103 protein-coding genes, 1 tRNA gene and 1 rRNA gene (1 of these 105 running past the window's edge) are annotated in these 113,795 nt (G+C 66.9%); 53 read left to right on the top strand and 52 right to left on the bottom strand.

What is annotated here, in order from left to right:
* From HWX62_RS25030 to HWX62_RS25040, 3 genes are all read right to left on the bottom strand, one after another.
* Positions 1 to 75 (bottom strand): 16S ribosomal RNA (locus tag HWX62_RS25030); the annotation flags it as partial.
* Positions 76 to 648: 573 nt separating this feature from the next.
* Complete coding sequence (locus tag HWX62_RS25035) at positions 649 to 1,182, bottom strand: cytochrome b (RefSeq protein ID WP_175931030.1); 534 nt, start codon at positions 1,180 to 1,182, stop codon at positions 649 to 651.
* Positions 1,179 to 2,267, bottom strand: coding sequence for a catalase family peroxidase (locus tag HWX62_RS25040; protein WP_175931029.1), 1,089 nt, complete (start codon positions 2,265 to 2,267; stop codon positions 1,179 to 1,181). The genes HWX62_RS25035 and HWX62_RS25040 overlap by 4 nt, the downstream gene beginning before the upstream one ends.
* Before the next feature lie 158 nt (positions 2,268 to 2,425).
* On the opposite strand from HWX62_RS25040, the gene HWX62_RS25045 reads away from it, so the two are divergent.
* From HWX62_RS25045 to HWX62_RS25060, 4 genes are all read left to right on the top strand, one after another.
* Entirely contained in the window at positions 2,426 to 2,947 is a 522-nt protein-coding gene (locus HWX62_RS25045) for a sigma-70 family RNA polymerase sigma factor (protein ID WP_175931028.1), read from the top strand.
* Positions 2,944 to 3,702, top strand: coding sequence for an anti-sigma factor (locus HWX62_RS25050; protein WP_175931027.1), 759 nt, complete (start codon positions 2,944 to 2,946; stop codon positions 3,700 to 3,702). The genes HWX62_RS25045 and HWX62_RS25050 overlap by 4 nt, the downstream gene beginning before the upstream one ends.
* A gap of 1,272 nt (positions 3,703 to 4,974) precedes the next feature.
* Positions 4,975 to 5,051 (top strand) — tRNA-Val (locus HWX62_RS25055).
* Between the two features lie 306 nt (positions 5,052 to 5,357).
* Positions 5,358 to 5,873 carry a DUF2628 domain-containing protein gene (locus HWX62_RS25060; protein ID WP_175931026.1) on the top strand — a complete coding sequence of 172 codons (516 nt, stop codon included), beginning with the start codon at positions 5,358 to 5,360 and terminating at the stop codon, positions 5,871 to 5,873.
* 100 nt (positions 5,874 to 5,973) lie between these two features.
* Here HWX62_RS25060 and HWX62_RS25065 read toward each other — a convergent pair whose 3' ends face one another.
* Both HWX62_RS25065 and HWX62_RS25070 read right to left on the bottom strand, forming a co-directional pair.
* On the bottom strand, positions 5,974 to 6,855 hold the full coding sequence (locus HWX62_RS25065) for a sigma-70 family RNA polymerase sigma factor (protein ID WP_175931025.1): 882 nt from the start codon (positions 6,853 to 6,855) through the stop codon (positions 5,974 to 5,976).
* The gene (locus HWX62_RS25070) at positions 6,855 to 7,331 is read right to left on the bottom strand and encodes a carboxymuconolactone decarboxylase family protein (RefSeq protein ID WP_175931024.1); all 477 of its coding nucleotides are present in this window, start codon (positions 7,329 to 7,331) and stop codon (positions 6,855 to 6,857) included. The genes HWX62_RS25065 and HWX62_RS25070 overlap by 1 nt, the downstream gene beginning before the upstream one ends.
* Positions 7,332 to 7,910: 579 nt before the next feature.
* Here HWX62_RS25070 and egtB point away from each other — a divergent pair.
* The 5 genes from egtB to HWX62_RS25095 all read left to right on the top strand — a co-directional run bounded on the left by egtB (position 7,911) and on the right by HWX62_RS25095 (position 11,593).
* Positions 7,911 to 9,137, top strand: coding sequence for an ergothioneine biosynthesis protein EgtB (gene egtB, locus HWX62_RS25075; RefSeq protein ID WP_175931023.1), 1,227 nt, complete (start codon positions 7,911 to 7,913; stop codon positions 9,135 to 9,137).
* The gene (gene egtD, locus HWX62_RS25080; protein ID WP_175931022.1) at positions 9,121 to 10,134 is read left to right on the top strand and encodes an L-histidine N(alpha)-methyltransferase; all 1,014 of its coding nucleotides are present in this window, start codon (positions 9,121 to 9,123) and stop codon (positions 10,132 to 10,134) included. Before egtB ends, egtD begins: the two co-directional genes overlap by 17 nt.
* Before the next feature lie 291 nt (positions 10,135 to 10,425).
* Complete coding sequence (locus HWX62_RS25085; protein ID WP_175931021.1) at positions 10,426 to 10,725, top strand: hypothetical protein; 300 nt, start codon at positions 10,426 to 10,428, stop codon at positions 10,723 to 10,725.
* 56 nt (positions 10,726 to 10,781) lie between these two features.
* Entirely contained in the window at positions 10,782 to 11,036 is a 255-nt protein-coding gene (locus HWX62_RS25090; protein ID WP_175931020.1) for a hypothetical protein, read from the top strand.
* 188 nt (positions 11,037 to 11,224) lie between these two features.
* Entirely contained in the window at positions 11,225 to 11,593 is a 369-nt protein-coding gene (locus HWX62_RS25095) for a hypothetical protein (RefSeq protein WP_175931019.1), read from the top strand.
* A 268-nt stretch (positions 11,594 to 11,861) separates the two neighbouring features.
* Here HWX62_RS25095 and HWX62_RS25100 read toward each other — a convergent pair whose 3' ends face one another.
* From HWX62_RS25100 to HWX62_RS25135, 8 genes are all read right to left on the bottom strand, one after another.
* Positions 11,862 to 14,894 (bottom strand): DEAD/DEAH box helicase family protein, encoded by a 3,033-nt coding sequence (locus HWX62_RS25100; protein ID WP_175931018.1) that lies wholly within the window; start codon positions 14,892 to 14,894, stop codon positions 11,862 to 11,864.
* Positions 14,894 to 16,912, bottom strand: coding sequence for a site-specific DNA-methyltransferase (locus tag HWX62_RS25105; protein ID WP_175931017.1), 2,019 nt, complete (start codon positions 16,910 to 16,912; stop codon positions 14,894 to 14,896). The genes HWX62_RS25100 and HWX62_RS25105 overlap by 1 nt, the downstream gene beginning before the upstream one ends.
* 326 nt (positions 16,913 to 17,238) lie before the next feature.
* Complete coding sequence (locus HWX62_RS25110) at positions 17,239 to 18,369, bottom strand: porin (RefSeq protein ID WP_175931016.1); 1,131 nt, start codon at positions 18,367 to 18,369, stop codon at positions 17,239 to 17,241.
* A 285-nt stretch (positions 18,370 to 18,654) separates the two neighbouring features.
* Positions 18,655 to 19,332, bottom strand: a complete 678-nt coding sequence (locus HWX62_RS25115; protein ID WP_006491276.1) for a response regulator — start codon at positions 19,330 to 19,332, stop codon at positions 18,655 to 18,657.
* A gap of 15 nt (positions 19,333 to 19,347) precedes the next feature.
* A complete protein-coding gene (locus tag HWX62_RS25120) occupies positions 19,348 to 20,715 on the bottom strand; it encodes a sensor histidine kinase (protein ID WP_175931015.1) in 1,368 nt (455 codons plus the stop codon).
* Between the two features lie 87 nt (positions 20,716 to 20,802).
* Positions 20,803 to 21,660, bottom strand: coding sequence for an ABC transporter permease (locus tag HWX62_RS25125; protein ID WP_175931014.1), 858 nt, complete (start codon positions 21,658 to 21,660; stop codon positions 20,803 to 20,805).
* A gap of 59 nt (positions 21,661 to 21,719) precedes the next feature.
* Positions 21,720 to 22,517, bottom strand: coding sequence for an ABC transporter ATP-binding protein (locus HWX62_RS25130; protein WP_175931013.1), 798 nt, complete (start codon positions 22,515 to 22,517; stop codon positions 21,720 to 21,722).
* 121 nt (positions 22,518 to 22,638) lie between these two features.
* Positions 22,639 to 23,643, bottom strand: coding sequence for an ABC transporter substrate-binding protein (locus tag HWX62_RS25135; RefSeq protein ID WP_175931012.1), 1,005 nt, complete (start codon positions 23,641 to 23,643; stop codon positions 22,639 to 22,641).
* 403 nt (positions 23,644 to 24,046) lie between these two features.
* Here HWX62_RS25135 and HWX62_RS25140 point away from each other — a divergent pair, with 403 nt between their 5' ends.
* Positions 24,047 to 24,691, top strand: a complete 645-nt coding sequence (locus tag HWX62_RS25140) for a response regulator transcription factor (RefSeq protein ID WP_175931011.1) — start codon at positions 24,047 to 24,049, stop codon at positions 24,689 to 24,691.
* 14 nt (positions 24,692 to 24,705) lie between these two features.
* Here HWX62_RS25140 and HWX62_RS25145 read toward each other — a convergent pair whose 3' ends face one another.
* The 18 genes from HWX62_RS25145 to HWX62_RS25230 all read right to left on the bottom strand — a co-directional run bounded on the left by HWX62_RS25145 (position 24,706) and on the right by HWX62_RS25230 (position 41,978).
* Positions 24,706 to 25,737, bottom strand: a complete 1,032-nt coding sequence (locus tag HWX62_RS25145) for a fimbrial protein (protein WP_175931010.1) — start codon at positions 25,735 to 25,737, stop codon at positions 24,706 to 24,708.
* A 24-nt stretch (positions 25,738 to 25,761) separates the two neighbouring features.
* A complete protein-coding gene (locus tag HWX62_RS25150; RefSeq protein ID WP_175931009.1) occupies positions 25,762 to 28,434 on the bottom strand; it encodes a fimbria/pilus outer membrane usher protein in 2,673 nt (890 codons plus the stop codon).
* A gap of 68 nt (positions 28,435 to 28,502) precedes the next feature.
* Positions 28,503 to 29,252 carry a fimbria/pilus periplasmic chaperone gene (locus HWX62_RS25155; protein WP_279610479.1) on the bottom strand — a complete coding sequence of 250 codons (750 nt, stop codon included), beginning with the start codon at positions 29,250 to 29,252 and terminating at the stop codon, positions 28,503 to 28,505.
* Between the two features lie 176 nt (positions 29,253 to 29,428).
* Positions 29,429 to 29,971 (bottom strand): fimbrial protein, encoded by a 543-nt coding sequence (locus tag HWX62_RS25160; protein ID WP_175931007.1) that lies wholly within the window; start codon positions 29,969 to 29,971, stop codon positions 29,429 to 29,431.
* A 223-nt stretch (positions 29,972 to 30,194) separates the two neighbouring features.
* Entirely contained in the window at positions 30,195 to 30,440 is a 246-nt protein-coding gene (locus HWX62_RS25165; protein WP_175931006.1) for a hypothetical protein, read from the bottom strand.
* 112 nt (positions 30,441 to 30,552) lie between these two features.
* Positions 30,553 to 30,867 carry a hypothetical protein gene (locus HWX62_RS25170; protein ID WP_175931005.1) on the bottom strand — a complete coding sequence of 105 codons (315 nt, stop codon included), beginning with the start codon at positions 30,865 to 30,867 and terminating at the stop codon, positions 30,553 to 30,555.
* Positions 30,868 to 30,964: 97 nt separating this feature from the next.
* Positions 30,965 to 33,106 (bottom strand): peptidase domain-containing ABC transporter, encoded by a 2,142-nt coding sequence (locus tag HWX62_RS25175; protein WP_244136093.1) that lies wholly within the window; start codon positions 33,104 to 33,106, stop codon positions 30,965 to 30,967.
* 67 nt (positions 33,107 to 33,173) lie between these two features.
* Positions 33,174 to 34,433, bottom strand: a complete 1,260-nt coding sequence (locus HWX62_RS25180) for an HlyD family efflux transporter periplasmic adaptor subunit (RefSeq protein ID WP_175931003.1) — start codon at positions 34,431 to 34,433, stop codon at positions 33,174 to 33,176.
* A 22-nt stretch (positions 34,434 to 34,455) separates the two neighbouring features.
* The gene (locus tag HWX62_RS25185) at positions 34,456 to 35,817 is read right to left on the bottom strand and encodes a TolC family outer membrane protein (RefSeq protein WP_175931002.1); all 1,362 of its coding nucleotides are present in this window, start codon (positions 35,815 to 35,817) and stop codon (positions 34,456 to 34,458) included.
* A 223-nt stretch (positions 35,818 to 36,040) separates the two neighbouring features.
* Entirely contained in the window at positions 36,041 to 36,823 is a 783-nt protein-coding gene (gene fliR / locus HWX62_RS25190; RefSeq protein WP_175931001.1) for a flagellar biosynthetic protein FliR, read from the bottom strand.
* A 29-nt stretch (positions 36,824 to 36,852) separates the two neighbouring features.
* Positions 36,853 to 37,125 (bottom strand): flagellar biosynthesis protein FliQ, encoded by a 273-nt coding sequence (fliQ, locus tag HWX62_RS25195; RefSeq protein WP_006401718.1) that lies wholly within the window; start codon positions 37,123 to 37,125, stop codon positions 36,853 to 36,855.
* A gap of 17 nt (positions 37,126 to 37,142) precedes the next feature.
* A complete protein-coding gene (fliP, locus tag HWX62_RS25200) occupies positions 37,143 to 37,904 on the bottom strand; it encodes a flagellar type III secretion system pore protein FliP (RefSeq protein ID WP_175931000.1) in 762 nt (253 codons plus the stop codon).
* A 36-nt stretch (positions 37,905 to 37,940) separates the two neighbouring features.
* Positions 37,941 to 38,519: a flagellar biosynthetic protein FliO gene (gene fliO / locus HWX62_RS25205; RefSeq protein ID WP_175930999.1), complete on the bottom strand. Its 579-nt coding sequence runs from the start codon at positions 38,517 to 38,519 to the stop codon at positions 37,941 to 37,943.
* A complete protein-coding gene (gene fliN, locus HWX62_RS25210) occupies positions 38,516 to 39,010 on the bottom strand; it encodes a flagellar motor switch protein FliN (RefSeq protein WP_175930998.1) in 495 nt (164 codons plus the stop codon). Before fliN ends, fliO begins: the two co-directional genes overlap by 4 nt.
* The gene (fliM, locus tag HWX62_RS25215) at positions 39,003 to 40,001 is read right to left on the bottom strand and encodes a flagellar motor switch protein FliM (protein WP_175930997.1); all 999 of its coding nucleotides are present in this window, start codon (positions 39,999 to 40,001) and stop codon (positions 39,003 to 39,005) included. The genes fliN and fliM overlap by 8 nt, the downstream gene beginning before the upstream one ends.
* Positions 40,002 to 40,023: 22 nt before the next feature.
* The gene (gene fliL / locus HWX62_RS25220; protein ID WP_175930996.1) at positions 40,024 to 40,524 is read right to left on the bottom strand and encodes a flagellar basal body-associated protein FliL; all 501 of its coding nucleotides are present in this window, start codon (positions 40,522 to 40,524) and stop codon (positions 40,024 to 40,026) included.
* Between the two features lie 244 nt (positions 40,525 to 40,768).
* Entirely contained in the window at positions 40,769 to 41,491 is a 723-nt protein-coding gene (locus HWX62_RS25225; RefSeq protein ID WP_175930995.1) for an LrgB family protein, read from the bottom strand.
* 13 nt (positions 41,492 to 41,504) lie between these two features.
* Positions 41,505 to 41,978: a CidA/LrgA family protein gene (locus tag HWX62_RS25230; protein WP_089466280.1), complete on the bottom strand. Its 474-nt coding sequence runs from the start codon at positions 41,976 to 41,978 to the stop codon at positions 41,505 to 41,507.
* A 141-nt stretch (positions 41,979 to 42,119) separates the two neighbouring features.
* Here HWX62_RS25230 and HWX62_RS25235 point away from each other — a divergent pair, with 141 nt between their 5' ends.
* Positions 42,120 to 43,046 (top strand): LysR family transcriptional regulator, encoded by a 927-nt coding sequence (locus HWX62_RS25235; RefSeq protein ID WP_175930994.1) that lies wholly within the window; start codon positions 42,120 to 42,122, stop codon positions 43,044 to 43,046.
* Between the two features lie 72 nt (positions 43,047 to 43,118).
* On the opposite strand, the gene HWX62_RS25240 is transcribed toward HWX62_RS25235, so the two are convergent.
* Positions 43,119 to 44,681, bottom strand: a complete 1,563-nt coding sequence (locus tag HWX62_RS25240; protein WP_175930993.1) for a DHA2 family efflux MFS transporter permease subunit — start codon at positions 44,679 to 44,681, stop codon at positions 43,119 to 43,121.
* Positions 44,682 to 44,858: 177 nt separating this feature from the next.
* Complete coding sequence (locus HWX62_RS25245) at positions 44,859 to 45,347, bottom strand: MarR family transcriptional regulator (RefSeq protein ID WP_175930992.1); 489 nt, start codon at positions 45,345 to 45,347, stop codon at positions 44,859 to 44,861.
* 174 nt (positions 45,348 to 45,521) lie between these two features.
* On the opposite strand from HWX62_RS25245, the gene HWX62_RS25250 reads away from it, so the two are divergent.
* Positions 45,522 to 45,806 (top strand): multidrug ABC transporter ATPase, encoded by a 285-nt coding sequence (locus HWX62_RS25250; RefSeq protein WP_175930991.1) that lies wholly within the window; start codon positions 45,522 to 45,524, stop codon positions 45,804 to 45,806.
* Positions 45,807 to 46,083: 277 nt separating this feature from the next.
* The gene (locus HWX62_RS25255) at positions 46,084 to 47,655 is read left to right on the top strand and encodes an efflux transporter outer membrane subunit (RefSeq protein ID WP_175930990.1); all 1,572 of its coding nucleotides are present in this window, start codon (positions 46,084 to 46,086) and stop codon (positions 47,653 to 47,655) included.
* Between the two features lie 25 nt (positions 47,656 to 47,680).
* Here the strand turns inward: HWX62_RS25255 and HWX62_RS25260 are convergent, their stop codons facing one another.
* The 8 genes from HWX62_RS25260 to gspG are packed head-to-tail and all read right to left on the bottom strand — an operon-like array spanning position 47,681 to position 53,563.
* Positions 47,681 to 48,469, bottom strand: a complete 789-nt coding sequence (locus HWX62_RS25260) for a type II secretion system protein N (protein ID WP_175931036.1) — start codon at positions 48,467 to 48,469, stop codon at positions 47,681 to 47,683.
* 36 nt (positions 48,470 to 48,505) lie between these two features.
* Positions 48,506 to 49,012: a type II secretion system protein M gene (locus HWX62_RS25265; RefSeq protein WP_175930989.1), complete on the bottom strand. Its 507-nt coding sequence runs from the start codon at positions 49,010 to 49,012 to the stop codon at positions 48,506 to 48,508.
* Complete coding sequence (gene gspL, locus HWX62_RS25270) at positions 49,009 to 50,283, bottom strand: type II secretion system protein GspL (protein WP_175985252.1); 1,275 nt, start codon at positions 50,281 to 50,283, stop codon at positions 49,009 to 49,011. Before gspL ends, HWX62_RS25265 begins: the two co-directional genes overlap by 4 nt.
* A gap of 26 nt (positions 50,284 to 50,309) precedes the next feature.
* Entirely contained in the window at positions 50,310 to 51,419 is a 1,110-nt protein-coding gene (gene gspK, locus HWX62_RS25275; protein WP_175930987.1) for a type II secretion system minor pseudopilin GspK, read from the bottom strand.
* Between the two features lie 2 nt (positions 51,420 to 51,421).
* A complete protein-coding gene (locus HWX62_RS25280) occupies positions 51,422 to 52,090 on the bottom strand; it encodes a prepilin-type N-terminal cleavage/methylation domain-containing protein (RefSeq protein WP_175930986.1) in 669 nt (222 codons plus the stop codon).
* A 7-nt stretch (positions 52,091 to 52,097) separates the two neighbouring features.
* On the bottom strand, positions 52,098 to 52,499 hold the full coding sequence (gene gspI / locus HWX62_RS25285; RefSeq protein WP_175931035.1) for a type II secretion system minor pseudopilin GspI: 402 nt from the start codon (positions 52,497 to 52,499) through the stop codon (positions 52,098 to 52,100).
* Positions 52,500 to 52,501: 2 nt separating this feature from the next.
* Positions 52,502 to 53,071, bottom strand: a complete 570-nt coding sequence (locus HWX62_RS25290) for a GspH/FimT family pseudopilin (protein ID WP_175930985.1) — start codon at positions 53,069 to 53,071, stop codon at positions 52,502 to 52,504.
* Positions 53,072 to 53,110: 39 nt separating this feature from the next.
* Positions 53,111 to 53,563, bottom strand: coding sequence for a type II secretion system major pseudopilin GspG (gspG, locus tag HWX62_RS25295; protein WP_040142708.1), 453 nt, complete (start codon positions 53,561 to 53,563; stop codon positions 53,111 to 53,113).
* Positions 53,564 to 53,738: 175 nt separating this feature from the next.
* On the opposite strand from gspG, the gene HWX62_RS25300 reads away from it, so the two are divergent.
* Positions 53,739 to 54,149: a general secretion pathway protein GspC gene (locus tag HWX62_RS25300; protein WP_175930984.1), complete on the top strand. Its 411-nt coding sequence runs from the start codon at positions 53,739 to 53,741 to the stop codon at positions 54,147 to 54,149.
* Between the two features lie 30 nt (positions 54,150 to 54,179).
* Here HWX62_RS25300 and gspF read toward each other — a convergent pair whose 3' ends face one another.
* The 3 genes from gspF to gspD are packed head-to-tail and all read right to left on the bottom strand — an operon-like array spanning position 54,180 to position 59,231.
* The gene (gspF, locus tag HWX62_RS25305) at positions 54,180 to 55,397 is read right to left on the bottom strand and encodes a type II secretion system inner membrane protein GspF (protein WP_175930983.1); all 1,218 of its coding nucleotides are present in this window, start codon (positions 55,395 to 55,397) and stop codon (positions 54,180 to 54,182) included.
* Positions 55,398 to 55,401: 4 nt separating this feature from the next.
* Entirely contained in the window at positions 55,402 to 56,892 is a 1,491-nt protein-coding gene (gene gspE, locus HWX62_RS25310) for a type II secretion system ATPase GspE (RefSeq protein WP_347879941.1), read from the bottom strand.
* 5 nt (positions 56,893 to 56,897) lie between these two features.
* On the bottom strand, positions 56,898 to 59,231 hold the full coding sequence (gene gspD / locus HWX62_RS25315) for a type II secretion system secretin GspD (RefSeq protein WP_175985254.1): 2,334 nt from the start codon (positions 59,229 to 59,231) through the stop codon (positions 56,898 to 56,900).
* Positions 59,232 to 59,599: 368 nt separating this feature from the next.
* On the opposite strand from gspD, the gene HWX62_RS25320 reads away from it, so the two are divergent.
* Positions 59,600 to 60,085 (top strand): lytic transglycosylase domain-containing protein, encoded by a 486-nt coding sequence (locus tag HWX62_RS25320; protein WP_175930980.1) that lies wholly within the window; start codon positions 59,600 to 59,602, stop codon positions 60,083 to 60,085.
* A 167-nt stretch (positions 60,086 to 60,252) separates the two neighbouring features.
* Positions 60,253 to 61,566 carry a GTP-binding protein gene (locus tag HWX62_RS25325; protein WP_175930979.1) on the top strand — a complete coding sequence of 438 codons (1,314 nt, stop codon included), beginning with the start codon at positions 60,253 to 60,255 and terminating at the stop codon, positions 61,564 to 61,566.
* A 128-nt stretch (positions 61,567 to 61,694) separates the two neighbouring features.
* Here HWX62_RS25325 and HWX62_RS25330 read toward each other — a convergent pair whose 3' ends face one another.
* Entirely contained in the window at positions 61,695 to 61,973 is a 279-nt protein-coding gene (locus HWX62_RS25330) for an HU family DNA-binding protein (RefSeq protein WP_006401505.1), read from the bottom strand.
* Between the two features lie 388 nt (positions 61,974 to 62,361).
* Between HWX62_RS25330 and mnmC the strand changes: the two genes are divergently transcribed.
* The 7 genes from mnmC to HWX62_RS25365 all read left to right on the top strand — a co-directional run bounded on the left by mnmC (position 62,362) and on the right by HWX62_RS25365 (position 71,215).
* A complete protein-coding gene (mnmC, locus tag HWX62_RS25335; protein WP_175930978.1) occupies positions 62,362 to 64,293 on the top strand; it encodes a bifunctional tRNA (5-methylaminomethyl-2-thiouridine)(34)-methyltransferase MnmD/FAD-dependent 5-carboxymethylaminomethyl-2-thiouridine(34) oxidoreductase MnmC in 1,932 nt (643 codons plus the stop codon).
* Positions 64,294 to 64,962: 669 nt separating this feature from the next.
* Positions 64,963 to 66,177, top strand: a complete 1,215-nt coding sequence (locus HWX62_RS25340) for a cation:proton antiporter (RefSeq protein ID WP_175930977.1) — start codon at positions 64,963 to 64,965, stop codon at positions 66,175 to 66,177.
* 14 nt (positions 66,178 to 66,191) lie between these two features.
* Positions 66,192 to 67,307, top strand: coding sequence for a YbdK family carboxylate-amine ligase (locus HWX62_RS25345; RefSeq protein ID WP_006490006.1), 1,116 nt, complete (start codon positions 66,192 to 66,194; stop codon positions 67,305 to 67,307).
* A gap of 505 nt (positions 67,308 to 67,812) precedes the next feature.
* Positions 67,813 to 68,451 carry a MarR family winged helix-turn-helix transcriptional regulator gene (locus tag HWX62_RS25350; RefSeq protein ID WP_175930976.1) on the top strand — a complete coding sequence of 213 codons (639 nt, stop codon included), beginning with the start codon at positions 67,813 to 67,815 and terminating at the stop codon, positions 68,449 to 68,451.
* Between the two features lie 28 nt (positions 68,452 to 68,479).
* Positions 68,480 to 69,190, top strand: coding sequence for a glutamine amidotransferase (locus tag HWX62_RS25355; RefSeq protein WP_175930975.1), 711 nt, complete (start codon positions 68,480 to 68,482; stop codon positions 69,188 to 69,190).
* A 204-nt stretch (positions 69,191 to 69,394) separates the two neighbouring features.
* Positions 69,395 to 70,507: an NADH:flavin oxidoreductase/NADH oxidase gene (locus HWX62_RS25360; protein ID WP_124624145.1), complete on the top strand. Its 1,113-nt coding sequence runs from the start codon at positions 69,395 to 69,397 to the stop codon at positions 70,505 to 70,507.
* Between the two features lie 177 nt (positions 70,508 to 70,684).
* On the top strand, positions 70,685 to 71,215 hold the full coding sequence (locus HWX62_RS25365) for an SET domain-containing protein-lysine N-methyltransferase (RefSeq protein WP_175930974.1): 531 nt from the start codon (positions 70,685 to 70,687) through the stop codon (positions 71,213 to 71,215).
* 140 nt (positions 71,216 to 71,355) lie between these two features.
* Here the strand turns inward: HWX62_RS25365 and HWX62_RS25370 are convergent, their stop codons facing one another.
* Positions 71,356 to 72,840 carry a sensor histidine kinase gene (locus HWX62_RS25370; RefSeq protein WP_175930973.1) on the bottom strand — a complete coding sequence of 495 codons (1,485 nt, stop codon included), beginning with the start codon at positions 72,838 to 72,840 and terminating at the stop codon, positions 71,356 to 71,358.
* A 123-nt stretch (positions 72,841 to 72,963) separates the two neighbouring features.
* Entirely contained in the window at positions 72,964 to 73,656 is a 693-nt protein-coding gene (locus HWX62_RS25375; RefSeq protein ID WP_006401494.1) for a response regulator transcription factor, read from the bottom strand.
* A 122-nt stretch (positions 73,657 to 73,778) separates the two neighbouring features.
* Here HWX62_RS25375 and HWX62_RS25380 point away from each other — a divergent pair, with 122 nt between their 5' ends.
* Complete coding sequence (locus tag HWX62_RS25380; protein WP_006401493.1) at positions 73,779 to 74,009, top strand: DUF3717 domain-containing protein; 231 nt, start codon at positions 73,779 to 73,781, stop codon at positions 74,007 to 74,009.
* Between the two features lie 92 nt (positions 74,010 to 74,101).
* Here the strand turns inward: HWX62_RS25380 and HWX62_RS25385 are convergent, their stop codons facing one another.
* On the bottom strand, positions 74,102 to 74,479 hold the full coding sequence (locus tag HWX62_RS25385) for a 4a-hydroxytetrahydrobiopterin dehydratase (protein ID WP_279610476.1): 378 nt from the start codon (positions 74,477 to 74,479) through the stop codon (positions 74,102 to 74,104).
* A 91-nt stretch (positions 74,480 to 74,570) separates the two neighbouring features.
* Positions 74,571 to 75,464 carry a phenylalanine 4-monooxygenase gene (gene phhA / locus HWX62_RS25390; protein ID WP_244136095.1) on the bottom strand — a complete coding sequence of 298 codons (894 nt, stop codon included), beginning with the start codon at positions 75,462 to 75,464 and terminating at the stop codon, positions 74,571 to 74,573.
* 138 nt (positions 75,465 to 75,602) lie between these two features.
* On the opposite strand from phhA, the gene HWX62_RS25395 reads away from it, so the two are divergent.
* Positions 75,603 to 76,088 (top strand): Lrp/AsnC family transcriptional regulator, encoded by a 486-nt coding sequence (locus tag HWX62_RS25395; protein WP_034188251.1) that lies wholly within the window; start codon positions 75,603 to 75,605, stop codon positions 76,086 to 76,088.
* A 67-nt stretch (positions 76,089 to 76,155) separates the two neighbouring features.
* On the opposite strand, the gene HWX62_RS25400 is transcribed toward HWX62_RS25395, so the two are convergent.
* Both HWX62_RS25400 and HWX62_RS25405 read right to left on the bottom strand, forming a co-directional pair.
* Positions 76,156 to 76,689 carry a class IV adenylate cyclase gene (locus HWX62_RS25400; protein ID WP_175930971.1) on the bottom strand — a complete coding sequence of 178 codons (534 nt, stop codon included), beginning with the start codon at positions 76,687 to 76,689 and terminating at the stop codon, positions 76,156 to 76,158.
* A gap of 193 nt (positions 76,690 to 76,882) precedes the next feature.
* Positions 76,883 to 77,782, bottom strand: coding sequence for a LysR family transcriptional regulator (locus tag HWX62_RS25405; RefSeq protein WP_175930970.1), 900 nt, complete (start codon positions 77,780 to 77,782; stop codon positions 76,883 to 76,885).
* Between the two features lie 162 nt (positions 77,783 to 77,944).
* Here HWX62_RS25405 and HWX62_RS25410 point away from each other — a divergent pair, with 162 nt between their 5' ends.
* The 25 genes from HWX62_RS25410 (at position 77,945) to HWX62_RS25535 (ending at position 107,034) form a co-directional block, all read left to right on the top strand.
* Complete coding sequence (locus tag HWX62_RS25410; protein WP_175930969.1) at positions 77,945 to 79,630, top strand: choline dehydrogenase; 1,686 nt, start codon at positions 77,945 to 77,947, stop codon at positions 79,628 to 79,630.
* A 431-nt stretch (positions 79,631 to 80,061) separates the two neighbouring features.
* Positions 80,062 to 80,841, top strand: coding sequence for an ABC transporter ATP-binding protein (locus HWX62_RS25415; protein ID WP_027783147.1), 780 nt, complete (start codon positions 80,062 to 80,064; stop codon positions 80,839 to 80,841).
* Positions 80,838 to 81,593 carry an ABC transporter ATP-binding protein gene (locus HWX62_RS25420; RefSeq protein ID WP_175930968.1) on the top strand — a complete coding sequence of 252 codons (756 nt, stop codon included), beginning with the start codon at positions 80,838 to 80,840 and terminating at the stop codon, positions 81,591 to 81,593. The genes HWX62_RS25415 and HWX62_RS25420 overlap by 4 nt, the downstream gene beginning before the upstream one ends.
* Before the next feature lie 76 nt (positions 81,594 to 81,669).
* Positions 81,670 to 82,869 (top strand): ABC transporter substrate-binding protein, encoded by a 1,200-nt coding sequence (locus HWX62_RS25425; protein WP_175930967.1) that lies wholly within the window; start codon positions 81,670 to 81,672, stop codon positions 82,867 to 82,869.
* Between the two features lie 132 nt (positions 82,870 to 83,001).
* Positions 83,002 to 83,886, top strand: a complete 885-nt coding sequence (locus HWX62_RS25430; RefSeq protein WP_175930966.1) for a branched-chain amino acid ABC transporter permease — start codon at positions 83,002 to 83,004, stop codon at positions 83,884 to 83,886.
* On the top strand, positions 83,886 to 84,863 hold the full coding sequence (locus tag HWX62_RS25435) for a branched-chain amino acid ABC transporter permease (protein ID WP_175930965.1): 978 nt from the start codon (positions 83,886 to 83,888) through the stop codon (positions 84,861 to 84,863). Before HWX62_RS25430 ends, HWX62_RS25435 begins: the two co-directional genes overlap by 1 nt.
* 1,068 nt (positions 84,864 to 85,931) lie before the next feature.
* Positions 85,932 to 87,089, top strand: a complete 1,158-nt coding sequence (locus tag HWX62_RS25440) for an ABC transporter substrate-binding protein (RefSeq protein WP_175930964.1) — start codon at positions 85,932 to 85,934, stop codon at positions 87,087 to 87,089.
* 201 nt (positions 87,090 to 87,290) lie between these two features.
* Positions 87,291 to 88,346: a branched-chain amino acid ABC transporter permease gene (locus HWX62_RS25445; protein WP_175930963.1), complete on the top strand. Its 1,056-nt coding sequence runs from the start codon at positions 87,291 to 87,293 to the stop codon at positions 88,344 to 88,346.
* Between the two features lie 4 nt (positions 88,347 to 88,350).
* A complete protein-coding gene (locus HWX62_RS25450) occupies positions 88,351 to 90,135 on the top strand; it encodes a branched-chain amino acid ABC transporter ATP-binding protein/permease (protein WP_175930962.1) in 1,785 nt (594 codons plus the stop codon).
* The gene (locus HWX62_RS25455; protein ID WP_175930961.1) at positions 90,135 to 90,890 is read left to right on the top strand and encodes an ABC transporter ATP-binding protein; all 756 of its coding nucleotides are present in this window, start codon (positions 90,135 to 90,137) and stop codon (positions 90,888 to 90,890) included. Before HWX62_RS25450 ends, HWX62_RS25455 begins: the two co-directional genes overlap by 1 nt.
* Positions 90,891 to 91,360: 470 nt before the next feature.
* Positions 91,361 to 93,331 (top strand): tRNA uridine-5-carboxymethylaminomethyl(34) synthesis enzyme MnmG, encoded by a 1,971-nt coding sequence (gene mnmG / locus HWX62_RS25460; protein ID WP_175930960.1) that lies wholly within the window; start codon positions 91,361 to 91,363, stop codon positions 93,329 to 93,331.
* Positions 93,328 to 94,014: a 16S rRNA (guanine(527)-N(7))-methyltransferase RsmG gene (rsmG, locus tag HWX62_RS25465; RefSeq protein ID WP_175930959.1), complete on the top strand. Its 687-nt coding sequence runs from the start codon at positions 93,328 to 93,330 to the stop codon at positions 94,012 to 94,014. The genes mnmG and rsmG overlap by 4 nt, the downstream gene beginning before the upstream one ends.
* Before the next feature lie 51 nt (positions 94,015 to 94,065).
* Entirely contained in the window at positions 94,066 to 94,845 is a 780-nt protein-coding gene (locus HWX62_RS25470; RefSeq protein WP_011546804.1) for a ParA family protein, read from the top strand.
* A gap of 31 nt (positions 94,846 to 94,876) precedes the next feature.
* On the top strand, positions 94,877 to 95,770 hold the full coding sequence (locus HWX62_RS25475) for a ParB/RepB/Spo0J family partition protein (protein ID WP_006482728.1): 894 nt from the start codon (positions 94,877 to 94,879) through the stop codon (positions 95,768 to 95,770).
* Between the two features lie 10 nt (positions 95,771 to 95,780).
* Complete coding sequence (locus HWX62_RS25480) at positions 95,781 to 96,911, top strand: SLC13 family permease (protein WP_175930958.1); 1,131 nt, start codon at positions 95,781 to 95,783, stop codon at positions 96,909 to 96,911.
* Positions 96,912 to 97,479: 568 nt separating this feature from the next.
* A complete protein-coding gene (locus HWX62_RS25490; RefSeq protein WP_175930957.1) occupies positions 97,480 to 98,004 on the top strand; it encodes an ATP synthase subunit I in 525 nt (174 codons plus the stop codon).
* 109 nt (positions 98,005 to 98,113) lie between these two features.
* Complete coding sequence (gene atpB, locus HWX62_RS25495) at positions 98,114 to 98,965, top strand: F0F1 ATP synthase subunit A (RefSeq protein ID WP_034209647.1); 852 nt, start codon at positions 98,114 to 98,116, stop codon at positions 98,963 to 98,965.
* A 75-nt stretch (positions 98,966 to 99,040) separates the two neighbouring features.
* Positions 99,041 to 99,310, top strand: coding sequence for a F0F1 ATP synthase subunit C (atpE, locus tag HWX62_RS25500; RefSeq protein WP_006482730.1), 270 nt, complete (start codon positions 99,041 to 99,043; stop codon positions 99,308 to 99,310).
* Between the two features lie 129 nt (positions 99,311 to 99,439).
* The gene (locus tag HWX62_RS25505; protein ID WP_006477283.1) at positions 99,440 to 99,910 is read left to right on the top strand and encodes a F0F1 ATP synthase subunit B; all 471 of its coding nucleotides are present in this window, start codon (positions 99,440 to 99,442) and stop codon (positions 99,908 to 99,910) included.
* Between the two features lie 2 nt (positions 99,911 to 99,912).
* The gene (locus HWX62_RS25510) at positions 99,913 to 100,452 is read left to right on the top strand and encodes a F0F1 ATP synthase subunit delta (protein WP_175930956.1); all 540 of its coding nucleotides are present in this window, start codon (positions 99,913 to 99,915) and stop codon (positions 100,450 to 100,452) included.
* A gap of 44 nt (positions 100,453 to 100,496) precedes the next feature.
* Positions 100,497 to 102,038, top strand: a complete 1,542-nt coding sequence (atpA, locus tag HWX62_RS25515) for a F0F1 ATP synthase subunit alpha (protein WP_175930955.1) — start codon at positions 100,497 to 100,499, stop codon at positions 102,036 to 102,038.
* Between the two features lie 119 nt (positions 102,039 to 102,157).
* Positions 102,158 to 103,033 carry a F0F1 ATP synthase subunit gamma gene (atpG, locus tag HWX62_RS25520; protein WP_175930954.1) on the top strand — a complete coding sequence of 292 codons (876 nt, stop codon included), beginning with the start codon at positions 102,158 to 102,160 and terminating at the stop codon, positions 103,031 to 103,033.
* Between the two features lie 66 nt (positions 103,034 to 103,099).
* Positions 103,100 to 104,494 (top strand): F0F1 ATP synthase subunit beta, encoded by a 1,395-nt coding sequence (gene atpD, locus HWX62_RS25525; protein WP_011882816.1) that lies wholly within the window; start codon positions 103,100 to 103,102, stop codon positions 104,492 to 104,494.
* A gap of 121 nt (positions 104,495 to 104,615) precedes the next feature.
* On the top strand, positions 104,616 to 105,041 hold the full coding sequence (locus HWX62_RS25530) for a F0F1 ATP synthase subunit epsilon (RefSeq protein WP_006477288.1): 426 nt from the start codon (positions 104,616 to 104,618) through the stop codon (positions 105,039 to 105,041).
* A gap of 265 nt (positions 105,042 to 105,306) precedes the next feature.
* Positions 105,307 to 107,034 carry an AMP-binding protein gene (locus tag HWX62_RS25535; protein ID WP_175930953.1) on the top strand — a complete coding sequence of 576 codons (1,728 nt, stop codon included), beginning with the start codon at positions 105,307 to 105,309 and terminating at the stop codon, positions 107,032 to 107,034.
* Between the two features lie 680 nt (positions 107,035 to 107,714).
* On the opposite strand, the gene HWX62_RS25540 is transcribed toward HWX62_RS25535, so the two are convergent.
* A complete protein-coding gene (locus HWX62_RS25540; RefSeq protein ID WP_175930952.1) occupies positions 107,715 to 108,518 on the bottom strand; it encodes a transporter substrate-binding domain-containing protein in 804 nt (267 codons plus the stop codon).
* A 149-nt stretch (positions 108,519 to 108,667) separates the two neighbouring features.
* Here HWX62_RS25540 and hemE point away from each other — a divergent pair, with 149 nt between their 5' ends.
* The 3 genes from hemE to putA all read left to right on the top strand — a co-directional run.
* On the top strand, positions 108,668 to 109,762 hold the full coding sequence (gene hemE, locus HWX62_RS25545; RefSeq protein WP_279610477.1) for a uroporphyrinogen decarboxylase: 1,095 nt from the start codon (positions 108,668 to 108,670) through the stop codon (positions 109,760 to 109,762).
* 451 nt (positions 109,763 to 110,213) lie between these two features.
* Complete coding sequence (locus HWX62_RS25550; RefSeq protein WP_175930950.1) at positions 110,214 to 112,475, top strand: primosomal protein N'; 2,262 nt, start codon at positions 110,214 to 110,216, stop codon at positions 112,473 to 112,475.
* A 371-nt stretch (positions 112,476 to 112,846) separates the two neighbouring features.
* A protein-coding gene (gene putA / locus HWX62_RS25555) for a trifunctional transcriptional regulator/proline dehydrogenase/L-glutamate gamma-semialdehyde dehydrogenase (RefSeq protein WP_175930949.1) crosses the window boundary here: on the top strand, positions 112,847 to 113,795 show its 5' end (the start). Its footprint extends 2,984 nt past the window's final position; only the first 949 of its 3,933 coding nucleotides appear in the window; it begins with the start codon at positions 112,847 to 112,849; its stop codon lies beyond the right edge, outside the window.

The following is a 113,795-nucleotide window of genomic DNA, read 5'->3' on the forward strand; positions in this document are numbered from 1 at the left end:
GTGCTGCCGTTCGACTTGCATGTGTAAGGCATGCCGCCAGCGTTCAATCTGAGCCAGGATCAAACTCTTCAGTTCAAACCTGTTACTGTTTTCGGTTCTTTCGAACCGGTCGCTCACTCAAAGCTGACAGGAATATGAATCACTTCATAAACCTGACTTACTTTAGTGTGAGACTCTTGATACTTTTGCTATCTGATCCGAGGATCAGCTCGCTGCCATCAAGCGCCCACACTTATCGGCTGTTAATTTTTAAAGAGCAATTCTGCGAGGAATCTGAACCCCTCGGCAGCGCTGCGTTTTCAGCAGCAGAGAAGCGAGATTATCAACCGTTTTTTGAGACTCGTCAACAACTTTTTTAACTACTTCGTTGCGACGACTGCGGTTTAATTTCGCGTGCACTGGAATCGATAAAACCGACTTCAACAGCACCGCTTCCCTCTTCTTCCCCCGCGCTGCGTTTCCGTTAGCGCGAAAGAGGCGTGATTCTATGCATCCGCCCCGGTCTCCGCAACCCCTTTTGTGAAATATTTTTGACGTGCTATGGCGGAGACCGGAGCACGTCCTCGTGCTCATAGACAGGCGACACGGCAGGCGCAGCCTCGGTCGCCCTTGAACAGCCCCGCCGTATCGCACGCAACCTTCCGTCGATTACCGCCCCACCATCGCCCTCACCACGCCGTCCCGTCGAATCAGCCCGTGATACAGCGCCGCGGCAAAGTGCGCGAGGAACGTCAGGAAGAACAGATAGGCCAGCACGCGATGCGCGACCCGAAGCCACGCGAACGTCACCGGATCGGCCGACACCAGCGCCGGCAGCTGCACGCCGCCGCCCAGCGTCACCGGGTACCCACCCGCCGACAGCATCGCCCAGCCGATCAGCGGCATCGCGACCATCAGCGCATACAGTACGAGATGCGACCCGTGCGCGGCTACCTTCTGCCACCACGGCAGATCCTCGGGCAACGCCGGCGGCTTCGACAGCATCCGCACCACGATCCGCACGCACACCAGCACCAGTACCGCCACACCCAGCGGCTTGTGAATCGCCACCAGGATCTCGTGCCGATCGGAAACGGATGCCACCATCCCCACGCCGATGAACAGCATCGCGAGGATCATCGCGGCCATCACCCAGTGCAGCACCCGCGCCGGCACACTAAACGTCGTCGAAGCCTTCATCATCGTCCCTCCCCGCTCAATCGCGCCGCGCCTGCCACGCCGGCCTCCTCACTCGTGCGCCGCAGATACGAATCCGCGTACGCGGCCGAACGCGCCGCCAGCAACGGATCGCCCGACACCTGGATCCCCTGCGGCAGCACCGTCGGGTCGTAATTCACGTCGCGGCACGGGCCGCTGTCCTGCGCCTCCACGCGGTCGAGCACGAGCGTGCCCGCATCGATCGTCGTGCGCTGCGCGGGCCAGACCTTCGTCGCGTCGTCCACCGGGTCGCCGGGCTCCGCCAGCGTGACCAGCAGCTTCCACTTCTGCGGGCCGGCCGCGATGCGCTGCGTCACGTCCTGTTGCAGCACGTTCGGATCCGCGGCCGTCGCGACGTCGCCGGCGCCCGCCGTCTGCTCCGGCACGACGCGCCACCGCACCGCCTGGCGCTTGCCGGCCGCGTCGACGAAGTAGAACGCGTTCAACCCGTAATAGCTTTCGGTGACGTAGCTCGCGCTCGGCTTCGCACCCTTCACCCATTGCAGGAACGCGGCCGCTTCCGGATGCGCGCCGAAGAACGCCTTCACCTTGGCCGGGTCCGGCTTGCCCGTCTTCGGATCGGGCCGGGTCGCGAGCGTCTGCTCGTAGAACGCCTGCGGCGTCGCCACCGGAAACACCGGCATCGCGTTCATCCCGGTTCGCCATTGCTCGCCGTCCGGCGCGGTGAGCTTCAGCGCGAGGCTGCGGATCGGCACGCTGTTGTCGGGCGCATAAGGATTCCCGCCCGGCAGCGCGAAGCGCCCGACCACCGGCGTGCGCACCGCCTTGAAGAACGGCGCGACCGAATACGCGCTCGCGGCGCCGTTGCCTTCGAAGTAGCCGGTCACGCACACGCCCTTCGCGTGATTGCGCCGGAAGCCGGGATGGATGCCGCTGTTGGTCTGCAGCGCGTCGACGAGCCGGTGCGGGGTCAGACGCGCCGGTGCGAGCCACCCGCCGGCATACCCGAACGCCGCGGCCACGCCGGCCACCGCGCCGCCGATCACGGCCCAGCGCCACCACCCGCGCCCGGGCTCGCGCTGCGGCGAAGAAGAGGAAGATTGCTTCATGAATGCACTCCCGATCGTCAGATCATTGTCGAACGCGCGTAGGACGCCGCCCGCGCCGCTTTATTCCACGAAAAGTTTTTTCGTATGCTGGAGGGAATAACCGATGCCGGCCGGCGTCCTACGCGGCATCCACGACCCTTTCGGCAACCGGCCCGGCCATGCCCTCCACCGCCCTCGACGACGAAGCATTGCGCGAACTCATCCCCAGGCTGCGACGCTTCGCGCTCTGGCTGGCGCGCGACGTCCATGCAGCCGACGATCTCGTCCAGTCGACGCTCGAGCGCGCGCTGTCGCGCTGGACGAGCCGTCGCGACGACGCATCGCTGCGCAGCTGGCTCTTCACGATCCTGTATCGGCAATTTCTCGATGGCAAACGCAGTGCGAAGCGCTACGCGTGGCTGCTTGGCCGCATGGGCGACGACGACGAAGCGCACTGGCCGTCCGCCGAACGCGAATTCGCGGCGCGCGCGACGCTCGAAGCATTCGGCCGGCTCTCGGACGAGCAGCGCAGCCTGCTGCTGCTCGTCGCGGTCGAAGGCTTCACCTATCAGGAAGTGGCCGACCTGCTCGAGGTGCCGATCGGCACCGTGATGTCGCGGCTCTCCCGCGCGCGCCAAGCGCTGCGCCAGCTCAGCGACGGCGAACTTCCTGCTCCTTCTCTCCGATTGATGAAGAAATGAACACGCCTCCGAACGAACATGACCTTCAGGCCTATGTCGACGGCCAGCTCGACGACGATGCGCGTGCCGCGGTCGAGCGCTATCTCGCACTGCATCCGGAGCGTGCGGAACAGGTGAAGCAATGGCAGCGGGACGCGCAGCGGTTGCGGGCCGCGCTGGAGAGCGTGCGGATGCCGCCGGATAACCCCGCGCTCGATCCGGCGGCGATTCGCGGCCGGCGCGCTGAGCGCGCGCGGATGCGGTTCGCGATGGCGGCTTCGTTCGTGTTCTGCGTCGGGCTCGGGACGTTCGGCGGATGGCAGGCGCGCGGGTGGAACGCGGCGCCGCCCATTGCGCCGATGAGCGATGCGGTCAAGGCTTACCGGATGATGGTGGTCGATCAGACGGCCAAGGTCGATTACCGGCCGACCGGTGCGGGCGACTTGCAGGGGTGGCTCACCAAACGCGTGGGCGCATCGGCGAAGCTGCCGGATTTGAGCGCCGCGGGGTTCAGGCCGGTCGGCGGACGGTTGTTCACGACGGACAGCGGGGCCACGGCCGCGATGGTGCTCTATCAGGATGACGCGGGGCAGACGCTGAGCTTCTATCTCCGGCCGGCGGAATCGGCACATCGGCTGCTGCCGAACGGGCAACGCGTGGATGGCGCACTGCTCGCGCGGTATGGATCGGTGAACGGGCTCAACTATGCGGTGGTCGGGCCGGCCGGAAGCGTCGGGGAGAAGGCGGTCGTGCAGGCGCTCGAGCAGCAGACTTGAAGTGGTAGGATGCGCGCCCGGCGGGCTTGAACGGGCGCACGCTCACCACTCGCTTGCACAGCGTTTCGACTGACTTTCCCGGGCTGTTATTCACATCGAGGCCGCGCCGACCCCCTCACCTTCGGAATCACAGGGTTTCGAGTCGCCGCGGAACAGGATATCCACATCGGGCATGCCGGCGCTGCCTGCTGACTTCGGTCGGCTCGCTCACCTTCGGCGCGCACAGCGTTTCGGGTTGTTTCGGGTGTCGATATCCACACGGAATTCGAGCTCCGGACGTCGCCTGCGATGTGTTCACTTCCCTCTTTCATGGTCGGCGAAGCCTTGCCGAACAAGGTATTCAGGCCGACTGGTCCATCGAGACCGGAATGCTCACCTGTCGGGTGCACAGGGTTTCGACTGAATCGATATGCCGGTTATCCACACACCGCCGCCCGCGCTTCGGGTCACTTCGCCACGAACGTGACGGTGACGACATTGTCGTCGCGCGCTGGATCTACCGGGGTGCCCTTTTATCCGTGATGCAGATCTCTGCCGTTGCGCAGATCCTGCCCGGTCGCCGCGAAGTCTTCCTCATCAGCCTTCAGACCGGGCCACATCGATCGCGTCGCTCGTCGTTATCGATGGCTCGGTTCGAAATCGACCATCGTGTGTCGCGACGAAAAATACTCAGTCGCGTTGCCTCGCGTGGTTCAGTCGTTGGAGAACCGCATCCTCGTGGATGCCGGCGATTCTACAGACACGACGACTCACGTATCGCTCGATCGCTTCACAGCGTTCCGCTTCGTTCATCCGCCCGCTGCACGCAGTGCATACCCTGTCCGAATCACAGTCGACGGACTGTGCTTATCCAAAGGTGTTAACAGGGTTCGTATATATACGTAGTGATAGTTAACAAACCCTGTGCCCCACAGTGGATAACCTCCGTAACCCACTGAATTTTCAACGCGAAGCGAAATGCATAACCCTGGGTGCGCGACGTGAACAGCGCCGCGCAGCACAGAACAACTTTTCGTCGATTCACAGCCGCGCCGACATACCCTCAATCGTTCCACTGTGAATCCAGAGGCTTGCCGGACGGTTATCCAGAGGGCAATGTGGATAACACCACAGCCCGTCGACGCGTTTTGCTGTGATGCGATCCCGTGAAGCCAACGTTCCGGGCATCGCGAGGTCACAGCGATCGTCAGCACGCGGCGCGAGCCGTTTCAAAAAATTTTCACGAAGGGGCTTGTGCTACCCCCAAACCCTCTCTATAATTCGCGGCTTCTTAGGCTCGTAGCTCAGTTGGTTAGAGCACCACCTTGACATGGTGGGGGTCGTTGGTTCGAATCCAATCGAGCCTACCAACGAACAAAATGAAGGGGTCCGGCAGCACAACTTGCCTACAGGCAACGCGGCTCGCCAAACATACGAACGCCACGCGGCAACTTCGCGTGGCGTTTTTCTTTTCCGGTCCGAAACAACGCATGAAAGCCCCGATGCGTTGCGCGATACACGGCCCGGCATCGTCATCGACCATCCGATCCGCCACACAACTGCCGCTGCACGGCGCGTAGAATCGTGTGCGCATCGACGCGGCCGTTCCGACCGTCGCTCGATCTCCACCTCATCAAAACAACGACGCGCGCACCGCGCGACTGAGAGCACACGACATGTCCGAGGTCACGACCGCCGCATCGTCCGCAAGCCACGATGAAATCGCCGCTTACGTCGGCAAGCATGCCGCGTGGTACGAAAGAAAATGGGCGATCGCCGAATCGCGCAAGAGCCGGCAATCGTGGAACTGGGCCGCGTGCTTTCTCGGCCCCGTCTGGATGGCTTATCGATGCATGTACTGGCAGGCGGCCGCCGTGCTCGCCGTCACGCTCGGCATCACGCTGATCGAGTTGCTGTACTTCCCCGGATACTTCGAATCGAGCATGCTCGACCCGGCCACGATCGCGATCGCGGTATCGCTCGGCTGGTGCGGGAACAGCCTCTACAAGCGGCACGTCGAGCGCAGGATCGAAAAACTTCGGCCGAGCGCGACGTCCCGCGAATCGTTGCTCGCGCTGCTCGAGGCGCAAGGCGGCACGAACTGGCTGGCGGCGGCCGGTTTCGCCATCGCGACGCCGCTGCTCGGCGTACTGCTGTACATGATCGGCAACGCCGGAGGCGCGATGTACTGATCGCGGTGGCCGGCAATCGGCAACGCAAGGCGGAAAGAAGAGGGCGGCCTGCGCCGTCGCCATGCATCCGCCTGGCATACGGCGCAGGCTCGCGCCGCCTTCAATGCAGATGCTTCAGCTTGTCGGGATTGCGCACGACATAGATCGCGACGATCTTGCCGTCGTCGATCTCGAGCGCAGTCGTCTGCAGCTCGCCGTCGGCCTCCCGCGTGACGAAACCCGGCAGCCCGTTGATGAACCCGGCCCGCACGAGCGTCGACGCATGCGTCGCGAACAGCTCGGCCAGGTGCGCATGCACCCGCATCACGCGCTCGAAGCCGAACACCGGCTTGCCGGCCGCCGTGCGCTTGCCGCCGCCGTCCGAATGCAGGCTCACGTCCTCGGCGAGCATCGCGCCGAGCGCGCGCATGTCGCCGCTGCGCGACGCCGCGAAGAACGCTTCGGCCAGTTCGATTCCGCGCTGCTTCTCGACATGAAAACGCGGCCGCGCGTCGCGCACGTGCGTACGGGCCCGCGCGGCGAGCTGCCGGCACGCGGCCGGGTCGCGCTGGATCGTCGTCGCCACTTCGTCGAATTCGACGCCGAACACGTCGTGCAGCAGGAACGCCGCGCGTTCGAGCGGCGAGAGCCGTTCGAGCGCGAGCAGCAGCGGCAGCGTGACGTCGTCCTGTTCGTCTTCGTCGACGACCGGCTCGGGCAGCCACGGGCCGACATAGGTCTCGCGCTGGTGCCGCGCGGACTTCAGCTGATCGAGGCACATGCGCATCACCATGCGGCGCAGGAACGCCTCGGGCACGCGCACCTCGGTACGATCGACATCCATCCAGCGGATGAACGCCTCCTGCACCATGTCCTCGGCGTCCGCGACGGAACCGAGCATCCGGTACGCGACGCGGATCAGCGTGCGGCGCAGCGGGTCGAAGCTCGCCGCTGCGTCGTCGCGTTCGTCGGCGCGGCCGCCGACCGGGTCGAGAGTCGGCATCAAGCCACCATCTTCGCGGCGGCGGCCTTCGCGTCGGCCGGGTCGACCCACAGCCCGAAGCCGACGGCGAGCCGGTTCCAGCCGTTGATCACGTTGATCATCACCGTGAGTTTCACCTGTTCTTCCTCGCTGAAATGGTCGTTCAGCGCCGCATAGGCCGCTTCGTGCGCCGCATGGCCCTCCGACAGTCGCGTGAGCGCCTCGGTCCAGCCGAGCGCCGCGCGCTCACGGTCGGTGTAGCAGGGCGCTTCGCGCCACGCGGACAGCAGGTAGATGCGCTGCTCGGTCTCGCCTTGTTCGCGCGCCTCGGCGGTGTGCATGTTAATGCAGTTCGCGCACGCGTTGATCTGCGACGCGCGGATCTTGACCAGCTCGATCAGCGTCGGCTCGAGGCTCCCGGCCGCGGCGACCGATACGGTCATCCACTGCTTCATCAGCGCGGGGGCGGCGGCAAACGGATTGAGTTTCGCAGTCATGGTGCCTTCTCCTTTCGTGTGGGTCCGCCGATATGACGAGCGAGACACCCGCGTGTGTGACATCGATGCAAAAAAATTTTTGCGGTTGGGAAGAAAGCGGCGGCAAGCGAACATCGGAACCGATGAGCGGGGCGCCGGGAAGGATGCGATATCGACAGACGAATCGGCTGCATGACGCCGCGCCTGCGACGAACGCGCGCTTTCGACCTTTCACGCACGCCGTGCGGCTGTCACTGGACGTCAGCAGGACGCAGCCGCGGGCATGCGTATTGCGTCCGCGGCCGAACCCCGCCACGACAGGCGTCGACGGCCCGTCACACACGCGACGCCCCCATCACGCATGCTTTCATTATTCTTTCGCGTTCGTTTCACCCGAAATCCGATTCGCGACGTTCACATTTCTGGACCATACTGTTCTGCACGGGCAGACGAAGTGACGCCGCATCCGCGGCCCGGCGCGCGCGCCGGCTGCCCGACGACGCAGCAGCAGGTCGCACGTCAGCCGCGCGCACTCCGAGCGCAAGGCTTTCCCTTTTCCGGCAACGCAACGCAGCGAATCGCGACGTGGACGGTAAACCGATGAGCCTTCTTGCATCCCAGCTTCAGCGCCGTTACCAGGACGTGCGCGCCCATAGCGTCGCGCTGACCGCGACGTTGTCCGCCGAAGACCAGGCCGTGCAGTCGATGCCCGACGCGAGTCCGACGAAATGGCACCTCGCGCATACGACCTGGTTCTTCGAAACTGTCGTGCTGATGCGCCGCGTGCCCGGCTACGCGCCGTTCGACGACGCATTCCAGTTCCTCTTCAATTCCTATTACGAAGCGCTCGGCCCGCGCCATCCGCGGCCGCAGCGCGGGCTGCTCACGCGGCCGTCGCTCGACGACGTGCATGCGTACCGGCACTACGTCGACGATGCGATGCTGCGCGCGCTGGCCGAGGCGGACGCGGCGCTGCTCGACGCGATCGCGCCCGAGCTCGTGCTCGGCCTGCATCACGAGCAGCAGCATCAGGAGCTGATCGTCACCGACATGCTGCATGCGTTCTCGTGCAATCCGCTGCGGCCGGCGTTCCGGCCGCGCACCGGCGACGAAGCCGGATGCGCGCTCGCCGCGGGCGACGCCGGCCCGTTGCGCTGGCTGCCGCAGCCGGGCGGGCTCGTCGAGATCGGTCACGATGGCGATACGTTCTCGTTCGACAACGAACGGCCGCGTCACACCGCGCTCGTGCGGCCGTACGAGATCGCGAACCGTCTCGTGACGAACGCGGAATTCGCGGCGTTCATCGCCGACGGCGGCTATACGCGCCCCGAGTTCTGGCTGTCCGACGGCTGGGCGACGGTGCAGCGGGAAGGGTGGCAAGGGCCCGCGTACTGGATGCCGGACGACGACGATGCGGCCGCCACGCGCGTGCGGCGCACGTTCGGCCTGCACGGCGTCGAGCCGCTCGCACCCGACGCGCCGGTGTGCCACGTGAGCTTCTACGAGGCGGCCGCGTACGCGGAATGGGCGGGCGCGCGACTGCCGACCGAATTCGAATGGGAAACCGCGTTCGCGGCCGACGGCATCCGGCAGATGCTCGGGCACGTGTGGCAGTGGACGCGTTCGTCGTACGAGCCGTATCCGGGCTTTCGGCCGCTCGCCGGGGTCGCGGCCGAATACAACGGCAAGTTCATGGTCGGCCAGCAGGTCCTGCGCGGCAGCAGCATCGCGACGCCGCCCGGGCACGAACGGCCGACGTACCGCAATTTCTTTCCGCCGGCGGCACGCTGGCAATTCACGGGAGTGCGACTTGCGCGAGACGTCTGACCTGACGGCCACGAGCGGTGGCCTGCAACCCGCCCGCGATTCGCGGCCGAGCGCGTTCGAGCGCGACCTGATCGACGGACTGTCGCGCACGCCGCGCAGCATCCCGCCGAAATACTTCTACGATGCGGCCGGCTCCGCGCTGTTCGACCGCATCTGCGAACTGCCCGAGTACTACCCGACGCGCACCGAGCTCGGCATCCTGCGCGATCGCGCGGCCGAGATCGTGCGGCGCGTCGGCCCGCATGCGGACATCGTCGAGTTCGGCGCGGGCTCGCTCGAGAAGATCCGCGTGCTGCTCGACGCGTTCGCGGGCAACTACGCGAACGCGCCGGCGCGCTACGTGCCGGTCGACATCTCGGCCGATTACCTGCACGGCGCGGCCGCGCGGCTGCGGGCGGCCTATCCGTGGCTCGACGTCGCGCCGCTCGCGGCCGACTACACGAAGGCCGAGCAACTGGCCGCGCTGACCGAGACGCCGCGGCGGCGCATCGGCTTCTTTCCCGGCTCGACGATCGGCAACTTCTCGCCGGAAGAGGCCGACACGTTCCTGCGCGATGCGGCGCGGCTGCTGCGCGGCGGCGGCTTGCTGGTCGGCGTCGATCTCGTGAAGGACGAGCGCACGCTGCATCGCGCGTACAACGACGCGCAGGGCGTGACCGCGCAGTTCAACCTGAACCTGCTGGTGCGCGCGAACGCGGAGCTCGGCGCGGATTTCGACGTCGATGCGTTCTCGCATTGCGCGTTTTACGACCGCGCGCGGCAGCGCATCGAGATGCATCTCGTCAGCGACGTCGCGCAGACCGTGCACGTGCGCGGCCACGCGTTCCGCTTCGAAGCGGGCGAGCGCATCCACACGGAGAACTCGCACAAGTTCACGATCGACGGCTTTCATGCGATCGCGCGCCGCGCCGGGTTCGAACCCGATACCGTGTGGACCGACGCCGACAACCTGTTCAGCGTGCACTGGCTGCGCAGCGTCGACGATATCCGCGCGTAACGCGCTGCTGCGGACCGCTCGCGCCACAGGGTGAGGGCGGTTCGCTTCCCGTGCCCACCGGCGGGTTCGATCCCGTTGCCCGGTTTCGTGCCGAAAATCCCCTTTTTACCGGTTCGACGCATCGTTGCAACGGTGTCTGGAATGCCGTCTTTTCCTTGCTCCACAAGGCTTTGCGGGCACCCGTAAACGTCCGTTACCTGTCTCGCATACCCGTTTCACCTGTGTCAGCGTCCGGTGCCTAGACTCCGAACCGTAGTCACATGACGCACGACACGTGCAGGGAGTCGCGAAATGAGCAAGAAACTTATTCTCGGTGCAGTTCTCGGTGTAGCGGCGCTGGCAGCGTCGGGCGTCGCGTCGGCCCACGTCGACCTGTCGGTCGGCATCGGCGTGCCGGGCGTCTACACGGCGCCGGCGCCCGTCTACGTGGCGCCGCCTCCGCCGGTGATGTATGCGCCGGTCGGCTATCGCGACGACTGGCGTGCCCGTGAGTGGCGTGAACACGAATGGCGCCGCCGCGAATGGCGCGAGCACGAGTGGCGCGAGCACGCGTGGCGTGACGGCGGCGGCTGGCGCGGCCGGTGGGACTGAGCGCGGCGACCGGCTCGCGAGAACGCTGATCACGACGACATCAGGAGAGTGATCCCATGAATCCCATCCGGCACATCGGACAGTGCGCCATCGCCGTTGCCGTTGCGCTCGCAACGATCGGCAGCGCGCACGCGGCAGGCTGCATGAAGGGCGCGGTGGTCGGCGGTGTGGCCGGCCACTATGCGGGGCACCACGCCGTGGTCGGCGCAGTCGGCGGCTGTATCGTCGGTCATCACATGGCGAAGAAACAGGCGCAAGAGCAGGCCGCACAGCACAGGGCCGCCGCGCAGGGTATGCAGCCGGCGCAGTAAGCGACCTCGTCGCCGCGGCGATGCCGTGGCGTCGCTCCGGTGCCGCGTGTCCGCGCTCATGCGTGCCCGGATTGATCCGACGAATGCGAGCCGCGCACGCGTCGTTACGATCATTTACAACGTCGCGCGGCGCGAATCTCGCGCGTTCATAAAATGCAGTCACACCAACGCGCTCCAGGGAGCACACGATGAAACAGCAACGATATCTGTCCGTCCTGACGGCCGCGCTGCTCGCGCTCGGCTCGGTGTCCGCCTTCGCGGCGGCCGGCGGCAATGGCGGGGGCAACGGCGGTGGTCATGGCGCAGGCGGCTCGGGCGGTAACGCGGGCGGCATGTCCGGCGGCCACATGAGCGGCCAGGCGCTGAGCAACTCGAACGGCATGCACGCGGGCGACCGCGACAAGGGCCTGGCGCGGGCGGCCGACCGTTCCGACACGATCGCCGATCGCGCCGGTGCGCAGCCGGGCCGCGGTCACGCGCACGCGCATGGTCATACCGCGCATGCGTCGACGTCCACGCACCACTCGCATCGCAACGCATTCGGTCGCACGCTGTAAGCGCAGCCGGTGAATGCACGAGAAGGGCGCTTCGGCGCCCTTTTTTCATGGGGAAAACGCCCCGCGACGGTCGGCACGAAAGCATCGAGCCGACCCGATTTGCAACCAGCCGTAACCGCGTCGCCCTCGCGCGAGAATACGAATTGCTTTCACGCGGACGGCAGAACGAAAAGCGGTGTGAGGAACGGGCGACGCGCGGGTACGCCGCACGATCGATGAAGGCCGGGCGACGCCGATAAAAAAGGGCGGCTCGCCGCCGCCCTTCGTCTTACCGCCCGGCGCCCGCCGGCGGCGCACCGGAGGCCGATTCGAACAACGCATCCGCCCGCCCGACGCGCACGAAGCGCGCCGCGTCGTCGCCATCGACCAGCGCGCGGAAATGCGCTTCGCCGCACGCGAGCTTCGCGCGTTCGTGCTCGCTCGGCACGTGGCCGTCCGCGTTCGGCGTATCGACGACGAAGTAGAGCCGCTCGCCGCCGTCCTGTTCCGCGAGCACGGCCCAATCCGGGTGATAGCTGCCGAGCGGCGTCGGCACGCGGAACCACGCCGGCAGCTTCGCGTACAGCTTCACGCCGTCGTGCGCTTCGAGCGCATCGGCGAACGCGCGCTCGGCGTCCGTCTCGCACACCACCGCTTCGTGGATCGACTTGCGCGCGTCCGTGCGCAGGTTGCGCAGATACCCGGTCAGCGCCTCGCTCTCGAACGATTCGAGCGCATGCACGTGGCGCTCGCCGAGCTTGCGGTACGCGATGCCCGCGACGAGCGCGAGCCGCTTGCAGCGGTTGATCGCATCGGCCGCCACGGCGATGAACTGCTGCGGATTCACGCGGAAATCGTCGAGCCGGCCGCTGTCGGCGAGGATCGTCGCGAGCGAGCGGCGCGTGAGCTGCGTGCGGTCCTGCAACTCGGTGAGCAGGTCGGGCAGCGGCAACTCGCCTTCGTCGAGCAGCACCGTGCCGGCGCCGGCCACCTCGATCGCCTCGATGCCGGCCTTGCCGATGTCGATCTCGGCCTTGCGCCACTGCAGCCGCGCGCGCGCGATGTCCGGCGCGTCGCGCAATGCGGCCGTGCAGTCGCGCACCAGCTTCGCGTTGTCGAAGTCGACGCGGTACACGGTGCGATGGCGGATGCGCTCCCACAGCGCGCGGAAATCCTCGCCGAACACGACGGCCTTGCCCGACGCATCGCGCCGCAACGCGATCGCACGGCGTTCGTCGGCGTTGCGCACCGCGAAGCGGCCCGACAGCTTGCGCAGCGTCGCGACGATCGGTGCGCGCAGCCGCTCGAACGCGTCCGGCAGCACGAGCGCGCTCTGGCGCAGCGCATCCTTCAGCCGGTCGAGCACCTTGCCCTGCGCGTCGACGTAGCCCTGCTCGTGCAGATGGTCCCACAGCACGTGCGACAGCTCGATGCCGAGCGCGTGCGCGGGGCCCTCGTCTTCCTGCACCGGCAGCGCCGCGAACTGGTGTTGCTCGACGATCCCGAAACGGATGCCCGTATCGGCCTCGATTTCCTTCTGCAGGTTTTCCGCGAACGACTCGTAGCGCTCCGTCGCGATCACGGTGAGCGTGTTCACGCCCGGATCGCGCACGCGCTCGCCGTCCTGGTCGACCGCGAGGCGCAGCCCGCGGCCGAGCGTCTGGCGGCGCTCGCGCTCGGTCTGGATGTCGCGCAGCGTGCAGATCTGGAACACGTTCGGGTTGTCCCAGCCTTCCTTCAGCGCCGAGTGCGAGAAGATGAACTTCAGCGGCGTGTCGAACGACAGCAGCGCTTCCTTCTCGCGCATGATCAGGCCGTACGCGCGCTCCGCGTTCTCGCGGGCCGCCGCGCTGCTTTCGCTCGTGTCGGTCCAGCCGCCCTTGCGGTCGATCGAGAAGTAGCCGTTGTGCGCACGCTCGACCTCGAGCGCGATGTCGACGCCGTCGAACAGCGCACGGTAGGCCGGCACGCGCGCCGCGCGCGCATATTCCTCTTCGAAGATCAGCGCGTAGTCGCCCTTCACGGGCATGCCGTTCTCGTCGTAGCGGCGATAGCGCTCGACCGAATCGACGAAGAACAGCGACAGCACCTTCACGCCGCGCTCGGCGAGGCGCAGCTCCTTGTCGAGATGCTCGCGGATCGTGCGGCGGATCATCTCGCGCTGCACGGCAAGCGTATCGATGTCGCCGAACGCCTCGCCGAGCGACAGGAACGCCTCGCCTTCCGGATGGCGCAGCTCGACGTACTCGGCGCCCTTGACCGCATGCACTTCGCCGATCCGCAGCCCCGCGTACAGCGCGCGCTTCGTCAGGCGTTCGAGATCGTCGCCGTCGGTGGCCGACACGATCTGGCGCTTCACGCCGGCCGCCGTCGCGACGTCGAGCTCGACGCGCGCGCTGATCGCGCCGCGCCGGTTCGACACGCCGACGAGCCGCACGTACGGCTTGTTGTGCGCATCCTCGACGATCGCCGATGCGATCTCGATCTGCTTGACGAGCTTGCGCTCGTACGCGTCGACCGCATCGAGCCGGTACACCATGTGGTGCCGGTCGACGTGCGTGGCCGAATAGCGCAGCGTGCAGAGCGGCGCCATCGCGGCGAGCGCTTCGCGCCCGCGCCCCTCGAGGCCGCCGTCGACGCTCTGCGGCTCGTCGACGATCACGATCGGCCGCGTCGCGCGGATCAGGTCGATCGGCTTCTCGCCGCCGGTCTTCTCGCTGTCCTTGTAGAGGTTGTTGATCTCTTTCTTGTTGATCGCGGCGACCGTCATCACCATGATCTGGATCGCCGCGCTCGCCGCGAAGTGGCGCACCTGGCCGAGCTTCGCGGAGTCGTACAGGAAGTAGTCGTACGGCACGCCCGCGTACAGCGCGCGGAAGTGATCCTCGGTGATCGCGAGCGTCTTGTGCACGCCTTCCTTGATCGCGATCGACGGCACGACGATCACGAATTTCGTGAAGCCGTAGCGGCGGTTCAACTCGAAGATCGTGCGCAGGTACACGTAGGTCTTGCCGGTGCCGGTCTCCATCTCGACGGTGAAGTCGCGCGAGCCGGGCAGGCCGGACGGCGGCAGCCCGCCGCGCAGCTGCACGTCGGCGAGATTGCGCGCGAGCGCGTCGTCGGTCAGCGACAGCCGGTTGCCGACGCCTTGCTCCGACACCGCGAAGCCGAGCGAGCCTTGCGCGGCGGCCGTCGTGCCGGGCGCGGCGTTCGCGAGCACGCTGAAGTCGCCGCGATACGACTCCTGCCCGCGAAACAGGTCGCAGACGGCGTCGATCGCCTCGCGCTGGTAGTCGAGATCCGCTTCGAAATGCAGCCGCATCACAGGCTCCGCACGCGCTTCACGCCGTGCTGTTCGAGCAGCGCGGCGAGATTGAGCTTCGCGACGTCGTCGACGAAGCCGCTGTCGCGGAACAGGCACGTGACGTCGCGCGACGCGCCGCTCGCATCGAGCAGGTCGACGATGCCGTCGGCGAGCGGGCCCGCGTCGTCGCGCGACAGGCGCGCATCGAAGCACGCGACGATCGCGCGGCCGATCAGGTGCACCGTCTTGCCGGCCACCTGGTGATGCTCGACCGGCGTGCACAGATCGAGGCCGAGCTTCAGCGTCAGCTCGGCGAGCAGGTCGTCCTCGGTGCGGCCGGTTTTCACGTGCTCGACGGATGCGAACAACGCATGGTCGAAGTCGTCGCGGCGCGGGTCCCACTCGATCACGTTGGTCGTGTCGAGCCGGTACACGCGAAAGCCGAGGTCGCCATAGCTTTCCGGGTAGTCGCGCGCGACCTGCTGCGCGGCGCGGCGCAGGCGCTCCTTCGTGATTTCCGCGAGCGTGAGCGGCTTTTTCAGCTTCGCGCAGAAATCGGCGGCGGCGGCTTGCGTCTTGTCGCGGCGGTCCAGCGCTTCCGGCAACTGCACGAGGATGTAGCGGCGCGCGCCGCCGTCGGTCGCGTTCACCTGCATCACCGCGTGGCCGGTCGACCCGGAGCCGGCGAAGCAGTCGAGCACGATGTCGTCGCCGCGCGTGCACCAGCCGATCACGGCTGCCGCGAAGTCGACCGGTTTCGGCAGGTCGAACGGGATGCCGAGCGTCTTCAGCAGCGCGTCGTCGGAGCCCGCGAACGGCAGCACCGACGGCACGTTCTCGTACATGTTCTCGTCGAGGTAGTAGATCCGCTGCGGCTGCGTGGTTTCATCCGGGCCGAATTCGATCTGGCCGCGCTCGAGCAGCGCCTGCATCGTCGCCGGCGGGTTGCGCCAGCCGCGCGCCGGCATCGCGCACGGCTTGCCGGTGACCGGGTGGATCAGCGGCGTGAAATATTCGTCCGGCGCCTTCTTCTTGTTCGGCCACGCCATCGACACGAGGCGGTACACGCGACCTTCCGCCGACAGCCGGTCGTACATCACCTCGCCGCCGGACAGGTTGGTCTGCGCCTTCATCCACGCGCGGTACGCCTTCTGCGCGTCCTTCGGGTTGCCGCTGCGGTACACCGCGTCGTGCGCGGCGTCGAGCATGCGCTGCGCGTTGCGCTTCGGGCGCTTGAGCGGCGCCCGTTCGAGCAGCGTCTCGGCGTTGCGCGCGAACAGCACCAGCGATTCGTGCTGGTACGCGATGCCGCGCGCGTCGCCCTTCGGGTTGCGCTTGTCCCACACGGCCACGCCGAGCTCGTTTTCCTCGCCGAAGATCTCGCGCAGCATCAGCACGAGCGCATGCACTTCGTGCTCGTCGATGTGCACGGCGATCAGCCCTTCGTCGGACAGCAACGCGTGCGCGAGCTTCAGGCGCGGATACATCATGTTCAGCCAGTCGGTATGGAACCGGCCGTTCGCCTCGGTGTTGGTGCTGCGCTTCACGCCGCCTTCGGTCTGGCCGGTCATCGCCAGGTAGTGGCGGATGCTATCGCTGAAGTCGTCCGGATAGACGAAATCGCTGCCGGTGTTGTACGGCGGATCGATGTAGACGAGCTTCACCTTGCCGGCGTAGCTCTTGTGCAGCAGCTTCATCACGTCGAGGTTGTCGCCCTCGATCACCAGATGGCGCGTGTCGTCCCACGCGACGCTGTCGTCGGGGCAGGGCCGCAGCGTGCCCGTCGACGGCGTGAGCGCAGCCTGGCGCGCGGCGCGCTTGCCGTGCCAGTGAAAGCCGTAGCGCTCGTCGGTGTCGCCGACCGTGCGTTCGCCGACCAGCGCCTTCAGCACGTCGACGTCGACCGACGCGCCGTGCGGGCCTTCGGTCACGAGTTCGGGGAACAGCGCCTTCAGGCGCGCGACGTTGTCGGCGGTGAAATCCGTCGACATCGCCTGCGGGCTGGCCGCATCGAGTTTCTGCATCGTCTTTTCCATCGGAGCCCGGCCGCGCGCGCCAGGACGTCGGGCGCGCTCACGGCACCGGCGGCAATGGCCGCCCGGGCAAACCCGAAACGCTAGCGAGTCGGTCGGCGCAGGTCAAGCGCCGATGTGGCTCGGGCGCCCGCGCATCGGCCGCGATCGCCCGCCGGACGGGCCGCGAGCGGGTTCGGGCCGGTTGTCGCAGAGGGCGGGCGGCGGCGCCGTGGAAAGGACGAAAAAAAGGGCACGGTCGGCGTCCGGCGCCGGCGTGCCCGCATGGAGAATCCCGGATGGAGGAAGCGGCAGGGCCCGACGGGCCCCGCCCGGATGACCGCCTCGGGTCAGAAGCGCGTGCGGATGCCCGACGTCAGTTCGAGCTGGTTCTTCGCGCCGAACGTCGACGACACCGTGTAGCCGCCGTGCAGCTTCATGTAGTCGCCGGCCAGGTACACCTCGGTGCGCTTGCTCAGGTGGTAGAACACCGACCCGTAGATCGTCTCCTTGAAGCCGTTGGCGACGCCGTTGGTCAGGCTGAACGCGCCGAGGTTCGCGTTCGGCGTGAAGCCGTCCGCGTTGTTCGCGGCGTTCTTGATGCGCATCTGCTGGTAGCCGAGCTCGTAGTCGAGCGCGCCCTTCGGCGCGATCTTCATCGACACCGTCCACGAATCGTCGTGACGCTGGCCGAGCGGGCCCTGGTCGCCGTTGTAGCGGAAGTAGCCGGCATTCAGGCGCACGATGTCGAACGTGTAGTTGCCGCCGACCGAGAACGTCTGGTTTCGGAAGCCGTTGTGGTTCACGTGGTTGTAGAAGCCCGACACGGCGAACGGCCCGCCGTTGTAGCCGAGCGCGGCCTGGTACGCGGAGCCGGTCGCGAACGACGTCGAGTTGCTGAACTGGTAGCCGGCGCTCGCGAAGATGCCGTTGCTGAACAGCTTCTTCCACGCGACGCCGTTGTTGTAGCGCGTGCCGGTCGGGCCGGCCGCGTAGAAGATCATCTGCTTGAAGTTGTTCGAGTTGGTCCAGCCGCCTTCCTCGGTCGACAGCTTCGCGGAGCCGTACGCGTCGCCGTAGATCGCCGATGCGTCGCGCGCGATCGTGTTCTGGAAGCCGGCCGTCAGCTTGCCGAAGCGCTCGTCCTCGACACCGACCCACGCGTCGCGGTCGAAGATCTGGCCTTCATCTTCCATCTGGCCGTTCGCGACCACGAATTCGCTTTCGAGACGGAAGATGATCTTCGTGCCGCCGCCGATGTCTTCGGCGCCTTTCAGGCCCCAGCGGCTGCCGCTGAACCACGGTTCGCCGTCGTTGCCCATCCCGATCATGTGCTTGCCGTTCGCGTCGGCGTGGGTCCGGTAGGTCGGAAAGCTCAGGTCCATCAGGCCGTAGAGCTGCACGCTCGACTGCGCTTGCGCGTGGCCGGCGCACAGGCCGGCCGCCGCCGCGAGGGAAAGGGCAAGGTTTTTTCGTTTCAAGATCGTCTCCTCCGAGCTGCCGCATTGAAATCCGGTCGTTGGCAGTACGTAATGTATGCCGACTCTTGCCGGCCGCAGCGAGCGGGCCGACGCGTAGCATCGTAGAGGGTGCAATCCTTCACGCCGCTTTCCCGGAGGAAACAATCGGATCGGTGAAAACACCGAACGCGCAATCATCGCGGATCGGGCAGGCGGGTGGAAACGGTCCTGCCGGATGCCCGGCAGGCTTCGACAACAATCGATTCGTGCTACGCATTGACAGGAGGAGGCACGCGGCGCGCCGCGTCAATCGTGCGCGCTCTTCATCCGCAGGATGTAACCGAGCCCGCGCAGCGTGATGATCTCGGCCGTGCTGCCGGCGAGATGCTTGCGCAGCCGGTGGATGTAGATGTCGATCGCGTCGGCGCTCGGCTCGTCGTCGAGCGCGAACACGCTGTCCATCAGCCGCGCCTTCGACACCGTCTTGTTCTGCTGCAGCATCAGCGTTTCGAGGATCGCGTGCTCGCGGCGCCGCAGCGCGAGCACCGCGTCGCCGCAGCGGAATTCGCGCGTGCCGAACGCATAGACGAGATCGCCGCACACGAGCTGCGTCGTGCCGACGCCGGCCTGCCGGCGAATCAGCGCGCGGATGCGCGCCACCAGCTCGCGCGACTCGAACGGCTTCACGACGTAGTCGTCGGCGCCCGCGCCGAAGCAGTCGACCTTGTCGTCGACCGAGCCGTGCGCGGTCAGCATCAGCACCGGCACGTTGTCGTTGCGGCGCCGCAGCCGCGCGAGCACTTCCTTGCCGCTGATGCCGGGCAGGCGCATGTCGAGCAGCACCGCGTCGTAGCGTTCGGTCTTGAGCACCGTGTCCGCGCGCTCGCCGTCGCCGACGCAGTCGACCGCGAAGTCCTCGCCGCGCAGCAGGTTCACGATCCAGTGCGCGAGTTCGGCGTTGTCTTCAACGAGCAGGAGTTTCATGACGACATCATCTCTTCAGTCAAAGGCCGGCAGTCGCACGGTCACGACGATACCGCGATTGCCGGGCCCCGGCGCGAGCGACACGCTGCCGCCGTGCGCCTGCGCGATCTCGCGCACGATCGCGAGCCCGAGGCCCGAGCCTTCGGTATCGGCCGACACGCGGTAGAACCGCTTGAACACGTGCGGCCGCGCTTCGGCCGGGATGCCCGGGCCGTCGTCGACCACGTCGAGCACGATCGCGTCGCCGTCGCGCCGCCCACCGACCGTCACGCAGCCGCCCGGCTGCGTGTAGCGCACCGCGTTGTCGACGAGGTTCATCACCAGCGCGGTGAGCAGGCTGTCGCTGCCCGCGACGTCGAGCCGTTCGCCGAGATCGGCGCCGAGATCGATGTCGCGCCGCTGCGCGAGCACGATCGTCTCCTCCAGCACGCTCGATACCACGGCGGCCAGGTCGACGCGATGAGTCAGCAGCGTCGACGGCGTCGCTTCCGCATGCGCGAGCAGCAGCAGCTTGTCGGTCACGTCGGCCATCTTGCGGCTGCTGCGCTGCATGCTGTCGAGCACCGACGCGAGCTCACGATCGTCGTTGCCGCGCTGCTGCGCGTACTGGATCTGCGTGTCGAGCACCGCGATCGGCGTGCGCAACTGGTGCGCGGCATCCGCGATGAAGCGGCGCTGCGTGGCCGTATGCGTGTTCAGGCGCGCGATGCACTGGTTGATCGCGTCGACGATCGGCCGCAGCTCGTGCTGCAGCCGCTCCGGGCGGATCGGCTCCAGTTCCATCGGCCCGCGGTCGGCCACGTCGTCCTTCAGCTTCATCAGCGGGCGCAGCTCGAAGGTGAGGCCGAGATAGACGAGCACCACCGCGAGCATCAGCATCAGCGACAGGCGCACGAGCTGCGGCCGCCAGATCGTCGCGACCATCGCGCCATACGAACGCGTCGTCTTCGCGACGACGACCGTGACCGTCTCGACCTGCCCCTCGTCGTACAGCTGGCGGTCGTAGGCCACCGCGCGCAGCGGCACGCCGTCGAGCGACGTGTCGTATAGCGTCGGCGCGACGCCGTGCCGCGCGGGCAGCTCGAGCGCCGGATTGCCGGCGAGCAGGCGGTCGTGGCCGTCGATCACCTTGTAGAACACCGAGTCGCCCGACGGCGATTCGAAGATTTCCAGCGCGGCGGGCGGCACGTCGGCCGCCGGCCGCCCGTTGCGCCACTCGACGTCCTCGCCGATCGTGCGCGCCGACGCGACGAGCGCGCTGTCCTGCACGAGCGCGGCCGTGGTCCGCGCGGTGTCGTACGACATCGCGCCGGCGATCAGCACGAACACCGCGAGCGGCAGCAGCAGCCACCACAAGAGCCGCCCGCGCAGGCTGTGCGCCATCCTGTTGCGCTCCTTCTCCGAAATGCCGAACCGCGCCGGGGTCGCCGGCGCGGTCGGGGTGTCATGTCAGGCGCCGGCGGGCGGCGTTCAGAACGCCGCGGGGCGCCACTTCAGCAGCCGCTTCTCGATTCGCGTCAGCAGGTAGTCGGCGGCCAGCGCGACCACGGCCAGCACGATCATCGCCGCGAACACGCCGCTCGCGTTGAACGCGCCCTGGGCGGTGGAGATTAACAGGCCGATGCCCTGCTTGGAACCCAGGAATTCGCCGACCACCGCACCGACCAGCGCGAAGCCGAAGCTCACGTGCAGGCTCGCGAGAATCCAGGAGAGCGCGGACGGGATCACGACCGACGTGGTGATCTGCCGGCGCGACGCGCCGAGGATCTGCGCGTTCGCGATCAGGTAGCGGTCGGCTTCGCGCACGCCCTGGAACGCGTTGCCGAACACGACGAAGAACACCATCACGACGGCCAGCGCGATCTTCGACGCCATCCCGAGCCCGAGCGCGATCACGAACACCGAGCCGAGCACGACGCGCGGAATCGAGTTCGCGATCTGGATGTACAGGCCGAACACGTCGGCCATCAGCTTGTTGCGGCCGAGCACGATCCCGCAGATCACGCCGGCGACCGAGCCGATCAGGAAGCCGATCGTGGTTTCCTCGAGCGTGACCCAGACCTGCGTGAGCAGCGGGCCCTGCGACGTGCCGTTCACGAACCAGTCCTGGATCTGCGCGAAGATCAGCGTCGGCTGCGAGAAGAAGAACGGATCGATCCACTTCAGCCGTGCGGCGAGTTCCCAGCCGCCGAGCACGATCACGAGGACGGCGATCCGCAGGCCGATGATCAGTTGCCGGCGGCGACGCAGCCGGGCTTGAGCGGCGCGCGACTCGTCCTCGAGCGACGTTGCCGGAATGGCGGTGGGGGGAAGCGTCATGTCGGTCATGCTCCTGTCCTTGCTGTTTCTTGCGATGGCTCGCCGCAGCGTGCCGTGCGGCCTGTACGTCAGCCGATCTGCACTTCTTCGCGCAGGTCGTGCCAGATGTCCTTGGAAATTTCGATGAAGCGCGCGTCGTAGCGCACTTCCGACATGACGCGCGGGCGCGGCAGGTCGATCTCGTACACGCGCTTGAGCGTCGCGGGGCGGGCGGTCAGCACGAACACGCGGTCGGCGAGCGCGATCGCTTCCTCGAGATCGTGCGTGACGAACACGACCGAGCCCTTGTTCGCGGACCACAGCTGCAGCAGCTCGTCCTGCATCAGCGTGCGCGTCTGCATGTCGAGCGCCGAAAACGGCTCGTCCATCAGCAGGATTTCCGGCTGGTTGATGAAGGTCTGCGCGAGCGCGACGCGCTTGCGCATGCCGCCCGAGAGCTGGTGCGGGTAGTGCTTCGTGAACTTGTCGAGGCCCACCTTGCGGATCCATTCCTCGGCCTGCGCATACGCGACGTCCTTCGAGCGGCCGCGAAACAGCGGGCCGGCCGCGACGTTGTCGATCACGTTGCGCCACGGGAACACGGCGTCGGCCTGGAACACGAAGCCGATGCGCGGGTCGATCCCGTCGACCGGGCGGCCCATCACGCGCACCTCGCCCGACGCGGGCTTGAGCAGCCCGGTGATCAGGTTCAGCGTGGTCGACTTGCCGCAACCGGTCGGGCCGACGATCGCGATGAATTCGCCGCGCGCGACGCTCATGCTGAAGTCGCGCAGCGCGACGGTGGCCTTGCCTTCCGGCGAAATGAAGCGGCACGACACATTGCGAAACTCGATCGCCGGTGTGCTCGGGGAAACTGCCTGATTCATCGCATTGATCCTGCGGGTGAGGAGGGCGTCGCGGCGTGGCGGCGCCGGGCCGGTCAACCGGGCCGGAACGGGGCGCGCACGGCGGCGGGATCGCCGCCGCCGGCGTCGCTGCCAGGGTCGATTACTTCGCGTTCACGAAATCGTTCGTGTAGGTGCGCGCCAGGTCGATGTGCTTGCCCTTCACCGACGGGTTGAACGCCGACAGCACCTTCAGCACGGTCGCCGGGCCGTCGGCCGGCATCTTCGCGTCGGCCGTGTACATCGGCAGCGACGCCTTCAGCGCGGACACGTACAGCGCCTTGTCCTTCTGGTAGTCGGCCGGCATCTTCGCGGCGATTTCCTCGGCGCTGTGCGTGTGGATGAACTGCATCGTCTTCGCAAAGGCGTGCGCGAGCTTGGTCGCTTCGGCCTTGTGCGCATCGGCCCAGGCCGACTGCACGTACAGGCTCGCGGCCGGGTAGGTGCCGCCGAGCGCCGCGCGCGTGCCTTCCAGCGTGCGCAGGTCGACCAGCACCTTCGCGTCGCCCATCTTCTCGAGCGCGGACACCGTCGGCTCGGTCGTCATCCCGGCGTCGATGCGGCCCTGCTTGATCGCGGCGATGAAGCTCGCGTCGGCGCCGACCGGCAGCATCGTGTACTGCGTCGACGGCACGCCGTGCTGCAGCGCCAGGTATTGCGTGAGGAAGCTCGTCGACGAGCCGAGGCCCGTCACGCCGAGCGTCTTGCCCTTCGCGTCGGCCATCGACTTGAACGTCGGCGCGGCCTTGGTCGACACCATCTCGACTTCGCCCGGCACCTGGCCGAACACGGCGATCGCCTTTACGTCCTTGCCCTTGCTCTGCAGGTCGATGGTGTGATCGTAGAAGCCGACGACGCCCTGCACGGCGCCCGCCAGCAGCTCGTTCTCGGCGTCGACGCCGGCCGGCTGCGACAGCAGCTCGACGTCGAGCCCTTCGGCCTTGAAGTTGCCGAGCTCCTGCGTGAGCCGCGCGGGCAGGTAGATCAGCTTCGCGATCCCGCCGACCATGATCGTGATCTTGCCGCCGTCGTCGGCGAGGGCGGGGTGAGCGGCGAGCGCGCAGCTCAGGCTGGCTGCAACGGCGAGGGTGCGCAGGATGGGTCGCATCGGGATCGTCTCCTTCGTTGTATTCGTATGGCGCGATGCTTGCTGCATCGTCCTGACGAGTATAGGGAGGCAAAACCTTCCGCTACCTTTCGCGGTTCGGCGATTCCTTTAGGGGTTTTCCAGTAATCCGATCGGAGTAAACGGCATCTTCGGCTTGCCGCGTCGCGCGGCCATCCACTGGACCATCCGGGTCAACACGCGATGCCCGTGCCCGCCCGTTTACAGATCAATGTCCTATTCGAGACACCATAGTAATCGTACCAGTACTAGTTTTTATGACCCAAGAGCAATACCAGTACTATTGAATGGCAGCGTTGAGATGTTAATACTTGCTTTTAGCGGAGTTATTTAAAAATAACCTCGATTTTCTTTTTATCTATTTAACATTATCGGGGATTGCTTCATGACTGCAATTACCATCGCGATCGCAGACGACCATCCCATCGTGGCGGATTGGCTCAGGAGCCTGCCGCACTGGCCGCCCACCTATCGTGTCTTGCATTGCAGCACCAGCGGTTCGATGCTCATCGAATCGCTGACGCTAGCACCGACCGACATCGTCATCAGCGATTTTACGATGCGCGGCGGGGACAGGCCGCTCGACGGATTCATGTTGCTGCGCAAGCTGCGCGACGTCGTGCCGGATGCCCGGTGCATACTGTTTACCGCTCAATCGAATCCGACCGTGTTCGCGGCTGCGACGAGGCTCGGCGTGAGCGCCATCGTCAGCAAGGAGGACGCTGCCGACGAGGTGGTCCGCGCGTGCCGCCACCTCTGCTCGGGTGGCATCCGCTATTTCTCGCCGACGATCCGCGCGATCGTCGAGCAAGGTGGCGGGCTGCCGCACGGCGAGCAGCCCCAGCTGACGCAGAAGGAGCTGGACGTCGTGCGCCTGTTCGTTTCCGGTCATTCGCTTGCCAGCATCGCGAAGCAACTCGGCCGCTCGGTCAGCACCGTTTCGACGCAGAAGTACACGGCGATGCAGAAGCTGCAGGCCGATGCGAACATCAATCTGGTCCGCTATGCGTACGAAAACGGGCTGATCTGACGCCGCGGCGCACATTATTTGTAGATGATCGTGAAAGTGGCCGTGCCGTTGGCGGTGCCGGGTTTGGCGGTCGCGTCGGTCTGGTAATAGCGGGCCGACAGCGGTACCGAGAAGTTCGACGACCTGCCCAGCGACGACGGGGAATCGGCGATCTTCCACGGCGTACCGAGGTGCACTGGCTGCCCGTCTCCCTTGAGCAACTGAATTCCCACGCCCGTCGCGCTTCGCTCGGGCGACAGCGCCAACACGCCGTTCGCCGCGTCGAGCGCATTGCCCTCGAGCATCATGTTGACGACGAAGTCGCCTGCTACACCGGAGTCGCATTGAATCCCGATCGCGAAATCCTTCGACGGCGACGTCGAGCCGATCCCGGAGCCAATCCCGCCCGCTTTGCGGAGCACGTGCGTGCCGAGCTCGACCTGGAGCGAAGGGGTTGTCGTCCCGCAGGTCGTCTTCTGGAACGACACGTTCTCGAAGCCGTACAACATGTAGCGCGCGCTATCGGACTGTTCGTTCGGCGCGGAGATCATCCCGGCCAGCACCGTCCTCATCGGGAGATCGGTCGGCGTGGACGGCGTCGCACCGATTTTCACCAGCTCGACGTCGACCGTCGCCGTCACCTTCACGTCACCCGTCCGCGGGATCATCGTGCCCGTCGGAATCGCCGCGTCTCCGTGGCCGCGATTGCCATTGTAGGTAATGTACATCGCGATTCCGTTGGCGATGAGCTTCGGATCGTCCCTGTAGCGGTAGAACATCGCCTCCATCTCGCCCGACATGGGCAGCACCTGCCAGCACCTCGCGGAAATCTGGATCCCGCTCTGCTTCCACAGCACCGTGTTGACCGGCGCGTCCCACGCGATCTTCAGATTTTCGGGCAGCGTGGCCAATTTCGCGCTGGTTATGGCCTCGCACTTCGCGAGCGCGGCGGCTTGCGCAGCGCCGATGCCGGCCGACCCGAGCAGCAGTGCGGCCGCGGCCGTTCGCAGCAGCGTCGGGCCGCACCCGCTTCGGCCCCGCTTCATTTTCATCGTGTTGCGTTTCATCGAAATTTCTCCTGCGGTCCTTCGTCAAGCGGACGGCTGCTGTTTCGTGCGTTTGCCGGCGACGCCGGCGGGCTTCGCCTCGATTTCACACGGCGAGTCGACGCGCTCGATGTTCGTGGGCGCCGAGCGCTCGTCGAGCGAAGGCAAAGCGACCTTGATCGAACATTGCCACGCATCGGCATGCCCCCATTTCACGGTCAGCCGGTCGCGTGGCACCGACAGGCGCGCGTAGATCTGCCCGCCCTGCGACACCATCCCGACGTTGTTGCCGTTGCCGTCGAACACGGGCGCCCCCAGCGGCAGCTCCGTGCCGTCCGACGCCTGCGTCTGGATCAGCACGGCGCGCCCCGTCACGGTCGGATAGCGCAGCATCACGACGGCGCCGTGGCGCGGCGCGACCTGCTGGCTCGTCGACTGCAGCTCGACGTCGGCAGGCAGACCCCGCGGATCGATTTCGATCTGGTTCAGGCGATAGGGGCTCAGGTACGGCACGACCGCGTAGCCGCGCGGATCGAGCCGGACGCCGCCGTAGCCCGTCACCGTCGCGCCGTGTGCGCGCGGCGCCGCGACGATCGCCATCGTGTCGGATGCATACGGGGTCGCCGTCACACCGCCAGGATGCGCGACGATCGCACCGCTCATGCCGAACGATGCCGATCCATAGCCGCTCCCCTTGCCAAACGCGCCCTGAACCGCCGTGTAGGGCGTCCGGTACTGGGCGGCCACGTTACCCGCGTAGGTCGGGCCGGCGTTGCGCGCGGCGGACACGGAATAGCTGCCCTCGCTGCCGGCGCCGATCAGGCCCGTCGCAGTCGCCATCGACGTGAAGCCGCTCGTGTTGTCCCGCGCGAGGTTGACGCTCATCCGCGGCGCGCGCTCCTTCGGCCCGAGCGGCATCGACACGGTCAGCATGTATTGCGTGTCGGCGTCGCCGGAGAGCGTGCGCGAGCGGTTCGCCGAAACGCTGTAGTCGAACATGCGATAACGGTTGCTGTAGCCGACCTGGAATTGCGTGTCGGTGCCGCTACGCGACCAGTAGTTCTGCGTGTAACCGCTCACGTACAGCTGGCCGCCACGCTCGCCGAACCGCTGGCTCGCCGTGACCGACACGCGATTGCGCGCACGCGATGCCGGCACCGCGGCGGCGCCCGTCAGGTTGCGCTGCGTGTTGTCGACGAACGCCATCGCGTTGTTCAGATCGAGGTAGCCGGACGACGAGAAGCGGTACGCGGCGACCGACAGGTTGCTGTTCGTCGCCTCGATCGTCTTGCTGTACGTGACGCGCACGCTCGTCCCGTTCATCTTCTGACCGAACTTCGACGTGAACGCGCCCGACATGTCGATGGCCAGTGCACCGATCGGCAGGTTGAACGCGCCGCCCAGCAGCACGTTCTGATAGTTCTCGTTCGCGAGCACGCCGCCGTACAGCGTCAGCAGGTTGTTGATGCCGCGTGTATAAGTCGCCTGCACGATGCGCGGCGTGTGCGACAGGCTCTGGTCGCGCACCGTGCCGGCGACGAAGCTGAACCGGCTCCGGCCGGGCCGCAGCGACTGCGGGACCGCCGCGTACGGCACCTTGAAGCGGTGCTCGCTGCCGTCCGCCTCGGTGACGGTGACGTCGAGATCGCCGCCGTAGCCGGTCGGGTACAGGTCGTCGATCACGAACGAGCCGGGCGGTACCGTCGTGTCGTAGATGATGGCGCTGTTCTGGCGCACCGTCACGCGCGCGTTCGAGTTCGCGATGCCGCGCACGACGGGCGCGTAGCCGCGCTGGGAGTCAGGCCACATCCGGTCGTCGGTCGCGATCTGCACGCCGCGGAACGCGAACGTGTCGAACACCTCGCCCGACGTATTCGCGTCGCCGACCCGGACCCGCGCGTTGATGGCGGTCAGGTCGCGCTGCAAGTAGGTGTTGATGGCGCCGTAGTGCTGGCCCTCGCGCTGTTGCCAGTTCAGTGCGCCGTCGTGCCGGAAGTACCAGCCGCCGACATTCAGGCCCGCATTCACGCCGATATACGCGGAGTTCGAGCCGGCACCGTGCGACACGTTGCGGTAGACGTTCGCGTTGTAGCCGAGGATCCCGGCCGTCACGCCGTGGTCCCACATCGACGGGTCGACGTAGCCCCGCGCCGTGCGGCGCAGCAGTGCCTGCGGAATCTGCACGTCGACGCGGGCAGCCGAGGCATCCAGCGACAGCGACGTGCCCGGCACCAGCTCTTCCAGCGACACGCACGTGCCGGCCTCGTCGAGCGTCGCGAGCTGCTCGGCCGGAATCCGGCCGAGGTCCAGGTTGAACTTGTCCAGCAGCCGGCGGCTGGCGCAGACCTTCGTGACGCCGCTGCTCACTTCGCGCACCGTCACGTCGTCGCGGCCGAGCAGCGTGCCGTTCAGGTAGACGTCGGCGCGATACTGGCCGGGCCAGACCGGATTGCCTTGTTCGTAGCGCGAAAGATCGAGTTCGCTGCCCGGCTCGGACAGCACGAAGTCCGGATTGAACTGCACGCCCGTGGGAGGCGTGTCCTGCCTGGTGGTTCGTTCGCCGAGCCGGGGCTGTCGGTCGTCAACGGGCGCAAGCGTGTTTGCCGCGGCGCCGAGCGGCATCGCAGAACAGGCGAGCAGCACCATCGCGCACGAGCGGCGCAGAACAGGCGCAGGCGGGCTCGCGCACGGCTTCGCCGCGCGATGTGCGTGTTCCATGGTTGTGTTCCTGAGAGTCGATGTGAACGTATTGGCGGCCGCACGCGACAACGGCGGGGCGCCCCGGGTCAGGGCGCGGGCGTGATCGCCGCGTCCCACTTCGCCTCGGAGCCGAAGTCGTTGATCGTCGAGTAGCCGAGCTTCGTGCCGGCCGGCAGATCGGGCAGCGGGGCGTCGGGTATGAATGTTTGCGATGCGCCGGGTGCGATCATTGCGCCGTCCTTCGCGGTGAACGTGCGGCCGTCATGGTCGACCCGCGCGCTCAGCACGGTGACGTTGAACGGCGAAGGATTCGTCGCGCGCAGCACGTGGCCCTTGCCGCCGCCGTCTGGCACGACCGACCACTGGATGCCTTTCGACGCGGCGACCGCGCCATCGCCATCGAGACCGGCCGGCCGGAAAAACAGCTTGATCCGCGAGCGGAACGCGAGCTGCAGCGCAGTCGTCGACGCCGATTCCTCGACTTTCGGCGGAATGTCGAGCACGTTCAGCCAGAACACCGATTCCTTGTCCTGCGGGAGCGGATCGCCGGTGTAGACGATTCTCACCGTCTGCCCCTTGGAGGGATCGATGCGGAACACGGGCGGCATCAGCACGAACGGAACCTTCACGGTGCCTGGCCGCGACTTGAGATCGCCGTCGTCGATCCATGCCTGCACGAGCGCCGGCCGCGTGCCGGTGTTGTCCATCTTGACGGTGATTTCACGATCGCCCGCCGGATAGATCACGCGGGTGCCGGAAATAATGACGCTTGCTGCCGCCTGTTGCGCAAAACATGCGAGCGCGACACAGGCACATACCGCGGCGCGGCGCGAAATGAACGAGAAAATTGGGAACATGGTGCGTGAACTCAATGGGCGGGAAACGCTGGCAAGCGGCGTTTCCCGCAGTGCGCCGTCGACGTCGATCAGGCAATACGTCGACCGGCGGACCTGCACGGCATCGTGCCGCATCGGCGGCGATGCCGTGCAGCCCGCCCGCTGTGCGCTAGGGCTTACAGATAGTCGATCGAGTACGTGACCGACGTGCTCACGCTACCGGCTTCCGTCTTGTCTTGCGCGATGTACTGTGCGCTATAGATCAGATCCGCCGCACCGTCCTTGAGGGCGACAGGGGCGACGGCGCGCTGGCCATCGTCACCGGCCTTCAGCGGGTTGCCTTGCGTGTCGAGCAGCTGCACCGCAACGTTCTTCGCCGCGTTGGATGCCGCACGGTTGATCAGCGTGCCGTCCGTGTTGTCGACGTTCGGGCCGGCTTCGAAGAATGCGCGAACCGTCTGGCCTGCGTTCTGGCACTTGCTCAGCTGGATCTTGAAGTTCGTCGCGCCCGACGTCTTGCCCTTCGCGGCCAGTTGGCCTGCGCCTACGGTCGGCAGCTGGACCGTGCCGTTGTTGTTGGCGCCGTTGACCTTGATTTCGCACGATGCGCCGGTCAGCGCGCCCGAGAAGGTCACGGTGCCGTCATAGGCGTGCGCGGCCAGCGGTGCGAAGGCCATGACTGCAGTCGCGATCGACGCCAGGGTAAGTTGCTTGCTCATGTTTCGGTTTCCTTAAAGAGTCTCTAAAAAGTCATTGCCGGCGTTTGATTGACGCGGCCAGATAAATCTATCCGGTCGACGACGCCACGCACAATCGCAATTCGTCCAGAAACGATCTGCATATCTGCGTGAACGGATCTTTTACGTCGAATCAGATCCGCGCATCCAGATAGGACTACGAATCGGATTGATTGAGTGCGTCCGACCGGATGTTCCACTACTGTCAGAAGAACCGCGTCGAGCCGGCCCGGAACAGCGTCGCAGCCACGGCGAGGGTCGTCATCGCCACTGCGACGACGACCTTGCCCAACGTATTCACCGCGTCCGGGTTCGCGCTTTCGCTCGGGTTCGGCTTGACGTAGGGTTCCTTGGGCTTCGGACGGAGGATGTTCGAGATCCAGTCATTCACGTCACTGGTCGTCAGGCCGCCCGGGACGGCCGCATGCTCGGTGTGCTTCAGTTCACGCATGGTTCACTCATTCGATTGAGTCGGAAACAGGCCCCGCCGCTCGGCGTTGCGCGCCGCGGGGCTCCGGATGTCGTCCGGCCTGGCGAAAGCCGGGGCCGAAACGGTTCGGTGGTTATTTCGGGGTCGGCGCCAGCCAGTCGAAGACGTTGTCCATCAGGTCGTTGAAGCGCTTGGTCACCGTTTTCTCCTCGTTGATCGCGCCATAGGTGACGCCGGAAACCACGCCGAGCACGCCGCCGATGATCATGCCGGCACAGCCGGAGATCAGGCCGACGCCGAGCAGGCCGCCCTGCGCGCCGCCCACCACCGCTCCCTTGGCGATACCCGAGATGAGGCCGGTCATCCCACCCAGCGTCATGGCGCCGACGCGGCTGAAGACGCTGCCACCATTCACTTCGTTGATTTCCATCATGGTCAATTCACGCATTTAAGTTCTCCTTGAAGTAGCGTGTCCGATCTTTAAAGGCCGGATCGGTAACGGCCGCTGCCGTCATGAACGGCGAAAACGACACTGCGGCGCGGCACTATGCCGGTTGCGCAGCAAACAATTCGTCGGTGTCCAGTTCCTGCGCGCTGCCGTGCGCGAGCCGAATCACGCGATCCGCACTGCGAATGGTTTCCGGCCGGTGCGCGATGATGATCCGCGTGATGTTCATCGCCCGTACCGCATCGTTGATGAGCCGCTCGCGCTCGACGTCGAGATGGCTCGTCGCCTCGTCGAGCACCAGGATCGCCGGCTTGCGGTAGAACGCACGCGCGAGCAGCACGCGCTGACACTGGCCGCCCGACAGCGACGAGCCCATATCGCCGACGAGGCTCTGGTATCCCATCGGCATCGCGACGATGTCGTCGTGGATCTGCGCGAGCCGCGCGGCCTCTTCGATGCGCGCCTGGTCCGGCTGCGGATCGAAGAAGCAGATGTTGTCCGCGATCGAGCCGGCGAACAGGATGTCGTCCTGCATCACGCAGCCGATCAGCTCGCGATACTGATGCAGCCCGAGCTTGCGGATGTCGACGCCGTCGACCATCACGCTGCCCTGTTCCGGCGTCAGCAGGCCGAGCAGCAGCTTTGCCATCGTCGTCTTGCCCTGGCCAGACGGTCCGACCAGCGCGACCGATTCGCCCGGCGCGACCGAGAACGAGCAGTGTTCGAGCACCCACGGCTCGGTTTCCGCGTAACGGAAGCTCACGCCCGACACCTCGATTGCGGGCGCCGCATCGCGGCTCGCGGACGCCGCATCGCGGGTGACCTTCGCCTCCATGTCGGCCTCGGCGTCGGTCAGCACGATGTCGGCAAGGCGCTCGCCATGCAGGCGCAGCATGCGGAAATCGATGATCGTGCCGATCAGGCCCGCGCCGCGCGCCATGAACTGGTCGGCGAAGCTGACGAACGCGACCAGCATCCCCGACGAGAACTGCCCGTCGAGCACCTGCTTGGCGGCGAGCCAGACCAGCACCACGCGGCCCGCGCCGGAAATCACACCCTGCAGCGTCGAGAAGCCGATCGACAGGCGCTGGATCGCGACGCTCTTGTTGGTGGTCTCGACGACCGCGTTCGCGTAGGTCGCGACGCGCGCTTCCTGCTTGTTCGCGAGCTTGATCGCCTGCACGCCACGGATCGATTCGAGCAGGTTCGACTGCGCGCGGGCGTCGTAGACGATCTGTTCCTCGTTCGCCTGCCGGAACGGACGGTACGCGACCCAGCGGATCACCCCGTACGTGGCGAACAATCCGAGCACGAGCCACGTCAGCGTCGGGCTGTAGATGAACAGCATCGCGAGCGTGACGATCGCCATCACGCCGTCGAGCAGCGCGCCGACGAACTGCGTGGTCAGCGTGCTCTGGATCGTGCCGATCGCGCCGAACCGCGACACCACGTCGCCGATGTGGCGCTGCTCGAAATACGTCATCGGCAGCTTGAACAGATGCGCGCAGACGTTCGCCGTCCACTGCACGCCGAGCAGGCTCGAGAACCACGTGACCACCCACGAGCGCAGCGCCGACACCGCGTTCTGGAACAACACGACGAGCAGGAAGCCGATGCCGAGCAGGGTGAGCAGGTCGGCGTCGGCCGACACCAGCACCTGGTCCATCACCCACTGCATGTAGAACGGCGTGACGATGCCGAACACCTCCAGCGCCGCCGACAGCAGCAGCACCTGCGCCAGCGTCGCGCGAATGCCGGTCACGCTGCCGATCAGTTTCGTCATCGAGATCGACTCGCGTGCCTGGGCACGCGCGAACGACGGCGACGGCATCAACTCCAGCGCGACCCCGGTGAAGTGATCCGAGACCTCGTCGAGCGGGACCTCGCGGACGCCGCGCGCCGGATCGTGGATCGTGATCTTGCCGCGCGACACCGACTTGAGCACCACGAAGTGGTTCATGTCCCAATGCAGGATGCACGGGCGGCGCAGCTTGCCCAGTTCGTCCAGTTCGAGGCGCAGCGCACGCGACACGAGGCCGAGCCGATGCGCCATCAGCATCACGTCGCCGAGCGTCGCGCCCTTCAGCGACGGCGGAAAGCGGCGGCGCAGGCTGACCAGGTCGATGTCGTGGCCAAAATAGCTTGCGACCATCCCGACGCAGGCGAGCCCGCATTCGGCCGCCTGGGTCTGCAGCATGTTCGGCAGGCGGCGGCGCCAGCCGAACTGCAGGGCATCCATCCATTTCATCGTTCAATCCGCTCCGTAACGAATACGTCTATGTGCATGGCCAGGGCATTGCCCGACATCAGGAGGAAGCCCGTCGGCCGAGCGCGTACAGCGGCTCGAGCACCCACTCGATCAGCCGGCGCTTGTCGATCAGCACGTCGGCCTCCAGCGCCATGCCCGGGCGCAATTGCTCGCGCTTGCCGTATGCATCGATGTCCTGACGGTCGAGCGTGACGACCACGCGGTAAAGCTGTTCCTGTACGTTGTTGCGGCCGGTGAGGTTCGCGACCTCCTGCGGCGACAGCGCGGTGCGCGACACCTCGGTCACACGCCCGAACTGCTGGCCGAATTTCTGGAACGGGTAGGCCTCGTAGCGCAGCACGACACGCGCGCCGGGCCGCACGAAGCCGATCGCCCGGCTCGGCACCATCAGTTGCGCTTCCAGTTGCGCGCCCTGAGGCAGCAGCGACACGACCGACTGACCGGCGTTGACGATCTGCCCGGGCTTCGCGAGCAGCGCCGCGACGACGCTTGCCCGCGGCGCGCGCAGAATCACCGCGCGGCGCGCCTCGTTCTCCGCGAGCGACTGGTCGACCTCGGCGAGCTTGCGCTCGATGTCGTTCTGCTGATTGCGCGTGTTGAGCGGCAGTTCGCGAAGCTGCTGGCGAACCTGGCCGAGCTGCTGCGTGACGTCGAGCCGCTGGCGCGCGAGATCCTGCAGCATCGAGCGGGCATCGAGCAGCACGCCTTCCTGCTGTTCGACCTGCGTGTTCGACGCATAGCCTTGCTCGCGCATCGACCGCAGCTTGTCGAGCTGACGCTCCGCGAGTTCGACCTGCCGCGTCCGCTGGTTCTTTTGCAGCGCGATCTGTGCAAGCTGGTCGTCGAGCGCTGCCGCGCGCGCCAGCAGGCCGCGCTTTGCCTCGCCGCTCAGTTGCGCCTGGCTCGCGAGATCGGTCTCGAGCCGCGAGCGCTGGAACTTCAGCTGCTGGCCGACCATCTCGCGGGTGCCGCCGAGCTGGGTCGCCACTTCGGCCGACACCGCCATCAGCTCGTCGCCGGCCGCGATCGCCTGACCCTCGCGCACCCGCAAGTCGATCACGGTGCCCATCAGCGGCGGCGCCACCGACAGCAGCCCCTTCGCGGGCAGCAGCTGGCCCTCGACGCGCTCGCGTTTCGTATACGTGCCGAACACGAGAAACACGACAATCGACAGCGTCAGCGCGGTCGCGATGCCGATCATCAGCCAGCGCCACGGAGGCGAATAGAGGCTGACGGTACCCATCAGCTTGTGCTTGGTCGCGTCGAGCGCTTCCTGCCGAAACAGTGAATCAGTCATGAACCGCTACCGAAAAAACGGATTAAATGGACGACGCGGCGCGATCGAGCGCCGGGCGGACGGACGGATGGCATGCGATGCCGGCCAGGTCTGCATCGCCGAGCGTGCCGAGCGCGGCGGACAACTGCAGCCGCGCGCGCAGAAAGCCGTAGCGCGCGTCGGCCAGATCCCGGATCGCCTCGAAATAGCGTTGCTGCGCATTGAGCTCGTCGATCCGCGTGCGCAGCCCGACCTCGCGCCCCAGACGCGTCGACTTCACCTTGCTGTCCGCCGATGCGAGCGCGCGTTCCTGCGCGCGCATCAGCGCAACGCCGTTGGTGATGCCGAGATAGGCGGAGCGCGCGCGCTCGCGGGCCTTGCGGCGCGCATCCTCGAGCGCGTCGAGGGACTGGTCGCGGCGCCGGTACGCTTCGCGCGCCGTCGACAGGTTGCGGCCGCCCGCGAACAGCGGAATCGTGACCGTGACGCCGATCGTCGACGAGCGCGTCTTCGAGGTCGTGCCGAATATCTCGTCCAGGCCGTTCTCGTTCGAGCCGCGGCTCCAGTTCGTGCCGTAGCTCGCCTGAAGGTTGACGACGGGCAGGCTCGCCCCCCGCGCGCCGACGATGTCGGCCTTGCTCTGGTCGAGCAGCTTCTCGGCGATCCGCACGTCGGGGTTCTGGCTCGCGGCTTCGTCCATCGCGGCCTGCAACCCCAGCGGCGCGGCCAGCGGCACGCACTGCCAGGCAATCGGCGCGAGATCGTTGCCGGGCAGGCCGGTCAGGCGGCGGAACGTGCCGCGTGCGATTTCGAGATCGTTCTGCGCGGAGATCTTGCGAGCGAGCGCGTCGTCGAGATTCGCCTGCGCCTCGTCGACGTCGGTGCGGGTGCCGTCGCCGATCCGCAGCGCGGCCTGAGCCTGGTCGAGCTGTTTCTGGAATGCCTGCTCGGCGGCCTCGGCGGCCTGCAGCGCTTCGTGTGCGAACAGCACGCTGAAATACGCGTCGGAGACTTCCGTGACGAGGGTTTGCCGGGCTTTTTCGTACTCGGCGTCCGCCTGTTCGGCGAGCGCGCCGCCGCGCTTGAAATCGGCGATCCGGGTGACGTCGAACAGCGGCTGCGTGATGCTCGCGGTCGCGCTGTGGCGACGCACGGCGGCCGCATACGGCGCGCTGGGCTGATCCTGTCTGGTGTAGTCGCCATCGATCTGGGCGCGCGGCAGCAGGCCGGCGAGCCCCTGCCAACGCTTCTCGCGGCCCGCGAGTTGCGCGTGGCGCGCCGCGGAGATGCCGGCGTCGAAGCCCCACGCCGCGTTGACCGCGTCGAGCAAGTCGGCCGCGTGCGCCGGCACGGCGGCGAGCCAGCCAAGGGCAATAATCAGCCTGAGAGGTCGTAATGAGATCATGGGCGTGGCCGCACGGTAGCCGCCATGCGGCACGTGCGTGAGCTGCTAATCGTTAATGAATGTGTCGATTATTCAGCAGCGCACAACGGCTCAATATCGCCGTTCGTCCAGATTTGACCCGGCAAATCTTTAGATTTGTTTAGATATTTCCCAGCGGATCGCCAGATTTTTTCAGAACTGTTTTGATTATTTCTGTCGCTCGCGTGGAAAAGCAGGACGGACGTCAGCGCCAGCCGGCCGCGACCCGCCCCATCGCATCGAGCCCCATGTCGAACAGGTGCGACACGAACGGCACGAGGTTCGGGATCATCAGTTGCACGAGCAACAGGCCGACCAGCATCGTCACCGGAAAGCCGACCTGGAACACGCCGATCTGCGGCGCCGCGCGGTTCAGGATGCCGAGCGCGAGGTTCGCGATCAGGAGCGCCGCGACCACCGGCAGCGCGAGCAGCAGCCCCATCTCGACCACGGTCGCGCCGAACGCGGCGAGCGTGCGCCAGCCGGGCGCGTGCAGCAGTTCGCCCGACACCGGCAGCGACTGGAACGACGCGGCGAGCGCCGCGAACACCTGCAGGTGGCCGTCCATCGCGAGGAACGCGAGCATCGCGACCGCGTTCAGGAACCGGCCCATCACGGGCGTCGCGCCGCTCGTGTGCGGATCGAAGAAGGTCGCGAAGCCGAGGCCCATCGACAGCCCGATGAAGTCGCCGGCCGCTTCCACGGCCGCGAACACGATCTGCATCGTGAAGCCCATCGCGACGCCGATCAGGAATTGCGTGACGAGGATCCAGATTCCTGGTGCGGAGAACACGGTGACGTCCGGCATCGCGCCGAGCGTCGGCGCGACGACCAGCGCCATGAACGCGGCCAGGCCGATCTTCGCGCGCACCGGCACCGCCGCGTGGCCGACGACGGGCGCCGTCGCGACGAGCGCGAGCATCCGCACGAACGGCCACAGAAACGCCGTGAGCCAGCCGTTGAGCTGCGCGTAGGTGACCGAGAACATCGCGGGGGAAGGGGGGCCGGGCGCGCGGCTCAGCCGGCGCCGAGCGTCGCGACGTGCAGCAGCGTCTGCCGCAGGTAGTCGAGCATCGTCGTCAGCATCCACGGGCCGGCGATCACGAGCGTCGCGGCGACCGCGAGCAGCTTCGGGATGAACGACAGCGTCGCTTCGTTGATCTGCGTCGCGGCCTGGAACAGGCTCACGACGAGGCCGACCGCGAGCGCGACCAGCAGCAGCGGGGCCGCGAGCAGCAGGCCGACCATCATCGCCTGGTGCGCCAGCGTCATCACTTGTTCGGGCGTCATCGCGCGTGTTCCTCCGCTTAACTGAAGCTCTGCGCGAGCGAGCCGATCAGCAGCTGCCAGCCGTCGACCAGCACGAACAGCATCAGCTTGAACGGCAGCGACACGGTGGATGGCGACACCATCATCATCCCCATCGACATCAGCACGCTCGCGACGACCATGTCGATGATCAGGAACGGGATGAAGACGGTGAAGCCGATCTGGAAGCCGGTCTTCAGCTCGCTCGTGACGAACGCGGGCACCAGCAGCGACAGCGGCACGTCCTCCGGGCCCTGCATCGGCGCGGCCTTCGAGATCTTCGCGAACAGCGCGAGATCGGTCTCGCGGGTCTGCTTCAGCATGAAGGCCTTGAACGGCGCGACGCCGCGCTGCACGGCCTGCTCCATCGGCATCGAACCGTCGGAGAACGGCTTGTAGCCGTCGTTGTACGCGCGGTCGAGCACCGGCGACATCACGAAGAAGGTGAGGAACATCGCGAGGCCGACGAGCACTTGGTTCGGCGGCGTCGTCGCGGTGCCGAGCGCCTGGCGCAGCAGCGACAGCACGATGATGATGCGCGTGAAGCTCGTCATCATCAGCAGCATCGCCGGCAGGAACGACAGCATCGTGAGCAGCAGCATCGTCTGCACGCTCAGCGAATAGGTGGTGCCGCCGTGCGGGCCCGGGCTCGCGTTGAACGCGGGCAGGCCGTTCGCCTGCGCATACGCGAGCGCCGGAGCGAGACAGAGGATCAGCACGGGCGCGACGCGCGCCGCGCGACGCAGGAAGGCGTGTTTCATCGGAATGCGGAGACGGAAAGAGGACGCGGCGCCATGTCAGCGGTCCTTGCCGCGACCGAGGCGCTTCGCGGCTTCGCCGGCGAGCGCGTCGCGAAACCGCGCGCCGAATGTGCCGGGCAGCGCGGTGTCGGACGAAGCACCGCCGGCGGATGCGTCGGGCGCGGCCGGACCCGCCGCTGCGGTGGCGGCCGCCGCCGAACCGGCCGGCAGCGTATGCAGCAGGCGCACGTTGCCCGGCGCGACGCCGAGCACGAGCCAGGTGTCGCCGATCTCGACGATCGTCGCGCTTTCCTTCGCGCCGAGCCCGACGCTCGACACGACCTTCAGCGGGCCGCCGCGCCGCGCGGGCTGGAAGCCGAAGCGGCGCGCGAGCCATGCGCACGCGAACACGAGGCCGATCACGACGGCGAGCCCGACGAGCGTCTGCAGCACCGCGCCGATGCCGAGCGACGGCGCGGCCGAGCCGACCGTCACGCTCGACGCGATCGTACCGGGGTGGTTCACCGCGTTCATGTCGGCGGCACCGGCCGGCGCGCACGCGAGCGACGCGGCAGCGGCGAGCGCCGCCGCCGCAATCGCACGGCACGCGCGATGGCCTGGCTGCAGAACCTTCACCGATTCAGCTTCCGGATGCGTTCGGCCGGCGTGATGATGTCGGTCAGGCGGATGCCGAACTTGTCGTTGACGACCACGACTTCGCCCTGCGCGATCAGGCAGCCGTTCACGAGCACGTCCATCGGCTCGCCGGCCATGCCGTCGAGCTCGACGACCGACCCCTGCGCGAGCTGCAGCAGGTTGCGGATCGCGATCTTCGTGCGGCCGAGCTCCACGGTCATCTTGACCGGGATGTCGAGGATCATCTCGATGTCGTTGTGCGTCGAGCTCGCCGCCGCCTTCGACAGCGGCTGGAACACGCCGGCGCCCGTCGCACCCGGCTGCACCGGCTGCTGGTTCTGCTCGGCGAGCGCGGCCGCCCAGTCGTCCATGCCCGGATCTTCCTCGACGGCGGCAGCGGGTGCCGCCTGCGCGGCCGCGGCCGATTCCGCGAGTGCCGCGTCGGCCATCGCCTGCATGTCGTCGTCGGGCGTCTGGTTCAGCTCACTCATATCCACCTTCCTTCATCGAATCGCTCGCGCCGATCATCTTCTGCACGCGCAACGCATATTGACCATTGAAAATTCCGTAGCCGCATTCCATCACCGGCACGCCGTCGACCTTCGCGGTGATCGTGTCCTCGATCTCCAGCGGCAGCACGTCGCCCGCGCGCAGGTTCAGGATCTGCTCGAACGTCGACGGGATCTCGGCGAGATTCGCGGTCAGCTCGACCTCGGCGGCCTGCACCTGCTGCGACAGCACGCGCACCCAGCGGCGGTCGACTTCGAGCGCCTCGCCCTGGATCGGCGAGCTCAGCACGTCGCGGATCGGCTCGATCATCGAGTACGGCATGCAGATGTGCAGCGTGCCGCCCGTCGGCCCGAACTCGATCGAGAACTGCGTGACGATCACGATCTCGTTCGGCGTCGCGACGTTCGCGAACTGCGTGTGCATCTCCGAGCGCACGAATTCGAACTGCAGCGGCCGCACGCTCTTCCATGCGGCCGTGTAGTGCTCGAACACGAGGTTCAGCAGCTTGCCGATGATCCGCTGCTCGGTGGCCGTGAAGTCGCGGCCCTCGACGCGCGTGTGGAAGCGCCCGTCGCCGCCGAACAGGTTGTCGACGACGAAGAACACGAGGTTCGGGTCGAACACGAACAGCGACGTGCCGCGCAGCGGCTTCACGTGCACCAGGTTCAGGTTGGTCGGGATCGGCAGGTTGCGGGTGAATTCGCTGTACTTCTGCACCTTCACCTGGCTCACGGAGATTTCCGCCGTGCGCCGCATGAAGTTGAAGATGCCGATCCGCAACAGGCGCGCGAAGCGGTCGTTGATGATCTCGAGGCCGGGCATCCGGCCGCGGACGATCCGCTCCTGCGTCGCGATGTTGTAGGGGCGGATGCCCGACGTGTCGCGCTGCTCGTCGACCGCATCGGTTTCGCCCGTGACGCCCTTGAGGAGGGCATCGACCTCCTCCTGGGACATGAACTCCTGGTGACCCATACGCGCTCCTTTCGCGGCCGCGTTACTGGACGACGAATTCGGTGAACAGCACTTCGTCGACCTTCGCGCGCTGGTTACCCGGCTGCGTCGGCTGCTCGATCAGCTCCCGCAACTCCGTCGCGAGCGAACGTTTGCCGTCCGGCGACGCGAGCTCCTCGGGATGCTTGTTCGACAGCGCGAGCAGGATCCGGCTGCGGATTTCCGGCATCCGCGCGGTCAGTTGCTCCTGCGCCTTCGGGTCGGTGAGCTTCAGCGACAGGCCGACGCGCAGGTAGTGCTGCGCGCCGTCGTCGGACTGCAGGTTCACGGTCAGCGGGTCGAGCGGGAAGAACACCGGCGCGGCAAGCGGCGCCGCCTCGGCGGGCGCGCTCGCATGGCCGACGCCTGCCTTGCTCAGGAACACGTACATGCCGCCGGCGGCGGCGGCAGCCGCGCCCAGCGCGATGACGGCGATGAGCGCGATGCGCTTGAACTTGCCGGACGAAGCCGGCTTGTCGGCGGTCGGGGTTGCAGTCGTGGCCATGTGAATGCGTGCGTGATGTCTCGTAGCATGCATTGTTCGGCATCCGGGCCGCGGCCGATGGGCGGAAAAGAGGGGGGAATTGCGGCTATCTCAGCCGATTGTCGGCCGGCTGTCGGCGCGATGCAGGGCACGCACGGCGGGGAAACGATCACGCGGGACGGAGCGGCGTGCGGCCGGCGGGAACCGGGCCGTCAGGCAAGGAGCGCGGCAGGGCGGCCAGCGGCGCTTGCCCGCGCATCCGTCGTCAGATCGGCAGCAGCGTGAGCAGCGGCGCGATCAGCACCATCGCGACGCCCGCGATCATCATCGTCAGGCTCGACACGACGCCTTCCTCGCTGCCGATCTCGCGCGCCTTCGCGGTGCCTACGCCATGGGCGGCCGCGCCGAACAGCGCGCCGCGCGCGAGCCGCGTGCGCATCGGCACGAGCGCGAGCACGAGCTCGCCGAGCAGCATCCCGCAGATGCCGGTCGCGATCACGAAGAGGGCCGTGAGATCCTTCGGCGCGTGGATCTTGTCCGACACGGCGAGCGCGAACGGCGTCGACACCGAGCGCGTCATCAGCGAGCGCTGCAGCTCGGGCGACAGGTGCAGCAGCTTCGCGAGCAGCAGCGATCCGCATACGCCCGCGGCAATCCCGACCGCGACGCCGACCGACAGCGACAGCCAGTGGCGGCGGATCAGGTCACGATAGTCGTAGATCGGCACCGCGAACGCGATCGTCGCCGGGCCGAGCAGCCACATCAGCCAGCGCGTGTCGCGGAAATAGACCGAATACGGGATGCCGGTCAGCAGCACGAGCAGCACCAGCACGCCCGGCACGAACACGAGCGGCGAGAACAGCAGCGTCTTCCTGTACGCGTAGAGCCGCTTCGACGCGAAATACAGCACGATCGTCAGCACGAAGCAGCCGACGGAGATCGCGGTATTCACGCGATCGGCGGGCAGGTTCGATAGCGCGGCGAGCATCGCAGACTCCGGCTCAGTGAGCGACGGCGCTCAGGCGCGCGCGGCGGCGCTCGGCGAACACGCGCTGCACGGCGAGCCGGCGTTCGAGTTTCGCGGCGAGATCGACCGCGACGGCCACCGCGACCATCACGAACGCGGTGCCGGCGAGCATCACCAGCGCGATGCGCCAGCCGTCCTCGCGGAACAGCCCGCCGTACTGCACGGCCGCGACGGCGGCCGGCACGAAGAACAGCAACATGTCGGACAGCAGCCAGTTCGCGCCGTCCTTCACCCACGCCGGCGCGACGCGGCCCGAGAACAGCAGCACGAGGAGCACCGCGAGGCCGATCACGCCGGACGGGATCGGCAGCCCGACCTTGCGCACGGCCCAGTCGACCGCCATCCACAGCACGCCGAGCGCGGCGGCCTGCAGCACGATCCGGCCCGTGTGCGCGAGGCTGCCCGAAGCGGCGGGGCGGGCGGCAGCGGTGGCGGTCGGCTTGTTCATGGCGGGCTCCCTACGGACGTTTCTGTCAATGACGTCAGTATAGGGTTTCCCCTAACCATAAATAAAATGACTTGTCTCTATCCTTATCATTCCAATTCGGAATTCGCTTGCATTCAGTTGCACCAATCTGGGGAGTAATCGATGGAATTGCGCGCGCTGCGGTACTTCGTCGAGGTGGTTCGCCAGCAGAGCTTCACCGCGGCGGCCGACAAGCTGTTCGTCACGCAGCCGACCATCAGCAAGATGGTGAAGGCGCTGGAGGACGAGATCGGTTCGCCGCTGCTGCTGCGCGACGGCCGGCAGATGGTGCTGACCGACGCCGGGCGGATCGTGTTCCAGCGTGGCCAGGACGTGCTCGCCGCGCAGGCGCAGCTGCAGTCGGAGCTGAACGATCTCGGCACGCTCGGCCGCGGCGAGCTGACGATCGGCATCCCGCCGCTCGGCGGCTCGCTGTTCACGCCGATCATCGCCGCATACAAGCAGCGCTACCCGAACATCGAGCTGAAGCTGTTCGAGCAGGGCGCGCGGATGATCGAGGCCGCGCTCACGTCGGGCGAGCTCGAGCTCGGCGGGCTGCTCGAGCCGGTCGATCCCGGCACGTTCGAGCGGCTGCCGATGGTGCGCGCGCCGCTATGGCTCGTCGCGCCGCGCGAGTCGCGCTGGGAGGACCACACGGCCGTGCCGCTCGCGGATCTCGCGCGCGAATCGTTCGTGTTCTACGCGGAAAGCCTTGCGCTGCACGACGCGGTGCTCGATGCGTGCCGGCAGGCCGGCTTCACGCCGTCGATCGTGAGCCGCAGCGGCCACTGGGATTTCATGGCCGCGCTCGTGCATGCGGGCGTCGGCATCGCGCTGCTGCCCGAGCCGTATTGCCGGCGGCTCGATGCGAGACAGTTCACGTGCCGGCCGATCGTCGAGCCGGAAATCACATGGGCGATCGCGCTCGGCTGGCTGAAGAAGGGCTACCTGTCGCACGCGGCGCGGGCGTGGCTCGACGTCGCTCGGGCGACGCTGCCGCTCGCGCCGGCCGACGATCTGGCGTTCGGGGGATTGCGGGCGCGGGACTGAGGGCGGGGCCGCCGGGCGATGAAGCGAACGGTGAAGCAAAAAGGGCGGCCGTGATGGCCGCCCGCCGGGGCCTCAATGCCCCATCGCCGGCCCCGCGCCCTTCTTCGGTTTCGTGATCCACACGAGCGCCGCGAGCGCGATGAACACGACCGCCGACAGATGGAAGAAGTCGTTGGTCGCCATCATGAAGCCCTGCTGCGTGACGAGCTGGTTCAGCTGCGCATTGGCCGTCTGCCCGACGATGCCGAGCTGCGCGAGCGCGCCCTGATAGTCGGTCGTGTTCTGCGCGTAGACGCTCACCGATTCCGACAGCCGCGCATGATGGTAGATCGCGTCGTTCTCCCAGAACGTCGAGCTCGCCGCGGTGCCGATCGCGCCGGACAGCGTGCGCAGGAAGTTCGACAGCCCCGACGCGCTCGCGAGCCGCTCGTCGGAGATGCTCGACAGCGTGATCGTCGTCATCGGCACGAAGAAGCACGCGACGCCGATCCCCTGCACGAGTCGCGGCAGGATCACGTGGTTGAACGGCACGTCGAGCGTGAAGGTCGCGTTCCACAGCGACACGCCCGCGAACACGATGAACGCGAAGCTCGCGACCATCCGCAGGTCGAGCCGGTGCATGTTGCGGCCGATCAGCGGCGACAGCACGAGCGCGAGCAGCCCGACCGGCGCGGTCGCGAGGCCCGCCTTGCCGGCCGTGTAGCCCATCACCGTCTGCAGCCACAGCGGGAAGATCACGACCGAGCCGAAGAACGCCATGAAGCCGAACGAGATGATCAGCGCGCCGAGCGCGAAGTTGCGGTCCTTGAAGAGCGACAGGTCGACCACCGGCTCCTTCTCGGTCGCCTCCCACACGAGCATGAACGCGAGCGACACGACCGCGATCAGCGCGAGCGCGACGATGAACGACGAGTTGAACCAGTCGCGGTCCTTGCCGAGGTCGAGCATCATCTGCAGGCACGACACGCCGATCACGAGCAGCGCGAGGCCGATCGCGTCGATCCGCTGCTTCGTCGTCTTCGTTTCGCGGCCGCGCAGCAGGAAGTACGCGCAGGTCGCCGAGAACACGCCGATCGGCAGGTTGATGTAGAAAATCCACGGCCACGTGTAGTTGTCGCTGATCCAGCCGCCCAGCAACGGGCCGAAGATCGGCGCGACGATCACCGTCATCGCCCATAGCCCGAGCGCGAGCCCGCGTTTCGCGGGCGGGTAGCTGCGCATCAGGATCGTCTGCGACAGCGGCACCATCGGCCCCGACACGAGGCCCTGCAGCAGCCGGAACGCGATCAGCGTCTCGAAGTTCGTCGCGAGGCCGCACAGCGCCGACGCGATCGTGAATGCGAGCACCGACAGCGTGAAGAGGCGCACTTCGCCGACCCGGCGCGCGAGCCAGCCGGTGAGCGGCACCGCGATCGCGGATGCGACCGAGTACGACGAAATCACCCACGTGCCTTCGCTCGTTGCAACACCGAGGCTGCCGGAGATGGTCGGCACCGCGACGTTCGCGATCGACGTGTCGAGCACTTCCATGAAGGTGCCGAGCGCGAGCCCGACGGTCAGCAGCGCGAGCGCGCCGCCGGTCAGCGGCGCCGGTTCGGCAGCGGGGGAGGGGGCGGATGCCGTGGTGGTGGACATCGGGATCTCCTAGACGCGGCGCGTGCGACGCGCCGGCACACCGCACGGACGCACGACGCAGCGCGGCCCGGCCGGGTGGCAGGTAAAAGGGAAAAAGCGGAGCGCGTGCCCGGTCATCTTCTGCCCAGACAGAGAAATAAGCGAATGCTTAACGTCGACATGGCGGCTCCGCGTGCATCAGCAGTCGGGTTCGTCGGGTTTCGGGCAGCCGGTCGAACCGGGCCCGTTGGCGATGAAGCGCTGCAGCAGGCCGGTGAGCGTCGCGAGTTCGTCGGCCGAGAAGCCTTCGAGCTGCGCGTTGAGCACGGTCGCGATCAACGACGGCAGCGCGCGGGCGGCTTCGATGCCGCGCTCGGTCAGCGTCAGCTCGATCATCCGGCGGTCCTGCTCGCTGCGCGTGCGCGCGATGAGCCCCTTGCGTTCGAGCCGGTCGAGCATGCGCGTCATCGATCCGCTGTCGTACGACATCTTGCGCGACAGCTCGAACGGCGTGCGCGCGTAGCCGCGCGCCAGCAGCAGGATCACGCCGATCTGCTGCGCGGTGAGATCGAGCGGCTCGAGCGCGCGATCCATCCGCTCGACGAGCGCCTGCTTCGCCTTCGACAGGTAGTAGCCGAGGCTCGTTTCCAGCGCGATGTTCTCGGGATCGTAGAGTCCGCCGGTCATACGATTGCGCGCGCAGCAATAGTGCGTTTCGGGTTAAAACGCGCCCAGTATCTTGAAAAATGATTGCTTAGTCAATATTATTTCAGTCAACCAGTTACGACGTGCATGTTGCACTGCCGGAGACTATGTTCTGACCGATTGGCCCGCGCTGCCGGGCACCCGAGGATGTTCGCGATGCTGTTTCTGAAAAATGCCGCCGGCGCGCTGCGCCGCAACCTGACCGATACCGCTCATCATGTGTTCTCCGGGCCGCACCGCGGCTGGAAGATCGCGCTGTACGTGACGATGCTGGTCGTGCCTGGCGGCTCGCTCGCGGCGCTCGGGTTCGCGTGGTTCGATCATCGCCGGCAACGCAACGCGAAGGACGGCGCCCGCCGCACGAGCCAGCCGGCCGCGACGGAGCCGTCGACATGGCGGGCCGCCGCCGAACCCGTCGCCGTGCCCGTGCGCTGCCACTGACGCGCAGCGCGTCCGCTCTCCGCACTATCCTGCCTGATCGCCGGCGCGTCGCGTGCGGCCGGTGCCGTACGCCGTTGCACGTCCGTTTTTCCGCAAGCCGGCCGTAATGGCCGGTAAACCGGCCGGCCGCGCCGGTAACACATTCCGGCTGCCGCGCACCGTACCCTTAGGGCTGCGCAGCTTTCCCGCCGTCAGTTACCATTTGTCCGCCAGCGGCATGACGACCGCATCGCGCGGCGCCGCTCGCCGGCCGTCACGTCCAGACAGGAAAACCACCATGCCGTACGCCTCCCTCCCGCGCGCCGTTCGCCCGCTGAGCGCCGCCGTCGCCATTGCGACGGCCGTGCTGCTCGCCGGCTGCGCCGTCGGGCCCGACTATCACCGACCCGACACGTCGATCCCCGCGGCCTTCAAGGAAGCGCCGGCCGGCTGGAAAGTCGCGCAACCCGCCGATCGCGCCGACCGCGGTGCGTGGTGGACGGTCTACAACGATCCGCAACTCGATGCGCTGATCGGCAAGCTCAACGCGTCGAACCAGACCATCGCGCAATCGGCGGCCGCCTACCGGCAGGCGCGCGCGCTCGTCGCCGAGGCGCGCGCCGCGTATTTTCCGACCGTCGGGCTGACCGCGTCGGGCTCGCGCGCACGCACGCCGCGCACGTCGCTGTCGTCAGGCTCTTCGTCGAGTTTCGGCAGCGGGTCGACCGGATCGATCAACAACAGCTACAGCGTCGGCCTCGACGCCAGCTGGGAACCCGACCTGTGGGGCAAGGTGAGCCGCACGGTCAGCGCGCAGCGCGCCGGCGAAGCGGCCGCCGCGGCCGATCTCGCGAATGCGCGGCTGTCGCAGCAGGCACTGCTCGCGCAGACCTATTTCCAGTTGCGTACGTCCGATGCGCTGCAAAAGCTGCTCGACGACACGGTCAAGTCGTACGAACGGTCGCTGCAGCTCACGCAGAACCAGTACGCGCAGGGCGTCGCCGCGCGCGCGGACGTGATCCAGGCGCAGACGCAGCTGCAGAGCGCGCAGGCCGCGCAGATCGACAACGGCGTCGCCCGCGCGCAGTACGAGCATGCGATCGCGACGTTGATCGGCGAGCCGGCGTCGACCTTCTCGCTGCCGCCGAGCCCGCTCGCGGCCGAGCCGCCGGTCACGCCGGTCGACGTGCCGTCCGCGATCCTCGAGCGCCGGCCCGACGTCGCGGCGGCCGAGCGCCGCGCGGCGGCCGCGAACGAGCAGATCGGCGTCGCGATCTCGGCGTTCTTCCCGACGCTCACGCTGTCGGCCAGCGGCGGCCTCCAGAGTTCGGTGTGGTCGCAACTGTTCACGCTGCCTGCGCGCTTCTGGACGGTCGGCCCGCAGCTCGCGGCCACGCTGTTCGACGCGGGGCTGCGCGCCGCGCAGACCGACGCCGCGCGCGCGACCTACGACCAGGACGTCGCCGCCTATCGCCTCGCGGTGCTCACCGCGTTCCAGGACGTCGAGGACAACCTCGCGTCGCAGCGCATCCTCGCGCAGGAAATCGACGTGCAGCGGCAGGCCGTCGACAGCGCCGAGCACGCGCTCGCGATCGTTACCAACCAGTACAAGGCCGGCACGGTCGCGTACCTGAACGTGCTGACCGCGCAAACCACCGCCTTCACCGCGCAGCAGAAGCTCGCGACGATCGCCGGGCAGCGGATGGAGTCGTCGGTCGGGCTCGTGAAGGCGCTCGGCGGCGGCTGGAACGTATCGGAGATGGCGCGCGAGAACGGCGACATGGCGGCGCCGGCGCCTTTGCCGGCGTCCGGTGCGGCCGCGCCCGCGGCTACCGCCCCGTCGGCCGCCGTGCCGCTCGCGCAGAAGTAGGCAGGGCAGCGGGCGCCGCGCGCGTTCAGCGCTGCGCGTCGCCGAAGATCAGCGAAACCTGGTTGTTGCCGATCGGGTGACCGAGCAGGTTCAGCAGCCCGGCGAGGTTCGCCTGCTGCTCGGGCGCCGCATGCGCGGTCCCGCGGAACGATCCCTGGCCGGGGCCGAAGCTGCCGTGCCCGTCGAGGAACAGCGGCCCCTGCGTCGTCGACAGGTCGAGATCGGCGCCCGCGCCCTTCGCCTGCAACACCGCGCGGTACGAACCGAGCGGCTTCACGCGCGACACGCGCGAACTCATCGAATCGATCGTCACCGTCAACTGGCCGAACGCGTTGCTGCCGATGAGCCGCCAGTCGGTCCAGCCGAGCCGCACGTCGCCCTGCAGGTCGAGCGTGTTGAACGGCGTGCCGAGCCCCGCGAGCAGCGACGCGGGCACCGCCATCGTGCCCGCGGACAGCACCGCGCCGCGCCACGTCGCATCGAGCGTGACCGCATCGGGCATCGCTTCGGTCTGCCGCATGCGCATCTGCACGCGCCCGGTCAGCAGCGGCCAGAAGCGCGTGGTCCATTCGACCCGGCCCGGCAACAGCGTCGCCGCGCTCTGGTCGGCGCCCGGCGCGAGCATCAGCGTGCCCGAGCCGTGCCACAGCGAGCCGTCCGGATCGACGAGATTCACGTGGCCGCCGGTCGCACGCGCGAACTGCGGCGCGATCCACGCGGCCGGCGCGAGCGCGACGAGCGTCACCGCCGTCGCCACGCCGCCTGCCAGCACCCACGGCAACACGGCGACGAGCCGTCTCGCCCACGGCCGCATCGGCCGGCCTTCGTTCGCGTCATCCACTGCCGTCATCTATTTCTGGACGGAAGGTTGCATCACGGCCGTCAGGTCGACCTGGCCGTCTTCCTTCAGCGCCGTCGCATGCGCCTCGCCGACCTGCACCTTGAACTGCCGCCGCGCATCGTCGAGCCACTGGGTCCATGCCGCGAACGACACGTTCTTCATCTGGATCTGCACGCCGTTGCCGACGATCTGCACCTGCGCGCCCTGCAACCCATGATCGGACAGCGACGCGCTCAATGCATCCTTCAGCGCGAGGCCGGTCGGCGCGACACCCTGCGCGGCGGCCGTGAGCGACTTCGCCTCGTTCGCCTGCGCGGTCATCTGCGCGAGTTCGCGACGCATCGTCGGCAGCTCGCGCTGGATCCGCGCGCGGCCTTCCTGCGCGGGCGACCACAGCACCGAATACGCGATCGCGACGGCCAGCACGGCGCCGCCCCAGCCGAGCAGCATCTTCTCGCGCGGCGAGCGCTCGCCCCAGAACTGGGCCAGCGTCTGGTTCAGTTGTTCGGTTTTCATGAGCGGCTCCGGATCGTCCATTTGCCCGTGTTGCTGTCGACTTCGCCGGACAGTCCGTTGCGCGCGAGGCGCTGCGTGAAATCGGGATCGACCTTGACCTCCGGCTTGAAGCCGACGTCGAGCCGCCGGTCGTGATAGTCGAGCGACGCGATGCCGTTCAGCGGCAGCGCGCCCATCGAGCGCGACAAGCCGCTCGACAGCGCGAGGAAATCGTTCGGCGACAGCTCGCCGGCAGCCAGCCGCAACTGGTCGAGCTGGCGCTGCATCTGCGCGGGCGGGTCGAGCACGGTGGTCGTCTTCGGGAATGCGGACAGCAGCGTCTCGGTGATCTGCGCGGACAGCGCATCGCGCTCGCGCGACAGCTTCCACCAGTGCAGGTTCATCCCGATCACCGCGACGCCGAGCGTCGCCGCGGCCAGCGCGATCGGCACGCGCAGGCGCTTGAGCGTCGCGCGGTCGAAGCGCCACGGCTGCGATTCGAATTCGAACTGGCACAGATCGAACGGCTCGGCGAGCGCCCGGCGCGCGAACGCGTCGAACGACAGCGGCGCGGCGCCCGGCAGCAGCGGGCCGTCGGTGCGGCCGACCGACGCGAGCCGCGGCTCCGCGCCCGGTTCGCCGAGTTCGTACAGCTCGATGTCGCCGCCGCCCGCGAGCGCGGCCAGCGTGCCGGCTTCGACGAGCACCGGTTCGACCGCCGCCGCGAGCCCGAGCACCGCGGCAACCGTCGCCGGGCGGGCCGGCGGCTCCGCGGCATCCGCCACGAGCGCGGCAGCATCGGCGGCTTCGCCGTCGGCCGGCACGGCGGACGGCACGCCGGCCGGCGCGCGCGGCGCCGGCAGGCAACGGGTCGCGGGCACCGCGCTCAGGTGCCGGTGGCCGGCCGCGGTGAACGCGTCGCAGATCGTGCGGAACCACGCGCGATCGACGACGGCCAGCACGCGGCGCCCGTCGGGCAGCGCGACCGGATCGAGCGCGATGTGGCAGCCGAGCGGATCCTGGATCAGCTGATCCTCGACGATGTTGGGCAGCGCCTGACGCAGCTTCGGCCCCTTCAGCGGCGGCACGGTCGCGGCCAGCAGCAACACGTCGCGCGCGGCGACGATCAGCACCGTCGCGTTCGCGCGCGGCAGCAGCGCGAGTGCGGCACGGCCCGCGCGCTGCACGTGGCCGGCCTTGTCGACGAGCATGAACGGCAGCTCGGGCCACTGCCATTCCTGCAACGGCACGGCAGGCTCGCGCGGCGGCAAAGAAACGATCAACGTGCTCACAAGAGCTCCTCTCCCGATTGGCGTCGTTATAGCTGGTCGCGGATGCGCACGACCCGCGTCGAGTGCGTGGTCGGATCACGATACACGAGCGAGGTGCGATCGACCTCCGCGCGTTCGTGCTGAATCCGGCCATGCACGATGAAATAGCTCGAATTGACGTCGACGAGGCTCGAGTCGATCGTCACGTTCGGCGGCGCGCCGGCGCCGCGCAGCGCGAGCTGCACGTCGCCGACGTTCCGGAAAAACACGGTCTCGCGGCGCGACACGAGCGCCTGCGCGGACGACACGCTCATCCCCGGCACCAGCGCCGCGATCACCTCGGCCGGCGCGGTATTCATGTTCACGGGTGTCGTGGTCGGCAGCACGGTGACGAACGGGCGCAGCCGCGCGACCATCTCGGGCGTCACGCCGTCGACGTCGAGCAGGTTGTCGACGCGCGTCATCATCAGCGGCGCGGGCCCGCGGTCGCCGCCGGCCATCCCGGGATCGTCGGTGAAGCCGCTGCCCTGCATGTCGCCGCTCGTCACCGGCGCGGTCGCGGCATTCGCGGCGGTTGCGCCGCCGCCCGGCAGGTTCGGCATCTGGAAGCGCGTCGCCGAATGCAGCAGGCCCGCGCGCACCTGCAGCGCGATGCGCTTCGCGAACGCGCTGTCGTAGCCGAGCGTCGTCAGCAGACGCTGGAACGCCTGCGTCTGCGTGACGTTCAGCTGCAGCACGCCGGGCGCCGGCGACGATACGAGGTTGCGCAGGTTGAACTTCGCCTGCGCATCCTCGATCGAGCCGGAAAGGTAGGTGTCGTCGCCGCCCGTTTCGTTGGGCGCGCCGATCCGGCCGAGGAAATCCGACAGCTTCGTCTTCGCGATCGGTACGCCCCAGATCCCGCCGAGATAGGTGATGCCGGGCGCCGTGTCGCCTTCGGAGCGCAGGATCATCCGGGTCCAGTCGAGCGCGCCGCGCGCGACCCACTGCGCCTGCGCGATCACGCGCTGGTTCTCGATGCGGCGGATCTGCACCTGCTGGCGCCACAGCATCCCCGACACGAGGATCGCCGACAGCGCGACGACGAGCAGCGCGGTGATGATCGCGGCGCCGCGCTGGCGGCGGGCAGGCATTCGGCGGGGCGGGCGCGCACGCATCGTCATTCCCCGACGAGGAAGATGCGCGTGACCGGCACGCGCAGCGACGTCGCGCCGATGCTCACCTGCAGCCCGGTCACCGCGCGCGCCGGCGGCGCGTTGCCGATCTGCGGCACCTTGAGCGCATCGTTGTTCTGCGCGAGCGCCTCGTCGGCCGTCTGCAGGTTGGTGGTCCAGCCCACGCGCGGCACGTACAGTTTCGCGTCGATCGCGCCGACACCGCTCATCAGCGCGACCCAGCTCCAGCCTTCGACGCTGCTGTCCTTCAGCAGGGCGCGCAGCCGGTTCGTGTCGTCGACCGGCGGCGACGCATAGCGCACGACGCGCCCGCCGGCGATCCGGTAGCGGACCACCTGCAGCCGCGGCGCGACGCCCGGCACGTCGAGTTCGCGCACGATCTGCAGCGTGTTGCCGGCAACGCCGATCGCCGGCTGGCCGGCTTCGTCGTCGGTCGCGGCGAGCCGCGCGTCGATGCGCATCTGGTCGAACATCTGCGCGAACACGCGTTCGTCTTCCATCGCGGCCGCGACCTTGTCGCGACCGCGCATGATCTGGTCGAGCCCGCGCCACGCGAGGATCGCGACCACCGCGAGGATCGCGATCGCGATCATCAGCTCGATCAGCGTGAAGCCGCGAGCGGGGCGGGGCGGGCGGGCGCGCGGGCGTCGCATCGGCGCGTCAGAGCGGACGGCTCGTTTCATTCGCGACCACCGTCACCATCTGCGCGAGCACGCCGGCGCGGCCGGGCATGCTCACCGAAATCCGGACGCGCCGGAACACCGGGTTCGGCGTGGTGCTCACGCGCTGCGTGCAGACGAGCTGCACGTTGCCTTGCGAACAGTCGAAACTCTGCTCGCCGACCTCCGGCCACGCATGCGTGAGCCGCAGCTGCGCGAGCGCGTTGTCGGCGCTCCAGCCGGCCAGCAGCCGGCGGTGCAGGTCGGACGCGTTGGTCGCCATCGTGCCGACCGCGCGGATCGACGCGGCGAGCGCGACCGCGATGATCGCGAGCGCGACCAGCACCTCGATCATCGTGAAGCCGCGGGACGAAGAAACGGAAGAGGGCAGGCGACGACGCATCGTCATTGCACCTCGTAGCGGCCGTTGCCGGTGCCGACGATCGTCGCGCTGCCGGCGGCCGAATGCAGCGTCACGCGCACCGGCGTGTCGATGCTCTCGGTGCCGAACACGACGCGGCTCGCGCGCGTGTCCGACCCCGGGTAATCGATGTCGGCGCCGGTGACGCCGCCGTCCCAGTCGCGCGGGCGCAGCACGTCGTCGCGCAGCGTGCGCCAGCCGTCGGGCGCGCTCACGTCGAAACGGAAACCGTGCGCGGTCGGCTGCCACGCGATCGGCCGCGCGCGCACCTGCGCCTCGTCGCCCGCCGTCTCGAACAGCAGCGCGATGCGCTGCGCTTCCTCGCGCAGGTCGGTACGCGGATTGCGCGTCAGCGACAGCGACGCGAGCGACACGAGCAGCCCCGCGATCACGAGCACGACCAGCATTTCGAGCAGCGTGAAGCCGCGTGCGCGGTGCCGCGCCGCACCGGGCTTCGTCAAGCCGCCATCGGCACCTGCCGGTACGAACGGCACCGCACCGCGACGCACACGGCAATCGCGGCCGCAGCGGGAAGTCGTGCGAATGGCGAGCATGAAGAACGGAAATGGAACGTCGGGGCGATCAGCGCCGGCTTACTGCCACGAACCGATGTCGGTATCGTTGCCTTCGCCGCCTTCCTTGCCGTCGGCGCCGTAGCTGAACACATCGATCTCGCCGTGCACGCCCGGGTTCAGGTACTTGTATCCGTTGCCCCACGGATCGTTCGGCAGGCGCTCGAGATAGCCGCCGTCCTTCCAGTTGTTCGGGATCGGATCGGTGGTCGGCTTCTGGATCAGCGCGTTCAGGCCCTGCTCCTGGGTCGGATAGCGGCCGTTGTCGAGCCGGTACAGCTTGAGCGCCTGCATGATCGTGCCGATGTCCTGCTTCGCGGCGATGCGGCGGGCCTCGTCCGGGCGGCTCATGATCTTCGGCACGATCAGCGCCGCCAGGATCCCGAGGATCGCGACCACCACCATGATCTCGATCAGCGTGAAACCGCGCTGACGACGCACGGCCGCGTTGCGGCGAGTGATCCACGTTTGCATGACTGACTACCTCTTTCCAAAAAATGTCGTCGATTGAGTGACGCACCCCGCGCGCCGGACGATTGCCTGACGGCAACCTTCCGGCGCCGCGGGCGCGGAGCACGCATTGTAAGGCGCGCATCGCCGAGGGCTTTCACTCAACGCAAATTTCATATACATCCGTACAATAGCGCGCATGAACGCGCTCTCGATCCGGATCCTTTCCCTCGCCCTCTTCGCGGGTTTGTGCGCGACGGCCACCTACTGGGTCGTCACGCTGTCGGCCCGCGAAGCGCCGCTGCCCGCCGCCGCCGCGCGGCCGCCGATCCGCACCGAGGACGCCGCCGCGCTCTTCGGCGGTCAGCTCGACAAGAATCCCGTCCAGGACATCCACCTGTTCGGCATTCTCGCGCTCGATCATGGCGGCGCCGCGATCGTCGGCATCGGCGGCGAACCGCCACGCGCCGTGTCGCTCGGCGCGGAGCTCACGCCGGGCGCGAAGCTCGCCGAAGTCCGCAGCCGCTCGATCGTCGTCGACCGCAACGGCGCGCGCGCCGAAGTCCAGCTCCCGGCGAACACGCCGTCTCCCGCGATCTACATGCGCTGATGGCGGCGGCCCGGCAAGCGGGCCGTCACGTCACTGCACCATGTTGTTCAGCTCGATGATCGGCAGCATCACGGCCAGCACGATCACGAGCACGATGCCGCCCATCGCGAGGATCAACAGCGGCTCCAGCAGGCTCGTCAGGAACATCGTGCGGCGCTCCAGCTCGCGCGCCTCGCCTTCGGCCGCACGATCCAGCATCGTCGTCACGTCGCCCGTCGCTTCGCCCGAACGGATCAGGTGCACGAGCACCGGCGGGAACGTCTTCACGTTGTTCAGCGCGCGCGACAGCGCGGAGCCTTCGCGCACGCGCACGATCGCGTCGTCGATGTTCGCGCGCATCGCGCGGTTCGACAGCGTCTCGCCGGCCGCCTGCAACGCGCGCAGGATCGGCACGCCGGCCGCGGTGAGGATGCCGAGCGTGCTCGCGAAACGCACCGTGTTGTAGCCGCGCACGAGCTTGCCCGCGAGCGGCGCGGTCAGCACCCAGCGATCGAACGCGAGCCTGGGCCCGGCGCGCGACAGCGTCGCCCTCACGAACCACACGACGAGCGCGACCGCGATCAGGATCGCCCACCACCAGTGCCGCACGAATTCCGACAGCGCCATCATCACGACCGTGAGGATCGGCAACTGCTGCTTGGTGCTCGCGAACACGTTGACGACCTGCGGCACGACGTAGCTCAGCAGGAACGTGACGATGCCGAACGCGATCAGCGTGACGATGCCCGGATACGTGAACGCCAGCAGGATCTTCTGCTTGAGCGCATTGCTCTGCTCGATGTAGTCGGCCAGGCGCGACAGCACGATGCCGAGCTTGCCGGTGTGCTCGCCCGCCGCGACCAGCGCGCGGTAGATCTCCGGGAAATCGCGCGGATGCTGGCCCAGCGCATTCGCGAGCGAATGGCCGCCGAGCACTTCGGCGCGGATCGCGGCCATCAGTTCGCGGATGTAGTCGCGCTCGGCCTGCTCGGTCAGCACGCCGAGCGCCTCGTCGAGCGGCAGCCCCGCGATCAGCAGGCTCGCGAGCTGGCGTGTGAGGATCGCCTGTTCGCGCTGCGACAGCTTGCGCCCGAACGCGAGCCGCTGCGAACGCGCACCGCGCGTCGCGCTCGCGGCCGGCTCGACGACGAGCGGCGTGAGCCCCTGCGTGCGCAACTGGCCGCGCGCGGCACGCGCGCTGTCGGCATCGATCACGCCTTTCTGCGCGCGTCCCGCCGCATCGATCGCTTCGAAACGGAATGCCGGCATCGCGCTATGCGCCTCCCGTCACGCGCAGCACTTCCTCGAGCGACGTCGCGCCGGACGCGAGCCAGCGCTCCGCGTCGTCGCGCAGCGTGCGCATGCCTTCCGCGCGGCCGGCGGCCAGGATCTCGGCATCGGCCGCGTTGCGGTGGATCAGCGTGCGGATCGACTCGTCGACCAGCAGCAGTTCGTAGACGCCGCGCCGGCCCGAATAACCGGAATGCCCGCACTTGTCGCAGCCGACCGGATGCCACACGGTGCGACCTTCCTCGTGCCGCTCTTCCTTGCAGACGGGGCAGAGCTGGCGCACGAGGCGCTGCGCGAGCACGCCGAGCAGCGACGACGCGAGCAGGTACGGCTCGACGCCCATGTCGGTCAGGCGCGTGACGGCGGACGCCGCATCGTTCGTGTGCAGCGTCGCGAGCACGAGGTGGCCGGTGAGCGACGCCTGCACCGCGATCTGCGCGGTTTCGAGGTCGCGGATTTCGCCGATCATGATCACGTCCGGGTCCTGGCGCAGGATCGAGCGCAGCGCGCGGGCAAAGGTCATCCCGATCCGCTCGTTCACCTGCGTCTGGCCGATGCCGGCGAGGTCGTATTCGATCGGGTCCTCGACGGTCATGATGTTGGTCGTCGCGGTCTCGAGCCGCGACATCGACGCGTACAGCGTGGTCGTCTTGCCCGAACCGGTCGGGCCGGTCACGAGCACGATGCCGTGCGGGCGGCCGATCAGCTTGTCGAACTGCACGAGCGTGTCGCGGCCCATCCCGAGCGCCTCGAGATTCAGGCGCTGCGCGTCCTTTTCCAGCAGACGCAGCACCGCGCGCTCGCCGTGCCCGGTCGGCAGCGTCGACACCCGCACGTCGACCGGCCGGCCGCCGACGCGCAGCGTGATGCGGCCGTCCTGCGGCAGGCGCTTCTCCGCGATGTCGAGCTGCGCCATGATCTTGATCCGCGAGATCAGCGCGCCGTGCAGCGCCTTCTTCGGGCGCACGACGTCGCGCAGCGTGCCGTCGACGCGAAAACGCACGACCGACGCATTCTCGAACGGCTCGATGTGGATGTCCGACGCCTGTTCGCGCGCCGCTTGCGTGAGCAGCGCGTTGATCATCCGGATGATCGGCGCGTCGTCCTCCGATTCGAGCAGATCCTCGACTTCGGGGATGTCCTGCATCAGCCGCGACAGGTCGACTTCGCCTTCGACCTCGCCGACCACCTGCGCGGCGCTGCCGTCCTGGCGCGCGTACGCCTGGTTGATCGCCTGCGCGAGCTCGTCGGCCGGCACGCGATGCACGGCGATCGAGCCGAAGTTGCGCGCGATTTCCGCGAGCGCGGCATCGCTCGTGCGTTCGCTGATCCACACCTCGAGCGTGTCGTCGAGCTGGTGCGCGATCAGCACCTGGCCGCTCTTCGCGAAGCCGTACGGCAGCAGGCGCGCGGCGAGCGGCGACGGCGGCTGGCGTTCTGCCGGCGCGCCGTCGTGGGCGGAGGACGCGAGCACGTCGCTCACTGCGAGGCTCCCGGTGCGGTGGTCAGCGGCTGTTGCGGCACCGCCTGCTGCGGCACGCCCTGCGGCTGCGCGGGCGTCGCCTCCGGCAACGGCTGGGCCGGCACGGGCGCCACCTGGCGCTGCAACTGCTGGCGACGCATCTTGTCGAGATCGAACAGGTTGCCGGCCGGCGTGCCGCCCTGGCTCGGGCCGATCGGCATCGGCGGGACGACCGGGTCGTCCTTGTCGCGGATCACGTTGTTGTCCGACTTGTACGCGCCCGTCACGCCCTGGATGTAGTCGTAGCGGTTCGCGGTGACTTCCTGCGCGGTGCTGCGGTCCGAAATGATCACCGGGCGCAGGAACACCATCAGGTTCGTCTTCTGCCGCTGCTTCGATTCCGAACGGAACAACTGGCCGATCCACGGGATGTCGCCGAGCAGCGGCACCTTGCTGTTCGACACCTGGTAGTTGTCCTGCATCAGGCCGCCGAGCACGATGATCTCGCCGTTGTCGGCCAGGATCGTCGACTGGATCGAGCGCTTCGTGAAGGTCGGGCCCGTCTGCGCGTTCGTGGTGCCGCTGACGACCGCCGAGTCCTCCGTATAGAGCTGCAGCTTCAGGATCCCGCCGTCGGTGATCTGCGGCTTCACGTGCAGCGTCAGGCCGACGTCGCGACGGTCGTACGTGTTGAACGCATTGCTCGTGGTGCCACTCGTCAGGTTCGAGTACGAACCGGTCGCGATCGGCACGTTCTGGCCGACGACGATCTTCGCTTCCTCGTTGTCGAGCGTGATCAGGTTCGGCGTCGACAGCACGTTCGCGTCGCTCACGCCCGAGAAATACTGCAGCAGCGCGCCGAGGCCCTGCACGCCGAACATGTTGTGCAGCCAGCCGATGTTGAGCCCCTGGTTCAGCCCCGAAAGATTGGCCGCGAGGCCGGCGCTGGTACTGCCCGCGCTGCCGGTCGTGAGGTTGATGATGCTGTTGCCCGCGACGTTGCCGGCCGCCGCGGCCAGGTTCGTGCCGCCGAGGAACTGGCCGCTCGCGACCTGCCACTGGATACCGAGTTGCCCCTGCGTCGTCGAGTTCAGTTCGACGATCAGCGCTTCGATATAGACCTGCGCGCGCCGCGCGTCGAGCTGGTCGATCACCGAGCGCAGGTTCCGGTAAACCGGATCGGACGCGGTGATGATCAGCGAGTTGGTCGCCGAGTCGGCCTGGATCATCCCGCCCGGCTGGTTGTCGTCACCGCTCTTGTCCTTGTCGCCGCCGAGCAGGCCGCCGCTGCCGATTCCGCCGCTGGACGACGAACCGCTGCCGTAGGACGAAGACGACGAGCCGCCCAGCCCGCCCGACGGCAGCGGCGGGGTGCCCGACGTGCCGGTCGAGAAGTTGCCGCTCGCCGACGAGCCGCCGTTCTGGTTGAAGCTGTTCGCATCGTTGGACGACGCCGACGAGCCGCTGTCGTTGCCGCCCTTGCCGAGCATCCCGCGCAGCGTCTTCGCGAGCTTCACCGCGTCGGCATTGCGCAGCGGGACGACGTGCATGTTGCCGGGCACCGCGCTCGGTGCGTCGAGCTGCTGCACGAGGCGCTTCGCGGCCGCGAGGCGCGACGCGCTCGACGCGCGCAGCAGCAGCGAATTGGTGCGCGGGTCGGCCGTGACCGACACCTTCAGCGTCGCATCGCTGTTGCCGATCGCGCCCGGATCGAGCATTTTCTGCAGCTGCGCGGCGAGATCGATCGCATTCGCGTTGCGCAGCGGCACGACCTGCACCTGCGCGCCCGCGGCGCTGTCGACGCCCGCGATGATCTGCGCGATGCGGCGCACGTTGTCCGCATAGTCGGTCACGACGATCGTGTTGTTCGCCGGGTAGGCCGTCACCGTGTTGTTCGGCGAGATCAGCGGCCGCAGCACCGGCAGCAGGTTGTTCGCCGATTCGTTGTGCAGCTCGAACACCTGCGTGATCACCTGGTCGCCGCGCGCCTGCGGCGCATTGCCGACGTAGGTCGGCACGCCCTGCAGCTTTGCGTCGGCTTCCGGCACGACCTTCAGCACGCCGTGATCCTGCACGAGCGCGAAGCCCTGCATGCGCAGCGCCGACTGCAGCGTCTTCAACGCCTGGTCTTCCGGCACCGGCCGTTCGGCCACGAGATTGAGCTGCCCCTTCACGCGGGGGTCGACGATGATGGTCTTGCCGGTCGCGGCGCCGATCGCTTTCGCGACCTGGTCGATATCCGCATTCACGAAGTTGAGCGTGACCTGAGCGTAGGCGGCTTGCGAAACGATGATGCCGGCCACGAGCAGGGTTGTGGCAACACGCCGCATAACGAAGCGATTTCTTGTCATGGATGAATGGGTCGATGCCGGCTCAGGCCACTTCCGGCGGTAGTGCTGGGATCCAAGTCCGAAAGAGGCGACATTAGCAGTTTTTCATGTCCGAAATATCACATTGATCCGAGGACTGTCTCACATACGACATGTGTCCGGGGTATCGTATGCAATATGTAAGGATCGGCACAACCCTTCGCATGCGGGCCCTCGCCCCCGTTTCGCGATGAATCGACACGGAAATGCGGTATAACCGGGCTGCCGTATTCCTGCATGTCGCAATCCGACGGTCTGCCGGTATGATACGGGCGGTGCGTTTCTCGTCCCATGAATAACAGGCACGGGTTTTCCCGAGCTTCGCGTAATTCCTTCCCGATTTCCGCACGATGAACAGACGGTTCGCTTCGATCGCGTTGATCGCCGCCGGCGCGTGGTTCGCCAGCGGCAACGCACGCGCCGACTGTTTCGACGAAGCGGCCAGATATCAGCAGGTCAATCCGCTGATCCTGCGTGCGATCGCGTGGCAGGAGTCGCGCAACCGGCCCGATGCGCTGAACAAGAATACGAACGGCTCGGTCGACTACGGCCTGATGCAGATCAATTCGATTCACCTGCCGACGCTGTCGCGCTACGGGATCGGCCGCGACACGCTGATGGAGCCGTGCAAGAACGTATACATCGCCGCGTGGCATCTCAAACAGAAGATGAACCGCTACGGCAACACGTGGCAGGCGGTCGGCGCCTATCATTCGGAAACGCCGTCGCTGCGCGACAAGTACGCGCGGCAGATCGCCGGCATCCTGACGCAATGGAAGCTGCTGCCGCCCGCGCAGACCGTTCAGGCTTCCCAGGCTACTCAGGCCGCTCAGTGATGCCGCGCCGCGTCGCCGGCCGACGCCGGCCGGCCGGCGCCGGGCCGGCCGCGCGCGTTTGATGCACAATGCGGGCTGACGCCGCCGTTTCGCCCGTGCGCGGGCCGATCGCGCCCCGGCAGGGCGCCGCGGCCGCTTTTCCCTCTTTTCCGTTGGTGCATATCATCATGAATCCGGCAATGAAACAGCCGTTGCCCGTCACCGTGCTGTCCGGCTTCCTCGGCGCCGGCAAGACCACGCTGCTCAACCACGTGCTCGCGAACCGCGCGGGCCTGAAAGTCGCGGTGATCGTCAACGATCTCGCGGCGGTCAACATCGACGCGTCGCTCGTGCGCGATGCGCAGGCGCTGTCGCACGTCGAGGAGCGCCTCGTCGAGATGTCGAACGGCTGCATCTGCTGCACGCTGCGCGACGATCTGCTCGTCGAGATCCGCAACCTTGCATCCGAGGGCCGCTTCGACGCGATCATGATCGAATCGACCGGTATCGCGGAGCCGATGCCGATCGCCGAAACCTTCACGTTCGTCGACGACGACGGCGCGTCGCTGTCGTCCGTCGCGCGGCTCGACACGCTTGTCACCGTGGTCGACGCGTACAACTTCCTGCGCGACTACGGCTCCGACGACGCGCTCGCGACGCGCGGCATCGCCGCATCGGAAGACGACGACCGCACGCTCGTCGAGCTGCTGATCGAACAGATCGAATTCTGCGACGTGCTGGTGATCAACAAGGCCGACCTCGTCGGCGCGGACGATCTCGCGCGCCTGCAGCACATCCTCGCGCGCCTCAATCCGCGCGCGCACCAGGTCGTGTCGACGTTCGGCAACGTGCCGCTCGACGAAGTGCTGAACACCGGCCGCTTCGATTTCGACGAAGCCGCGAACGCACCGGGCTGGCTCGCATCGCTCGACCACGATCACACGCAGTGCGACGACCCCGACTGCCATGACGACCATCATGCGCACGTGCACGGCGAAGCCGACGAATTCGGCATCGGCAATTTTGTTTACCGCGCGCGCCGGCCGTTTCACCCGGCACGACTCTGGGCGCTGCTGCATCAGGAGTGGCCGGGCGTGCTGCGCAGCAAGGGGTTCTTCTGGCTCGCGACGCGCAACGACATCGCCGGCTCGCTGTCGCAGGCGGGCGGCGTGTGCCGGCATGGCCCGGCGGGCTTGTGGTGGGCGGCGCAGGAGCGCGCGGAATGGCCGGACGACGACGAGCTGCTCGCCGAAATCCGCGCCGAATGGCTGGGCGATCTCGACGATCGCACGGTCGGCGATCGCCGGCAGGAACTCGTGCTGATCGGCATCGCGCTCGACGCCGATGCGTGGCGCGCGAAACTCGACGCGTGCCTGCTGACCGATGCGGAGTTCGCACTCGGCGCGGCGGGATGGGCCGCGTTCGACGATCCGTTCCCGGCGTGGGACGTCGATTCCCACGACGACGACGATCACGGCGACACGCAGATCGTGCATGCATGATCGCGTCGTAACGGCTTGTAAAAGTAACCGTTAACTTTTGCAAGAGCGGCGCGGACTGTGGCGAAAATGCCTCGCGCGCCCAACAAAAAACCCGCCGAGAGGCGGGTTTTTCTGGAACAGGCGCGAGATTAACGCTTGTTGACGGCGTCCTTGAACGCCTTGCCAGCCGTGAACTTGACCGTCTTGGCTGCCGGGATCTTGATGGTTTCGCCCGTCTTCGGGTTGCGGCCCGTACGTGCTGCGCGCTTGCCCGAACCGAAGCTGCCGAAGCCGATCAGCTGAACCGCATCACCCTTCGACACGGCCTTCTTGATGACTTCGAGCAGCGTGTCCAGCGTTTCGCCGGTTTGAGCCTTGCTGGCGCCCGTTTGGGCGGCGACGGCGTCGATCAGTTCCTGTTTGTTCATTAAGGTTCCTTTATCAGGTTAGGTTGACACGAACAGCGCGAACGCGCCGATTATACGTGCGCGAACCGTGCCGTCGAGAGTCAGACTCCGACGACACAGCGCCGAATCCTGGCCCGCGCGACGCGCCCTCCGGCTTGCCGGCGGCCACCCCGCGGTACGGCGTTGCTATGATAGCGCAGCGCAAACCCAATAACGACAAGGGTTTCAAAGATTTTCATCGGTATTTCGCCGAATGAATCGTCGATTGCCCGTTTTTTGACCTGCGCCAACCGGACAGGATACGCAGCGCGGTCCGCCCGACCGCCGCGCCGTTGCCCTTTTCCAACGGCCGGTCGGACGGCCTCCCGCAATCCCTTGCCAGGCTTGGCTGCCACGTTTTTTGTTTCGCATGCCCGACCGACTTGTTTACGCCACGCTCGCGCTTCGCGACGACGGCACGCTCGTCTCGCCCGAGTTCGGCGAGCTCCATCGCGGCGCATCCGGCACGCTCGCGCACGTGCATCGTGCATTCGTCGCGGGCAACGGGCTGCCCGCGCGCTGGCAGCGCCGCCGAACGTTCACGATCGTGGCGACCGAATTCGGCGCGGGCGCCGGCTTCCTCGCGGCATGGGCCGCGTGGCGCGACGACCCCGCGCGCTGCGAGCGGCTGCATGTCGTGGCGGTCGAGCCGCACCCGTTCTCGCGCGACGACCTGCGCCGCGCGATTTCGCATATGGTTGCAGACACAACCATATCGGCAGACATCGACGCGTTGATCGATGCATGGCCGATACTCGTGCCGGGCGTGCACCGGCTCGAATTCGACGAGGGGCGCGTGGTGCTCACGCTTGCGTTCGGCGATCCGATCGAGCTGCTGAAAAAGCTCGTCGCGCGCGCCGATGCGTTTTTTCTCGCTGGCGCCGCGGCATCGGGCGACGGGATCCGCGCACTCGCGAAACTCGCCGGCGAACATGCGACGTTTGCGACGCATGCAACGTCCGATGCCGTGAAACACGCGCTCGGCGAAACAGGTTTCACGTTGCGCGAAGTCGACGATGGCCTCGTCGGCGAATACGCACCACGCTGGCGTGCGCGCCGGCACGAGCCGCCGCGTGCGCTGCCCGTCGCGACGCGCCGCGCGATCGTGATCGGCGCGGGGCTTGCCGGCTGCGCGGTGGTCGAGCGCCTGGCCGCGCGCGGCTGGGACGTCACGCTGATCGAGCGGCACGAACGGATCGCGAGCGAAGCATCGGGCAATCCGGCCGGCGTGTTCCATCCGCTGATGACGCGCGACGACAACGTCGCGAGCCGGCTCACGCGCGGCGGCTTCCTGCACGCGCTGTCGCGCTGGCGCGCGCTCGAGCACGCGGGGCACGCATTCGCACGCAGCACGCACGGCATGGTCCATCTGGCCGAATCGGCCGACGATTTCGCGCGAATGCGCGACGCCTTCGATGCGTTCGGTGCGCCGTCCGACTACGTGACGCTGCTCGATGCCGATGCCGCGCGCGCGCATCTGAATCTGCCGGTCGCGCATGGCGGGCTGCTGTTTCCGCACGGCGGCGCCGTCTGGCCGGCCGGGCTGTGCGCCGCGCAATGCGCGGCGGCCGGCGAGCGCGTGCGCCTGCTTGCGTCCACCCGCGTCGCGCGGCTCGAGCGACGGGGCGACGCGTGGCATGCGCTCGACGATACGGGCGCCACGCTGGCCGACGCGCCCGTCGTCGTGCTCGCGAACGCGGGCGACGCCGCGCGTCTTGCCGGGCTGCAGCACGTCGCGCTGCAACCGGTGCGCGGCCAGCTCACGCTGCTGCCGCCGGGCACGACCGCGCCGCTGCGATGCCCGGCGATCGGCGACGGCTATGCGGTCCCGCTCGACGACGGCACGCTGCTGATCGGCGCCACGTTCGAACCCGACGACACCGATCCCGCGATGCGCGCGGCCGGCCACGCCGAAAACCTCGCGCGCGTGCGGCACCTGCTGCCGGGCCTGATCGGCGACCTGTCGGATCCCGCCGCGCTGCGCGGCCGCGTGGCGTTCCGCTGGGTCGTCGGCGACCGCCTGCCGCTCGTCGGCCCGCTCGCCGACGAAGCGCGGGCCACCGCGAATGCCCGCGCGCTGGGCGGTGCGCAGGCGCGCGACCTGCCGCGCATGCCGGGCCTCTACGGCGCATTCGGCTTCGGCTCGCGCGGCCTCGTGTGGGCGGCGCTCGGCGCCGAACTGATCGCATCGCAACTCGAGGGCGAGCCCTGGCCGCTCGAGCGTGAACTCGCCGACGCGGTCGATCCTGCCCGCTTCCTGATCCGCGCACTACGCGCCCGTCGCGTCGGTTCGACCGGCTGACCGGTCGCGCGCCCCTCACAGTTTCCCGATTTTTCCGCGCAAGGTTATCCACGCGATGCTGTGGATAACCGCGCGAAATCCGCGCGCACTTCGTGTGCAATCACAGTGGACGTAAACTGGGCAACTCGGCACAGCTGTGCGGCGGCCCGAAAGTTGCTCAACTCAAACGTCTGTGCACGAACAGCCTGTGCAACCGGTTATGGTTTCGCCAACACCTTGATCTGCCAGCGTAAACCGGAGTTATCCACAGAACTGTGCGTCCTTTGTTAACTTCTACTACGTATATATACAGGTAAACCTTTGAAACCAGCGACCGGGGTGCCGCACAGCGCCGCGAGTCGATTCAATCGGTTCCGGAGCGAAAAAGCTGTGGCACAATCGGTTTCCTTCGCGTTCGTTCGGCCAGGCGCCGGACATGCTTCAATGGAACGGTCGGCACGGTTTCGAATCTGAATCTTCGAGATTGCGCAGTCCGTTCACACACCAGGCCGACAATCCAGATCGGCAACCTGAACGGCGTTCCGCCCTGTGGCGGAACAGGCGGACCCCATGTACCGCCGTCGTCGAGCACAACAATCACATTCGGGGCGATACCCAGCCGGCGCGCATCCATTACTGACGCTTGACCCCGCGTCGCTGGCGGTTGCTTCCAAAGGAGAAGTCACCACGATGAAGTCGGCGTTCTCATTCCTGCCCAACTGGCCGCTCACGCCGGATGCCGTGTTCTGGGCCGGGCTCGCGCTGTTCGCAGCCGGCCTTTGCGGCGAGCTGTGCTATCGCGCGTGGCGCCTGCCGCGCATCACCGGCTATGCCGTGATCGGCCTGATCGCCGGTTCGTTCGGATTCGGCGTGATCGACACGAGCACCGACGAAACCTCGCGGCTGCTGATGGACGTCGCGCTCGGGCTGCTGCTGTTCGAGCTCGGCAGCCGCCTCGACCTGCGCTGGATCCGGCGCAATCCATGGCTCGTCGCGTCGAGCCTCGCGGAAGCCACGCTCACGTTCGTACTCGTGCTGTTCGTGATGCTCGCGCTCGGCGTGTCGGGCATGGTCGCGCTCGTGCTGTCGGCGATCGCGATCGCGACGTCGCCGTCGATGGTGATCCAGCTCAAGACCGAACTGCGCGCGGAAGGGCAGGTGTCGCAACGCCTGATCACGCTCACCGCGCTCAACAGCGTGTACGCGATCGTGCTGACCAAGCTCGTGACGAGCTGGCTGCACCAGGAAGCGTACGGCAACGTTTTCGCGACGATCCTGCAACCGCTGTACCTGCTTGCCGGGTCGTTCATCGTCGCGTATCTCGTCGCGCGCTCGTGCAACTACCTGTTCCGCCACATGACCGCGACGATGCGCGACGAGCATTCGTTCGTCGCGCTGTTCGGGCTCGTGATGCTCGCGATCGCCGTCGCGCAGGCGCTGAAGCTGTCGACGCTGCTCACGCTGCTGCTCGCCGGCATCATCGTGAAGAACCTCGAAGCGCGGCCGCAGCTGTGGCCCGAGCACTTCGGCACGGCCGGCTGGCTGCTGACGGTGGTGCTGTTCGTGCTGACGCTCACGTCGTTCACGTGGGGCGACATCGCGCTCGGCGGGCTGCTCGCGATCGTGCTGATCGTCACGCGGCTCGTCGCGAAGTTGGCCGGCGTCGTCGCGTTCGCGAAGCCGAGCGGCCTCGGGATGAAGCAGGGCGTCGCGCTCGGCATCGCGCTCACGCCGATGTCCGCGCTGTCGTACCTGCTCGTCGACGATACCTACCAGCTCTATCCGAATTTCGACCCGCACCTGCGCGCGATCGTGATGTGCACGATCGTGATCCTGCAGCTCGTCAGCCCGTTCGTCGTCTACCGCTGCCTGTCGGCGGTCGGCGAACGCAGCGACGGCAACTGATTCCGGAACCTGCCATGGCACTCGAAACCTTCGTCAATTCCGAACCGTTCACGTTCGGCGTCGAACTGGAGATCCAGGTCGTCAACACGCACAACTACGACCTGACCAAAGCGGCATCCGACCTGATGCGCCTGATCCAGGGCGAGACCTTTCCCGGCAACATCACGCCGGAAATCACCGAAAGCATGATCGAGCTGTCGACCGGCATCTGCCATTCGCACGAGCAGGCCGTCAGCGAGCTGCATGCGATTCGCGACGTGCTCGTGAAGGCCGCCGACCAGCTCAACGTCGGGCTGGCGGGCGGCGGCACGCATGCGTTCCAGCAATGGAGCGACCGGCAGATCTACGATGCGCCGCGCTTCCAGTACATCTCCGAGCTGTACGGCTATCTCGCGAAGCAGTTCACCGTGTTCGGCCAGCACGTGCACATCGGCTGTCCCGATCCCGACAGCGCGCTGTTCCTGCTGCACTCGATGTCGCGCTTCATTCCGCACTTCATCGCGCTGTCCGCGTCGTCGCCGTTCGTGCAGAACGTCGACACGGGCTTCCATTCGGCACGCCTGAATTCGGTGTTCGCGTTCCCGCTGTCGGGCCGCGCGCCGTTCGTGCTGACCTGGGACAGCTTCGAGGAGTACTTCACGAAGATGGTGAACACGGGCGTCGTCAACTCGATGAAGGACTTCTACTGGGACATCCGGCCGAAGCCCGGCTACGGCACGATCGAGGTGCGCGTGATGGATACGCCGCTGTCGGTCGACCGCGCGGCGGCGATCGCCTGCTACATCCAGACGCTTGCGCGCTACCTGCTGACCGACCGGCCGCTGAAGCTGTCGGAGGACGATTACCTCGTCTACACGTTCAACCGTTTCGAAGCGTGCCGCTTCGGGCTCGAGGGCACTTGCGTGAATCCTCAGACGGGCGAGCGCCGCACGATCGCGGAAGACATCCTCGACACGCTCGACCGGATCGCGCCGCATGCGGCCGCGCTCGGTTCGCGCGCGGCGCTCGACGAGATCGGCGCGCTCGCGAAGGCGCGCGTGAACGACGCATCGTGGTTGAGAACCGTTTTCAAACAGGAAAAATCGCTGAACGAGACGGTCCGGCAGCAGTGCTTACGGTGGCGCGAGTGAAAAAATGTTTTGCAGATTACAGGATCGACCGCCTCGCGATTCGCTGAACGGCGCTCGGCGTCGGGTCCGGCCGATATCGTCGCCAGGCGTCCTCAAAATCTGTGGATAACCCGATATTCCGCTGCAAAGTCAATGCTCTGCAGGCGGGATAACCCGGTGAATCATTACCCTGCGGCCGATGGCCGATTCGAACAGGACAATGCCGGCGCGCGCCGTTTCGCAGGCGCGCGGCATTGCGCGCACAACGAGAAATGGCGGTTATCCAGTGATTTTCCACAGAATGCAGGGGATAACTTAGCTGTGCGATTTTCCGCTCTCGCTTAGAATGTCGGCTTTGCGGACACCGGAACGACGTGTGTCTCTCCGGTCGCCGCGAACGCGACCGCCGCGTGTGCCTCGCGACGGCCGTGCTGACGCACTCGAGAGACTGCGTCTGTTTTGAGATGGATTCGATCTCCACACTACGGCTGCTCGGCCATCCGGGCGGCGGCAAAGCGAAAAGACTATGAGCGAAGGCGTTTACGGGAACCAGGCTGCGGGACGTGTGACCCACAGCCTGTTGCGGTTGAGCACGGCCATGCGGAGCGAGGCATGGGATTGGGCGGAAGGCGCTGGCCTCACGCCGACGCAGGGCGAGATTCTCGTGCTGCTGCTGCAGCGCAAGGGCCCGATGCGGCTCGGCGAGATCGCGCGCGAGACGCAGCTCACGGCGGCCACCACGAGCGATGCGGTCAGCACGCTCGAGACGAAGGGGCTCGTCGAGAAGCGCCGTGCGCTCGACGACGGGCGCGCACTGGCCGTGCGCCTGTCGGCGCGTGGCCGCACGGCCGCGAAGAAGGCGCTGCAATGGCCTGAATTCCTGACGAAGGCGGTCGGCAAGCTCGGCGCGGACGAGCAGGGCACGCTGTACCGCGCGCTGCTGAAGACGCTGCGCGAGCTGCAGGTGGCCGGCGCGACGCCGCCGCAACGCATGTGCCTCACGTGCACGCATTTCCAGCCGGGCAAGCTGTCGAAGAAGACCGTGCATCACTGCGCGGCGCTCGACATCTCGATGTCCGACGCCGATCTGCGTCTCGACTGCTCGGTGCAGGAAGAAGCCGACGCGGCGACGCAGAAGAAGACCTGGAAGATTTTCGCAGGCTGACGTCCGTCGATCGACCGGGAGGCCGATGATGAACGCTGAAGTCGTGGCGATCCGCCACGTGCATTTCGAGGATCTCGGGAGCTTCGAGCAGGTGCTCGGCGAACGCGGTCGACGGGTGCGCTATGTCGATGTCGGATCGTCGCGGGTCGAGGTGCTCGACGTGCTCGAGCCGTCGCTGCTCGTCGTGCTCGGCGGGCCGCTCAGCGTGTACGACGACGCGCAGTATCCGACGATCGCGCCGCTCCTGGCGCTCGTGCGCCAGCGCATCGACGCGGGGCTGCCGATCCTCGGCATCTGCCTCGGCGCGCAGTTCATCGCGCGGGCGCTCGGGGCGCGCGTCTATCCGGCCGCGCAGCACGAACTCGGCTGGGCGCCGCTGACGCTCACCGACGCCGGCCGTGCGTCGCCGCTGCGCCATCTCGACGGCGCGACGACGTCGATGCTGCACTGGCACGGCGATACGTTCGACCTGCCGGGCGGCGCGATCCATCTCGCCTCGACGCCGGCCTGCCGGCACCAGGCATTCGCGTGGGGGCAGCACGTGCTCGCGCTGCAATGTCATCCCGAGATCCGTACCGATCGCTTCGAACCGTGGCTGATCGCGAACGCCGGCGAAATCGCCGCGACGCCCGGCGTCGACGCGCGCCAGCTGCGTGCCGATACCGCGCAGCACGGCCCCGCGCTCGAGACGGCCGCACGGCACATGTTCGCGGAGTGGCTCGGCAGCGTCGGGCTCTGACGTCGCCGGCGGCGACGTCCGCCGCACAGGTTTGGCGCATCCGTTGCGGGCCGGCGCATCGCCGTGCACCGCGCATGCCGTGCCCCCGCCGGCATCCCGCGGGCTGTACCTGACCATCCGCTTACTGCCGATGGCGCCGTCTGCACGCTTCGAGCCCGCGTGCTACGCTCGTCCGCTCTTTCCCTTTCCTGGCGAGCGGCTTCCATGACTGCGCTGTTTTCTCCGTTCACGCTGCGCGGCGTGACCCTTCCGAACCGGATCGTGATTTCCCCGATGTGCCAGTACTCGGCCGAACGCGGCGAAGCGACCGACTGGCACATGATTCATCTCGGCCATCTCGCGCTGTCGGGCGCGGGGCTGCTGTGCATCGAAGCGACCGCGGTGGAACCCGACGGGCGCATCACGCACGGCGACCTCGGCCTGTGGGACGACGTGACTGAAGCCGCGCTGAAGCCGGTGCTGGCCGCGATTCGCAAGCATTCGCCGATCCGCGTCGCGATGCAGTTGTCGCATGCGGGGCGCAAGGCGTCGAGCGCGGCGCCGTGGGAGGGCGGCCAGCTCGTGCCGGTCGCCGACGGCGGCTGGCTGCCGCACGGGCCGTCGGCCGTGCCGCACAAGGACGGCGAGACGCCGCCGCTCGCACTGGATGCCGCGGGCCTGAACCGCATCCGCGAAGCCTTCGCGGCGTCGGCCAGGCGGGCCGCGCGGCTCGGCATCGATGCGATCGAGGTGCACGCGGCGCACGGCTACCTGCTGCATCAGTTCCTGTCGCCGCTCGCGAACCGGCGCACCGACGAATACGGCGGCTCGCGCGAAAACCGGATGCGGTTTCCGCTCGAGATCTTCGAGATCGTCCGTGCCGCGTTTCCGGAAGACCGGCCGGTCGGCGTGCGCGTGTCCGCGACCGACTGGGTCGAAGGCGGCTGGGAGCTCGACGATACGATCGCGTTCGCGCACGAACTGAAGCGCCGCGGCTGCGACTGGATCGACGTGTCGTCCGGCGGCGTGTCGCCGCTGCAGAAGATTCCGCTGTCGCCCGGCTACCAAGTGCCGTTCGCGCAGGCCGTGAAGCGGGCGGTCGGCATGCCGACGATCGCGGTCGGCCTGATCAACGAACCCGCGCACGCGAACCGGCTGATCGAGGCCGGCGATGCCGATTTCGTCGCGATGGCGCGCGCGATGCTGTACGACCCGCGCTGGCCGTGGCACGCGGCGGCCGAGCTCGGCGCGCAGGTGACGGCGCCGCCGCAATACTGGCGTTCGCAGCCGCGCGAGCACAAGGCGCTGTTCGGCGACGTCGCATTCGGCCAGCGCTGAGCGCATCGCGCAATATTGCGCGCGATGTTGAACGAAGCAATCGTGAACGTGTAGGATGCGGGTGATTCGCCGCATGCCCCGACGCGGCACCGACCGGTGCCGCGTTTTCGTTTTGCGCGGCGCCCGGCCGCGATCGCGGCCGCTTCCATTCAGGTCGTCTTCACAAGGATTGGTTCGATGAGTTCACGCAGGATCGCGGTGCGCCGCTCGGGAGTACACGGCAAGGGCGTGTTCGCCGTGGCGCCGATCAAGGCCGGCGAGCGCGTAGTGGAATACAAGGGCGAGCGAATCTCGTGGAAGGAAGCGCTGCGCCGTCATCCGCACGACCCGAGCGAGCCGAATCATACGTTCTACTTCGCACTGGACGAAGGCGGCGTGATCGACGGCAAGATCAACGGCAACAGCGCGCGCTGGATCAACCATTCGTGCGCGCCGAACTGCGAAGCCGAGGAAGTCAAAGGCCGCGTGTACATCCACGCGCTGCGCGACATCGGGCCGGAAGAGGAGCTGTTCTACGACTACGGCCTCGTGATCGACGCGAAGCTGACGAAGAAGCTCAAGCGCGAATACGCGTGCCATTGCGGTGCCGAGTCGTGCCGCGGCACGTTGCTCGCGACGTCCGACGAAGGCGGGAAGAAGAAAAAGAAGAAGGACAAGAAGGACGGCAAGCCCGCGTCCGGTTCGAAGGACAAGAAGAGCAAGAAGTGATGCGGGCGGCGGCGCATCGCGCGCGGCCGCCGGCGGTCGCCGCGTCGTAGCGGCCCGTCATCCCCTTTCCGTCTTTCCGTTCCCTGTCCGGCGGGCGGCCCGGCCGACGGGCCGGCGTTTGTTTGCCTGCCGCGCGTCGTTCAGTGCGTCGGCGCCGCGGCCGGCGTTTCGCTGGCCGGTTTCTCCGTATGCGCAGCGAGCGGCACCCGCACCACGAAGCGCGAGCCGCCTTCCGGCGCATCCTCGTACGACACGGTGCCGCCGTGCATCGCGATGATGTCGTGCACGATCGCGAGCCCGAGCCCGGCGCCCGTCTCGACGCCGTTGCCGCTTTGCGCGTCGCCGCGGAAGAAGCGCTTGAACAGGTCGGCCTGCTGGTTCGCGGGCACGCCGGGGCCGTTGTCCTCGACGACGATCTCGGCGGCCGGCTGGTTGCCCTCGAGCGCGGCGCGCGCGACGTTCACCGTGATCCGCGCGCCGTCCGGCCGCGCGAGCGGCACGTACTTCAGCGCATTGTCGAGCAGGTTCGCGATCACCTCGCGCAGCAGCACGGGGTTGCCGCGCACGAACAGCTTTTCGTCGTCGCCCGGATCGTCGCTGCGCTGGAAGCCGAGGTCGACATGCGATGCGAGCGCGCGCGGCACCCATTCGGCACCCGTCTCGAACGCCATCGCCGCGAGATCGACATCGACGAAGCGGGCGGCCTGCTCACCCGGCTCGGCACGCGCGAGCGACAGCAACTGGTTGGACAGCCGCACCGCGCGGTCGGCGGCCGCACGCAGCTCGCGCACCGCGGCGAAGGTCTGGTGCGGGTCGCGCGCGACGGCCGCCTGCTCGGCATGCAGCTTCACAGCGGTGAGCGGCGTGCGCAACTGGTGCGCGGCATCGGCGATGAACTTGCGCTGCGCGTCGAGCGCGGTTTTCAGGCGGCCGAGCAGCGCGTTCATCGCGCTCGTCAGCGGCCGGATCTCCAGCGGCACGTCGGTTTCGTCGACCGGCTCCAGCGACGTGTGGGTCTGCCGGTTCAGCGAATCGGCGAGATGCGTGAGCGGGTCCAGCTGCTGATTCACCACGCGCCACACGATGCCCCAGCCCGCGAGCAGCAGCAGGAGCAGCGGCATCATGATCGCGACGAGGAATTCGGCCGCGATCCGGTAGCGGTGCCGCACCGGCTGCGCGACTTCGACGACCATCGGCTTGCCGCCCTCGACGTCGTCGACGCGCACCTGCGCGACCCGCACCGCGCGGTTGTCGTATTCGGCCTCGAACACGTACGCGTGATGCATGCGGCGCACGTTGATGCCCCGCAGCGGCAGTTTCGGATCGCCGGCGAGTTCCTGCTCGCCGTCGCTGATCCGGTAGATCAGCGCTTCGGCGGGATCGGAGAACATCGCCTGCGCGAGCGGCGGCACCGTGAACGGCGCGTCGGGGCCGGCGATCTGGATCTGTTTGGAGATCGCGGTCGCGAGATCGGCGAGCGAGCGGTCGATCACGTGCTGCGTGTATTGCCACGCGAGCCAGTAGGCGATCAGGCCGCTCATCAGCGCGAGCATCGACAGCGGCGCGGCGAGGCGCCGGAGCAGCGAGCGGCGCAGGCTGGTGGTCACAGCCGGATCAGAAGACATTTCGACGGGCAAATGGATGAGCGCCGCTCACGGGGAGCGGCGCGGTCGTGCGCCGGGCGGCGACGCGCAAGCCGCACGCATGCGCGCGTCGGCGGCACGCGGCCGGCCGGCGCGCGGCATCGCTCAGACGCTCGCCGTCTGGCGGATTTCCTGCAGCAGGTAGCCGAAGCCGCGCACCGTGACGATTTCGACCCGGCACTGCTCGAGTTTCTTGCGCACGCGGTGCACGTAGACTTCGATCGCGGTGTCGCCGAGATCGCCGCCGAAGTGCGTGAGGTGATCCTGCAACTGGGCCTTGCTGACGACGCGGCCGTGACGCAGCAGCAGCATCTCGAGCACCGCGAATTCGCGCGGCGACAGTTCGAGCGGCTTGTCGTCGTTGAAGATGCGGCGGTCGACGCCCGACAGGCGGACGCCGCCGAGCGACACCTCCGGACGCGGCATGTCGCTGTGCGGGCCGCTGCGGCGCATCACCGCGCGGATGCGCGCTTCGAGCTCGGCCGGCTCGAACGGCTTGAGCATGTAGTCGTCGGCGCCGGAGTTCAGGCCCTGGATCCGGTCGTTCAGCTCGTCGCGTGCGGTCAGCACGATCACGGGCGTGTGACGGTTGGTCTGGCGGAAGCGCGTGAGCAGCGTCATCCCGTCGATGCCCGGCAGGCCGAGGTCGAGGATCACGAGTTCGTGGCGGTTCTGTGCCAGCGCCTGTTCGGCAAAAATGCCGTCATGCACCATGTCGACGGTGAAGCCAGCCTGCTCGAGGCTGCTCTGGATACCGCGTGCGATGGGGCGGTCGTCTTCGATCAGAAGGAGTCGCATGAAGTTCGCTCAAGTACAATGGGTTGGCGGTTCAGGCACGCGGACAGCACGACGCCGTTTCCACAGGGGCGCCGCTTCGCCTGACATCAAGCATGGCGGCCAGCGAACGATTAGATCCAATCATGTCCGATATTTCGATCCACGACCTAGAAGCCGCGATCAATTTCTGGCGCGCCCGCTCGCCGTCGAGCGGCGACGAACTCAAACTCTGCGAAGAGGCCAGCGCGCTTTCCAAGCCGTATGCGCTGCTGATTGTACAGCGCGAAAGCGCGCTGCAACTGGAAGGATTGGACCCCAAGGCACGGAAAGCGTACGAGACTTACGTGCGCCTTAAGGATGGCTTGGAAAGCTGAAGGCTTCCGCTCAGTACATCCTAGAAAACGTTCATCGAAATGAAAAGTTGACGCGCCGCGCAAGGAAAAATGCGCGGCGGTAGAGGGGATACTCAGGCGCCCGGTTGCGCGTGCGTGGCAGCACCGTCGATGAACCGCGCGAGTTCGATGTCGCGTTCGGTCAGCCCGTCGGCGTCGTGGGTCGACAGCGTGACGTCGACACGGTTGTACACGTTGAACCATTCCGGATGGTGGTTCATCTCCTGCGCCTTGATCGCGACGCGCGTCATGAAGCCGAATGCCTCGTTGAAGTCGGCGAAGCGCAGGCGGCGCTGGATCGCGTCGCGCCCCGGCACGGCCGTCCAGAGCGGCAGGCCTTCGAGCCGGGTCTTGCGTTCTTCGGATGTGAGCTTGTGGATCATCTTGCACCTCTCGTTCGGTAACGGCGCCCGCCCGCGGCTGCACCGCGCGGCGAGGCCGGCATCGTTCATTGTTTCATAGTTGCGCGACGGGCGACGGGCGACGGGCGACGGGCGACGGGCGGCCGGCCGCCCACGGTCGGCGCCGCGACGCCGCGGTACGTCACGCGTCGGCGTCGTCGGGCCAGCCCTCGCCGGTGCCGCGATGCAGCACGCGGTCGGTGTCGAGCACCGCGCCGGCCGCGAATTCGGGCAGCGCGGCGAGCCGATCGGCCAGTGCGCGGCCGTCGACGTCGGCGAGCGCGAACAGCTGCGCGAAATCGTCGATCACGAAGTAGGTCTTCTGGAACGTGTCGATCCGGTACTTCGTGCGCATCACGCGCTCGAGCTCGAACCCGAGCCGGTTCGGCGCCGCGCTGTCGAGGCTGTACAGGCTTTCGCCCTTGCTCGACACGATCCCCGCGCCGTAGATCGACAGCCCGTTCGTTCCGCGCGGGTCGCGAATCAGCCCGAATTCCACCGTATACCAGTAGAGGCGCGCGAGGCGCGCGAGCGCCGCTTCGTCGTCGGCGACCGCGAGCGCGGTGCGGCCATACGCCTGCATGTAATCGGCGAACACCGGGTCGATCAGCAGCGGCACGTGGCCGAACAGGTCGTGGAAGCAGTCGGGTTCCTGCAGGTAGTCGAGCTGGTCGGGGCGACGCATCCACCAGGTGACGGGGAAACGCCGGTTCGCGAGGTGCGCGAAAAACACGCGGTCGGGCACGAGGCCGGGCACCGCGACGATTTCCCAGCCGGTCGCGGGCTTCAGCTGGCGGTTCACGTCGGCGAACGACGGGACGCGATCGGCCGGCAGGTCGATCTTGCCGAGCCCGGCGACGAACGCGTCGCACGCGCGGCCGCGCAGCAGGGCCGACTGGCGCGCATAGAGCTGCTGCCACACCGCGTGGTCGACCTGGCCGTAGCGCTGCAGCGGCTGGTCGATGGTGAAATCGGCGCGGGTTTCGAGGCCCGCGTCGAACTGCTCCTGCAGTTTCGCGGTGACGACGGTGGACATGATCAGGCGCTGCACGCTGGGGTTGGGACCATGCAAGTGTAGAGCGGGCTGCGTGCGGGTTGGGCGCATAGTTGGCGAAGATTTGCAGATCGATGCGATAATCGTGCATTAAATCGCAAATCAATGCGGAGAATGCTCATGCTGGAACTCGATCACTTCGATCTCGCGCTGCTGGACGTGCTGCAGCGCTTCGGGCGCGCGACGCATCAGCAACTGGGCGAGGAGGTGCCGCTGTCGCCGTCGCAGATCGGCCGGCGGCTGCAGCGGCTCGAGGCGGCCGGCGTGATCGAGGGCTACCGCGTGATGCTGCGGCCGGAGAGGCTCGGGCTCGGCGTGACTGCGTTCACGAGCCTGAAGCTCAAGCATCACGGCGATTCGATCATCGAGCAGTTCCAGCAGCAGATCGACGTGCTGCCCGAAGTGCTCGAATGCCACGCGGTGGTGGGCGATGCCGACTACCTGCTGCGGATCGTCGCGCCGGATCTCAACGCGCTGTCGCAGTTCGTGATGAAGAAGCTGATGCGGGTGCCGGGGGTCGACAGCGTGCGCTCGAACATCGTGCTGACGACTTTCAAGCGCAACGGCGCGCTGCCGCTCGCGCACCTGGCGCCGGGCGCCGCGTGACGGGGAGGCGGCAGCGGCGCCGGCACTGAAGGCGGCACGCGCGGCGCCCGCCTTCGGTGGGGCCGGATCAGGCCGTTTCGGGCTGGGCGTCGGCGTTCAGCAGATCGACGTACGCGACCGCGACGAGATCGTCCTGCGCCACGCCGAGCTTCGCGAATACCTCGTGCGCTTCCGCTTCGCCGCCGGCTTCGTCGTCGTCGGGGCCGAGCACGACTTCGAGCTCGATGAAATCGCCGAGACCGTCGACGCGGTCGAGGTGGATGCGCGTGCGGCCGGCGAGGTACACGTGCCGCTCCTTCGTCACGATCCCGCGCGTGGTCAGCGCGGTCGCGAGCAGCGAATGCATCGCGTCGGGGTTCGTCACCGGGCTGCGCGTGTAGTACGACGCCTTCGGGCCGTCGCGGTCGTCGCGCTGGTAGAAGATCAGCTCGGCCGGCGTGCCGTCCTCGAAGCGGCGCAGCTTCAGGCGTCCGCGCGGTACGTCGTAGAAGAAATCCTGCTGGCGGTAGAACAACGGCGCGTCGGTCGCGAGCTGAGCCGCCCGTTCGCGCAGACGGTCGAATTCGCGGGCGCGGGCTTTGATCTCGATGTTGCGGGCCATGCGGGTCTCCTTCAATCGGGGTCTCGCGGTGTGCGAACGCACAATCTAGCAAAAAGCCTGCGATGGTGGCGTGACGAGCGGACGAGGGCGGCGACACGACGCGGGCGGAGGAGTCTGCTCACGACGGCGATCCGCGGCATGCGTCAGGTACCGGAACCCGAGGCGCGACCGCCCGCATCGACATCAGCATCGCTCATATCGCCCACTGCGCTTCGATCAGCCGCAGCGCGGCCGCGATCGCCGGTTCGTCGCGCCGTGCGGCGAGCGAAACGAACGTCAGTTCGGTCGGCACCGTCACGCGCTCGACGATCGTCAGCGCATGCGCGTGCGCTTCCGCCAGCGCGGTCGAATCGCGTGCGAGCGTCAGCCCGATCCCCGATTTGACGAGGTCGAGCATCGACTGCTCCTGGTCGACTTCGGCGACCTTCAGCGGCTGCGCGCCGGCCTGCGCGAACCGCCGCGACAGCAGCCGGTGATGCGCGGACGCCGGCGGCGTCCAGATCCACGGCAGCGCGGCGAGCGCGCGCCAGTCGTGCGCGCGCTGCACGCGCTCCTTCCAGCCGGCCGGCGCGAGCACGCGGTACTGGAAATGCGTGAGCGTGACGGTGTGGAACAGCGCACCGTCGAGCGGATCGTCCTCGCCGGGCCGGCCAATGTAGTAGCCGACGTCGAGTGCCTGCGCGCGCACCTGCTCGATCACCCAGCCCGACATTCCGTGCCGCAGCGCGGTCTCGATCTGCGGATGGGTCTCGACCAGCGCGCGCAGGAAGCCGCCGAGCCGCAGGAACCCCGGATCGAGGATCGTGCCGATCCGCAGCCGGCCGCGCACCTCGTGCCGCAGCGCGGCCGCCGCGCGTTGCACGTCGGCGGCCGCGGCGAGCGCGCGTTCCGCATGCGGCAGCAGCGTCTGGCCGTCGCGCGTCAACGCAAGCCCGCGCGACGTGCGCGTGAACAGCGCGACGCCGAGCGTTTCCTGCAGATGCTTGATCTGCAGGCTGACGGCCGGCTGCGTGAGGTGCAGCTGCGCGGCGGCGCGCGTCAGGTTGCCTTCGCGCGCGACCGTCGCGAACGCGCGGAGCAGGGTGAGATCCATCGTCGTGATATGAGCCTGGCTTATAACGCAGTTCAGCATAACTCATTGGATCGGCGGGCGGGCGCGGGAGTACGCTGCTTCGGTCGCATCGCCCGCGACGCACTATGCTGAAAGCGAAGCGCGGGATCGATCCGCGATGCACAACAAATCAGGAGACACGTCGTGACGACTCAACGCACGCTCGAGGGCGAATTCGACTACGTGATCGTCGGCGCGGGCACCGCGGGCTGCGTGCTCGCGAACCGCCTGACCGAGGATCCCGACATCCGCGTGCTGCTGCTCGAAGCGGGCGGCAAGGACGACTATCACTGGATCCATATCCCGGTCGGCTATCTGTATTGCATCGGCAACCCGCGCACCGACTGGCTGTACAAGACGCAGCCCGAGGCGGCGCTCAACGGCCGTACGCTGTCGTATCCGCGCGGCCGCGTGCTCGGCGGCTGCTCGTCGATCAACGGGATGATCTACATGCGCGGCCAGCGCGAGGACTACGACAACTGGGCGCAGGAAACCGGCGACGCCGGCTGGTCGTGGGACAGCGTGCTGCCGATCTTCAAGCGCAGCGAGGATCATCATGCGGGCGCGAGCGACGCGCACGGCGCGGGCGGCTACTGGCGCGTCGAGAAACAGCGGCTGCGCTGGGAAATTCTCGAATCGTTCGCGCAGGCCGCGCAGCAGACGGGCATTCCCGCCACCGACGATTTCAACCGCGGTGACAATGCCGGGGTCGGCTACTTCGAGGTGAATCAGAAGCGCGGCGTGCGCTGGAATACGTCGAAGGCGTTCCTGCGGCCCGCGATGGCGCGACCGAACCTGACCGTGATCACCGGTGCGCAGGCGCAGCGCGTGATCTTCGACGGGCGGCGCGCAGTGGGCGTCGAGTACCGCGGCGGCGGCACCGACTACGTCGCGCGGGCACGAGCGGAAGTGCTGCTGACGTCGGGCGCGGTGAATTCGCCGCAACTGCTCGAACTGTCGGGCATCGGCGATGGCCGGCGGCTGCAGGCGCTCGGCATCGACGTCGTGCAGGATCTGCCGGGCGTCGGCGAAAACCTGCAGGATCACCTGCAATTGCGGATGGCGTTTCGCGTCGACGGCGTGCGTACGCTCAACACGCTGTCCGCGCACTGGTGGGGCAAGCTGATGATCGGCGCCGAATATGCGCTGCTGCAGCGCGGGCCGATGTCGATGGCGCCGTCGCAGCTGGGCGCATTCGCGAAATCGGATCCGGACGATCCCGCACTCACGCGCCCCGATCTCCAGTACCACGTGCAGCCGCTGTCGCTCGAACGTTTCGGCGAGCCGCTGCACCGCTTCAACGCGTTTACGGCGTCGGTCTGCCATTTGCGGCCGAGCTCGCGCGGCAGCGTGCATATCGCGAGCGCCGATCCGGGCAGCGCGCCCGTGATCGCGCCGAACTATCTGTCGACCGATCACGATCGGCACGTTGCCGCGAACGCGCTGCGCCTCACGCGCCGCATCGCATCCGCGCCGGCGCTCGCGCGCTATCGCCCCGAGGAAATCCTGCCGGGCCCGCAGTACCGGACCGAGGCCGAGCTGATCGACGCGGCCGGCGCCGTCGGCACGACGATCTTCCATCCGGTCGGCACCTGCCGGATGGGGCGCGTCGACGACGCGCGCGCGGTGGTCGACAGCCGGCTGCGCGTGCGCGGCATCGCCGGGCTGCGGATCGTCGATGCGTCGGTGATGCCGTTCATCACGTCGGGCAACACCAATTCGCCGACGCTGATGATCGCGGAGCGCGCGAGCGACATGATTCGTGCCGACCGCCGTGCGGCGCGCGAAACGACGTCGGTGCGAACCGAGGCCGCGGTGACGGCTGCATGAAGGTGCGCTGACGCGCGCGCCAGCGAGCGGCCATGCGAATGCCCGCTGATTCGCCGTGCGAAACAAGCTGCCGTCGCGTGCGCGCGAACGGCAAGATCCGTGCAAGCCGCGCCGTCGCGCGGCTTTTTTCGCACATGCACGCCCGGTTCTGCAGCAGGCCAACGCGTGATGATGCACGCGTCAAAAAAGGGCGGTGAAAAACCGCGCGAAGTCTCGGCCGATATGGCGGCCAGCCCTATAAGTGCAAATCCCGATGATTGCACTGCACCAACGGCGCGACAATGTTCTGTAATGTGCATACGCGTCGGCGCGGGAGACCACCCTCGAGGCGTACCACGGCGCCCGGGGGCAGCCCGCTGATCCGCTGACCTGTTCGCGGCCGCTCGCGCCAGGCTTCCCGGTGCTTCGCCTGACTTCGTACGGAAGGGAACATGATTCTCGGCGACACGATTCTGGAAACACGCGGACTGACGAAGGAATTCAGGGGCTTCACCGCCGTGAATGGCGTCAACCTGCGCGTGCGGCGCGGTGCGATCCACGCATTGATCGGCCCGAACGGCGCGGGCAAGACCACCTGTTTCAACCTCCTCACCAAATTCCTGACGCCGACGGCCGGCCAGATCGTCTTCAACGGCATCGACATCACCGACGAGCGGCCCGCGCAGGTCGCGCGGCGCGGCATCATCCGCTCGTTCCAGATCTCGGCCGTGTTCCCGCACCTGAGCGCGCTGCAGAACGTGCGCATCGGCCTGCAGCGCGCGCTCGGCACCGAATTCCATTTCTGGCGCAGCGAACGCACGCTGAAGCGGCTCGACGATCGCGCGATGGACCTGCTTACGCAGGTCGGCCTCACCGATTTCGCGCACGTGCCGACCGTCGAACTCGCGTACGGCCGCAAGCGTGCGCTCGAGATCGCGACGACGCTCGCGATGGAGCCCGAACTGATGCTGCTCGACGAGCCCACGCAGGGGATGGGCCACGAGGACGTCGACCGCGTGACCGCGCTGATCAAGAAGGTCGCGAGCGGCCGCACGATCCTGATGGTCGAGCACAACATGAACGTGATCGCGGGGATCTCCGACACGATCACCGTCCTGCAACGCGGCGAGGTGCTGGCCGAAGGCTCGTATGCGGAAGTGTCGAAGAATCCGCTCGTGATCGAGGCCTACATGGGCAGCGCCGACGCGGCGCTCGCGGGGGCGCACGCATGAAGCACAGCGAACGGGAGGAGCGCGAATTGAGCGGCGTCGAGAGCGGTACGCCTGCGCTGGAGATCACGGGCCTTCAGGCCTGGTACGGGGAATCCCACATATTGCACGGCGTCGACCTGACCGTGCATCGCGGCGAGGTCGTCACGCTGCTCGGCCGCAACGGCGCGGGCCGCACGACGACGCTGCGCGCGATCATGGGCCTCACGGGCCGCCGCAGCGGGTCGATCAAGGTCGCGGGCCACGAGACGATCGGCCTCGCGACGCACCGCATCGCGCATTACGGGATCGGCTACTGCCCGGAGGAGCGCGGAATCTTCTCGAGCCTGTCGTGCGAGGAGAACCTGATGCTGCCGCCGCTGATCGGGCCGCGCGAGCACGCGATGTCGCTCGACGAGATCTACGCGATGTTTCCGAATCTCGCGTCGCGCCGGCGGAGCCAGGGCACGCGGCTGTCCGGCGGCGAGCAGCAGATGCTCGCGGTCGCGCGGATCCTGCGCACCGGCGCGAACCTGCTGCTGCTCGACGAGATTTCCGAAGGCCTGGCGCCGGTGATCGTGCAGGCGCTCGCGCGGATGATCGTCGCGCTGAAGGCGCGCGGCTACACGATCGTGATGGTCGAACAGAATTTCCGTTTCGCCGCGCCGCTCGCCGACCGCTTCTACGTGATGGAGCACGGCAGCATCGTCGAGCATTTCCGCGCATCCGAACTGGAAGGCAAGATGCCGACCCTGCACGACCTGCTCGGGGTGTGACGCCGCCCGTTTCCCTTGCCGCTAGCCGTGGCGGCCCTCGAACAACCACAACGCATCAGAACAACAGGAGACGTCAATGAAAATGAAGACCCTCGCACAGGCCTGTCTCGCATTCGCGGCCGCCGCGTTCACCGCCGGCGCCGCCCACGCGGCGGATACCGTGAAGATCGGCTTCATCACCGACATGTCGGGGCTCTACGCGGATATCGACGGGCAGGGCGGCCTCGAGGCGATCCGCATGGCGGTCGCGGACTTCGGCGGGAAGGTGCTCGGCAAGCCGATCGAGGTCGTCTATGCCGACCACCAGAACAAGGCCGACATCGCCGCGTCGAAGGCGCGCGAATGGATGGACCGCGGCGGTCTCGACCTGCTGGTCGGCGGCACGAACTCGGCCACCGCGCTGTCGATGAACCAGGTCGCGGCCGAGAAGAAGAAGGTCTACATCAACATCGGCGCGGGCGCCGATACGCTCACCAACGAGCAGTGCACGCCGTACACGGTTCACTACGCGTACGACACGATGGCGCTCGCAAAGGGCACCGGCTCGGCGGTGGTGAAGCAGGGCGGCAAGACGTGGTTCTTCCTGACGGCCGACTACGCGTTCGGCAAGGCGCTCGAGAAGAACACGTCGGACGTCGTGAAGGCGAACGGCGGCCAGGTGCTCGGCGCGGTGCGCCACCCGCTGTCCGCGTCGGATTTCTCGTCGTTCCTGCTGCAGGCGCAATCGTCGAAGGCGCAGATCCTGGGCCTCGCGAACGCGGGCGGCGACACGATCAACTCGATCAAGGCCGCGAAGGAATTCGGCATCACGAAGACGATGAAGCTTGCCGCGCTGCTGATGTTCATCGACGACGTGCACAGCCTCGGCCTCGAAACGACGCAGGGCCTGGTGCTGACCGACAGCTGGTACTGGAATCGCGATGCGGCGTCGCGGCAGTGGGCGCAGCGCTACTTCGGCAAGATGAAGAAGATGCCGTCGAGCCTGCAGGCGGCCGACTACTCGTCGGTGACGACGTACCTGAAGGCCGTGCAGGCCGCCGGTACGACCGACTCCGACAAGGTGATGGCCGAGCTGAAGAAGATGAAGATCAGCGACTTCTACGCGAAGGGCTATATCCGCCAGGACGGCAGCATGATCCACGACATGTACCTGATGGAAGTGAAGAAGCCGTCGGAATCGAAGGAGCCGTGGGACTACTACAAGGTGCTCGCGACGATTCCGGGCGAACAGGCGTTCGGCACCAAGCAGGAAACGCGCTGCGCGCTGTGGAAGTAAGCGCTGCGTAGCGGCGCGCGCGAGTCGCGCGCCGCGCGGCGGCGGCCGCAGCGACGTGCCTGCTGCGCCGCTCGCGCGCGCAACGGCCGTAAGGTTGCGTGCGCAACGAAACTCATTCTGACGGCTAAGTCGATGGAAATCTTTGGCATTCCGTTGCCGGCGATGCTGAGCCAGTTGCTGCTCGGGCTCGTCAACGGCTCGTTCTACGCGATCCTGAGCCTCGGGCTCGCGGTGATCTTCGGGCTGCTCAACGTGATCAACTTCGCGCACGGCGCGCTGTTCATGCTGGGCGCGATGCTCGCGTGGATGGGCCTGTCGTATTTCGGGCTGCCGTACTGGGCGATGCTCGTGCTGGCGCCGCTCATCGTCGGCGCGTTCGGGATCGCGATCGAACGCTCGATGCTGCGCTGGCTGTACAAGCTCGATCACCTGTACGGGCTGCTGCTCACGTTCGGTCTCACGCTGGTCGTCGAAGGCGTGTTCCGGTCGATCTACGGGTCGTCGGGCCAGCCGTACGACGTGCCGTCGCAACTGGCCGGCGCGACCAACCTCGGCTTCATGTTCCTGCCGAACTACCGCGCGTGGGTAGTCGTCGCGTCGCTGGCGGTGTGTCTCGCGACGTGGTTCGTGATCGAGAAGACGCGGCTGGGCGCGTATCTGCGCGCGGGCACCGAGAACCCGAAGCTCGTCGAGGCGTTCGGCGTGAACGTGCCGATGATGATCACGCTCACCTACGGCTTCGGCGTCGCGCTCGCCGCGTTCGCGGGCGTGCTGGCCGCGCCGGTGATCCAGGTGTCGCCGCTGATGGGCCAGCCGATGATCATCACCGTGTTCGCGGTGGTCGTGATCGGCGGGATGGGCTCGATCCTCGGCTCGATCGTCACGGGCCTGCTGCTCGGCGTGATCGAGGGCTTCACGCGCGTGTTCTACCCCGAAGCGTCGGCCACCGTCGTGTTCGTGATCATGGCGATCGTGCTGCTGTTCCGCCCGGCGGGCCTCTTCGGCAAGGAAAAATGATGCAGAGAAAAGTGCTCTACGGCGTGCTGCTCGCCGCACTGCTCGTGGCGCCGTTCGTCGGCGCGTATCCGGTGTTCGTGATGAAGGTGCTCGCGTTCGCGCTGTTCGCGGCCGCGTTCAACCTGCTGATCGGCTATACGGGGCTGCTGTCGTTCGGCCATGCGATGTTTCTCGCGACGGCCGGCTATGCGACCGGCTATTCGATGCAGACGCTCGGTTTCACGCCGGAGCTCGGCGTGCTGGCCGGCACCGTCGCCGCGACGCTGCTCGGGCTCGTCGTCGGGCTGTTCGCGATCCGCCGGCAGGGCATCTACTTCGCGATGATCACGCTCGCGTTCGCGCAGATGGTCTACTTCATCTACCTGCAGGCGCCGTTCACGCATGGCGAGGACGGCCTGCAGGGCGTGCCGCGCGGCCGCCTGTTCGGGCTGCTCGACCTGTCGAACGACGTCGCGCTGTACTACGTCGTGCTCGCGCTGGTCGTGGCCGCGTGCGCGTTCATCGTGCGGGTCGTCCATTCGCCGTTCGGCCAGGTGCTCGTCGCCATCAAGGAGAACGAAGCGCGCGCGATCTCGCTCGGCTACGACACCGACCGCTTCAAGCTGCTCGCGTTCATCCTGTCGGCCGGGCTCGCGGGGCTGGCCGGTTCGCTGAAGGTGCTCGTGCTCGGCTTCGAGACGCTGTCGGACGCGTACTGGACGATGTCCGGCCTCGTCGTGCTGATGACGCTCGTCGGCGGGATGGGCACGCTGTTCGGGCCGCTCCTGGGCGCCGCGCTGATCGTCGCGCTCGAAGACCGGCTCGGGGACATCGGCGAATGGCTCGCGTCGACGACGGGCGTCGCGTGGTTCCATTCGCTCGGCGAATCGGCGACGATCGTCACCGGGCTGATCTTCATCGCATGCGTGCTGGCATTCCGGCGCGGCATCGTCGGCGAGATGGTCGCGCGGATCAAGCCGCTCAGGGCGTCGTCGTGAGCGTGCCGGGCGCGTCGCCGCGCGTTGATGCGAAGCACCATCCGGCACGCGCGGGAAGGGCGCCGCAACGGGCTCGCGCCGGCACCGCGCGGCAGATTGGTGCCCCATTTTCGTGCGGCAATGCACCATAGGGGTAAATGCTAAGTTGTCGTGGTGCTTAAGCCTCTTTAAGATTCACCTCAGTTCTGATGCACCGCGAAACGAATTTGCAGGTGGAGAACGAGGAGACAATCGAGGCACAAAGTGCCCGGACCCCAAAGCGCTGTTGGACGGAATCCAACAGCGCTTTTTCATTTGCGTGCACGGATGCCATCGATGGTGCATCGACCCGCGGCGATCTTTCCCGCGCCTGCATTCGCACCGCATCTCTTCCGCGCTTCGCTGCGCTCCCCCGTTTTCCCGTTCCCGTCATTCGTTTGCAGACAGCGCACTTTCGCGCACAGGCTGTCCGGGCTTACCCGGTTGGCGTGCGCGAAACGCGTCCGTTACACTCGGCTTTCGCCGACCGAGCGGTCGGGAAAACGGTCGGCAGTTCTCCTACAAGCAGAATGCAGAAGAGGGAGTACGGTTGGATGAGCAGCGCAGGACGATGGTTCGGGGCAGGAAGGGCGGCGGGCGCCGCACGTTCGCCGCGGGGTGTGGCGACGGTCATCGCGGCTTTCCCGGGCCGTTCCGTGGCCTGTATGCGCGCTCCGACGCCATCGGATGTCGTTGCGTTCGCATCCGTATCCGCATCCTCATGAGCCGCCGGTTTGCCGACGTTTCTTCGCACGCGTACCCGGCCGCATCGGGCCGTAACGGCGTGCATTCCCGCCGTCGTTGCGCACGCACCGGTTTTCCGTGCGATTGCGCGTTTCTTCGCGTCCTTCATCCTGACGACATTGCTGCTGCGCATCGTGATGGTCGAATGACCGTTCCGGCCGGCATGCGGCGCATGGGTGCGAGGTTTCACGGGAAAACGAGCATGGGCGCGGATGAGCGAGATAATTAAGATATTAACTTGTTTGGGAAGCGGGAGCCGCCCGAGCCACCCGTGGATTTTTCGAGCAGCGTTTGGAGACAACGTAAATGAAGATGAATCGATGGATGGAGGCCCTGCTTGCCGCGGGCCTCGTGTGTGCGGCGGCTTCGGCGTCGGCGCAGGTGAAGATCGGCGTGACGCTGTCGGCCACCGGCCCGGCCGCGTCGCTCGGGATTCCGGAAAAGAACACGATCGCACTGCTGCCGAAGGAGATCGCGGGCAAGAGCGTGCAGTACATCGTGCTGGACGACGCGTCCGACACGAGCCGCGCGGTGCAGAACGTGCGCAAGCTGATCGACGAGGACCACGTCGACGCGATCATCGGCTCGTCGGTCACGCCGAACTCGCTCGCGATGCTCGATCCCGTGTCGCAGGGCAAGACGCCGACGATCTCGCTCGCGGCGAGCGCGCAGATCATCGCGCCGATGGACGCGAAGCGCGCGTGGATGTTCAAGGTGCCGCAGAACGACCAGCTGATGGCCGACGCGATCGCCGGCTACATGGCCAAGCACGGCGTGAAGACGGTCGGCTTCATCGGTTTCGCCGATGCGTACGGCGACAGCTGGTACAAGACGTTCGATGCGGCGGCCGCGAAGAACGGGCTGAAGCTCGTGTCGAACGAACGCTACAACCGGACCGACGCGTCGGTGATGGGGCAGGTGCTGAAGCTGCTGGGCGCGAACCCGGATGCGGTGCTGATCGCGGGCTCCGGCACGCCGGCCGCGCTGCCGGCCAAGACGCTGAAGGAGCGCGGCTACAAGGGCAAGGTGTACCAGACGCACGGCGTCGCGAACAACGATTTCCTGCGCGTGTGCGGCAAGGACTGCGAAGGCGAGATCCTGCCGGCCGGGCCCGTGCTCGTGACCGACCAGCTGCCCGATTCGAACCCGGTGAAGAAGCCGGCGCTCGGCTACAAGGCCGCGTACGAGAAGGCCTACGGCGCGGGTTCGCTGTCGACGTTCGGCGGCCATGCGTGGGATGCGGGCCTGCTGCTGCAGCGGGCGATCCCGGAAGCGCTGAAGAAGGGGCAGCCGGGCACCGAGGCGTTCCGCGAAGCGCTGCGCGCGTCGCTCGAAAGCGTGAAGGACTTGCCCGTCTCGCACGGCGTGATCAACATGACGGCGACCGATCACAACGGCTTCGACACGCGTGCGCGCGTGATGGTGCAGATCGTCGACGGCAAGTGGAAGCTGCAGGCCGAGTAAGCATCGCGTGAAACCGGCGTGCGCGGCGCGTACGGCGCCGCGCACGCCGTCGGCAGGGTGACGGGCCTGATGGCCGCTCCCGTGCCGCCTGGAACCACCGGGGCCCGCCGCATGGCGCGCGACGGGCCGATCGCGTCGCGCGCGCCCCGGGCGTTTTCCGCCTTTCGTTTCTCCGCAGCATTCTCTCGATACACGACACGTATGGATCTCTCGATTGCGGCGATCCTCGCGCAAGACGGCATCACGACCGGCGCCATTTATGCATTGCTGTCGCTGGCGCTCGTACTGGTGTTTTCCGTCACGCGGGTGATCTTCATTCCCCAGGGCGAGTTCGTCGCCTACGGCGCGCTGACGCTGGCCGCGTTGCAGGCGCAGAAATTCCCGGCCACCTGCTGGCTGCTGTTCGCGATGGGCATCGCGTGCTTCCTGCTCGAAGTCGGCGGCCTGATCCGGCATCGCGAACGCCGCCATCAACTCGGCCGCACGCTCGCGACGCTCGGCAGCCGCTACGTGCTGCTGCCCCTCGCGGTATTCGCGATCACGCGCAGCTTCGCCGCGCAGCCGATGCCGATGCTCGCGCAGATCGCGCTGACGCTCGCGATCGTCGTGCCGATGGGGCCGTTCGTCTACCGGCTCGTGTACCAGCCGATCGCCGAAGGCACGACGCTGCTGCTGCTGATCGTGTCGGTCGCCGTTCATTTCGCGATGGTCGGCCTCGGCCTCGTGATGTTCGGTGCGGAGGGTTCGCGCACCAACGGGTTCTCGGATGCGTCGCTCGCGCTCGGCAGCATGACGGTGTCGGTGCAGAGCATCCTGGTCGTCGTCACGGCGCTCGTGCTGATCGGTGCGCTCTACGTGTACTTCGGCCGCACGATCGCCGGCAAGGCGCTGCGCGCGACGTCGGTGAACCGGCTCGGCGCGCGACTCGTCGGCATCGGCACCACCGAAGCGGGGCGGCTCGCGTTCACGTTCGCGGCGGGGCTCGGCGTGCTGTCCGGCATCCTCGTCGGCCCGCTGACGACGATCTACTACGACTCGGGCTTCCTGATCGGCCTGAAGGGCTTCGTCGGCGCGATCATCGGCGGGCTCGTCAGCTATCCGCTCGCGGCCGCCGGCTCGCTGCTCGTCGGCGTGCTCGAATCGTATTCGTCGTTCTGGGCGAGCGCGTACAAGGAGGTGATCGTGTTCACGCTGATCATTCCGGTGCTGCTGTGGCGGAGCCTCGTGACGCCGCATGCGGAAGAGGAAGAGGAGTAACGCGATGAAGACGATGGTACGCAACAAGACGTTCTGGGTGTTTCTCGTGGCGCTGTTCGCACTGCCGGTGCTGCCCGGCGCGCTGCAGGTGCCCGAATACTGGATCACGCTGCTGAACTACATCGGCCTGTATGCGATCGTCGCGATCGGGCTCGTGCTGCTGACGGGCGTCGGCGGGATGACGAGCTTCGGGCAGGCGGCGTTCGTCGGCATCGGCGCGTATGCGACCGCGTTCCTGACGACGCGGTACGGCGTGTCGCCGTGGCTCGCGCTGATCGTCGGCGTCGTGCTGACCGCGCTCGTCGCGCTCGTGCTCGGCGCCGTGACGATGCGCCTGTCCGGGCACTTCCTGCCGCTCGGCACGATCGCGTGGGGCCTCGCGCTGTTCTACCTGTTCGGCAACCTCGAACTGCTCGGCAAGTACGACGGGATCAACGGGATTCCGGCGCTGAACCTGTTCGGCATCGAACTCGACAGCGGCCGCAGCCTGTATTTCCTGATCTGGGCCGTGGTGCTGGCCGCGATCGTGTCGGTGCAGAACCTGCTGAACAGCCGCCCGGGCCGCGCGATCCGCGCGTTGCGGGGCGGCGGCGTGATGGCCGAGGCGATGGGCGTGAACACCGCATGGATGCGCGTCGTGATCTTCGTCTATGCGGCCGTGCTCGCTGCCGTGTCGGGCTTTCTGTATGCGCACCTGCAGCGCGCGGTGAACCCGACTCCGTTCGGCCTGAACCACGGGATCGAATTCCTGTTCATGGCCGTGGTGGGCGGCGTGTCGCACGTGTGGGGCGCGGTGCTCGGCGCCGCGATCCTGACCGTGCTGCAGGACTACCTGCAGACATTGCTGCCGAAGCTGCTCGGCTCGGAAGGCAACTTCGAGATCATCGTGTTCGGCGTGCTGATGGTGTTGCTGCTGCAGTACGCGCGCCAGGGCGTGTGGCCGTTCGTCGCGAGACTGTTTCCGCGCGGGCCGCGCGCGCACGTGCCGGAGCAGGCCGACCCGCTGCCGCAGCGTGCGAAACCGGTGGCCGGCGAGCCGCTGCTCGTGGTCGACAACGCACGCAAACAGTTCGGCGGGCTGGTGGCCGTCAACGACGTGAGCTTCGACGTGAAAGCGGGGCAGATCATCGGGCTGATCGGCCCGAACGGCGCGGGCAAGTCGACCACGTTCAACCTCGTGACCGGCGTGCTGAAGCCGACCGGCGGGGCGATCACGTTCCGTGGCGAGCGCATCGACGGGCTGACGTCGCGTCAGATCGTTCGCCGCGGTATCGGTCGCACGTTCCAGCACGTGAAGCTGTTGCCGGCGATGACGGTGCTCGAGAACGTCGCGATCGGCGCCCATCTGCGCGGCCATACGGGCGTATGGCGCAGCATCGCGCGGCTCAATGCGCACGAGGAAGCGCAGTTGCTGGCCGAAGCCGCGCGCCAGATCCGCCGCGTCGGGCTGGACAAGCACATGTACGACGAAGCGGGCAGCCTCGCGCTCGGCCAGCAGCGGATTCTCGAAATCGCGCGGGCGCTGTGCTGCGACCCGACGCTGCTGCTGCTCGACGAGCCGGCCGCAGGGCTGCGCTACCAGGAGAAGCAGCAACTCGCCGACTTGTTGCGGCGGTTGAAAGCCGAAGGGATGAGCGTGTTGCTCGTGGAACACGACATGGATTTCGTGATGAATCTCACCGACCGGCTGGTGGTGATGGAATTCGGCACGCGGATCGCGGAAGGGCTGCCGCAGGATGTGCAGCAGGACCCGGCCGTGCTCGAAGCGTATCTGGGCGGGGTGGAGTGATGACGGACACGACGATGCCGATTCTCGAAGTACGCGGGCTGGCGGTGCGGTACGGGAAGGTGGAGGCGCTGCACGGTGCTGCGATCAGGGTCGGGGCGGGACAGATCGTCAGCGTGATCGGCCCGAACGGGGCCGGCAAGTCGACGCTGCTGAACGCGATCATGGGTGCGTTGCCGGTAACGGGGCACGCGTCCGGTGCGGTCCTGTATCGCGGCGTCGACATCGGCGCGTTGCCGGTCGAGCAGCGCGTCGCGCGCGGGATGTGCCTCGTACCGGAAAAGCGCGAGCTGTTCAGCACGATGACGGTGGAGGACAACCTCGTGCTCGGCGCATATCGGCGCAAGCAGGCGGGGGAGTCGAACTTCCTCGATCAGCTCGATCACGTGTTCGCACTGTTTCCGCGGCTGAAGGAGCGCCGCAGGCAGGCGGCCGGCACGCTGTCCGGCGGTGAGCGGCAAATGCTGGCGGTCGGGCGCGCACTGATGGGCAAGCCGGATCTGCTGATGCTCGACGAGCCGAGCCTCGGGCTGGCGCCGCTGATCGTGAAGGAGATCTTTCATATCATCAGCGCGCTGCGCGGCACCGGTGTCGCGACGCTGCTGATCGAGCAGAACGCACGGGCGGCGTTGCAGATTTCCGACTACGGCTATGTGCTGGAGACGGGCGAGTTTGCGCTGGAAGGGCCGGCGGCCGAGCTTGCGCAGAATCCGCGGGTGATCGAGACGTATCTCGGATTGGCGAAGAAGACGGCTTGACTGCGGTGCGATGGTGGGAAACGGGCGGCGTGTTTCACGTGAAACACGCCGTTTTTGTTTGTGACGATCGGCCGGGGATAAGTCGTGCGGGAACAGTTGGACGCGCTGTGCAGTGGTGGCGGGTCGGCCCTTGAAGGCCGCGATGCATGGAGGCTCAGTGGATAAGTGCCAGAGCAACCGACAGAATTGCTGGCCGGAGGAGGGCCCCACTCAGCGGTCGGAGCGATGCGGCATAGGCCGGGTCCTAAGCAATCGGGTTTTCGCACAGGCGTGACGATGTACATTGAACCGTTCAAAGGCATTGCTGGCGCGGCTCGAGGCAAGAAAATTTGCCAATCCACACCGAAAAATCGCCGAGATGCACAGACCCTACCATTCGGACGGCCTTCGGGCGAAAAGCGAACCCGCTATAATTCGGCCCATACATTTCTCTGATAGGTTCGTGCGCAGCTCTGCGTACGGAATCCACCATGCTTTTTCCCACAGAATTTGACGTCATCGTCGTCGGTGGCGGCCATGCCGGCACGGAAGCCGCGCTGGCGTCCGCCCGTATGGGCGCCAAGACACTGCTGCTGACCCACAACATCGAAACGCTTGGGCAGATGAGCTGCAATCCGTCGATCGGCGGTATTGGCAAGGGCCATCTGGTCAAGGAAGTCGACGCGCTGGGCGGCGCAATGGCCGCCGCGACGGACGAAAGCGGGATTCAGTTCCGGATCCTCAATTCGTCCAAAGGCCCGGCCGTGCGTGCGACGCGTGCGCAGGCTGATCGCATCCTGTACAAGGCCGCGATCCGCCACCGGCTCGAGAATCAGCCGAACCTTTGGCTGTTCCAGCAGGCGGTCGACGACCTGATGGTCGAAGGCGACCGCGTGGTCGGCGCCGTCACGCAGATCGGCATCCGCTTCCGCGCGCGCGCCGTCGTGCTGACGGCTGGGACGTTCCTCGACGGCAAGATCCACGTTGGCCTGAACAACTACACGGGCGGCCGCGCGGGCGATCCGGCGGCCGTGTCGCTGTCGTCGCGCCTGAAGGAGCTGAAGCTGCCGCAGGGCCGCCTGAAGACCGGGACGCCGCCGCGTATCGACGGTCGCACGATCGACTTCTCGAAGCTCGACGAGCAACCGGGCGATCTCGATCCGATTCCGGTCTTCTCGTTCCTGGGCCGCGCGGAACAGCATCCGCAGCAGTTGCCGTGCTGGGTCACGCATACGAACGAGCGCACGCACGACATCATTCGCGGCGGTCTCGACCGTTCGCCGATGTATACAGGCGTGATCGAAGGCGTCGGGCCGCGCTATTGCCCGTCGATCGAGGACAAGATTCACCGGTTCGCATCGAAGGAGTCGCATCAGATCTTCCTCGAGCCGGAAGGGCTGACGACCAACGAGTTCTACCCGAACGGGATCTCGACGAGCCTGCCGTTCGATGTCCAGCTCGAGCTCGTGCACTCGATGCGCGGCCTCGAGAACGCGCACATCTTGCGCCCCGGTTACGCGATCGAATACGACTACTTCGATCCGCGTGCGCTGAAGGCGTCGCTCGAGACGAAGGCGATCAATGGGCTGTTCTTTGCGGGCCAGATCAACGGCACGACCGGCTACGAAGAGGCGGCTGCGCAGGGTCTGCTGGCTGGCCTCAACGCGGGCCGTTACGTGCAGGAAAAGGATGCGTGGTGCCCGCGTCGCGATCAGGCTTACCTGGGCGTGCTGGTCGACGATCTCGTCACGCGCGGCGTGGCGGAGCCGTACCGGATGTTCACGAGCCGCGCCGAGTATCGCCTGAGCCTGCGTGAAGACAACGCCGACATGCGCCTGACCGAGATCGGCCGTGAGCTGGGGCTCGTCGACGACGCGCGCTGGGACGCCTTCAGCCGGAAACGCGACGCTGTTTCACGTGAAACCGAACGCCTGAAGTCGACCTGGGTGACGCCGAAGACGCTGCCGGCGGAAGAGGCCACCGCGCTGCTCGGCAAGGCGATCGATCACGAATACAGCCTCGCCGAGCTGCTGCGCCGGCCGGGTGTGAGCTACGACGGCGTGTGCGGGCTGAAGGGCGGCGAGTGCGGCCCCGCGGAGCCATTGACGGACGATCCGGTGCTGCTCGAGCAGATCAAGGAGCAGGTCGAGATCGGCATCAAGTATCAGGGTTATATCGAGCGCCAGGCGTCCGAGATCGAGCGTAACGATGCGAACGAGAACACGCGCCTGCCGGACGGCATCGACTACCGCGAAGTCCGCGGCTTGTCGTTCGAGGTGAGCCAGAAGCTCAACGAATTCCGGCCGGAAACGATCGGGCAGGCGTCGCGTATCTCGGGCGTCACGCCGGCGGCCATCTCGCTGCTGATGGTGCACCTGAAGCGTCGTGGCCTGGGCCGCCGTGCCGGCACGGTCGCAGCGGCCGCGGAGCAGGGGGACGGCACCGTCCCGACGCAGCAATGACGGCGCGTCGCGCGCCGGCGGTTAATCGGGACGTACTGGAAGGGATGCTCGTCGAAGGCACGGCGGCGCTCGACCTCACGCTGACGGATACCCAACGCAACCAGCTGCTCGACTATGTCGCGCTGCTCGGCAAGTGGAACGCGGTCTACAACCTGACCGCGATCCGCGACCCCAAGCAGATGCTGATTCAGCACATCCTCGATTCGCTTTCCATCGTCCCGCATCTGCGAGGCCGTCCGTCGGCGCGCGTGCTCGACGTCGGCTCGGGCGGCGGGCTGCCCGGTATCGTGCTGGCGATCGTCGAGCCGGGCTGGCAGGTCACGCTGAACGATATCGTGCAGAAGAAGTCCGCCTTCCAGACGCAGATGCGCGCGGAGCTGAAGCTCGCGAACCTGTCGGTCGTTACCGGACGGGTCGAATCGCTGCAGCCCGGTGTCGAAGTGCCGGAAAAATTCGACATGATCGTATCCCGCGCTTTCGCGGATCTGTCCGACTTCGTTAAACTTGCTCGTCATCTGGTCGCGCCGGGCGGATCGATCTGGGCGATGAAGGGCGTTCACCCGGACGACGAGATTGCGCGGTTGCCCGAAGGCAGCCGCGTCACGCAGACGATCCGGCTGGCGGTGCCGATGCTCGATGCGGAGCGGCATCTGTTCGAAGTGGCCGTCGACGACGCGAATTGAAGGCGCGCGGGAGCGCGCCGTTTGTTTGAAGGTAAAGGGAACACACCAACGATGGCAAAGATCTTCTGCGTTGCGAACCAGAAGGGGGGCGTCGGCAAGACGACGACATCGGTCAATCTCGCCGCAAGCCTTGCAGCGCAGGAGCAACGCGTCCTGTTGATCGATCTCGACCCGCAGGGCAACGCGACGATGGGCAGCGGGATCGACAAGGCCGCCTGCGAAGCGACCGTGTACGAAGTGCTGGTCGACGGCGTGTCGGTGGCCGACGCGCGCGTGCGTCCGGAAGGCGTCACCTATGACGTGCTTCCCGCGAACCGCGAACTGTCCGGCGCCGAGATCGAACTGATCAGCATCGACAACCGCGAGCGCCGCCTGAAGGCCGCGCTCGAGCGCGTGGCCGACGACTACGATTTCGTGCTGATCGATTGCCCGCCGACGCTGTCGCTGCTGACGCTGAACGGCCTGTGCGCGGCGCATGGCGTCGTGATCCCGATGCAGTGCGAATACTTCGCGCTGGAAGGGCTGTCGGACCTCGTCAACACGATCAAGCAGGTTCACGCGAACATGAACCGCGACCTGAAGATCATCGGCTTGCTGCGCGTGATGTTCGACCCGCGCATCACGCTGCAGCAGCAAGTCTCCGATCAACTGAAAGCGCACTTCGGCGACAAGGTGTTCGACGCGGTGATTCCGCGCAACGTGCGCCTGGCGGAAGCGCCGAGTTACGGGTTGCCGGGTGTCGTGTTCGACCGCAGTTCGCGCGGTGCGCAAGCGTATATCCAGTTCGGTGCCGAGATGATCGAGCGCGTGCGTGCGTTCGAGGTGTCGTGATCCGGACATGAGCGAAGCGAGGAAGAAAGACATGAACGCGGTACCAAAGAAGAAGGGCTTGGGACGTGGCCTCGAAGCGCTGCTCGGCGGCAGTGCCGATATCACCGAAGCGGTGAAGATCGAAGGGGCACCGAACACGCTCGCGCTCGGCAAGCTGCAAGCCGGCAAGTACCAGCCGCGCACGCGGATGGACGAAGGCAGCCTGCAGGAGCTCGCGGCCAGCATTCGCGCCCAGGGCGTGATGCAGCCGATCCTGGTACGGCCCATTTCATCAGACAAATACGAGATCATCGCGGGCGAGCGACGTTTCCGTGCGGCGCGCCTGGCCGGCCTCGATGAAGTGCCGGTGCTCGTGAAGGACGTATCCGATCAGGCCGCTGCCGCGATGGCGCTGATCGAGAACATCCAGCGCGAGGACCTGAATCCGCTTGAAGAGGCGCACGGCATCCAGCGCCTGCTCGACGAGTTCGGTTTCACGCACGAACAGGCGGCCGAATCGGTCGGCCGTTCGCGCAGCGCGGTGTCGAACCTGCTGCGCCTGCTGAACCTTGCATCGCCGGTGCAGACGATGCTGCTGGCCGGCGATCTCGACATGGGGCACGCACGTGCGCTGCTCGCGGTCGATGCGGCCACGCAGATCACGCTCGCGCATCAAGTGGTCAACAAGCGCATGTCGGTGCGCGAGACCGAGAAGCTCGTCGCGCACACGACGAAGGAAGCGCCGGCCGTGAAGGCGCGTGCGAAGGACGATGGCGGCCGCGATACGCGTCGCCTCGAAGAGGAGTTGTCCGACCTGCTCGCGTCGACGGTGAAGATCAAGCTGGGCCGCCGCGGGCGAGGGCAGGTGCTGATCGACTTCGGCAACCTCGACGCGCTCGAGGGCATTCTCGCGCGACTGCGCGGCAACGTCGCGACCGAAGAGTAACGGACGATCCATGGAGCAGATGGGCGCACCGGCGCCGCGCCGGTGGCTCGGCTGGCTTGCGCAGGAACCGGTACTGTCGGTGCTTGCGCTTGGCCTGATCGTGCTGCAATGGGTGCGTCCGCAACCATTTTCGATCCTCGCCGATCGCGTCGACTGGCAGACGGTCGCGACGCTCGCGGGCCTGCTGATGCTGACCAAGGCGCTCGAGCTGTCCGGCTGCCTGATGTGGCTCGCGCATCGCATCGTGCATCACGTGCATTCCGAGCGCGGGCTCGCGATGCTGCTCGTCGGCTTCGCCGCGGTGCTGTCGATGTGGCTCACCAACGACGTCGCGCTGTTCGTCGTCGTGCCGTTGATGGTGTCGCTGCGCGCGCTGACTCCGCTGCCGTTCCGGCGGCTCGTGATCGTCGTCGCGCTGGCCGTCAATGCGGGGTCCGTCGCGACACCGCTCGGCAATCCGCAGAATCTTTTCCTGTGGCAATTGAGCGGTGTGTCGTTCGGGCGCTTCGTGGTCACGCTCGGGCCGCTCGCCCTTGCGCTGATGGCGCTGTTGCTCGTGCTGAGCGCGTTGATGTTTCGCGCGAAGCCGCTCGACCTGTCCGGCGACGCAGCGGCCTTTCCCGTGCAACGCATGCACGCGCTGATCGCAGCGGTGCTGTTCGCCGCGTTCGTGCTGCTCGCCGATGCGCACCATCCGCTGCCGGGCCTCGCGGGTGTCGCCATCGTGCTGCTCGCCGTCAAACGCGATGCAGTCCTGAAGATCGACTGGCTGCTGCTGCTGATCTTCGTGCTGATGTTCGTCGTGCTGCGCAGCGCCGCTGCGCTGCCCGTCGTGCACGACGCGATTGCGCACGCGCAACTCGATTCGCCGCTGCGCGTCTATGCCGCCGGCGCCGTGCTGTCACAGGCGATCAGCAACGTGCCGGCCGCGATCCTGCTGTCGGAATTCACGCATGACTGGCGCGCGCTGGCATTCGGCGTGTCGGTCGGCGGCTTCGGTTTCGCGATCGGCTCGCTCGCGAACCTGATCGCGGTGCGTCTCGCGAAGGAGCCGCGCATGTGGCTGCCGTTCCACCTCGTTTCGATTCCGTTTGCGCTGGTGAGCGCGGCGCTCGGCGCGTGGCTGCTCGTGCAGGGCTGAGCGACGCGGCTGCGTGCGGCACAGGCGTGCCGTTCGGGAGGCGGGCGGGGCGCACAGCGTCCGCGGTGATCGACGATCGTGGATAAGTGCCACAATCCACAGTCGAACTTCTGTGGCCGCACGACACCTGATTGACCGAATCGATGCGCGAGCAACCGGTCGAATTTCGCGCGCCGTGCGCGATGGTTCGGCCACGGCGTCCTGCATGTTCCGGCGCGTTGCGCCGAGTCATTTCCGATGGCTGCATTGCAGCGAATTTCCCGCGGCGATCGCGTCGCTTCCTTCCGGCCCGCCTCGGGCATCGTTGCCCCCTCGTTTCCCCGTCGCCGGACTTTTTCGCGCAAGAAATACCGGTGCAAAAAAGCGACCTTACAACTGTCATCGTACGTCGTCGAATCGGGTGTTTTTTCACATCATGAGGCGTCGTTTTATGCAGGTTTTTGTCGCGTCTAAAGCCTTGAATCACTTGCAACTATCGCTTACAATCGCCCGGATTTGTTAGCTAGGCACCCCTGAAAGCTTTCAGAAAGCTTGGGGTCGGGTTCAGGGATTTCAGCGGAAGATTGCGATGGCGGGTCAGGCGCCGGACGACAGGCACGATGATCAGCGCACGCAACGCACCGCTTCGGCGGCCGGCGAGCGACGTGAATCCGACGATGACTGGGATGTCGAGCAGCAAGATAACAACATCGTTCCGCTGACGCGGGCAGAGGCCGAAAGGCTGTTCGGCCCGAACGTGAGCAAGCCCTCGCGCGTGACCCCCTACAAGGTGGTACTCGCGCAAGTGGTCCTGTCCCTGGTTGCAACGCTGGCGTGGTGGCTGTTTTCGAAGTCGCCGGGCGCCGCTGCGCAATCCGCGTTTCTGGGCGGAGCGATCGGCTGGGTGCCCAGTGCGGTATTCGTGGCACGACTGAAGGCAGGTGGCTCGGCCACCGTGATGAGCTGGGTGATGGGCGAAGCCCTGAAACTCGCGCTGACGATCGGGATGTTCACCGCGGTGGCGTTCGGCTGGGCCGGCGTGCACTGGGTGCCGTTCCTCGTCACGTACCTCGTCGTGCTGAAGACGTACTGGATCGCGCTGGCCTGGCGGTAAGGAACAAGCAGCGTGCGGTTTCGACAACGAACCGCACCGGCCCGTTCCCGCAATAGCGTGTTGCGGAACGGGCAAAACGATTTTCGACAATTTGGGTGGCATTAACGATATGGCAGCTAGCGAAGGCACGCGCGGTCCGGATCCGTCCGAGTACATTGCGCACCACTTGCAGAACTTCTCCACCTCGCATCAGACGTCGATCTTCGACATCCACGTCTGGAATCTCGACACGCTGTTCTGGTCGATCGTCTGCGGCATCGTGACGATCATCCTGCTGCGTCTGGCCGCCCGCAAGGCGACGTCGGGCGTGCCGGGCCGTTTCCAGTGCGCGATCGAGATGCTCGTCGAAATGGTCGAAGACCAGTCGAAGGCCATCGTCCACGGCAATCGCACCTTCATCGCGCCGCTCGCCCTCACGGTATTCGTGTGGGTCGCGCTGATGAACTCCCTCGACTTCCTCCCGGTCGACCTGCCGGGCCGCGTGATCGGCCTGCTCGGTCTGTCGGACGTGATTTCCCACCATCGCATCGTCCCGACGGCCGACCTGAACGGCACGCTCGGCATCGCGCTCGGCGTGTTCGTCCTGATGATCTACTACAGCATCAAGATCAAGGGCGCGGGCGGCTTTGCGCATGAGCTGCTGTCGGCCCCGTTCGGCGGCCACCCGCTGCTGTGGATCCCGAACCTCGCGCTCAACATCGTCGAATACGTTGCGAAGACCGTTTCGCTCGGCATGCGGCTGTTCGGCAACATGTACGCGGGTGAGCTGTTGTTCCTGTTGATCGCCCTGCTCGGCAGCATGTGGAGCTTCGGTGGCGACGCAACGTTCCTCGGCTTCGTTGGTCATGTGATCGCGGGTAGCGTCTGGGCAATCTTCCACATCCTGATTGTTCTGTTGCAGGCATTCATTTTCATGATGCTGACGCTGGTGTATCTCGGCCAGGCGCACGACAAGCACTAAGCGCGGCGTGCAACAAAGAGTCTTCGTTTTAGTTTTTTAAATCTCAGTTCCAAGTCTTTTCACAAAGGAGTGATCATGCAAGCTTACATCGCCAACATCCAGGGTCTGACCGCCATCGGTATCGGCATCATCATCGGCCTGGGTGCAATCGGCGCCTGTATCGGTATTGCGCTGATGGGTGGCAAGTACATCGAAGCCTGCGCACGTCAGCCGGAACTCATCAACCCGCTGCAAACGAAGATGTTCCTGCTGGCTGGTCTGATCGACGCTGCATTCCTGATCGGCGTTGGTGTCGCAATGCTGTTCGCGTTCGCGAACCCGCTCCTGTCGAAGCTCGCAGGCTAAGGTTCCTCGGAAATATGCGTCCGGCGTGAGCCGGCGCAGGGCGGAACGGAGACTTGGGGCGCTGATCGAATGCAACTCGATGAGCGCCTTACCGTTTCATTTTTCCGGAATAGCAGATAAGGAAACACCGTGAATCTCAACGCAACTCTGTTTGCGCAAATGGTCGTGTTCCTGGTCCTCGCGTGGTTCACGATGAAATTCGTGTGGCCGCCGTTGATCAACGCCCTCGACGAACGTTCGAAGAAGATCGCCGACGGCCTCGCCGCCGCGGAGAAGGGCAAGGCGGAACTCGACGCAGCGCACAAGCGCGTGGACCAGGAACTCGCGCAGGCACGCAACGACGGCCAGCAGCGCATCGCCGACGCTGAAAAGCGTGCGCAGGCGGTCGCCGAGGAAATCAAGGCCAACGCCCAGGCTGAAGCCGCCCGCATCGTCGCCCAGGCGAAGGCGGAAGCAGAACAGCAAATCGTGAAGGCGCGCGAAGCGCTGCGTGGCGAAGTCGCCGCGCTGGCCGTGAAGGGCGCCGAGCAGATCCTGAAGCGCGAAGTCGATCAAACGGCCCACGCCCAACTGCTGAATCAACTGAAAGCCGAGCTCTGATCATGGCCGAACTTGCAACCATCGCCCGCCCTTACGCAGAAGCGCTGTTCCGCGTGGCCGAGGGCGGTGACATCGCCGCCTGGTCCACGCTCGTGCAAGAGCTGGCCCAGGTTGCGCGTCTGCCGGAAGTGCTGTCGGTCGCGTCGAGCCCGAAGGTGACGCGCACGCAAGTAGCCGAGTTGCTGCTTGCTGCGGTGAAGTCGCCGCTCGCGGCCGGCGCCGAAGCGAAGAACTTCGTGCAGATGCTGGTCGACAATCATCGCATCGCGCTGCTGCCGGAAATTGCCGAGCAGTTCGAGGCGCTCAAGAACGAACGTGAAGGCGCAGCCGACGCCGAGATCGTGAGCGCGTTCCCGCTGGACGGCGCGGATCTCGACAGTCTCGTCTCGGGCCTCGAACGCAAGTTCAAGCGCAAGCTGAAACCGACGGTCGAAGTCGATTCGTCGCTGATCGGCGGCGTGCGCGTGACGGTCGGCGACGAAGTGCTCGACACCTCGGTTCGCGCGCGCCTCGCATCGATGCAGGCTGCCTTGACCGCCTGAGCGCCACGCCGGCACGCAACAGAATTGACTATCAGGAGCGAATAATGCAACTCAATCCCTCTGAGATCAGCGAGCTGATCAAGAGCCGGATCCAGGGCCTTGAAGCGAGCGCAGACGTTCGCAACCAGGGCACCGTGATCTCCGTGACCGACGGTATCGTGCGTATCCACGGCCTGTCGGACGTGATGCAGGGCGAAATGCTCGAGTTTCCGGGCAACACGTTCGGTCTCGCGCTGAACCTCGAGCGCGACTCGGTCGGCGCGGTGATTCTCGGCGAATACGAACACATCTCGGAAGGCGACGTCGTCAAGACGACGGGCCGCATTCTCGAAGTCCCGGTCGGTCCGGAACTCGTCGGCCGCGTGGTCGACGCGCTCGGCAACCCGATCGACGGCAAGGGCCCGGTCAACGCGAAGCTGACCGACGCGATCGAAAAGATCGCCCCGGGCGTGATCTGGCGCAAGTCGGTGTCGCAGCCGGTGCAGACGGGCATCAAGTCGATCGACGCGATGGTGCCGATCGGCCGTGGCCAGCGTGAGCTGATCATCGGCGACCGTCAGTGCGGCAAGACCGCGGTGGCGCTCGACGCGATCATCAACCAGAAGGGCAAGGACCTGATCTGTATCTACGTCGCGATCGGCCAGAAGGCTTCGTCGATCATGAACGTGGTGCGCAAGCTCGAGGAAACGGGCGCGCTCGAATACACGATCGTCGTCGCCGCTTCGGCATCGGATTCGGCTGCAATGCAGTACCTGGCACCGTACGCCGGCTGCACGATGGGCGAATACTTCCGCGACCGCGGTCAAGACGCGCTGATCATCTATGACGACTTGACCAAGCAGGCTTGGGCATACCGTCAGATCTCGCTGCTGCTGCGCCGCCCGCCGGGCCGCGAAGCGTACCCGGGCGACGTGTTCTATCTGCACTCGCGTCTGCTCGAGCGTGCGGCTCGCGTGTCGGAAGAGTACGTCGAGAAGTTCACGAACGGCGAAGTGAAGGGCAAGAGCGGCTCGCTGACGGCACTGCCGGTCATCGAAACGCAGGCTGGCGACGTGACCGCGTTCGTTCCGACGAACGTGATCTCGATCACCGACGGCCAGATCTTCCTGGAAACCGACCTGTTCAACGCAGGCATCCGCCCGGCAATCAACGCCGGCGTGTCGGTGTCGCGCGTCGGTGGCGCCGCTCAGACGAAGGTCGTGAAGAAGCTGTCGGGCGGTATCCGTACCGACCTCGCGCAGTACCGTGAACTCGCAGCATTCGCGCAGTTCGCATCGGACCTCGACGAAGCGACCCGCAAGCAGCTCGAGCGCGGCCGCCGCGTGACGGAACTGCTGAAGCAGCCGCAGTACCAGCCGCTGCAGGTCTGGGAACTGGCCGTGTCGCTGTACGCCGCGAACAACGGCTACCTCGACGACCTCGACGTCAAGCAAGTGCTGCCGTTCGAGAAGGGCCTGCGCGACAACCTGAAGACCAGCCACGCTGACCTCATCAAGCGCATCGAAGACACCAAGGATCTCTCGAAGGACGACGAAGCCGCACTGCGTGCAGCGATCGAATCCTTCAAGAAGTCCGGTGCCTATTGATCCGCGAGTGACACACGGAGGCCGCGCGGAGGCTGATGCGCCCGCGCCGCTTCGGTGAGCGATGCATGAGCCCCGAGTAAAGCGCTAAAGCGCTCACTCGGGGCGCAAAGGAGCAAGCTATGGCTGGAATGAAGGAAATTCGCGGCAAGATCAAGAGCGTGCAGAACACGCGCAAGATCACGAAGGCGATGGAGATGGTGGCTGCATCGAAGATGCGTCGCGCGCAGGAACGCATGCGCGCCGCTCGTCCGTATGCAGACAAGGTTCGTGCCATCGCCGCGCACATGAGCCGTGCGAACCCGGAGTACCGCCACCCGTTCATGGTGGCGAACGACGGCGCGCAGACGGCCGGCATCATCCTCGTCACGACGGACAAGGGTCTGTGCGGCGGTCTGAACACCAACGTGCTGCGTGCGACGGTGCAGAAGTTCAAGGAGCTGGAAGAGAAGGGCCAGAAGGTCGAAGCCACCGCGATCGGCGGCAAGGGCCTCGGCTTCCTGAACCGCTTCGGCGCGAAGGTGATGTCGCAGGTCGTGCACCTCGGCGACACCCCGCACCTGGACAAGCTGATCGGCGCCGTGAAGACGCAGCTCGATCTGTACTCGGAAGGCAAGCTGTCGGCGGTTTATATCGCTTACACGCGCTTCGTCAACACGATGAAGCAGGAAGCCGTGATCGAGCAGTTGCTGCCGCTGTCGTCGGAACACTTCGACGCCGATGACGGTACGCCGGCGACGTCGTGGGACTACATCTACGAGCCGGACGCGCAGGCAGTCGTCGACGAACTGCTCGTGCGTTACGTCGAGGCGCTGGTGTACCAGGCCGTCGCGGAAAACATGGCGTCCGAGCAATCGGCGCGCATGGTCGCGATGAAGGCCGCGTCCGACAACGCGAAGACGGTGATCAGCGAACTGCAGCTCGTATACAACAAGAGCCGTCAGGCCGCGATCACGAAAGAACTGTCGGAGATCGTCGGCGGCGCAGCCGCTGTTTAAGCGCGCGCCCGGGACGACAACTGCGCCTTTGCGCGAGTAAAGAATCAGGTATTTAAAGGAAAAGCGATGAGTACTGCTGCTTTGGTAGAAGGCAAGATCGTACAGTGCATCGGCGCCGTTATCGACGTGGAATTCCCGCGCGACAGCATGCCGAAGATCTACGACGCGCTCATTCTCGATGGCTCGGAACTGACGCTCGAAGTCCAGCAGCAGCTGGGCGACGGCGTGGTCCGTACCATTTGTCTGGGTGCATCCGACGGCCTGCGCCGCGGCCTGACCGTGAAGAACACGGCGAAGCCGATCTCGGTGCCGGTCGGCAAGCCGACCCTCGGCCGGATCATGGACGTGCTCGGCCGTCCGATCGACGAAGCCGGCCCGATCGAAAGCGAACATACGCGTTCGATCCACCAGAAGGCGCCGGCGTTCGACGAACTGTCGCCGTCGACCGAACTGCTCGAAACGGGCATCAAGGTCATCGACCTGATCTGCCCGTTCGCAAAGGGCGGCAAGGTGGGCCTGTTCGGTGGTGCAGGCGTGGGCAAGACCGTCAACATGATGGAGCTCATCAACAACATCGCGAAGGAACACGGCGGTTACTCCGTGTTCGCGGGCGTGGGCGAGCGTACCCGTGAAGGGAACGACTTCTACCACGAAATGAAGGACTCGAACGTTCTCGACAAGGTCGCGCTGGTGTACGGCCAGATGAACGAGCCGCCGGGCAACCGTCTGCGCGTCGCGCTGACCGGCCTGACGATGGCCGAGCACTTCCGTGACGAAGGCCTCGACGTGCTGTTCTTCGTCGACAACATCTACCGTTTCACGCTGGCCGGTACCGAAGTGTCGGCACTGCTCGGCCGTATGCCGTCGGCAGTGGGCTATCAGCCGACGCTGGCTGAAGAAATGGGCAAGCTGCAAGAGCGCATCACGTCGACCAAGAAGGGCTCGATTACGTCGGTCCAGGCCGTGTACGTCCCTGCGGACGACTTGACCGACCCGTCGCCGGCGACGACCTTCGGCCACCTGGACGCAACCGTCGTGCTGTCGCGTGACATCGCTTCGCTGGGTATCTACCCGGCGGTCGACCCGCTCGACTCGACGTCGCGCCAGATCGACCCGAACGTGATCGGTGAAGAGCACTACACGATCACCCGTCGCGTTCAGCAGACGCTGCAGCGCTACAAGGAACTGCGCGACATCATCGCGATTCTGGGCATGGACGAACTGTCGCCGGAAGACAAGCTGTCGGTCGCACGTGCGCGTAAGATCCAGCGTTTCCTGTCGCAGCCGTTCCACGTCGCTGAAGTGTTCACGGGCTCGCCGGGCAAGTACGTGCCGCTGAAGGAAACGATCCGTGGCTTCAAGATGATCGTCGACGGCGAGTGCGACCACCTGCCGGAACAGGCGTTCTACATGGTCGGCACGATCGACGAAGCCTTCGAAAAGGCCAAGAAGATCCAGTAACGGCTTGAGTGAGTCGCAAGCCGGCGTGTGCCGGCCGGAGCAATAAGTCAGTGATGACTTATATTCCGGCCGCCCGCGCCGGCCGCAATACGCTCAACCCGTGGATGAGATTGGAGTCGATATGGCAACCATCAAAGTAGACGTCGTCAGCGCGGAAGAGCAGATCTTCTCGGGCGAGGCGAAATTCGTCGCGCTGCCGGGCGAAACGGGTGAGCTGGGCATTCTGCCGGGCCACACGCCGCTCATCACCCGGATTCGTCCGGGTGCGGTGCGCATCGAGGTCGAGGGCGGCAACGACGAATTCGTGTTCGTCGCAGGCGGCATTCTCGAAGTGCAGCCGGGCGCCGTGACGGTGCTCGCCGATACCGCGATTCGCGGCAAGGACCTCGACGCGGCGAAAGCCGAGGAAGCGCGCAAGCGTGCCGAGGAAACGCTGCAGAACGCGAAGTCGGATCTCGACCTCGCGAAAGCGCAATCCGAGCTCGCGACCGCGATGGCGCAGCTCGAGGCGATCCAGCGTCTGGCGAAGATCCGCAGCCGGCACTGAGTTCGCGCCGCGTATCCCGCGAAAGAAAGCAGCCTTCGGGCTGCTTTTTTTTCGTGCGGGTTTCGCGTGCCTGTCGTCGGCGTCTTGCGGGCCGGATCATTTCGTCCGGCCGTGCTATTTCACCCGTCCGCCGCGATTCGATGTCAGAGTATCGTCAGCGGAGCGCGGCATCATCCGCTCGGAGGCCGTCCGTCGCGATCGCGACGGAGCAGGCACGCATAGGCCGCGTGCCAGGCCGATCAGACAAAAACGGACGGAGACATCGATGGCAGCAGACCTTGGCAAGGGGGCGCTGATCGCGCCCGAAAACGGACTGTCGTACGTGCGTGGTGCAACCGACGTGCCGCTATCCGAAGCGACGATCGGCCGGTTCCTGCTCGACACCGCCGGCCGCTTCCCCGACCGTCCGGCCGTCGTGTTCCGCGAGCAGCAGGTGCGCTGGACCTGGCGCGAGTTCGCGAACGAGGTCGACGTGCTGGCGGCGGGGCTCGCGGCCCTCGGGATCGTGAAGGGCGACTGCGTCGGCATCTGGTCGCCGAACCGCAGCGAATGGCTGCTCACGCAGTTCGCGACCGCGCGGATCGGCGCGGTGCTCGTCAACATCAACCCGGCCTACCGGCTGTCGGAACTCGAATACGCGTTGAACAAGGTGGGCTGCAAGGCCGTGATCGCGGCCGAGCGCTTCAAGAGTTCCGCGTACGTCGAGATGCTGCAGACCATCGCGCCGGAGCTCGCGACCGCCACGCCGGGCGACCTGCATGCGGCGCGTGTGCCGAGCCTGCGCACGATCGTGTCGATGGGCGAGGCGGCGCCCGCCGGCATGTTCCGCTTCGCGGACGTGATGGCGCGCGGCCGCCAGGCCGTCGATCCCGCGCTGCTCGATGCGCTCGGCGCGACGCTCTCGGCCAACGATCCGATCAACATCCAGTTCACGAGCGGCACGACCGGTAGCCCGAAGGGCGCGACGCTCACGCACCGCAACGTCGTCAACAACGCGCGCTCGATCGCGATGGCGATGCGTTTTACCGAGCAAGACTCGTTGTGCATCCCGGTGCCGCTCTATCACTGCTTCGGGATGGTGCTGGCCGTGCTCGCCTGCGTGTCGACGGGCGCCGCGATGGTGTTCCCCGGCGAAGCGTTCGACCCGGTCGCGACGCTCGCGGCGGTGGCCGAGGAACGCTGCACCGCGCTGCACGGCGTGCCGACGATGTTCATCGCGGAGCTCGACCATCCGCAATTCGCGACATTCGACCTGTCGACGTTGCGCACCGGGATCATGGCCGGTTCGCCGTGCCCGATCGAGACGATGAAGCGCGTCGTGTCGCAGATGCACTTGTCCGAAATCACGATCGCGTACGGGATGACGGAGACGAGCCCCGTGTCGTTCCAGAGCTCGACCGACGATCCGCTCGAGAAGCGCACGACGACGGTCGGCCGCATCCAGCCGCACCTGGAGGTGAAGATCGTCGATCCGAGCGGCAACATCGTGCCGGTCGGCGCGACGGGCGAGCTGTGCACGAAGGGCTATTCGGTGATGCTCGGCTACTGGGACGACGACGCGAAGACGCGCGAGGTGCTGATCGACGGCTGGATGCATACGGGCGACCTCGCGACGCTCGATGCGCAAGGCTACTGCAACATCGTCGGCCGCCTGAAGGACATGGTGATCCGCGGCGGCGAGAACGTATATCCGCGCGAGATCGAGGAATTCCTGTTCCGGCATCCGAAGATCCAGAGCGCGCAGGTGTTCGGCGTGCCCGATGCGAAGTACGGCGAGGAGCTGTGCGCGTGGATCGTGCTGCGCGCGGGCGAACAGATGACCGAGGACGACGTGCGCGCGTTCTGCCAAGGCCAGATCGCGCACTACAAGATTCCGCGCTATATCCGCTTCGTCGACGAGTTGCCGATGACGGTGACGGGCAAGGTGCAGAAGTTCGTGATGCGCGAGCGGATGATCGAGGAGCTGAAGCTCGACGTGCAGAAGACGGCTTGAAGCGGAACGGCGGTGCGGAACAACGCGGAAAAACGTGGCGGCCTGCGGGCCGCCACGTTTTCGATGGACGAAAAAAAGCGGGCTTATTAGCCCGCTAAAAACCACACGCTACGGGGTTAGCGCGAGGAGACCAAAGATGAAACCGGATCCGGCGGGGAGCCGGAAACGACTCCAACAGGGATGCCCCTCGGAAGGGCTTCGGTACGTGACCGACTGGCTCGCAGCGCTTCGCGTCCGCTCACACTTGGCACACGAGACCGCATCCGTGTTGAAACCGTTGAGGCCATTGTGGGCGAATTAACGACCCGTCGCGGTAACAAAGTGTTTCAGGTTGTAACGCCCGCCAGATAAGGCTTTCCGGGATTTTTTGCTGTTTTCGGGGTCCTGAAAAAGGTCATTTTTACCCATATTTTCCGTCGCGTTTTCAAGGTATGCGCACGATGCGTTTTTCACACGTATCGGGCGCGATGAATGGCCGGTTTTTCATGCGAGACCGTGCACGGCGCGATCGATACCGCGCATGACGATTCATTCGTCGGAAAGATTTTGAAACGCGATCGGCATGCGCGAAAGTCGGCCGTTCGGCCAATTCGGCGGGTTATGCGCCGCTCAGGCGAGATTTCGGCACCCGGCGGCCGCACGGGACGATGCCCGTGATCGACCGCCGTGGCGCGGGCCGCTTACTTCAGCCACTTGTCCGAAATCGCCTGGTATTCACCGGTGGACAGCGCGAGGTGCAGCCACTGGTCGACGTACTGCTGGAACGCGACGTCGCCGCGCGGCACCATGTACGCCTTCTCGCCGAACTGGAACGGCTTGTCCGGATGGACCGCGCAGAGGCCCGGATTCAGCTTTTGCTGCAGCAGCGTCTCGGATGCATCGGTCACCATCACGTCGGCCTTGCCCACGAGGATCTGCTTGAAGATCGTCACGTTGTCCGGATAGACGGTCAGGTTCGCGTGCGTGAAGAACTGCTTCGCGAACCGCTCGTTGGTGCCGCCCGGATTCACGATCACGCGTGTGTCGGGCCGGTCGATCTGCGCGACGGTCTGGTACTTGTCGGCATCCGTGCAGCGCACGATCGGCGTCTTGCCGTCGACGACGTACGGCTGCGTGAAGAACACGCGCTTCTGGCGCTCGAGCGTGGTCGACACGCCGCCCACCGCGATGTCGCATTTCGCGACGAAGTCGTTGGTCAGGTTCGACCAGCTCGTCTTCACGTAGTCGGCCTTCACGCCGAGCGACTTCGCGAGCGATTCCGCCATGTCGATGTCGATGCCCTCGAAACGGCCGTCCGCGCGGTAGTACGAATACGGCTTGTAGTCGCCCGTCGTGCACACGCGCAGCGCGCCGCGCGCGAGCACGTCGTCGAGCCGCGAGGCGGCGGCAGCGGCGGCCGCAGGCGCGGCCGCGGTCGTACCCTGCGCGTGCGCGGCAGCGCAGCAAAACGCGGCGGCAGCGGCGAGCGTGGCGAATCTCTTCATCGGTCTCCTCCTTCGTTCGGTTGGATATGAGCGTCCGATCATAGCGGAGCCATCGCGCGCGTCATATGGCCGCCATCGCATCGGCATGCGCGGTCCGATCGCGGCTGTCCGGTAAAATGCCGCTTTGCCTTCGCATCGTCGCTCCTACCGTGGCCCATAACCTGCTCAACGACACTTTCCTGCGTGCGCTTCTGCGCGAGCCGACCGATTACACGCCGATCTGGCTGATGCGCCAGGCCGGCCGCTACCTGCCCGAATACAACGCGACGCGCGCGCGCGCGGGCAGCTTCCTCGGGCTCGCGAAGAACCCCGACTACGCGACCGAGGTGACGCTGCAGCCGCTCGAGCGCTTCCCGCTCGACGCCGCGATCCTGTTCTCGGACATCCTGACGATTCCCGACGCGATGGGCCTCGGCCTCGACTTCCAGGTCGGCGAAGGGCCGAAGTTCGCGCATCCGGTGCGCACCGAGGCCGACGTCGCGAAGCTCGCGGTGCCGGACATCGAGGAGACGCTCGGCTACGTGACGGGCGCCGTGCGCGAGATCCGCCGCGCGCTCACCGACGGCCAGGGGCGCCAGCGCGTGCCGCTGATCGGCTTCTCGGGCAGCCCGTGGACGCTCGCGTGCTACATGGTCGAAGGCGGCGGGTCGGACGATTTCCGCACGGTGAAGTCGATGGCGTATTCGCGCCCCGACCTGATGCACCGGATCCTCGACGTGAACGCGCAGGCGGTGGCCGCGTACCTGAACGCGCAGATCGAAGCGGGCGCGCAGGCCGTGATGATCTTCGATACGTGGGGCGGCGCGCTCGCCGACGGCGCGTACCAGCGCTTCTCGCTCGACTATATTCGCCGCGTGGTGTCGCAGCTCAAGCGCGAGCATGGCGGCGAGCGCGTGCCGGTGATCACGTTCACGAAGGGCGGCGGGCTGTGGCTCGAGGAGATCGCGGCGACCGGCGTCGACGCGGTGGGGCTCGACTGGACGGTCAACCTCGGCGCCGCGCGCGAGCGCGTCGCGGGGCGCGTGGCGCTGCAGGGCAACCTCGACCCGACGATCCTGTTTGCGCCGCCGGCCGCGGTGCGCGAACAGGCGCGCGCGGTGCTCGACAGCTACGGCAACCATCCGGGCCACGTGTTCAACCTCGGGCACGGCATCTCGCAATTCACGTCGCCCGATCACGTCGCCGAGCTCGTCGACGAAGTCCATACCCACAGCCGCGCGATCCGTAGCGGAGCGGCGGGCTGAACGCAAGCGCTGTCATGCTGCACTGCGGGGTGACAGTGTTTCGTTTCTGAAACTAAACAGGACGCAACCCCGCACCCGATGCCGATTCGGTGCTTGTCAAGACTTGACTTATACACATTTTCCACGTTGCAGCGCGGTAGAGCCCCGTATCGGTCAATTTGTCTCGCTATGGTTCGGTAATTTGAATAGCAGCCTTATGGAATAAGGCTTCGCGGGACTCGGCGGCGAGCGGCGAAAAACAGCGGAAAGCACGGCCCCGCGCGCGTTGCGGCCGTTGAGGGGCGAGTTCTCAACAAAGTTATCCACAGGCTGGGCAGGGTATACGGCGATTCCTAATGCGAATCCAAAACTTAGCGCGGAATCTGAAGTTTTACTTTAAGTTCGCCGTCGCGACGCGGGGGCGGATGCAAGCCGTCCGTCGGCCGCGTGCCCTCGCTGCCGGAGCCCGTCGATGAGCGGCACCTATCTGCGCGTGGCGCTCGACCATCCGCTCGCGACCCTGTTCGACTACCGCTGCGACGTGCAGCCGGCGCCCGTGCCCGGCACGCTCGTGCAGGTGCCGTTCGGCAAGCGGCAGGCGGTCGGCCTCGTCTGCGAAGTCACCACTGACACCGATGTGCCGCCGTCGCGGCTGCGCGCGGTCGACGCGATCTGTGCCGACCTGCCGCCGCTGTCGCCGGACTGGCTCGCGCTCGTGTCGTTCGCCGCCGACTACTACCAGCGCGGGCGCGGCGAGGTCGCGCTGCCGGCGTTGCCGCAGGCGCTGCGCGACGCCGGGCGCTGGGGGCGGCTGCTCGCGCCGGAAGTGCGCTATCGGCCGACCGAAGCCGGCCGCGCGGCGTTGCCCGATGCGCTGCCCGCGCGCGGCGCCGCGCTGCGCCGGCTCGCGCAGGCGCTCGTCGATACCGGCTCGCTGACGCTGCCCGACGCGCGCGCACTGCATCCGAAGGCGGCCGCGACGCTCGACGACTGGGCCGCGCGCGGCTGGGTGGACGTCGAGGAGATCGGCTGGGCCGATGCGCCTGTGATCAACCCTGTGGACAAGCTGTCGACAAGCAGTGGACGGACTGTGCCGCCGGCGCTGACGGACCAGCAGGCCGAGGCGCTCGACGCGATCCGCGCGGCGCAGGGTTTCGCGCCGTTCCTGCTGCACGGCGTGACGGGCAGCGGCAAGACCGAGGTGTATCTGCATGCGCTCGCGTCGCTGCTCGACGCGCGGCCCGACGCGCAGGCGCTCGTGCTCGTGCCCGAAATCAACCTGACGCCGCAGTTCGAGGCCGCGTTCCGCGCGCGCTTCGCGGGCGTGCTCGCCGACGACGCGATCGTCACGCTGCACAGCGGGCTCGCCGAAGGCGAGCGGGCGCGCAACTGGCTTGCCGCGCACACGGGTCGCGCGCGGATCGTGCTCGGCACGCGCCTCGCGGTGCTTGCGTCGATGCCGACGCTCGCGCTGATCGTCGTCGACGAGGAGCACGAGCCCGCGTACAAGCAGCAGGAAGGGCTGCGCTATTCGGCGCGCGATCTCGCCGTGTGGCGCGCGAAGCAGCTCGGGATCCCCGTCGTGCTCGGCTCGGCCACGCCGTCGCTCGAAAGCTGGTGGCAGGCCGAGCAGGGCCGTTACACGCGGCTCACACTGTCGCGCCGCGCGGTGGCCGACGCGACGCTGCCGACCGTGCGGCTGATCGATCTCGAAGAGGAGCGGCGGCGCGGGCGCGCGTCGATGGGCGGGCTGTCGGGGCCGCTCGTCGCGGCGCTGAAGGCGCGGCTCGAACGCGGTGAACAGAGCCTCGTGTTCCTGAACCGGCGCGGTTACGCGCCGCAGCTCGCGTGCGACGCATGCGGCTGGGTGGCCGGCTGCCCGCGCTGCAGCGCGTACGTCGTGCTGCACAAGCCCGAGCATGCGCTGCGCTGCCATCACTGCGGCTGGGAAGCGCGCATTCCGCGTTCGTGCCCCGAGTGCGGGAACGTCGACATCGCACCGCTCGGGCGCGGCACGCAGCGCATCGAGGAGACGCTCGCCGAAGCGGTCCCGGGCGCGCGCGTGCTGCGTATCGACGCCGACAGCACGCGCCGCAAGGGCAGCGCGCAGGCGCTGTTCTCCGACGTGCATGCCGGCGAAGTCGACATCCTGGTCGGCACGCAGATGATCGCGAAGGGGCACGACTTCCAGCGTGTGTCGCTCGTCGGCGTGCTCAATGCCGATACCGCGCTGTTCTCGCACGACTTCCGCGCGAGCGAGCGGCTCTTCGCGCAACTGATGCAGGTGAGCGGCCGCGCCGGGCGCGCGGGGCTGCCGGGCGAGGTGATGGTGCAGACGCGTTACCCGCGTCACGCGCTGTACCACGCGCTCGGGCGGCAGGACTACGTGGGCTTCGCGAATTCGACGCTCGCCGAGCGTCGCGACGCGCACCTGCCGCCGTTCGTCTACCAGGCGCTGCTGCGCGCCGAAGGGCGTACGCTCGACGCGGCGCTCGCATTCCTGCTGCAGGCCGCGGCCGCGTTGCCGGGGCTGCCGGGCGCCGATCGCGTGACCGTGTACGACGCGGTGCCGATGACGATCGTCAAGGTCGCGAACGTCCACCGCGCGCAGCTATTGCTCGAAAGCGCGTCGCGGGCCGCGCTGCAGCATGCGTTGCGCGCATGGCAGCCGGCGCTGCGCGCGCTCAAGGGCGTGCTGCGGTGGAGCGTCGAGGTCGATCCGCTGGATATCTGAGCGGCGCGCGGCCGGCGCGGCGAGCGGCGCCGGATACGTCGACGCCCGGCCGCCGGGTGCCAACCCCCTTCCATCGCGTGCCCGCCGCCGGCGCCGCGCCACGTCCTGCCACCCGTGCAACCCGTTTTCGGTCGCCGCGGCGCACACCGAAGGTTGCACACGCCCGTCGAATCGCCTCGATCAGGGAAAACACCGATCCTCCGACCACGGGCAACCCCTAGGTTGCAACCACATAAGTGTCTGATTATATTGACTAACTTATGGGTGCAACCTATCGCTCAATTTGGTTGCACCTTTTTATTGCGTGCCGTAGGATTTCGCGCATCCTCTTACACCACATCGCCAGGCTCGCACCGGCGCACGAACCCACCATGGCAAGCACGACTCTCGGCGTCAAAGTCGACGACCTCCTCCGCTCGCGCCTCAAGGACGCCGCCGCGCGTCTCGAGCGCACTCCCCACTGGCTGATCAAGCAGGCGATCTTCGCGTATCTCGAGCGGATCGAGCACGGCCAGTTGCCGCCCGAGCTGTCGGGCCACAGTGGCGTGACGGAGCTCGCCGACGGCCAGGCAGCGGACGGCGACGACGACAACTCGCCGCATCCATTCCTCGAGTTCGCGCAGAACGTGCAGCCGCAATCGGTGCTGCGCGCGGCGATCACGGCCGCGTATCGTCGCCCCGAGCCGGAATGCGTGCCGTTCCTGCTCGGCCAGGCGCGCCTGCCCGCGAACCTGCAGGCGGACGTGCAGACGCTCGCGACGAAGCTGGTCGAGGCGCTGCGCGAGAAGAGCTCGGGCGGCGGCGTCGAAGGCCTGATCCACGAGTTCTCGCTGTCCAGCCAGGAAGGCGTCGCGCTGATGTGCCTCGCCGAAGCGCTGCTGCGCATTCCGGATCGCGCGACGCGCGACGCGCTGATCCGCGACAAGATCAGCAAGGGCGACTGGCGCTCGCACGTCGGCCACGCGCCGTCGCTGTTCGTGAACGCGGCGACCTGGGGGCTGATGATCACCGGCAAGCTCGTGACGACCAACAGCGAAGCGGGCCTGTCGTCGGCGCTCACGCGCCTGATCGGCCGCGGCGGCGAGCCGCTGATCCGCAAGGGCGTCGACATGGCGATGCGCCTGATGGGCGAGCAGTTCGTCACCGGCGAAACGATTTCCGAAGCGCTCGCGAACAGCCGCAAGTACGAAGCGCGCGGCTTCCGCTACTCGTACGACATGCTCGGCGAAGCGGCGACGACCGAAGAGGACGCGCAGCGCTACTACGCGTCGTACGAGCAGGCGATCCACGCGATCGGCAAGGCGGCCGGCGGCCGCGGCA

The sequence above is a fragment of the Burkholderia sp. BCC0506 genome, from assembly GCF_902833145.1.
Classification (GTDB): domain Bacteria; phylum Pseudomonadota; class Gammaproteobacteria; order Burkholderiales; family Burkholderiaceae; genus Burkholderia.

Bases quoted from the DNA above. Each gene is read 5' to 3' on its own strand.
- HWX62_RS25035 (WP_175931030.1), bottom strand. From the start codon at position 1,182: ATGATGAAGGCTTCGACGACGTTTAGTGTGCCGGCGCGGGTGCTGCAC.
- HWX62_RS25040 (WP_175931029.1), bottom strand. From the start codon at position 2,267: ATGAAGCAATCTTCCTCTTCTTCGCCGCAGCGCGAGCCCGGGCGCGGG.
- HWX62_RS25045 (WP_175931028.1), top strand. From the start codon at position 2,426: ATGCCCTCCACCGCCCTCGACGACGAAGCATTGCGCGAACTCATCCCC.
- HWX62_RS25050 (WP_175931027.1), top strand. From the start codon at position 2,944: ATGAACACGCCTCCGAACGAACATGACCTTCAGGCCTATGTCGACGGC.
- HWX62_RS25060 (WP_175931026.1), top strand. From the start codon at position 5,358: ATGTCCGAGGTCACGACCGCCGCATCGTCCGCAAGCCACGATGAAATC.
- HWX62_RS25065 (WP_175931025.1), bottom strand. From the start codon at position 6,855: ATGCCGACTCTCGACCCGGTCGGCGGCCGCGCCGACGAACGCGACGAC.
- HWX62_RS25070 (WP_175931024.1), bottom strand. From the start codon at position 7,331: ATGACTGCGAAACTCAATCCGTTTGCCGCCGCCCCCGCGCTGATGAAG.
- egtB (WP_175931023.1), top strand. From the start codon at position 7,911: ATGAGCCTTCTTGCATCCCAGCTTCAGCGCCGTTACCAGGACGTGCGC.
- HWX62_RS25085 (WP_175931021.1), top strand. From the start codon at position 10,426: ATGAGCAAGAAACTTATTCTCGGTGCAGTTCTCGGTGTAGCGGCGCTG.
- HWX62_RS25090 (WP_175931020.1), top strand. From the start codon at position 10,782: ATGAATCCCATCCGGCACATCGGACAGTGCGCCATCGCCGTTGCCGTT.
- HWX62_RS25095 (WP_175931019.1), top strand. From the start codon at position 11,225: ATGAAACAGCAACGATATCTGTCCGTCCTGACGGCCGCGCTGCTCGCG.
- HWX62_RS25100 (WP_175931018.1), bottom strand. From the start codon at position 14,894: ATGCGGCTGCATTTCGAAGCGGATCTCGACTACCAGCGCGAGGCGATC.
- HWX62_RS25105 (WP_175931017.1), bottom strand. From the start codon at position 16,912: ATGGAAAAGACGATGCAGAAACTCGATGCGGCCAGCCCGCAGGCGATG.
- HWX62_RS25115 (WP_006491276.1), bottom strand. From the start codon at position 19,332: ATGAAACTCCTGCTCGTTGAAGACAACGCCGAACTCGCGCACTGGATC.
- HWX62_RS25120 (WP_175931015.1), bottom strand. From the start codon at position 20,715: ATGGCGCACAGCCTGCGCGGGCGGCTCTTGTGGTGGCTGCTGCTGCCG.
- HWX62_RS25125 (WP_175931014.1), bottom strand. From the start codon at position 21,660: ATGACCGACATGACGCTTCCCCCCACCGCCATTCCGGCAACGTCGCTC.
- HWX62_RS25130 (WP_175931013.1), bottom strand. From the start codon at position 22,517: ATGAATCAGGCAGTTTCCCCGAGCACACCGGCGATCGAGTTTCGCAAT.
- HWX62_RS25135 (WP_175931012.1), bottom strand. From the start codon at position 23,643: ATGCGACCCATCCTGCGCACCCTCGCCGTTGCAGCCAGCCTGAGCTGC.
- HWX62_RS25140 (WP_175931011.1), top strand. From the start codon at position 24,047: ATGACTGCAATTACCATCGCGATCGCAGACGACCATCCCATCGTGGCG.
- HWX62_RS25145 (WP_175931010.1), bottom strand. From the start codon at position 25,737: ATGAAACGCAACACGATGAAAATGAAGCGGGGCCGAAGCGGGTGCGGC.
- HWX62_RS25150 (WP_175931009.1), bottom strand. From the start codon at position 28,434: ATGGAACACGCACATCGCGCGGCGAAGCCGTGCGCGAGCCCGCCTGCG.
- HWX62_RS25160 (WP_175931007.1), bottom strand. From the start codon at position 29,971: ATGAGCAAGCAACTTACCCTGGCGTCGATCGCGACTGCAGTCATGGCC.
- HWX62_RS25165 (WP_175931006.1), bottom strand. From the start codon at position 30,440: ATGCGTGAACTGAAGCACACCGAGCATGCGGCCGTCCCGGGCGGCCTG.
- HWX62_RS25170 (WP_175931005.1), bottom strand. From the start codon at position 30,867: ATGCGTGAATTGACCATGATGGAAATCAACGAAGTGAATGGTGGCAGC.
- HWX62_RS25175 (WP_244136093.1), bottom strand. From the start codon at position 33,106: ATGGATGCCCTGCAGTTCGGCTGGCGCCGCCGCCTGCCGAACATGCTG.
- HWX62_RS25180 (WP_175931003.1), bottom strand. From the start codon at position 34,433: ATGACTGATTCACTGTTTCGGCAGGAAGCGCTCGACGCGACCAAGCAC.
- HWX62_RS25185 (WP_175931002.1), bottom strand. From the start codon at position 35,817: ATGATCTCATTACGACCTCTCAGGCTGATTATTGCCCTTGGCTGGCTC.
- fliR (WP_175931001.1), bottom strand. From the start codon at position 36,823: ATGTTCTCGGTCACCTACGCGCAGCTCAACGGCTGGCTCACGGCGTTT.
- fliQ (WP_006401718.1), bottom strand. From the start codon at position 37,125: ATGACGCCCGAACAAGTGATGACGCTGGCGCACCAGGCGATGATGGTC.
- fliP (WP_175931000.1), bottom strand. From the start codon at position 37,904: ATGAAACACGCCTTCCTGCGTCGCGCGGCGCGCGTCGCGCCCGTGCTG.
- fliN (WP_175930998.1), bottom strand. From the start codon at position 39,010: ATGAGTGAGCTGAACCAGACGCCCGACGACGACATGCAGGCGATGGCC.
- fliM (WP_175930997.1), bottom strand. From the start codon at position 40,001: ATGGGTCACCAGGAGTTCATGTCCCAGGAGGAGGTCGATGCCCTCCTC.
- fliL (WP_175930996.1), bottom strand. From the start codon at position 40,524: ATGGCCACGACTGCAACCCCGACCGCCGACAAGCCGGCTTCGTCCGGC.
- HWX62_RS25225 (WP_175930995.1), bottom strand. From the start codon at position 41,491: ATGCTCGCCGCGCTATCGAACCTGCCCGCCGATCGCGTGAATACCGCG.
- HWX62_RS25230 (WP_089466280.1), bottom strand. From the start codon at position 41,978: ATGAACAAGCCGACCGCCACCGCTGCCGCCCGCCCCGCCGCTTCGGGC.
- HWX62_RS25235 (WP_175930994.1), top strand. From the start codon at position 42,120: ATGGAATTGCGCGCGCTGCGGTACTTCGTCGAGGTGGTTCGCCAGCAG.
- HWX62_RS25240 (WP_175930993.1), bottom strand. From the start codon at position 44,681: ATGTCCACCACCACGGCATCCGCCCCCTCCCCCGCTGCCGAACCGGCG.
- HWX62_RS25245 (WP_175930992.1), bottom strand. From the start codon at position 45,347: ATGACCGGCGGACTCTACGATCCCGAGAACATCGCGCTGGAAACGAGC.
- HWX62_RS25250 (WP_175930991.1), top strand. From the start codon at position 45,522: ATGCTGTTTCTGAAAAATGCCGCCGGCGCGCTGCGCCGCAACCTGACC.
- HWX62_RS25255 (WP_175930990.1), top strand. From the start codon at position 46,084: ATGCCGTACGCCTCCCTCCCGCGCGCCGTTCGCCCGCTGAGCGCCGCC.
- HWX62_RS25260 (WP_175931036.1), bottom strand. From the start codon at position 48,469: ATGCGGCCGTGGGCGAGACGGCTCGTCGCCGTGTTGCCGTGGGTGCTG.
- HWX62_RS25265 (WP_175930989.1), bottom strand. From the start codon at position 49,012: ATGAAAACCGAACAACTGAACCAGACGCTGGCCCAGTTCTGGGGCGAG.
- gspK (WP_175930987.1), bottom strand. From the start codon at position 51,419: ATGCGTGCGCGCCCGCCCCGCCGAATGCCTGCCCGCCGCCAGCGCGGC.
- HWX62_RS25280 (WP_175930986.1), bottom strand. From the start codon at position 52,090: ATGCGACGCCCGCGCGCCCGCCCGCCCCGCCCCGCTCGCGGCTTCACG.
- gspI (WP_175931035.1), bottom strand. From the start codon at position 52,499: ATGCGTCGTCGCCTGCCCTCTTCCGTTTCTTCGTCCCGCGGCTTCACG.
- HWX62_RS25290 (WP_175930985.1), bottom strand. From the start codon at position 53,071: ATGCTCGCCATTCGCACGACTTCCCGCTGCGGCCGCGATTGCCGTGTG.
- gspG (WP_040142708.1), bottom strand. From the start codon at position 53,563: ATGCAAACGTGGATCACTCGCCGCAACGCGGCCGTGCGTCGTCAGCGC.
- HWX62_RS25300 (WP_175930984.1), top strand. From the start codon at position 53,739: ATGAACGCGCTCTCGATCCGGATCCTTTCCCTCGCCCTCTTCGCGGGT.
- gspF (WP_175930983.1), bottom strand. From the start codon at position 55,397: ATGCCGGCATTCCGTTTCGAAGCGATCGATGCGGCGGGACGCGCGCAG.
- gspD (WP_175985254.1), bottom strand. From the start codon at position 59,231: ATGACAAGAAATCGCTTCGTTATGCGGCGTGTTGCCACAACCCTGCTC.
- HWX62_RS25320 (WP_175930980.1), top strand. From the start codon at position 59,600: ATGAACAGACGGTTCGCTTCGATCGCGTTGATCGCCGCCGGCGCGTGG.
- HWX62_RS25325 (WP_175930979.1), top strand. From the start codon at position 60,253: ATGAATCCGGCAATGAAACAGCCGTTGCCCGTCACCGTGCTGTCCGGC.
- HWX62_RS25330 (WP_006401505.1), bottom strand. From the start codon at position 61,973: ATGAACAAACAGGAACTGATCGACGCCGTCGCCGCCCAAACGGGCGCC.
- mnmC (WP_175930978.1), top strand. From the start codon at position 62,362: ATGCCCGACCGACTTGTTTACGCCACGCTCGCGCTTCGCGACGACGGC.
- HWX62_RS25340 (WP_175930977.1), top strand. From the start codon at position 64,963: ATGAAGTCGGCGTTCTCATTCCTGCCCAACTGGCCGCTCACGCCGGAT.
- HWX62_RS25345 (WP_006490006.1), top strand. From the start codon at position 66,192: ATGGCACTCGAAACCTTCGTCAATTCCGAACCGTTCACGTTCGGCGTC.
- HWX62_RS25350 (WP_175930976.1), top strand. From the start codon at position 67,813: ATGAGCGAAGGCGTTTACGGGAACCAGGCTGCGGGACGTGTGACCCAC.
- HWX62_RS25355 (WP_175930975.1), top strand. From the start codon at position 68,480: ATGAACGCTGAAGTCGTGGCGATCCGCCACGTGCATTTCGAGGATCTC.
- HWX62_RS25360 (WP_124624145.1), top strand. From the start codon at position 69,395: ATGACTGCGCTGTTTTCTCCGTTCACGCTGCGCGGCGTGACCCTTCCG.
- HWX62_RS25365 (WP_175930974.1), top strand. From the start codon at position 70,685: ATGAGTTCACGCAGGATCGCGGTGCGCCGCTCGGGAGTACACGGCAAG.
- HWX62_RS25370 (WP_175930973.1), bottom strand. From the start codon at position 72,840: ATGTCTTCTGATCCGGCTGTGACCACCAGCCTGCGCCGCTCGCTGCTC.
- HWX62_RS25375 (WP_006401494.1), bottom strand. From the start codon at position 73,656: ATGCGACTCCTTCTGATCGAAGACGACCGCCCCATCGCACGCGGTATC.
- HWX62_RS25380 (WP_006401493.1), top strand. From the start codon at position 73,779: ATGTCCGATATTTCGATCCACGACCTAGAAGCCGCGATCAATTTCTGG.
- HWX62_RS25385 (WP_279610476.1), bottom strand. From the start codon at position 74,479: ATGAACGATGCCGGCCTCGCCGCGCGGTGCAGCCGCGGGCGGGCGCCG.
- phhA (WP_244136095.1), bottom strand. From the start codon at position 75,464: ATGTCCACCGTCGTCACCGCGAAACTGCAGGAGCAGTTCGACGCGGGC.
- HWX62_RS25395 (WP_034188251.1), top strand. From the start codon at position 75,603: ATGCTGGAACTCGATCACTTCGATCTCGCGCTGCTGGACGTGCTGCAG.
- HWX62_RS25400 (WP_175930971.1), bottom strand. From the start codon at position 76,689: ATGGCCCGCAACATCGAGATCAAAGCCCGCGCCCGCGAATTCGACCGT.
- HWX62_RS25405 (WP_175930970.1), bottom strand. From the start codon at position 77,782: ATGGATCTCACCCTGCTCCGCGCGTTCGCGACGGTCGCGCGCGAAGGC.
- HWX62_RS25415 (WP_027783147.1), top strand. From the start codon at position 80,062: ATGATTCTCGGCGACACGATTCTGGAAACACGCGGACTGACGAAGGAA.
- HWX62_RS25420 (WP_175930968.1), top strand. From the start codon at position 80,838: ATGAAGCACAGCGAACGGGAGGAGCGCGAATTGAGCGGCGTCGAGAGC.
- HWX62_RS25425 (WP_175930967.1), top strand. From the start codon at position 81,670: ATGAAAATGAAGACCCTCGCACAGGCCTGTCTCGCATTCGCGGCCGCC.
- HWX62_RS25430 (WP_175930966.1), top strand. From the start codon at position 83,002: ATGGAAATCTTTGGCATTCCGTTGCCGGCGATGCTGAGCCAGTTGCTG.
- HWX62_RS25435 (WP_175930965.1), top strand. From the start codon at position 83,886: ATGCAGAGAAAAGTGCTCTACGGCGTGCTGCTCGCCGCACTGCTCGTG.
- HWX62_RS25440 (WP_175930964.1), top strand. From the start codon at position 85,932: ATGAAGATGAATCGATGGATGGAGGCCCTGCTTGCCGCGGGCCTCGTG.
- HWX62_RS25445 (WP_175930963.1), top strand. From the start codon at position 87,291: ATGGATCTCTCGATTGCGGCGATCCTCGCGCAAGACGGCATCACGACC.
- HWX62_RS25450 (WP_175930962.1), top strand. From the start codon at position 88,351: ATGAAGACGATGGTACGCAACAAGACGTTCTGGGTGTTTCTCGTGGCG.
- HWX62_RS25455 (WP_175930961.1), top strand. From the start codon at position 90,135: ATGACGGACACGACGATGCCGATTCTCGAAGTACGCGGGCTGGCGGTG.
- mnmG (WP_175930960.1), top strand. From the start codon at position 91,361: ATGCTTTTTCCCACAGAATTTGACGTCATCGTCGTCGGTGGCGGCCAT.
- rsmG (WP_175930959.1), top strand. From the start codon at position 93,328: ATGACGGCGCGTCGCGCGCCGGCGGTTAATCGGGACGTACTGGAAGGG.
- HWX62_RS25470 (WP_011546804.1), top strand. From the start codon at position 94,066: ATGGCAAAGATCTTCTGCGTTGCGAACCAGAAGGGGGGCGTCGGCAAG.
- HWX62_RS25475 (WP_006482728.1), top strand. From the start codon at position 94,877: ATGAACGCGGTACCAAAGAAGAAGGGCTTGGGACGTGGCCTCGAAGCG.
- HWX62_RS25480 (WP_175930958.1), top strand. From the start codon at position 95,781: ATGGAGCAGATGGGCGCACCGGCGCCGCGCCGGTGGCTCGGCTGGCTT.
- HWX62_RS25490 (WP_175930957.1), top strand. From the start codon at position 97,480: ATGGCGGGTCAGGCGCCGGACGACAGGCACGATGATCAGCGCACGCAA.
- atpB (WP_034209647.1), top strand. From the start codon at position 98,114: ATGGCAGCTAGCGAAGGCACGCGCGGTCCGGATCCGTCCGAGTACATT.
- atpE (WP_006482730.1), top strand. From the start codon at position 99,041: ATGCAAGCTTACATCGCCAACATCCAGGGTCTGACCGCCATCGGTATC.
- HWX62_RS25510 (WP_175930956.1), top strand. From the start codon at position 99,913: ATGGCCGAACTTGCAACCATCGCCCGCCCTTACGCAGAAGCGCTGTTC.
- atpA (WP_175930955.1), top strand. From the start codon at position 100,497: ATGCAACTCAATCCCTCTGAGATCAGCGAGCTGATCAAGAGCCGGATC.
- atpG (WP_175930954.1), top strand. From the start codon at position 102,158: ATGGCTGGAATGAAGGAAATTCGCGGCAAGATCAAGAGCGTGCAGAAC.
- atpD (WP_011882816.1), top strand. From the start codon at position 103,100: ATGAGTACTGCTGCTTTGGTAGAAGGCAAGATCGTACAGTGCATCGGC.
- HWX62_RS25530 (WP_006477288.1), top strand. From the start codon at position 104,616: ATGGCAACCATCAAAGTAGACGTCGTCAGCGCGGAAGAGCAGATCTTC.
- HWX62_RS25535 (WP_175930953.1), top strand. From the start codon at position 105,307: ATGGCAGCAGACCTTGGCAAGGGGGCGCTGATCGCGCCCGAAAACGGA.
- HWX62_RS25540 (WP_175930952.1), bottom strand. From the start codon at position 108,518: ATGAAGAGATTCGCCACGCTCGCCGCTGCCGCCGCGTTTTGCTGCGCT.
- HWX62_RS25550 (WP_175930950.1), top strand. From the start codon at position 110,214: ATGAGCGGCACCTATCTGCGCGTGGCGCTCGACCATCCGCTCGCGACC.